Genomic DNA, 115,343 nt, shown 5'->3' on the forward strand with positions numbered 1-115,343 from the left:
GTGCCGTACCAGAGATCTCAGGACATCTGCGTGGATCGACTACCCTCTGTAGAGTTTCTATATAAGATTGTAATGTGCTGTGCCTGCGACCTCTGAACATTATGACAATGCAAAGTCAGTTTCCACCGTATTTATCCACACAGCCAGTCGCTCAAGACTCGACTTGGTGGTTGCAGAGACACGAAGACAAGTTGTTGGAAAAAGATGCAATGAAACGGGTTGATTTGGTTTTTAGGCGATTCTATAACTCATTCATGGGAGGCGGGTGGCTCAAGTATTTGGGCTCAGTATTATCAATCTAGAAAGGCGTTAAATTTAGGATTTAACGGTGATCGTACAGAGCATGTACTGTGGCGTCTGATGAATGGTGAAATAGATCATATTCAGCCTAAGTTGGTGGTGTTATTAATAGGGACAAATAATACAGGTCATCGGATGGATTTCGCTGACGAAACGGCTTTAGGTGTAGAATCGATATTGTCGGTTGTGAAGCAGAAATTACCCAACACGATTGTGTTACTTTTGGCTATTTTTCCACGAAGCGCTAAACTAGCTCAGCGATTGCGTAAGCTAAATGACGAAGTAAATCAAAAAATACGTCTATTTGAGGATAAAATAAACGTGTTTTTTCTTAACATAAATCATTTATTCATCGATGGAGAGGGCGAATTAAGTTCAAATATTATGCCTGATTTTTTGCATCCTAGTGATAGCCAATATCAACGCATGGCAGAAGCTTTAGAGCCAATGATTGCTATGTTTTTAGGCGATGATAGCTTAATCTAGTGGTTAGTCGTAGCAAATTTTCTACGTATTAATACGTAGTAAGGTACGTATTTTCCGGTCTCATATCGGTATTCGTACGAATTGTTTGCACTTTTCATTTGCGCGATTATCAATACGGCTAGATCTCATAAAAAAAACAATCACAAATACAGGATGATAAAAACAATGAAATCCTTGAAACTGACGACACTTGTTGCTGCTACTGCAGTGATAACCACGCTTTCCTTACCTGCTTTTTCTGCTGAAAAAGTATATAAACTAACAATGGCAGAGACATGGTCTTCTAACTTCCCAATCTTTGGTGATGCGCCAAGAAATATGGCCCGTATTGCCGAAGAGATGTCTGCTGGTCGTTTGAAAATTAACATTGACTCTGCAAATAAACACAAAGCACCTTTGGGTATCTTTGATTTAGTTCGTTCCGGTCAATATGATATGGGACATTCTGCTTCTTATTATTGGAAAGGCAAGGTGCCAAATACCTTATATTTCACCACTATGCCGTTTGGTATGATTACCCCTGAGCAATATGGTTGGTTCTACCACGGCGGTGGTATGGAACTAATGCAGAAAGTCTATGAACCGTTTGGATTGATGTCTTTTCCAGGCGGTAACACAGGAAATCAGATGGGAGGATGGTTTAAGAAAGAAATTAATACTCTAGATGATTTAAAAGGTCTGAAAATGCGTATTCCAGGCTTCGCTGGCGAAGTGCTAGCAAAACTGGGTGCGAATCCGACGAACATAGCATCTGGCGAGCTTTACACTGCACTTGAGCGTAACACAATAGATGCCCTTGAGTGGGTTGGACCATCCCTTGATCTACGCATGGGCTTCCATAAAATTGCACCTTACTATTACACAGGGTGGCATGAGCCTGCTACAGAGTTACAATTCTTAGTGAATAAACGCGCTTGGGACAAGCTTCCAGCTGATCTTCAGCAGATTCTTAGCACCTCAATGAAGCTTGCTTCTTATGACATGTACATTCAGTCTTATCATGAGAGTGCAGAGAACTGGGCGACAATGCAACAAGAATACCCTGACATTAAAGTGAAAACCTTTCCTCAAGACATTCTCGTCGCTATGAAGAATGCGAACCAAGAGCTTTTGGATGAAAGTGCAGCGAAAGATCCATTGGCAAAAGAAATTTTGGATTCTCAGGCAGCCTATATGAAAAAAGCACGGGTTTGGACCAATATTTCTGATCGCGCATATCTCGATAGCGTTGATAGTTTAGCGGAATAAATCTCTAAGCAGGACAAGCCGATGTGTTTGTCCTGCTTTTTCTAGGAGTCAATCATGTTTTTAATCCACCTAGAGCGAGGCATTACTCGTTTTTCAAATTTCCTTGGCGTAATCTGTACGTTGATGTTTATCGCTCTGCTATTCAATGTGTTTTACGATGTTTTAATGCGTTATGCGTTTAATAATGTTTCTATCGCGATGCAAGAACTTGAGTGGCATTTATATTCAGCCATATTTTTATTGGGTATACCTTATGGCATCCAACACGGTGGACATGTTCGTGTTGACCTTATTTACGAAAACCTATCAATACGTGGTAAAGCGTGGACGGATTTATTTGGCTGTATTGTGTTTTTAATACCTTTTACTCTTCTAGTCGGTTATTACGGAGTTGGATTTGCTTACGAGTCTTATGCACTTGGTGAAACCAGCGGTGACCCAGGTGGTTTGGCACATCGTTGGATTATTAAAGGGGTTATACCTCTCGCCTTTTTCTGTATGACAATTAGCGGCATAGGTATGATACTTCGCTGCATAAATGCGTTACGTGGAGTAAGTGAAGAAGGTTTTTCTCATCCACCGATTCAGCATTAATTCCTGTTATCATTTTAGATTTGTAGGTTATTTATGATTGGTATAATCATGTTTTTCGTTGCCCTGTTTTTATTATTACTGGGCTTCCCTGTTGCCTTCACCTTTGGTGGTGTTGCTTTAATCTTTGGCGTGCTTGCTGAAGGTTTCGATATGTTCGCTTTCATGCCCTTCCGTATTCAAAGTTATATGGAAAATACCGTTCTGATGGCTGTTCCGCTGTTTGTTTTTATGGGTATTGTTCTTCAGAAAACGAGATTAGCTGAGCAATTGCTCGAAGCCATGGGAAAACTTTTTGGCAGCGTACGCGGTGGCTTGGCCATTTCTACTGTTCTTGTTGGTGCTCTTTTGGCAGCATCTACTGGCGTTGTTGGAGCCAGTGTTGTGGCAATGGGGTTGATTTCACTACCTGTCATGCTTAAGTATAACTACAGCAAGTCTCTAGCATGTGGAACAATCTGTGCCTCAGGTACACTGGGTCAAATTATCCCACCGTCCATTATCTTAATTATACTAGGGGATGTGTTAGGTATTCCGGTTGGTGATCTTTTTCAAGCCGCTTTTTTTCCCGGTATCATTTTAATTGGCTGTTATATTGTTTACATACTGATTTTGACATTTTTGAAGCCTGAGATGGCGCCAGCTATGCCTCAAGAGTTAGACAATGAGACACGAACTCAACAAATTATCGCAGCTTTAAAAGCTATTATTCCCCCTCTTGCTTTGGTGCTAGTGGTTTTAGGTTCTATTTTTACAGGCATAGCAACACCAACAGAATCATCTGCTTTAGGTGGCATTGGTGCAATAGTATTGGCGCTGATTTATCGTCAGTTTAGTTGGAAGATGCTTTACGACAGTGGACTGGAAGCGGTTAAAGTGACGGCAATGGTATTTGCTATTTTACTTGGTGCAACAGCTTTCTCGATGGTATTTAGTTACACTGGTGGTGATGAAATTGTAGAGGAAGTGTTGCTTAATTTGCCAGGAGAAAAATGGGGCTTCATTATATTGGCTATGATCGCCATCCTAGTGTTAGGTTTTTTCATTGATTTCGTCGAGATTGCTTTCATAATCGTACCAATACTCGCGCCAGTTGCTGAGCTTTTGGGTATTAACATGGTGTGGTTCGCTATTCTGATTGCGATGAATCTACAGACATCGTTTTTGACGCCGCCGTTTGGTTTTAGTCTGTTTTATCTCAAGGGGGTTGCTCCAAGCTCTGTAAGAACAACCGATATTTATAAAGGTGTTACTCCGTTTATACTTATTCAGGTACTCGTGTTGGCCAGTATCATGATATTTCCAGCGTTTTATGGCATGGGTTAATATTTAGATCGAAGTAATGATGGTTCAATGACACTAAAAAGAGCGGGTCTTTACTCGCTCTTTTTTTATCTATAAGACAATATAAAGGCAATGTCGAATGTAGATTCGTTGGCCGTTAATAATTATAGGTTTTTTATGAGATTAAAAAGTAAGATTATTTTACTTGCCGTTGCCCCTCTAATCGTCGCAACAACCATCATTACCTATTTAGGGTTTCAATCGGCCCGTGATTTAGCCGAGCTGGAGTTGGCAATTTATGAATACAATCTTGTCAATGCAAAGAAACAGGCGTTAAAGAGCCATGTAAACATTGCCTTATCTGCTATTCGTCCTATATTAGAGGACACACAGCTTGACGATGAGCAGGCGCAGTTTCAAGTTAAAAAGATCTTGGCGAGTCTAAGTTATGAGGATGAGGGGTACTTTTTTGCTTATGAGACGACTGGGGTAAATTTAGTCCATCCAACACAGCCGGATTTTGTCGGTAAAAATCTTTGGGAATTTCAAGACAGGTCTGGTAATTATTTGATTCAGGGATTGATTAAAGCGGCACAGTCGGGAGGGGGGTATCACAGGTACATCTGGGAAAAGCCTCCACTGATGAATCAAGAAGACAAACTCAGTTACGCTGTTATCATTGAACGTTGGGATTGGATGATGGGTACGGGGCTGTATCTGGATGATATTTATGCTGAGTTAACCAAAACAAAAGCCATCATGAATGATAACATTCAGCGCAGCTTCTTTACCGTTATAGAAGTGGTGGTTGTGACCGTAGTGTTGGTGATTTTGCTGGGGTTAGCGATTAACTTGCATGAGCATAAATTAGCGGATTCTCGTCTTAAAGCATTAGCTCAGCGTTTTATGCGCTTACAAGTAAATGAACGTCGTGGTTTTTCTCGAGAGTTGCATGATGGCATTAATCAACTATTGGTCAGTTGTAAATTTCGAGTTGAACTGGCTAGTAATAAGTTAAAACGGGACCACGATAAAGCCGTTATCCAACAAGAGTTAGCAAAAGCAGACGATTTGATTAATCATACTATTCGCGAAGTCCGACAAATCTCTCACAACTTGAGACCTACTTTGTTAGATGACTTGGGACTAGATACGGCTTTGAACTCACTGATTGATCAGTTTAGAGAGCGAACCGAACTGCATGTTCACTACCGTTTCGAAGTGATATCTGATGTACCTGATGAGGTCGAAATTACCCTATACAGGTTGACTCAAGAATCTTTGATGAATATTGAAAAGCATGCCAATGCAAAGAATATCAGCTTAAACGTGTGGCAGTCTCATCGACATCTAGTTTTTGAATGTTCAGATGACGGTGATGGCTTTTCACACAAAGACGCTTTATCTTCGGGGATTGGTCTGATTAATATGCGAGAAAGAATCGAATTAATAGGCGGAGATTTTACTTTTGAGTCTCAGTTAAACAAGGGAACGAGTATTCACGCGCTTTTACCCTTTTAATAAGCTAATTAATTAATATGAGTAACGATAATGATAAAAAAAATCCGTGCTCTCCTAGTCGATGATCACATGCTAGTACTTGACGGGTTGCAGGCAAGACTGGAATTAGAGACCAATATAGACGTTGTTGGCACGGCTTCAAATGGACTCGAAGCCTTGCATAAATCCGCTGAGCTCAAGCCGGATCTCGTGCTCATGGATGTATCTATGCCGATATTAAACGGTTTGGAGGCGACTAAGCGTTTCAAGGCAGAACAGCCCGGTGTAAAAATTCTCATGCTGAGTATGCATAATGACAAAGAATATATTTTGTCTTTAATCCAGTCTGGCGCGAATGGCTATGTGCTTAAGGATGTGTCGTCAGACGAGTTAGTACAGGCCATTAATACGGTTCATCAAGGCGGCACCTATTTTAGCTCAGGTGCTTCAGATTCGCTGTTTTCCGCTTCTACTGTCAGCCATCAATGTGAAGCGTTGACTAAGCGAGAGATGGCGGTTTTAAAAGAAGTGGCGATTGGTTTATCCAACAAAGAAGTAGCTCAATCTCTCAATATTAGCGTCAGAACCGTTGAAACGCATCGGCAGAATATCAAGAATAAATTAAACATTCACACCTCTGCGGGGTTGATAAAATACGCACTGGCCAACCAGTTAATCGATTTGTAAGTTTTTTTCGTTATAACAGCGTAGAGTATACGGTAACGGCAACCCTGTCGTGGTGTTAACACCTAACAAGACAGATGGAGTTTGCTATGCGTATTTTTCGTTTTTCTCTTCTGACGCTGTGCCTTCTGCTTTCGTCTATTATCTCCTTTACTCTTTATGCTGCAAATGACTGGTATCGTCCGCCTGTTGCTGTGAGTTGGTATTGGCAACTTAATGGTACCGTGAATGAAAACCACGATGTGGATTTGTATAATATTGATTTGTTTGACTCGTCAGCCGAACTGATTCAACGTTTACAGGCATCGGATAAGAAGGTTATTTGTTATTTTTCGGCTGGTTCCTATGAGGATTGGCGACCTGATGCGGACCAATTTGCCGAAAAGGATATGGGCAAAACGTTGAGTGGTTGGGACAATGAGCGCTGGTTAGACATCCGCTCGACGATGGTGCATCAAGTACTGCTACGTCGTTTGGATTTAGCGGTTGAAAAGGGATGTTCAGGTGTTGCGCTTGGTGAGGTAGACAGTTATCGAACGAATACAGGGTTTTATTTCCGACAAGACGATCAGCTTCGCTTTAATCATATTATGGCGGAAGAAGCTCACCAAAGAGGGTTGGCAATCGGTCTAGTCATTAACGCAGATCAGGTAAGGGAGCTAGTTGATTATTTTGATTTTGCATTAAACGAGCAATGTTTTGAATACTCTCAATGTTCGTCTTATGGGGCATTTATTAAAAATGAGAAACCTGTTTTAAACGCTGAATATCGTAGAATTTATGTCGATGATAAAGAAGAGCGAAATAGTATGTGTCAAAATGCTTTAACCTTACAGTTTAGTAGCATCCTATTGTCTAAAAAATTGGATGGTTCACTTTATAAGCCGTGTAGATAAAAAGGGCTTGCCCGCCTATCATGTTTTATAAGATAGGCGGGTAAGCAGATAGCCTTTATTTAGCCAGTTGAGCCAATAGTTTTTCCGCGACCAGTTCAGAACTTGCAGGATTTTGACCTGTGATCATTAAACCGTCCTGAACCGCAAAGGGTGTCCAATCGGCGGTGTTTTTGTAATCAGCGCCGCGTTTTTTCATTTCATCTTCTAACAAGAAAGGCACAACGTCGGTCAACTGTACCGCAGCTTCTTCGCTGTTGGTGAAGCCGGTGACGGTTTTGCCTTTAATAAAGTATTCACCATTAGCGTCTCTAATGTTTAAGAAAGCACTTGGCGCATGACATACAGAAGAAATCGGCTTATTCGCTGCAATAAAGCTTTCGATTAAGGCAATGGATTCTGAATTGTCTGTCAAATCCCAAAGTGGGCCATGGCCGCCTGGATAGAAAATGGCGTCAAAGTCATCCTGTTTCATATCACTCAGTTTTAGCGTGTGAGTAATCACATCTTGTGCCGCTTGATCGTCGTAGAAACGGCGTGTGGCGTCTGTTTGTGCATCGGGTGCTGCACTGTTTGGATCAATAGGGGCTTGTCCACCTTTTGGTGTGGCGACGGTAACTTCTGCACCAGCGTCAATAAAGGCGTAATAAGGGGCGGCGAATTCTTCAACCCAAAAGCCTGTTTTGTGACCTGAATCACCCAAATCGGAATGGGATGTTAAAACAACTAGAATTTTTTTCGTGCTCATAAGAGACTCCTAAATAGTCAAATGAAGAGTTAATTAACTTAAGATTAGTCTACCTAACTTATCTAATGGACGTAATGGGGAGGTTTTTGATTTCATTGGTTTAATTATTGATACAATGGTGTTTATTCACCTTGGTAAAAAAAGAGTCGTTGTTATGGAAGTTTCGTTTGAGCAGTTAAAAAGCATGGTGGTCTTTGCCCAAGTGGTAGATCAAGGCAGTTTAACCGCGGCGGCACAATTCATGGGGATTTCCCGTGGTGTAGTGAGTTATCACCTGAAAAAGTTAGAAGATCAGCTGGGCGTTAAACTGCTTAATCGTACCACACGGTCCTTGTCTCTTACCGAAACGGGAGAGGCCTATTATCAACGCTGTCGAGCCATCGCGTTTCAAGCCCACGAGGCGAATCGACAAATAGAAAAAGCCAAACAAGAGCCTGAAGGGAAGTTGAAAATCTCTTGTCCAGTAAATTTAGGGTTGCAAGTGATTGTGCCGGCGCTGAATGAGTTCCGACGACTTTTCCCGTTAATTGAGTTAAATGTTTCGTTGAGCGATGAAGTGGTTAATATCATTAAAGAGGGAATCGACCTCGCAATACGTGGTGCACCCTTGCTAGATTCGGGTTTACAAGCCAGTAAATTAAGAACCTTTGAAACATGCCTGTGTGGCTCGCCAGAGTATTTCCGTCGTCGTGGTCGACCGACTCAGCCAGAGGAGCTTTATGATCATGATTGGGTGGTTTATACACCAGCAGCGAATACAGTGCATCTTAGCCAAGGGGATAAATCGTTCAGTTTGTCGGTCCATGGGGCAGTAAGCACCAATAATGCGGCAGCAAGGACCATCTTTATCGAAGGCGGAAATGGCATAGGTCGTATTCCCTTATACGATGCACTGCCCAGAATTCGTCAAGGCACGCTTGAACGAATTTTACCGGATTACCAATGCACAGGAATCGACGTCTATGCGGTCTTTCCTCCGGGGGCAGCAGAGTCAAAAAAATTGCGTCTGCTATTGGATTTTATGAAGGCTTCGTTTGCACATCTTTAACCTTAATCTGTCGACTTGAACGCAATCAATTAAATGCTTTCTCCAACCTCTAAATGGAAAGGCAAATCAATGATACGTTGTGATACAGGATTTCCTTGTAAGCGCGATAGTAAGTGTTCGGCAGCAAGACGCCCCATCTCTTCACGGGGCGTGATGACGGTAGCGAGTAAGGGCACCATAGCACGAGAAATATCATGGCCGTGAAAGCCTGCAATACTGATGTCTTGTGGCACATTGATCCCCGCTTTTTGGCAAGCATAGAGGGCGCCGATAGCCAGATCGTCGTTGGTGCAGAAAATACCATCTGTATCAGGTTGCTGTTGCAAAGCATCTTTCAAAAAAGTCGCTCCTAACGTAAAAGACGAAGCGCTGTTGGTACGCAGACAAAGTGGCGTTAAGTCGTTGTCTTGCATGGCATTTTCATAGCCTTTTATTTTTAGCAGGGTGCGTTGGTCCATGCGGGCAGCGAAGTAGACGATTTTTTGTCGACCTCGTTGAATCATAAACTCAGTCATTGCGTAAGCCGCTGCTTGGTTGTCTATGCCAATAGCCTGTTCAATAGGAGGAGAAACCGAATCCATGATTTCAATGACGGGAATGCCTGCAACAGACAGCATCTTTCTGACTCGGTCAGTATGGTAACTTTCTGAAATGATTAGGCCATCAACCCCGTACGATAAAAGCGTGGCGATACGAGATTCCTCCGCTTCTTTGCTGTAGCCATAGTGAGCCAGCATGGTTTGATAACCCGCTGGTTCCAACACAGTTTCAATACCTCGGATGACTTCGGCAAAAACTTGGTTGGTTAAAGAGGGTAAAAGTACACCAATGGCGTGACTCTTAGATTTAGATAAAATATCGGGAGCTCGGTTAGGTATATAACCTAAATTATCTAAGGCGACGGATATTTTAAGTTGTAATGGCGGTGAAACGCGATCTGGGTTTTTTAAGAAGCGGCTCACTGTCATTTTGGTCACACCAACCAAATCTGCCACATCTTGCAGCGTAGGGCGCTTATTTTTTAGGTTAGAGCTTTTCATACCAGTCACAGTCCATGATTTGTTACAGGTAACATTACCATAAGCCATTCATGGCTAGAAATAAAAAAGCGTAAATAAAAGAGCCTTGCTAGTAAAAGGTTTTCAGAAAGTGAATGCTCACTATTTAACACAACAGCAACGCGATTTATGACGAGCATTGCTGTTGTGTTAGTGTCTTTATGTTGTTTTGCGAGTGGCTATGGGTGTGCCAGCAAAGTTAGGGCTTGATTTAACACCGCATCCGCATTTTGAGAAATGTCTATGGTAAATGCTTCACTCTCCGTTGGTTCAATCAGGGTGGCAAATTGACTTTCTAGCATGTCTCGGCCATTAAAGTAATGTCCATCACGTTTTTGGTGACGTTGCCAAATAGTATCAATGTCGCCTTTTAGATAGATCATGGTGACATCGTCTAATCCTTTGCGAAGGATGGTCCTGTATTCTGGCTTGAGTCCAGAGCAGGCAATAACCGCCGCTGGATTATCGATCAATAATGCGTTGAGCGTTGCCAACCAGTCTTCACGGTCTTCATCGGTCAATGGTGTGCCCTGACGCATTTTTTCTACATTAGCTTGACTATGGAAGTCGTCACCATCAAAAAATGGATAGCCAAGTTTGTCGGCAATTTTTTTGCCTATCAAAGATTTCCCTGATCCGGAAACACCTAATACTACAATTCTTTCTGTCATCGTCTACTTTCCTCATCACCTTGCTGTTTCCAGCAAGGCTGTGTCATTCAAAATGTCGTATTGAACGGCATGTTCTTAATGGGTTATTTCCACCACAGGGCCAGCTCAGGGAAAAATATGACCAGAGCGAGCACTGCCACCTGCATTCCAATGAAAGGCAGTAAAGAACTGAAAATTTCACCGAGGCTGATGTCTTTGGGGGCAACCGATTTAAGATAAAATGCCGCTGGGCCAAAAGGAGGTGATAGGAAAGAAACTTGCATATTGAGACAGAAAACCACCCCAAACCAGATTGGGTCTAAACCAAGGCCTGTAATAATAGGGACGAAAATTGGCATGGTTAATAACGCAACGCCCACCCAATCCAAGAACATCCCCAATACTAATAGAATCACCATCATGATCATGATGGTGCCCATAACGCTGCCACCACTTAATGACAAGATGATTTCTTCAACGAAATCGATACCGCCCATGAGGTTATAAACACCAACCAGTGCCGTCGCACCAATACCAATCCAGATGATCATACCGCAGGTACTCATGGTGGCTTTGGCGCTGTCTTTTAGCATGTCAAAATTCAGCTCACCGCGAATCGCCGCGCTAATCAGGATACCAACAACGCCCAGGGCAGAGGCTTCAGTGACCGATGCGACCCCTGTATATATGCTGCCCAGCACCATCATCACGGTCAGCAATGGAAACAGTAGCGCTTTGAAATAATTGATGTCTTCGTCTGCGGCAAGTTCTTCTGCACTAGGCAATGGGGCGTATTCTGGGTGAATACGACACAAAATCAGCACATAAGCCATGTAGGCAAACGCTAGAATAAAAGCTGGTAAGAAAGCCGCTTTAAACAAATCGCCAATGGAAACGCTGGCGGTTAAACCATAGATAATCAAAACAATACTAGGTGGTAACATGGTGCCCAGTGCGCCACCGGCACAAGTTGTCCCAATCGCCAATTTACGGTTATAGCCAAGGCGCAACATTTGCGGTAATGCCAAAATACCCAAAAGGACGGTTTCTCCACCTATCACGCCAGACATAGACGCTAAAACAACCGCGACTAATAAAGTTTGTACAGCCACACCGCCACGTAATTTACGACCAAAGACTTTCATGGCATCAAATAGATCTCTTGCGATACCAGATCTATCTAACAAGGCGGCCATGAGCACGAACATTGGCACAGCAAGAAACACATAGCTGCCAACAAAGGCATATAAACGGCTGGTAATTAGAGGTAAAGCGCCTACACCAAACCAACCGATGGCAAAAACAAGGGCCACTAATGCGGTAACAAAGGCCAGTTGCATGCCCGTTAGCAATAATAAAATCATAGAGCCAAGCATGAGTAGGCTGCCGTAACCAATGCCTATAGCGGATAAATCAAACATCTTTGCGTTTCCTTAAGCCATTTAATTCTTGTATTAGGTGCAAGAAAAATTGCACGAACATGATGCATAAAGTCGCAAAAATCATGCCTTTTACCAATGCGGGAAAAGTGGGGTCCCACGCTGACCCTGATGTTTCTAGACGCAGATCCCCAAATGGCGTGAACCAAGAGTCTTGAACCATCTGATAAGCTGCCCAACTCAGTAAGCCAGAAAAGATAAGTCCCATAATGTGATGAAACACATTTAACCAACGACGGGTTGTATCAGAGACCAGGTCGTAAATAAGCACCACACGAACATGCTTATTAATAGACAAGGCATAAATCCCGCCATAAACAAACAAGACACCACCCAGAAAGGAAGCGGTTTCGTGTACCCAAGTCGTTGGTGCGTTAAATACGTAGCGCATCACCACCTCATAAAAGGAAATGGCAACGGTAAAAAGAAACAATAGACTGATGGCATTGCCAAACCTGAAGATCAAATAATCCAGCGTATTTCTGGGTTGTTCTGAACTGTCTGGGGTTTGCGGATGAATGTCTTCTTTCATGATCAATGTCCAATAAAAAGCAGGCGTCAATGCAATATTCAAGTGCATGACGCCCGTCTAGCTAGTGTGAAAAAGTGTGGTGCAGGAAATTGATAGGCTTATAAAAGCCCATTTTCTTCTAAATAAGAGGTGACAGAGTCATACACTTTTTGTGCATTAGCCGATCCTTTGGCAAATTCTTCCCATTGAGTACGAGCAATGGCGCGGAATTTTTTACGCTCTTCTGCAGACCAGTTATGAATGGTAATGTTTGGATCTGCCTGTGCCGCTTTCACTGCCGCTTGATCTGCAATGTGCAGTTGCGTTGTGATGTCTTTTGCAAAGTCTCGAACAGAGACCGTTAGGATAGCTTGAATATCGGCGGGTAAAGCGTCCCACTTTTTCTTATTCATTGAAATATCGATCAATGGTAAAGAGTGGAAACCAGGCTGAACAGGATGTGTTGCAATGTCGTTCATGCCTGCTTTTTGGTTGGTCGAAAAAACTGTGTAGTCAGCCGCATCGATAACGCCTTTGCTTAGACCAGTGAATACTTCAGAACCCGGTAAGTTTACTGGAGCGGCACCCGCTGCAGCGAATACTCGTTGAACTAGCCCTTCAGGTGCACGAAGTTTTAGCCCTTTTAAATCTGCCACACTGTCAAGTGGAACGCGAGATACCAAAGATTCAACACCGGTTGTCGAGCCGCCAATAAATTTAACGCCGTAGGGGGCATACAGCTCATTCATTAGCTCATAACCACCACCGTAGTTAATGTATTGCAAAAGTTGCTGCGTGTTAGACCATGCGCCAACCGTATTCCCAATCAAACCAAAGGCGGGATCTTTACCAGAGAAAAACTCAGTCGCCGTAATGTGGCCATCTAGAATTCCCATTTTGATGCCATCAAGCGTTTCTGTATGTTTAAAAATACTGCCAACGGGAAGTAAGTTAATTTGAACTCGTCCGCCTGTCATGACTTCAACGCGCTCGGTCCATTCTTTTTGTACCTGAAAGTTTTTGTCACCAGCGGGGTCAGATGATTGGAACTTAAACTTATAGTCTGCAGCGATAGCGGAAGTAGAGAGAATGCTGGCCAAAGTGGCCGTGAGTAATGTCGTACTGAATTTCGTCATGATATTGCGTCCTATTGTTTTTTTTCTGAGAGCCGTTCGTAAGAAAAGTGCTTCGTTTTTTGCTGTATGTTACCGGTAACTAGGTTGTGATGTTACCGGTAACTAGGTTGTGATGTTACCGATAACATTTCGGCCTAGTCAAGTATTTGCCAAGACATTTTTACTCTTAATTTTAGATAATTGATTTTAATGGAAATTTTCTTTTAACAAATAATGACCAAGCGGCTTTAGCTTGAATTTGAGTGCGATTAGAATAAACGTCAAAATAAGGTTTTTTTAATCTTTCTATCAGGGTAACGTTCAGAATATTTTTTTATTTATTAAACAAAGGATGTAATGGCATGGCCCGTTGGGGATTGCGTGGAAAATCGTTGTTTGTTTTGGCGAGCACTTGCCTGTTCGCGTTGTTGATTATTACGGTGATTGGTTGGTCTTTTGTACAAAAAGGTCAAGAAATGTCGGCAGAAAACTATGCCAACAGTTTTACCCAATTAAATTACCAGCGCATATTAACTCCCGTTGCCAGAGAAGTGGCCTTGGCGGAACGTTTTGCTGATTCAACCGTGGTAAAAGCCTGGCTAAAACGTCCTAATGATTCCTCACTAGAAAAAATTTGGCTAGAAGAGGCTCAAGGTTACTTAGACGCCTTTCAAAATAACGCCATGTTCATCGTGAATGATGCGACAAGGCAATATTATTTTGCGGATCAAAATAATCCACTGACCGTCATACCGAAATATACCCTCAACGATGAAAACAGCGCGGATCGCTGGTATTTTTCTATGCGGCAAACGCCTGAGCCTTTCAATATTAATGTGAACTACGATGAAGTGTTAAAAGTCATGAAGGCTTGGGTTAACGTACAAGTACGTGATCAAGGAGAGTTTATTGGCTTGGCAGGAACAGGGTTTTCATTAGATCGTTTTATTGATCAATTTCTTGAAAATCAAGTACAAGGCGTGACACCTTTTATCATCAATGCTGATGGCAAGATTGAAATACACCGGGACGAGACATTAATCACTCAACATGCGAAAAGTAATCGTTTGGTTGAATCGTCTATTTATGCGCTTTTGGATGACGAAGTGTCTAAAAAAAGAGTAAAAACAGCATTAGTCGGTGCGCGACAAAACGATGGTAATGTGGTTACGGTACGAGTGCAGCAAGATGGGCATAAGCAGTTGATGTCTTTTGTGTATTTTCCGTTGTTGGATTGGTTTGTCGTGACCAATGTGGACTTAGCCAATGTCAATATTTTTGATTCCAGTCTTGTGTTACCCGCGGTCAGTGTTTTTGTATTACTGTTAATATTACTGCTTATTATTTTTGGCTTTGCGGTAGAGCGGTTGTTGATTGCGCCTATTCGTCAGCTGCAACAGTCTGCGAAAACCATTGCCAGTGGTTCCTATGACGTGTCTTTTTTTGTGGGAGGAAATGATGAGATTGGTGATCTGAGCCAAACTTTTAATAAAATGGCTCAACAGGTTAAAGTACATACTCAGGAATTAGAGCAACGAGTACAAGAAAGAACATCGGCGCTTGAAGAAAGTCATCAAAAAATCGTGGCGGCTCAGCGTAAAATAGGTGCCTCGATTGATTATGCCAGTCTGATTCAAAAATCGATTTTGCCTGATCGTCAAATGCGTCACATATTGGGCGATGACCACAGTATTATTTGGCGACCCAGAGACGTCGTTGGCGGAGACTTTTATGTGTTTCACTCTACGGACCAAGGCTTTTTATTGGGCATTGTCGATTGTGCTGGGCATGGTGTTCCAGGTGCCTTGATGACCATGTTGATGAGGGCCGCCATTGACTATTCCATTGGTCGAGTAGGGATCTCAGACCCTGCTGCTTTACTTAGTTTGATTGATGACACAGTACGTTCTATGTTGAACGAGGAAGTGAGTGCCAATAAAGTCGCTACCAATGCCGATGTCGGTTTAGTGTATGTTCCCAAGGAGGGCGACGTGATGCGATTCTCTGGCGCTAAAATTGCGTTGTATGGAAGCGATGGTCGTGCTTTTGTCAAATACCCTGCAGGACGCCGTGCTTTGGGGGATCGTCGTCGAGGTGACTATGAAAACGCCGATATTCCAATGTCGGGGTGCACGTATTACATGGCGACCGACGGTTTCCTAGATCAATCTGGGGGGGAGAAAAGCTTTGGTTTTGGCAGTCAACGCTTCGAAACCATGATCAAAGACAATGCAGACTTGCCTTTAAAAGAGCAAGCTGCGTCCTTTGAGCGTGCTCTAGACCAATATATGGGAGATCAACCACAAAGGGATGATATCACCCTGATGTTATTTCGGTTTGATGTCAAAAATACACATTGATAAAGGGAGGGTGAGATGAGTTCGCCAGATTTATACGGGTTAAGAGAGCGGTTTGAAAAAGACAATATATTATTATGTTTTAATGGTCCTATTTCGCGCAGCTTAATTGAAGAGATTGGTAATGCGCTAAAGAATTATTTGAAATCTGAGCAACTGTCGCCCGCATCGGCTTTGGATGTGTTCGCTGCCTATATTGAGTTAACGCAAAACATTCGTCATTATGCCATGTCATCTCAATTGCCTGGTGCGGATACAGCGACCGTTATAGTGAGTCATTACCAGGGCTGCTATCGTGTTGCGGCGGGTAACATAGTTCGAATTAACGATGGAAGTCATTTGGTTGAGCGTATTGAATCCTTTGCCAAGATGGATAAAGCAGAGTTAAAGGCCGCGTACAAAGCACAACTTCGTCAGCCTCGTGATGAAGGTGCGGTCACAGGCGCTGGGCTGGGACTCATTGATATGGCCCGAAAATCGTCAAAACCGATGGAAGCTTCATTGAAAGATATTGGCGATGAAACCGCCTATTTTAGTCTAAGTATACAAATTTGAGAAAATGAATATGAATGATTTAGTGATAGAAGGGACGGCTTCTTCGCCCAGTGTCAAAGGCGATTGGCAAAATGGCGTCCTTTTCATGGAAGGGGACTCTTATCCAGAAAACTCCTATGAGCTTTACAGTGCTATGGTGGCTTGGGTGACTCAGTATCTAAAAGAGTCCCCCAATCCATTAACGTTAGAATTGACCTTGCTGTATCTGAATACCAGCAGCATTAAAGTCATGATGGATGTATTTGATGAGATGGAAGAGTGTTTCCAAGAAGGTCGGCAGGTCGCGGTCAATTGGTACTTTGATTCAGAGAATGAGCGAGTAGCCGAATTGGCAGAAGAGTTCAAAGAAGACTGTACTTTTCCTTTCAATATTATAGGCAAATAAATGAAAACCGATTTCACTGAGCTTGAAAAAATCATACAGGATATTTTGGCTGTGCCCGAATATCGTGATCATCCTGCCAGTAAAGCATTGAAGCAGCTCTGGGAAATTAATCAAGATCAGTGGCATCGTATGGATCGTTTAACGCGGTTATCTGATTCGTATCAAGACATGATGATACAGCGGGAAAGAAGCCTCAGTGAGCGGTTTGATAAGCACTTAAGGCAACTGGAAAAAATGACCCGCATATCGGATCGTTATCAGCGCAGTTTAAGGCAACTTAATATTGAATTAGAGAAAACCTCATTGATTGATCCGCTGACCGAGTTGCCGAATCGACGCATGATAATGAAGCGTTTATCCCAAGCGTTTGAGAGCCAACAGGAAAAACATCAACAAGGTGATCAAGTCGCCAATTTAGTGGTCGCCATGATTGATATTGACTACTTCAAGAAGGTAAACGACGAGTTTGGTCATCAGGTTGGCGATGATGTGTTAATTGCGCTTGGCCAACTCATGGAAAAAACAGTGGAAGGTCTGGGGATCATCGGGCGCTGGGGGGGGGAAGAGTTTTTGGTGATACTACCCAGTCACACGTCCGCTCACGCTTTGGCTCTCATGGAGCGTCTTCGTTCTAATGTCAGTTCGTATTCTTTCGACGCGGAGAATAAAACTATACAAACCAGTGTCAGCGTTGGTATTGCGAGTTATCAAGCAGAAGACTCCATGGATACCTTATTGTCACGAGCCGATAACGCCTTGTATTTGGCCAAATCAGATGGCCGAAATAGTGTGATTCTGGGTTAACTAAGACATTGCTTCTGTCTTTATCGCTCCCCTAGGGGAAATCTTCTATCGCCTTTTTAGACCTTGGTCTAAGAAGGGTTTTGTTGTCTATGATAAAAGCGCACACTCTTTTTAGACATCAATAAAATGAGAAGAATAAAAATGGCCGCCATCGATATCCCTGAAGTGCACAAGTTTATTGAATCCATCCCACCTTTTTCAAATTTAAGTTTGCTAGAGCGTAAGCAGTTGCTCACTGGAGTAACCATGCTGTACGTCCGTCAAGGGCAAACACTTGTCCTGAAGGACGATGCCGCCACTGTGCATTTGATTCGTCGTGGTGCGTGTGAAATCCGCACACCAAAAGGGGGGCTGGTGGATCAAATTGCGGATGGGGAATGTTTTGGGATCTCCAGCGTGATGGCACAAAATCCCGACGGTTTACAAGTGGTCGCCATGGAAGACAGCTTGGTTTATCGCTTTAACAAAACGCACTTCCTTGAAACGCTGGAAAAAAGCGACGCCTTTGAGCTCTTTTTTGAGCATACCCAACATAATCGTTTGCGTAAGCTGTCCCGCAGTCAAAATAACGAACTGGCGTCACCTGCTCTGCAATTATCGACACCCGTGACGCATATTATGACGCGCTCCTTGATTCTGGCATCACCAGAGGAAACGATACAAACCATTGCCATGCGCATGACCGAGGCCCGTGTCAGTTCTATTTTAGTGGTAGAGAAAGGACGCCTGCTGGGCATAGTAACAGACAGAGATTTGCGCTCTCGTATTCTGGCGCTGGGCGGCTCTGCGGATGCCTTAGTTAAAGATATCATGACCTTAGACCCAGTGAGTTTAATGCCAGACGCCTTAGTCATGCAGGCCCAGACACTCATGAGTGAAAGCAACATACATCATTTGCCCATTGTAGACGAAGAAAAAAAAGCCGTTGGTATGCTCACGGCAGCCGATTTATTGCGCCATCAAGAGCTCAGTCCTTTATTACTGATTAATCAAATTCACCGCCAACAATCGGTGGATAGCTTGGCGAAGGTGTGTAAACAATGGCCAACTTTGATTATTAATCTCATTGTCACGGATATGAAACCAGCGGATATTGGTAAGGTGTTGGCAACCGTCAGTGACAATCTAACGCGACGCCTGATTGAACTGACGCTTGAGAAGTTAGGACCAGCACCGATGGCATTCCAGTTCTTGGTGTTTGGCTCACAGGCTCGCCGTGATCAGTCTTTAGGCAGCGACCAAGACAATGGCCTGATGCTAGAGCGTGAACCGACGCCAGAAGAAGGTCAGTACTTTGCTGATTTGTCTGAAGGTATTTGTCAGGGGTTAGCGCTCTGCGGTATTCGTCTTTGCCCTGGTAACATCATGGCGAGCAATCCCGAATGGCGCAGGACTCAAGTGGGATGGCAGACGGCTTTTTCTCATTGGATCAAAAGCAGTGCCCCTAGTGCCTTGCTTCACGCCAGTATCTTTTTTGATATTCGCTGTGTGTATGGCGACGAAGCCCCTGTGGCAGCCTTGATTGCCGCGATGCAAAAAGAGGTCAGTAAAAACAGTGTTTTCCTCGCTACCTTAACGCGTGCAGCCCTGGCTACCAAACCCCCATTGGGCTTCTTTCGTCATTTTTTACTGGAATCATCAGGAGAGCACAAACATCAACTGGACTTGAAACACCAAGGTCTGGCATTGATTAATGACTTAGCTCGTTTGTATGGCTTATCTTGCCAGACTTACCGAGTTGCTACGTTAGATCGCATTGAGCAAGCGATCCGAGAAAAACTGATCAGCATAGACACCGCGCGTAATCTAATGGACGCCTGGGACAAACTGAATGGCTTGCGCTTAGAAGTTCAAAGCCAGCATTGGCAGTCGACTGGGAAAGCCAGTGCCTACCTAGACCCGAAAAATCTCAGTTCCTTGGAGCGTAAGCACCTTAAAACCACCTTTAGCATTATCAGTGATGTACAAGATGTGGCGCAACAGCGCTTTTTAAGGGGGTACAGCTAGATGGCATGGGGCTGTTTACAAAGAGTAAAAGCATGGCAACAGTCTCGTCAGTCGATGAAGCGCAACTGGTATGAGTGGAATTATCTGGTGCTGGACATTGAGACCTCAGGGCTGGATCCAAAACAAGATCACATCGTGAGCGTGGGTTGGGTGTGCATTCAAAACGGCGTGATTGAACTAGACAGCGCCCGTCACATAGTACTTAACGGTGCCAAGATAGGTGACAGCGTTGGTATTCACATGATCACAGATTCCGATGTAGAACAGCATGGTAAACGCCAAGAAAGTGTCTTACGTTACCTGAGGCATTTATTGAGAAAGCGGATACTCGTCATGCATCACGCGCCCTTGGAGTTGGGCTTTCTAAAACACTCTTGGCAAGAAGAGTCTTTGCCTGATTTTTCGGTAAACTGGTTAGACACTTTAGCCATAGAAAGAGCCAAAGCGAACCGATCTCAACAACCGATTCAGGATGGTGGTTTTCGTCTCGGTGCTTGCCGAGAACGCTACGGCTTGCCAGAATACCAAGGGCATGATGCCTTAACCGATGCCTTAGCCACCGCAGAGCTTCTGCTTGCACAGATTTCCTACCAAGGCAGAGATTGTCGACTACACGACCTAAATCAAATGGGTGGTGGGCGTGTGAGGTTTGTGTAACCCCCAGTCTTCTTCCTTTGGCTCAGTGGCGAGAGTTTTTGGGTTTTCTGACCAGTGTATTAGGCTCATTTCACCCGCTGCCGATTCGGTTAAAGCGGTGCAGTGCTCAACCCAATCTCCGTCGTTGCAGTAGAGAATATCACCTTTGCGTTGAAAAGACGCAAAGTGGATGTGTCCACAAATATACCCGTCCACTTTTTGATTTTTAGCTGATTTTAGCGCTGCGGTTTCAAAGCGTTCAATGAATTCTTTGGCTTTGCTGATGTGGCTTTTTACGTAGCCTGCCAAAGACCAGTAAGGCAGTCCCATAAGTCGTCTTGCGCCATTGATCCATTGATTCAGAGACAGCATAAGACCGTGGGCTTTATCGCCAATAGCGAGCATCATAGGGCTGATTTTGACCATCTGATCAAATTCGTCGCCATGGCTAACATGAAACGTTCGGCCATTTGCTGTTGTGTGGCGGGCATTGAGTTTTATTTCAATGCCTGAAAGGGTTTGTCCCGCAAACTGTCGGAAAAACGCATCGTGGTTGCCAGGAATATAAATGACCTCGGTGCCAGATCGTGCCATGGCAAGAATGTGTTCGACCACACTGTAGTGAGCATCAACAAAATACGCACGGGAGCGCATTTCCTGTAAGTCGATGATATCGCCCACTAAATACAGGGTATCCGTTTTAATATTCTGCAGGAAGTCTAAGAGGTGTGTGGCTTGGCATGCTTTCGTGCCTAGGTGCGCATCCGATATAAATACGGATCGAAAAGTGGTCTGCATAAACGTCTCCTATACGGTCTTTATTAAGAGTAGTGCGCTTATGTGACAGACTGGTGAGGGCTTTATGACAGTTAGATCACAAAGCCCAGCAAGCCAGATTACTGCGGTAGTAATTCTGACGATCGTCCAGAATGGGGTTGAAAATATACGTGGTTTCCACCTTTTTGCTTAGCCAATTTTTTGGCCTGCGCGGCCAGCTCGGCCACTTGATGATGATTACTGCATTGTTTAGCGTCTGGGTGTACAACACCGATCGCTAAGCTAAGAATGGGATGGAAAAGCATCTCGCCGTGTCGGTTTTTCGTCCAAACGCCACCGTCTCTAAGGGTATCTTCTGGATAGAATTCACGTACTTTTTGCTCAAATTTCCTCAGGATAGTGTCGCATTGAGACGGCCATTCTTGCTCACCAAAAATCACCACAAAATCGTCGCCGCCGATATGGCCAATGAAATTGTTTTCGCTAGACACACCGTCTTTAATAAGTGCACCAACGAGCTGAATGACGGCGTCCCCTTTTGAGTAACCAAAGAAGTCGTTGAAAGGCTTAAAATCATTGAGATCAAAATACGCCACATAAAAGTCTTCATCGGCTGCGAGTCGTCGGCTGACCTCCCTGTGTATCGGCACATTACCGGGCAGTAAGGTAAGTGGATTAGAGTAGGTGGCGTTTTGAATCTTGAGCTCGGTAATACGTTTCAATAAGTCCCTAAGATGACCTGTACCGATGAACTGGCCTTCACGAACTATAATGATTTCATTGTTTAAAGTGTCGGTTTCTTGATCGGTTACAAGAGCTGATACATTAGACAAGCTGACGTTGCTTTCTACAATCAGCACTTGGTGACACAATAAGTGCGTGACGGGCTTATGCTCGTATAATGCACGCCCATAAGGCGTAGAGAAAAGTTCGTGCAGCTGATAGCGTCGCAACACGCCAAGCGGTCGGTTGTCTTGATCTACGATGGGCAGGGCGATAAGACCGGGTTGATTTTTAAAGTACAAAGACGCTTCAGTTAGGAGACTTTTTTCATTCAATGTCGGACTAGGGCGACATAGGGTTTGGACTGTTTCCGCGTGGTCTTCTAAAAATTGCGAACGCCTTTGCGCTTGCTTGATTAAATAGGAATGGGTAGAAAACGCGGGGTTCTCGGTTGGTCGACCAAGAAAATAGCCTTGACCTAGTGTGACGCCAATTTCTATAAGCTGATCCAGTTCTTGCTGTGTTTCTATGCCTTCGGCAATAAGCATGCAACTGAGTCGTTGCGAAATGGTTAAAATAGAACGCACGAACTCACGCTTGATTTCGTCTTTATCTATGTCTTTAATAAAGTGTTTATCAATTTTCACTATGTCTGGCTGCAGTTCTGACCAGAGTTGCAACCCCGAATAGCCCACGCCTAAGTCATCAATGGCCACTTGAAAGCCCATTTCCCGATAGTGATCGACACTGCTTCTAGGCAAGCCATTGTGGTCGTAGGGGTGCTGTTCAGACAATTCGATCACTATGTCTTTTTGATTTAGCCCAAGGTCTTTTAAGATGGCTAATGTCATCCCTGATTGATGGTCGGGAGAGGACAGCAAAGACGCGCTCACATTTAAAAAAAGACGACCCGGTAAAGCCAGTTGAGCAAATTTCGACAAGGCTTTTTCACGGCATAATAGTTCTAATTTATGCAGTTTTCCTTGTTGCTGGGCCAGTGTAAATAAAGGATCAGGTGAAAACAGCGCGGAGTTTTTTGGGCCTCTTGATAGGGCTTCGTGCCCATATATTTCACCATTGCTTAAATCGTAAATAGGCTGAAAATAAGGCGTTATTAGCCCTTCTGTGATGATTTTTTCAAGCAAGGTGTTTTGATCTAGTGGGCTCATTTCATCTCAAATAACAGGGTTTGAATTAGAAGGATATCCCCAGTTATCTTATGTCATATTTATGACACTTTCATGACTGTGGTGACATTGAATCGCCATCATGATGTTCAAGGGTGGAGTGGAGCACTAGAAGGGGAGAAAGGGTGACCGGATCGATTTTTTATTCTTTTTTCTCGATCATCGGCAATCGGTGACGCTGTATGATTATGCTGGCTATTACAGTGATTGTGGTGACTTTAATGCACGACCGGTTGTCAGGTTGACAAAAAAAGTTTTCACATTGGCAGAGGCTTTTCTCATTACTGCAGCGCAATAAATGCGACGCATCTCGTATGCTTTTTCAAGATAGTATTCAGTATCAAGGTTGCCAAATTCGTCGTATTTCATATCGTCTTTCATGGTTTTTTCCTCTTAGGGATTAAGTCGTTAAGAACATGACTTATATTAAGATTTGATCCATGAATCAGCAAACGATCAATTTTCAGCTAATAGGTGATATAAATTCATCAAATCGATGGCTGGTCGCTCAGTGCTCGGAATTTTCCGGGAGGAAAGCCTGACAAACGCTTAAAAAAGCGTGAGAAATATCCTGGATCTTTAAAACCTAAGTCGTAGCTGATCTCTTCTACAGAGCGAACGGTATAGATAAGACTGCGTTTTGCTTCTAGCAAGAGGCGATCATGAGCGAGGTCTATCACGCTTTGATTAAAAGTCATTTTGCAGAGTCGGTTCAATCGGCTGGTGGATGTGCTCAAGGCATCAGCGTATTGATGACTGCTCCAATGGTCGCGAAAGTGTTTTTCAATCAGCTCTTTGAGTTGTTGGGCATCACTTGACTCTGTCTTGTTAGTGTCTTTTATGACGCCATTAGTGTGCTGTCTGTGCAGCAGTAATAAAATGGCTTTAATGAGATATTCGCTCATTAGGCCTCGTCCCTCACGAATAAACGTCGACTCACTTTCAAGCTGCTGTATAAGCGGCCAAAGTTCAGAAAACATGTTTCTATGGCCATTAAAGTCGATATAACAAGCCTGACTGAGTAAGGGCTGGATATATTTTGCGGCTCTTTCTTCATAAGCCCCCTCAAGCAAGGGTTCAGCAATGCTCAGAACTCGTCCATCTGTTTCTGGGGCGAAACGAAAGCCATGCACGACTCCCGCTGGAACGATAATCGCCCAGGCTCCTTGTAACTTTTGTTTTTGATCATCGAGCTGAACTTTTGCCTCACCAGATTTTAAGATCAAAATTTGAAAAAGCTGAGCGTGTCGATGTGGGTTGATTTTCCAACCTAAGTCGCCGCTACGCGATTCTATGTCTTCAATATGGAAAAACTCCGGATCATTGATCCAGCTGGATTCACCATAAAGTCCAAAATGAGGGATGTTAGATTTCTGCATGTTGCTCTTCTTATTTTGTATAAGTTACACAAATGTACTTTTTTAGTTGTTTCTATTCATAAAGCTAAAATGTACAAATAAACCTATAGTTATAGGTTTTTATAAGCAAAAAAAGCCATAAAGTCATTATGAATCGTATTTTAACGACTAATTTTTAAAATCGAATATGATTAAAAAGTACAATTTTTTGATCATAAATCACCTAACGCATTGTCTCTTTATCTTCCATTATGTTGTCACTAGTACGTTGATCATCAAATCAGCGTCGAGAAAATAACAATAAATCGGAGAAAAAGATGAAAACACAAGTCGCGATTATTGGTGCAGGACCATCAGGCTTATTACTTGGTCAGCTGTTAGCCAAGCAAGGTATAGACAATGTCGTCATTGAACGCGTGTCTGGTGAGTATATTCTTGGTCGAATTCGTGCCGGTGTACTTGAGCAGGGTATGACGGATTTGTTGCGCGAAGCTGGTGTTGGTGAGCGTATGGACCGTGAAGGCCAAGTGCACCATGGTGTTGAATTAGCGTTTAACAACAAGCGTGTGCAGATTGAATTAGAAAAACTCACTGGCGGCAGTACGGTGATGGTGTATGGCCAAACTGAAGTGACTCGTGATTTGATGGAAGCTCGCGCAGATGCGGGTTTAACGACTTTCTACGAATCTAGCAATGTGGTTCTGCATGATGTTAAAACCGATACCCCTTATGTCACCTTTGAGCAAAATGGTGAGGAACACAGATTGGATTGCGACTACATCGCGGGTTGTGATGGCTTCCACGGCGTATCACGTCAGACTATTCCTGAGTCTTCTCGTAAAGAGTTTGAGCGCGTTTATCCGTTTGGTTGGTTGGGGGTTTTGTCTGACACGCCACCCGTTAACGACGAATTGATTTACTGTAAAACAGATCGTGGTTTTGCCATGACCAGCATGCGCTCTGCCACTCGCTCTCGTTATTATCTTCAGGTTCCTCTGACTGACAAGGTAGAAGACTGGAGCGATGATGATTTCTGGACAGAACTAAAGCGCCGTCTTCCAGACGATGTTGCGGCTAAATTGGTTACAGGGCCAAGTATCGAAAAAAGCATTGCGCCGTTGCGTTCGTTTGTTTGTGAACCGATGCAATACGGTAACTTATTTTTAGTCGGCGATGCGGCTCACATTGTTCCACCAACTGGTGCAAAAGGTTTGAATCTGGCGGCGTCCGATGTCGCAACCTTAAATAAGGTGCTGACTCGTGTGTATAAGGAAGGTGACAAAGAGTGTATCTCTCAGTATTCAGAGATTTGTTTGCGTCGTGTTTGGCACGGAGAGCGCTTCTCATGGTGGATGACCAGTATGTTGCACGATTTTGGTCAGGGCGATGTGCATGATACTGACGCAGCAACGTATGAGAAGTTTATGAGTTCTGAACTTAACTTCTATACAGACACTGAAGCGGGTCGCCGTATTATTGCGATGCAGTATGTTGGTTTGCCTTATGAAGATCTGGTTTAAGCGATAAAAGCGGTTTTGTAGCAAAAAAAATAGCGGCACTGTAATGTCTATTACGGCCGCTATTTTTTGTTTTAAAGGTGTTTTGTTTTAAAAGTGCTTACTTGGCTTGTTTAGCCGCAACACTTTTTGTATTTCTTATTGCTACCACACGGACATGGGTCGTTACGTTGTGGTGCTTTTTCAACAATTTGAGGCACAGGTTTGTTAAGCGTTACGTCTAAAGACGTAATATCCTCAGGCATCTCACTGTCAATGCGAATCTCTGCAAATAAGCCGTTAGCGGTCAATATAGCGTTTATTTCATTCTCACGCTCGGCGTTCTGTACTTGCAAAATCAGCGGGTTTTCTTCGCTTCCAGATTTCACTTTAGGCTTAGGCTGATAATTGCCTAGGTTATGCTTACCCATGATATCGGGTCTACCACGATAAAAGAATTTTGACACTGGTGTTCCTAATGATATGTAAAACCACTCACAGCGAGTGGCTCAATGCAGCGCAGTCTAACAGAATTTAGAGTGCTTAGCGCGTATCTTTCATGCTACTGAAAGGCGTTAATTCAAGCGAGTTAGCCAAGTAAACATGGCTTCAATCGCTTGGTTTGACCAGTTGTTAGTGGCTTGCTCTTGAGCCTTGTTAATATTCTTGGCAATGCCTCTGGCGCTGACAGTCCAAGACGCAAGGCGGGAACCTGTCGGGTCGATAAGTTCTAATGTACCGTCTTCAAATACATAAAAACGTCCATCTTGCTCTTCACGGTGTTGAGCGGTTCGGCTGTTCAGCTTGAACAAGGAGCCTGCTTTTGGCGTCAGGCCAAAATGCGATAGAGCACTGGCTAGGCTATCCGCTTGTTTGGTGGAGGAAACATCAAAACCATAACTGCTCAGCGCCATATTGAGCCGAGCTTCTATGTCTTGAATCTCAGAGTCGGCTTTGCCTGCTGCTGTGCGAGCGGTTGAATACAGGTTGAGCTCATCTTCATAGGATTTGCGCTGAGCAAAGTACGGGATAAGCTGCATGTAAGTTTGCCAATCTTGTGGCGCGGGATATTTGTCTTCCGTCTTAGTTAACGACGCCGCTTGCTTACGGATGATGTCGTCCGTGTCATTTATGGCGATTTTTAACTTAGCGACAATACGACTGCGATCAATCGATTGCAGTGCATAGACGTAGTTTTTACCGGCAAAGCGTTGCTCATTGACGGCTTGTTCTAGCTCAATAGGCGAAGTTGTTACTTGCGTATAAGCGGTTTGTATCTTTGAAACTTGCTCTCCACCTTGCCCAGATCGTACTTGAGTGTCTTGCGTATTAACCTGACTGACTTGAGTACGAAGTTGCTGGGCGATTTGAACATTGCCGTTTTGTTCGGCTTGAGTAAACGCCAAGGCAATGTTTTCAATGCGCGCTGCGCTGCCGACACCGTACAAGTGTGTGTTGTCCTGAGGCGGAGACGATACCCAATCAGGCATACTGTCTGTCGCCTGATCTGATTTGCTATTAGAACCCAAACAGCCTGTTAAGCTGAGTAATAGACTCGTCACCATGATCCAGTTGAGCGGTGTAGGCAAAGCAGAGAGTTTCATGGTTAAAAGAAGCCTTTATCAGCCAATTTTTTGATTTTCTTCTGACCGTTCCAAACTTCGCGGTTAGTCGTCATATCAATCAACTTAAGGTCAACTTGGTAGAAGCTCACACGTTGATCGCCATTGGAATCAACAATGGAGTTGATGGAGCCAGATAGAGCGAAACCAGCGCCTTGTTCTAAGCCAAATTGCGCCACGGTATCTGGTGCGGCATTGAGTGCTTGTTCTTCGCGTTCGCTGCGTACATCGTCTCGTTCAGCACCAGATACGACAAAATCGACTTTGCCTGCACGTAATAGGCTGCGCTTTATATCGTTAATGAAGGTATCAACAGGAATATGTTCAGAGGTTTTGTTACGGATAGTTTGCACAATAACCGTAGGGTTGCCTTTGTTGCTGAAGTTGTAATCACGGAACCATGGGAAGGTCAGCATATCCCCCATCATTTCTTCTGCTACAAGGCGAGAATCTGTGTCATTCCAACGGTCAGACAACATCACATCGTCATTAATGTCTAGGCGTTTGACGCTGCCAGAACACGCAGTCAATAACACAGCGATTGACAAAATAAAGAGGCTTTTCAGTGACCTAGTTACCCAGGTGGTGTGCTTTTGTACGATCTGAGTGGTGTGCATAGCGTTTTCCTTGCAAGCGTTAATAGAGAATAGATAAGTGTACCCCGTTTAATCGGGATTGCGTAGATTCCACACTTTCATTTCGTTGGCTTTTAAATGAACGTCGCCAAGAAAAAAAGTATTCTGTTTTACCTTATAGGTAGGTGAATATCCCCCCGGCGCTACAGGCTGCCGTGTTAAGCGCACCTGAGCGGGTAGAGTAAGCCAGTTGCGGGTGTCTGCAGCGGAAGACACAAAAATAGCTACCTGGCCGATCAAATTCAACAACAGGCTGGCGCCTTCGTCTTGCACATTGGCGGCCACTTGATAAGCCAGCCAGCTGCGCAAAAGCTCCCTGACCAAACCTTCATAAATGTCTCGTTGAGCCTGCGCTAACTGTTCTTGTAAAGCAATGTCTGCCAAAGAAGCCATGGTAAACGTATCAGACGATGGAAGAGAGGTGGGAGCGTCAGGTTGCGTGCCGTTGACAGACAAGCTTGGCTGATACTTATCCAAGGTAAAGCCTTGATAATAAGGTACCGTAATGCGAAGAGTTTGCTCTGTTAATAATTGATCAAGGTTGATCGCACTTAACTGTTGCCATGCAGGGCGGCCAAGAATGACGCGTTTAGTAAAAATGCCCGAAAATGTCCCCCACGCTCCGCCTGCTTTATAGTTAGCAATCAAGTTGAGTGGGTTGACGTCGGCGTATACCATGGTGAACCAGCGAAAAGCGTCATTGTTTTCTAGGCTTCCTCCGCCATGTAAGGGCTCCAGTACCAGCGAATAGGCGCGGGGGTCTGCGTATAGCAATAATGTCATTTCACTTTTATCTGGAATAAAACCCTGGTGCTCTAACACAATTAACTCGGCATTCTTGTCCTGATATTGCTCTAAGGTCTGTTGCATGGGGGCAGAAAGCTTAGCATCGATTTTTCTCTGAATCTCGTCTTGACGAAAGCCGCTTTTTTGCATCATGCGAATGGTATCCAACCAAGCCCGTTCTGCACTGAGTTCAGGCAATTCGTATTGTTTAGCATACCCATCTTGATACAAGCGGGCGGCTTGTTGATAGCTGATGCGGGCGTCGTCGTATTCGCCACTTATTTCGTATTGCAGGCCTTCCATGTAACGGGCCCAAGCATCATCTCGATAGAGAAACTGATCCGTATCGCGGCCGCCAGTATAAAAGTTGCTCAGCCAGCTTAATGCCTTCATATAAAAGGCTTGGTTTTCTTTAGCATTAAGATCTTGATAAGTGGGTGTTTGAGCTTGGATTTCATTAAGTTTAATGGCGATGCGTCTAACCTCGACTAAGGCTGCATCTTTTAGTTGTTGCTTCTGACTTCGGCCTTCTTCTTGTTCAGCAAGGGCGAGGTAGTTCAACGATTTAAGATAACTTATGTATACACGTTCCAAGCCACTACCACGATAGTTACTTTGTCTTGGATTGGTTAATAACGCCCATGAACGATTTGAAAAGGTGTCTGGGAAGAAGGTATCGCTTAATCTTTCAGCTTGTTCCAATAATGTATTGCTGCGCTCAAAGTCGCCTTGATTTTGGGCAAGAGCGCCCACTTCCATATAATACAGAAGCTTGTCTTGGGGGTTGTCTAAGACGGCTTCGAGCTTTTCCTCAGCGGCTTTCCATTCGCCTTGTTTCGCTAGGCTCAAACCGGCATCGATGTCTTGCTTATATGTGGCACAGCCAGATAAAAAAACCAGACTTAGCAAAAAAATACCCCACTTCACATTACATCCCTTTTTCTAAAAATTGATGAACCACCAACAAGGCAAGTAGCGCAAAACAGCTTAAATACAAAATAAGCCATCGAGCCTTTAAACAGTTTGGGCAAGGTTTTTTTTTCTTTTTCATCGCAGCTTCCATTGATAAGGATAAGAAATGCCGTTTCCATTTTTGCTGAGTTATTATGCAATAAAAAAGGAAGCCTGTGGCTTCCTTTTTAGTAAACAAATCGCCCATTCATCAATTTATATCGTATTAATGGGGTTTTAGCGATAACTCAGATTATTGTGTTGTTTCTGTGTTCGCTTGTTGCTTTTGTAAGCTCTCGATGTAAAGCGCATCGAAGTTGATTGGCGCTAACATGATCGCAGGGTAACTGCCTTTTACAACAATCGCATCGATGTTTTCACGAGCATATGGGAACAATGTTGCAGGGCAGAAAGCACCCAAAGCGTGATGTAATTGCTGATCGTCCAGCCCAGAAATAACAAATAGTCCGCCTTGTTGAATTTGGACTAAATAACCTGTTTCGCCACCGTTTTTTACGGTAACTGTGATTTCTAACACAACTTCGTAAACGCTTTCACCTACTTGACGGCTTTTGGTGTTTAGCTCTAAGCCGACTTCTGGTTTCCACTCTTCTTGGAAAATCATAGGTGAACGAGGTGACTCGAAAGAAATGTCTTTCAAAAACACGCGCTGCATTGACAGCTGTGGTGTTTGTGCTTCTTGTGTTTGTGCTTCTGGTGTTTCAGCTGTATCGGACATTTTTGTTCCTTGTTGGTGTTATTTATTGTAAAAAACGATGATTACACATTACTGGTACTCAGTGGTGACTTAAATGGATAACTCTTTTTTCCTATTAAAGTACTTACTGAGCAAGTAGCGTATCCAATTTCTGTTCACGTTCTAGGGCATACAACTCATCGCAACCGCCGATATGCTGTTCACCGATCCAGATTTGTGGAACAGAAGTACGACCACACTTTTCCGTCATTTCTTGGCGTAATTTACGTTCTGTATCGACGCATATTTCATTGAAGGCGACATTTTTGGATGCCAACAACTGTTTTGCTCTGACACAAAATGGACAGTAATCGCTTGAGTAAATAGTGACAGTGGTCATGGTGTTGTCCCTTATTTTTTAACCAGTGGTAAGCTAGAAGATTGCCATTCAGCAATACCACCTTGAAGTTTGTAGATTTTGCTAAAGCCTGCTTTTTTAAGGTCTTTCGCACTGGCGCCGGATGTGACCCCCGATTTGCATACCACAATTATTGGGGCATTTTTGTGTTTCTCAAGACGGTTAAGATTGTCTTTCATCTTAGTAGCCGGGATATTTAATGACCCTGTAATGTGGCCAGTGCCGAACTCTTTTTCGGGACGGATATCCACCACAACGGCGTTTTCGTTGTTCATTAAGTTAGTGGCGGCTGAAGGGGTCAGTCCTTGAGCACCGCCTTTGCTTTCAACAAAGATCAATGTGGCAAGAATCGCTAAAAAGACAGCGACCATTTCCCAGTGGTTAATAGAAAATTCAATAAGTTGGTTCATCATAATAGTAAGGCCCATGTTTAAACTGCGAGCATTATACACGGCCAGCAGAATCGGTACATACTCTCATAAAGCTTTGCACGACTTGATGCACCACAGGGCTCGAAAGGTCTTTGGCAGAAATAAACAAGACAGGATGGCCAGCAGAAAGGAAAAAGTGGTCGCAAAAAAATAACGAGCCGTTTGGGCTCGTTATTTGCTCGTCGCGTTAGTAAACCATTACTTCGCGTTGGTGGAGTCGAAAATCTTATCGGCATTGCCTTCGATAAAGCTGTCGAACAATTGACCATCTGGCATGACATGACGGCGGGCAAACTCGTAAAAACAGCTTGGGATGGTCTTTTTCTTGCCATCGGAGAAGGTGTAGTCGATTTTGTCAGCCATGGTAGACGATTGTTCAAGGAAGAGTTCCGGTGTGCCTTTTATTAATCCGCCAACTTGGTTCAGGGCATAGCCTTCATTAAGAAGAAGACTGTTTACGTCTTCAATGGTCGGGAGTGTCTTCAAGTGGTTGATGCTGACCGTGAAGTGGTTGGCCTGTAGCCCCATGGTGGATAACCAAGCTGCGTATTCACTGTATTCGGCCAGCACAAGGTATTCCTCTTGCGTAGGGGATTGCCACAATTGACCGGCCCAAAAAATAGCGGGTGTTTGTACTGCATCATCAGGAATCTGCGCGACAAGCTTGCCAATGATTTCTTGACAGTGGGCGGGTAACTCTTCTACCAAGAGTTCAGATAAAAAGATTTTAGGGGCATCAATTTCTGTTTGGTGTTTGTAGCAACGCGCTTTTAGGTGCTTGCTCTCAAAGCGAAAGGCACCGTAGGCTTTATAGCCAATTGCCTCCAGTTGCGGCTCCAATTTTTCCAAAGAAATAGGTGAGTGATTGAAAGTACGAAACGCAACATGGTCGTTTAGCACATCTTCCCCATGATGTTTGAACAATTGTTGTATGCGATGCGCCTGTGGTGTCACTGCGGTGTAGTGGTCCCATAAAGATGTAAAAAAATCGGTTGGTGTCATAAGGTTTCCTGCAATAGTGTTGGATCGATTTTGTTACTTTAGTGCAATGATTAAGCGTAATGCAAAAGGTAAAAACGCACCTTGTGATGCGTAAAAGTTATGTGAGCCTTGTGTCTGATGGGGGGTTGTTCACTAGTAACTGCTGCTTGGCGGTCAAAATAGTGTTGATTAAGTGCGCTGGGAAGCTGCGTTCTTTTTTGTGGGCCAAGCCCACTACGCGCTTTAATTTGACATCATTCAGCGGCCGTAAACATAAGTCGCTGCGGCCTCGGGCGGAATGTTCAGGGATTAATGAGATGCCCAGCCCCGCCGCCACTAAATCCAGCGCGTACTCTTCGGTTTTGACCTGAGCGCGAACATCGGTCGTCAATTCTTGTTTTTGCATTAAATAATTCCATGATTCCAAAATGTCGCATGGCGTTCTAGAAATGAAGGGCTGTTTATCGATTTGTTTAATGGACAGGGAGGCAAAATCGGCCAACCAATGATCCAACGGCATAGCGATGACATAGTCATCCTCCCAAAGCGGATAGAATACATCCTCGTCTGTGGCATAGCGTTGGCAGGTGAAGCGCAAGTCGGCACTTTCTGATTCGTCGACCAGCTTTAAGGTCAGTCCGCTTACTTCATCTAGCATGGTTTTGATCACTTGGCTGATCAAGGCCCCTGATAAAAAAGGGGTCAATGAAATGGACAGGGCCAGTGGTGTGAGGGTGTCGGTAAACAGGCTGCGCATGGCGCTGAGATCGCTGACCATTTTACAAGCATGGGGATACAGCTGAGAACCGCTGTCGGTCGGAGAAACGCCTTTTGAATGGCGCAAAAATAGCTTGGTGCCAAGGTCGTCTTCGAGTTGCGCAATGGTGGTTGAGATGGATGGCTGTGCCACAAAGCAGCGTTTTGCAGCGGCGCTTAGGCTGCGTTCTTCGTATACGGCAATAAAGTAACGTAATGATCGAATATCCATCGGTATGCTCTTTTAAAAGGCGGCTCTTTTAAAGATTATTTTTTAGCTCCTTTCTAATATACCTATAGAGACATTATCTAGCTATAGGTAAAAACTAGACCACTAGCAGGAAAACGGTATTTCTCATTCTGGTCTGGGCTGGTTATGGTGATGGAAGTTACATTTATACATACATAAATTTTAGAGGTCCACATGTCACTTACTTGCTTAGAAACATTGGGTGTAAATACCCTGAAACAAGGCGATACGTTTTACAGTGTATTAACCGGCAATACGCTTGCGCTGGGAGAAGGAAGTGCTTTTTCTGCCCACAGCCCAATCGACGGAGCGGTATTATCGACGTTCAACAATGCGACGCCAGCACAGCTTGAACAGGTAAATACTGAGCTACAAGCGGCTTTTAAAGCGTTGCGCATTATTCCGGCGCCACGCCGCGGTGAGTTGGTTCGTCGCATTGGTGACGAAGCGCGTAAATACAAACATGAATTGGCGCAAGTGATTTCCCTCGAAGCAGGTAAAATCTTGCCTGAAGCGCTTGGTGAAGTGCAAGAGTGGATTGATGTGTGTGACTTCGCTGTCGGCCAATCACGAATGTTGCATGGTTTGTCTATTGTATCGGAGCGTCCAGGTCATCGAATGATGGAACAGTGGCAGCCACTGGGCCCTGTTGCTGTGATTACCGCATTTAACTTTCCTATGGCCGTGTGGGCTTGGAACACTATGCTGGGGCTAGTCTGTGGCGATCCTGTATTGCTTAAACCGTCTGAAAAAGCGCCTTTGTGTGCCTTGGCGATGTATCGAATCGCGCAAAACGTCATTGCTGATATGCCAGATATCCCAAAAGCCGCGGTGTCTGTGATGATTGGGGACCGTGAATTGGGTGAGGCGATTGCGGCAAGCGAGACCTTCCCGCTGGTTTCGGCGACAGGGTCGACAGCCATGGGGCGTGAGGTGGCGAAAACCGTTGCGGGTCGCTTAGGTCGTTCTTTGTTAGAGCTTGGCGGTAATAATGCCATGATAGTGTCTGACACGGCCGATCTTGATCTTGCACTGCGAGCGATTGTGTTCTCTGCTGCCGGCACCGCAGGTCAGCGTTGCACAACATTACGTCGTCTGATTACCCATGAATCTATCGTGGATGGTTTGGTTGAGCGTTTGGCGAAATCGTATGGTTCTCTTCGTGTGGGTAGCCCAATGGTCGAAGGCAACCTTGTCGGCCCACTCATCGATGAAGGCAGCTTTAACCGTATGCAAGCGGCCCTAAACACGGCAAAGCAGCAAGGCGGCGAGATTATTTGTGGTGGTGAACGTGTGACGGAAGGCGTGCCTGCTGGTGGCTTTTACGTAAAACCTGCAATTGTCCGCATCGCTCACGATGCGCCCATTGTTCATGAGGAAACCTTCGCGCCCATTTTGTATGTGTTGACTTATTCAACCTTTGAAGAAGCCATAGAGATTCAAAACGAAGTGCCACAAGGTTTGTCTTCTGCGGTATTCACCGAAAGTTTGCGCGAAGCGGAACTCTTTATGTCTCCAGCGGGGTCTGACTGTGGTATTGCTAACGTTAATATCGGTACGTCTGGCGCAGAAATTGGCGGTGCGTTCGGTGGTGAAAAAGATACGGGTGGCGGTCGAGAGTCGGGCTCGGATGCATGGAGAAACTACATGCGTCGTACCACCAATACGGTGAACTACGGTGGTGACTTGCCATTAGCGCAAGGCATTGTGTTCGAATAAATTTTTCTTTGAACCATTCAATAGGCGAGCTTTCACTCGCCTATTAACGTTTTCATTTGCTTCCTTGTGAGGTCGTCTTATGCCTGAAAAAATCTGTCAATCGTTATGGCGTGACAGTGCGCCTGCTGGGCCCGTATTAACGCCATTAGAAGGGCGTTTAGAGGTTGATGTGGTGATTGTAGGTGCTGGGTTTACAGGACTTTCGGCGGCTTTGCATCTGGCCAAGCTCGGTGTGTCTGTCGCTGTTGTGGAAGCCCAAGAAGTGGGCTTTGGTGGCTCCGGGCGTAATGTGGGGTTAGCGAATGCTGGGGTTTGGTTAGAGCCAGATCAGCTTGATAAAGCCATTGGCCCTGACGCGGGTAAAGTGATGTATGAGGCGTTGGCGGCGGCACCAGAGTGTGTCTACAGCCTAATAAAAGAATACGACATTCAGTGTGAGCCAGTGCGCCATGGCACCTTGCATGCGGGGGTGGGCAAAACAGGCTTAGCGCAATTGCAGCGTCGCTACGAGCAAATGGCAAGACGCGGCGCGCCCGTTCAACTATTGGATGCCGCGGAAGCACAGGCTCGTATTGGCTCAAATAAGTTCAATTCCGCTTTATTTGATCCAAGAGCAGGTACGATTCAGCCTTTGGCTTACGCGCGAGGACTTGCCCATGCGGCTATCAAAGAAGGCGCTAAGCTATTTGATTACTCACCTGTGAGTAAGATTGAACCAGCCGAAGATGGCTGGGTTTTGCACACAGAAAAAGGCCAGGTGCATGCCGAAAAAGTGATTCTCGCGACCAATGCGTACAGTGAATTTGGCGTCAAAGAGCAAGCACGTAAGTTTGTGCCCATCTTTTATTCTCAGCTGGCCACTAAGCCTTTAACGGAGGCGCAATTGGCGAGCATTCTGCCGAATAAAGAAGGTGTTTGGGACACCTGTACCGTGATGAGCTCTTTTCGCTTAGATAAACAAGGGCGTTTAGTGTTTGGTGGTATGGGAGGCGAAGGCGGTGTGTTGTCGAAATGGGCATCACAACGGGTTACCGAGATGTTTCCTATTTTAAGCAAGGTGGAATGGGATTATTGCTGGACGGGGAAAATTGCCTACAGCGAGGATCATTTGCCTCACTGTCAGCAGCTGCAAAGGGGGTTGTTTAGTGTGGCCGGTTACAGTGGGCGCGGTATTGGGCCAGGGACAGTGGTCGGAGCGGAATTGGCGCAGTGGCTGTCAGGGCAAAGAGAAAGCTTGTCGATTCCCACCACCTTGCTAAGGGATATCTCCTTTCGCGAGCTAAAGCGTCTGTTTTATGAAGTGGGTGCACAAACTTATCACCTGGGTCAGCAGTCTCACGCTTTGGAGTAGTTTGATAGCAGAGTATCTTTACTGCGATAAATTGTTCACTCAAAACGCATCTTAATGGTGCGTTTTTCGTTTTACTGGTTGGGAATACATCTGATATAGGATACAGTTATTACCTTCTTGTTTTTACTTTCGTTTTTTGCCTTTTTTTATGTGAATGAGTAACGCCTGTATGCGCCGTTATATCCCATCGTCTACTGCACTAAAATGTTTTGAAGCATCCGTTCGGCATCTTAGCTTTACCAAAGCCGCGGAAGAGTTGCATCTTACGCAAAGCGCGGTAAGCCGTCAGATTCGTAATCTTGAAGAGTTTTTATCGCGGGATTTATTTATTCGTCTTAACAAGCGCTTGGTGCTAACGGGGACTGGAGCGGCTTATTACAAAGAAGTGGTGCCGTTATTGGATGGTATGGAAAACGCCTGTTTGCGCATGTTGCACCGCGAAGATGAAAAAACCACTCTGACCATATCGGCCTTGCCGACCTTGGCGTCTTATTGGTTGATGCCTCTACTAGCCGAATTTCAACTGGCTCATCCTCAGTTTCAGATCAAAGTACGTTCGCTGGACGATGCTGCTAAGATAGATCCAGACAGCATTGATGTGATCTTGCATTATGGTGGTGATCATTGGCCGCGAGCGATTTCCCATCAGCTGATGCGTGAAAATGTCGTAGCGGTCTGTTCTCCTGAGTTATTAAAACGTGTGGCAGATAAGCCCATAGATGAGTGGCAAGTGGAAGAGGTCATCGCGTTTCCATTCTTGCACTTGTCGTCGCGAATCAATGCATGGCCAGATTGGATGGCCGCACAAGGACTCGAAAGTGGCTCTTTTGCGGGCGCTTCGTTTGCGCATTTTCATATGCTACTAGAAGCGGCAAAAAATAGCATGGGCGTTGCCATTATGCCCAGTATTCTTGCGGCTCGTAGTCTTCGAAGTTATGAGCTCGTGGCGCCTTTTGGCACACCCGTAATCACACCCCACGAATATCTTTTGTCTTATCCCATGGACAAAGCCGATCTTGAACAAGTGGTCATTTTTCGGGATTGGTTATTAGCAAACCGTGATCAAACCGCCTTTAATCATTCGTAACCGCACCTATAGTGATCCGCAATATTCTTGATAATCAGTAAAATTAATAGCCTGAATAGGGGCGCTGGTCTGTAACAAAATTACAAGCCTGTGATAGTATCGAGTGATACTCATGAACAATTTACGGGATAGATTACCATGAACAAAAAAACCACAGCTCTCTTTATCCTCGATGGATGGGGCTACAGCGAAACCTCTACATCCAATGCCATTGCCGCTGCTAACACGCCTAATTGGGACGCGCTTTGGAAAACACAACCGCATGCTTTAATCAAAACCTCTGGTCTGGCGGTCGGGTTACCTGAAGGTCAAATGGGTAACTCTGAAGTAGGTCACATGAATTTGGGTGCGGGTCGTGTGGTGTATCAAAACTTCACACGCATTGGTAAAGCCATTGAAGACGGTTCTTTCTTTGAGAATGCTGCTCTAGTAACAGCGGTAGACAAAGCGGTTGCGGCAGAAAAAGCGGTCCATATTTTAGGATTGTTGTCTGATGGTGGTGTTCACAGTCACCATGAACAAATCATGGCCATGTGCGAATTGGCGGTAAAACGTGGGGCAAAAGCGGTTTATGTGCATGGTTTTACAGACGGACGTGATACACCTCCGCGTTCGGCGAAAACCCCGACGGCCGAGCTAGAAGCCACATTAGCGGAATTGGGCGTAGGTAAAATTGCGACTTTAACAGGTCGTTATTATGCCATGGATCGCGACAATCGTTGGGATCGAGTGCAAACCGCCTATGATGCCATTGTATTAGGACAAGGTCAGCACGCTGATAGTGCAGAGCAAGCCATTCAAGCCGCTTATGATCGTGACGAAAATGACGAATTTGTGAAGGCGACCGTTATTGGAGAACCCGTGCCAGTGCAAGACGGCGACGCGATGATTTTTGCTAACTTCCGTCCGGATCGTGCGCGTCAAATAACACGTGCGTTCACAGACCCCGACTTCGACGGTTTCGAGCGTGCGATTTATCCAGAGCTCGCTTCCTTTGTCACCTTCACCGAATACGCTTCTGACATCAAAGCTGAGGTAGCTTTTCCGCCAGTGGCGCTCACCAATACCTTGGGTGAAGTGCTGTCAAAACACGGTAAAAAGCAGTTGCGCATTGCAGAAACGGAAAAATACGCGCATGTGACTTTCTTTTTTAATGGGGGGGAAGAGGCCTTGTTTGATGGCGAAGAACGCGAGTTGATTCCGTCGCCGAATGTAGCCACTTACGACTTAAAACCAGAAATGAGTGCGCCAGAAGTCACTGACAAGCTTGTTGAAGTGATCGAAGCGGGTAAGTATGACACTATTATTTGCAACTTTGCCAACGGCGACATGGTAGGGCACAGTGGGATTTTCGAAGCCGCAGTAAAAGCCGTCGAAGCAGTGGATGTTTGCCTGGGTCGAATCATTGAGGCATTAAAAGTCAATGGTGGCCAGTGTTTGATTACCGCTGACCACGGTAACGTCGAGCAAATGCTTAGTGAAGATGGTTCCCAGCCTCTAACCTCCCATACCATTGGTCCTGTGCCCTTGGTGCTGTTTTCTCCGACCCAAGGTTTAGGCATAAAAGAAGGGGCTTTGTGTGACCTTGCGCCGACTTTATTGGATATGATGGGTATGGAAAAACCGTCAGAAATGACAGGTGTGAGCTTGCTAACACGGGCATGAGGCAGGGATGACGGTATTATTTCGTAGTCTTTTTTTGTGTTTTTTTCTGCTGTCCAGCTTAAGCTGGGCAGCAGGCGAACCGCAAACGCCAGAAGAGGCAAGACAACAAATTCAAGCCTTACAAAAAGATCTGCAAAAGCTAAATGGCTGGTTAAAAGATCTTAAGTCAGAGCGTTCTGATGTAGAAAAACAACTCGAAGTGAAAGAGAAAGACATTCAAGAGTTGCTAAAAAAAATTCAGAACATTCAAGAAAGTTTGGCCAAAGGTGACCAGCAGCTGGGAGAGTTAAGAGTCCAGCAGAGATCTCTGCAGTTGAGCATTCAACAACAAAACAAACAAATAGCCGCCCAATTAAGGGCGGTTTATCGTTCCGGTCAGGAAGAAAGTGTCAAACTTTTACTCAATGGCAATAGCGCGGAAGAAGCGCAGCGTTTGGTGCAATACAATCGTTATTTTTCGATTGCGAGGCAGTCGTTAATCAACGGCTTTGCGAATGAAGTGAACGATTTAGATATGGTCGAAAAAAGTATTCGCAGTCATCGTGCTCAACAAGCCAAAGAAGAAAACCAGTTAAAAGAAGAACGCAGTCGTCTCTTGAGTCAACAAACAGAGCGTCGTAGCCTATTATCTAAACTAGATAAAGAGCTGGCTCAGGGTAACAAGCGTTCCACTCAGCTACGCCAAGATCAACAAAATTTACAAGACATGCTGCAGCGTCTAGAAGAAGCTCTCGCCGACATACAAATACCCGATCAAGATGTGCCTTTTTCTTCTCAGCGCGGTCAATTAGTACGCCCGTTGAATGTGATTGATGCTTTGCCAACGGCTGGCAGCATTAATCTTGGTGGCGTCACATTACGAGCCAAGGAAGGCGAAGCCGTTCGCGCTATTTTTTCGGGGCGCGTGGTGTTTTCTGATTGGATGCGGGGGTTTGGTTTTCTACTTATTTTAGACCATGGTGACGGCTATATGTCATTATACGGTTACAATCAAAGCCTATTGAAAGAAGTCGGGGAATGGGTGTCCCCAAATGAACGAATTGCGATGGCGGGCAGTTCAGGTGGACGGCCTGACGCCGCATTGTTTTTTGCTATTCGACATAACGGTACGCCACTTAAACCTCTTGCTTGGGTAAACGCAGGATAATAGTCGCTTTTTAAGAGCGAGAGAAACACAACCGTAACAGGAAGCTCCATGCCTCATTTTTTGCAAAAATCTTTCGTGGTTTTGTTAGTGGCTCTGCTAGCACAGCCAGCTTTGGCGGCAGAAACGCCTTCTTCATCTAAACTGCCATATGTGGAAATTCAATCCTTTGTGGAAACCTTCGAGACCATTCGCGAGGGTTATGTTGAATCCATGTCGGATGAAGATATTTTGCGTAATGCATTAAAAGGCATGGCGTCAGGTCTTGATCCGCATTCAGAATATTTTACCAAGCAAGAGCTGGCAGACTTTAATGAGCTAACATCGGGAAGCTATGCGGGAATTGGCGTGGAAGTTGAGATGAAAGACAAACGTCTTATCGTAGTAACGCCCATTGATGGCTCTGTGGCCGCTGAAGCGGGTATTTTGCCTGGCGATGTCATCATTAAAATAGACAACACCGTAATCATGGGGCTTGGTATGCAAGATATTGTCACCTTGATGCGAGGGGAAATTGGCTCGACAGTAGAACTGGATATAGAGAGAGATGGGGAAATCCAACACTACGAGCTGACCCGTCAGCTGGTAGAAGAAGCCAGTGTGACTCAGAAATGGCTGGATTCTGGTATCGCCTATATTCGCATCAGTCAGTTTCAGAGTGGCAGTGACCTTGAATTTTATACAGTGATCGATACGCTTAAAGCCGAAAGTGACATACGAGGTGTCGTGTTGGATTTAAGAAACAACCCCGGAGGTGTGTTGCAAAGTGCCGTTGGCGTAGCTGATGCTTTTATTGATCAAGGCATGATTGTTTATACCGATGGCCGTCATGAAATGTCGAAGAGTGAGTTTAAAGCAACCAAGAAAAATACTCGGCTAGGTCATCTTCCGGTAGTTGTTCTAGTGAACGAAGGGTCAGCATCCGCTTCTGAAATCGTGGCAGGCGCGCTGCAAGATCACCAACGAGCGGTGATTTTAGGCATCGAAACGTTTGGTAAGGGATCGGTACAAACTGTGGTGCCTTTATCAAATGGAGATGCGGTAAAATTGACCACTGCGCTGTATTACACCCCGAAAGGGCGTTCAATTCAGGCTCAAGGCATCACTCCAGACTTAATTGTGCCACAGGCAAAGTTAACGTTTGAAAAAGGGGCTTTTTTTGTCAAAGAAGCCGAATTAAAAGGGCACCTTGGCAATGGTTCTGGTGGTATTGAGCGGACTAGCATGGATGTTCAGGCGGATATTAATGAGCTAGCAAAGCAAGATTTTCAGCTGTTCCAAGCATTAACCATTCTGAAAACGCTTCCTAAACTAGTAAAGCAGCCGTGATGAAAAAGTTGTGAATAAGGTATGGGTCTTTGTGTTAGTTAAAAATGTGTGGCGTTTGTTAAGTGCCCGTGGGATCAATGCCGTGGTTGCGACAGTGTTCCTATTGTATGGGGTGAACGTGACGATTGCCGCAGAGGTTGAAGAGACAGAATCGCCCTGGGTCGAACAGCTTGGTCCGATTATCGCTCCTAACCTAATCACAGGCAAAACGCCTCCTTGGCACCCTGTTATTGCGCCACTTCTGGAGCAAGCACCAATCCATTTACAAGATCAGATCGGCCCCAACGTGGGAGACTCGGCTAATAGGACCTTCTTTTATGCACCATTACAAGACAGGACGACGCCATCGCAGAGCCTCTCTTCAGACGTGCCTATGTCAGCAAAACGCCAGGTACCTGATGACTCTAAACCGGCTAAACACACTCAGATAATAAACCAAATACCATCAAGAGATACCTGGCCCGCAAAAATGTTAGCGGTGGACGCTCTCCCGGAAATGCCACGCATTGCTATTTTGATTGATGACTTAGGTTACAGCCGTCAGGGCATGGAAGCGTCACTCATTCTTCCTTCGGAAGTGGCATTAGCTATTTTACCGGGGACACCTTATGGTTTGAAGACCGCTCTAGCCTCACAAGAGCAAAACCGTATAACGTTACTGCATGCTCCAATGGAAAATCAGCGAAAGCTAACCTTGGGTCATGGTGGTTTATATGCAGAGATGTCTGAAGAAGAGTTAAAAAAGACATTAGAGGAGAGCTTAGACAGTTTGCCAGGCGTGCAAGGAGCAAATAATCATATGGGCAGTTTGCTGACGGAGAACGCCACCTCAATGAAATGGGTGATGGAAATACTGCAAAGTCGATCATTGTTTTTTATCGATAGCTTGACCAGTCCTCACAGTGTGGCAAAGCAAACGGCTCAAGCGTTTGGCCTAGACACAGTCAGCAGAGATGTGTTTTTAGACAACATTCGTACAGAGCAAGCCATAGACCGTCAATTTTCGCGGTTGCTAAAATTAGCTAGACAACATGGCAGTGCACTGGCAATAGGGCATCCTTACCCCGAAACAACCCGATACCTAAAAAAACGCCTTGGCCGCTTAGAGGTCGAAGGTATTAGACTGGTGCCTCTTTCCGATTTATTGCTACCGAATAAAGAATAGTGTGTCGAATGATAAATTAACTAAGATGAATGGTTACGCACCCTATCAATGTTGAGATTTTGTTAAAATCCGGACTTTCATGATAAAAATCCGGATTTTTTTTCAATATTTTTTGTTTAATCCAAGTTAAATTATAAACACTTTATGGCGTGATCATAGCGCAATCATAAAAACAACCCTTTCTAGTGCAATTCCTTTTTTCTCGCCCTTATTTAGGGCGTGCAAATTCTTTTTTACAAAGCCTAAAAAACCATAAAAATCATTAAAGGTAGAGATATATTCTTTAAAGCTCTATTTATCTGGTGCTTAATATGGCTTTTTGCATTATTTGTATTATTTTTGTGCACTTGTATTGACCATTCTTTACTCTAGGATTATTGTGTAGTTTCATTGTGGTGCACATTTTTTGAATGTTTTGGTTAAAAGTTCCATATTCTTTGCTTTCTCGGAGGGTCGAGATGTTGGAACGCTTCTTGCTTTTAAATAATAACGAAAACAAAACGAGTAGAGGCTTATATATGTCGAATGCAGTTGTGAAAAAAACGTTACTGGCTATGGCTATTGCTGGAGCAGCCACATTCGCTCAAGCGGATGTAGTTATTGGTGTAGCTGGTCCTCATACTGGCGCTTACGCGGCGTTTGGGGAACAGTTATGGAGAGGGGCTGAAAAAGCCGCTATGGATATTAATGCCGCAGGCGGTATTAATGGTGAAATGATTAAACTGGTAAAAGCAGACGATGCTTGTGAGCCAAAGCAAGCGGTTTCTGTGGCAAACCGTTTAGTAGACTCTGACGATGCTGTTGCAGTTGTAGGGCACTTCTGCTCTTCTTCTTCCTTACCCGCATCTCGCATATATGAAGAAGCTGGTGTGTTAATGGTAACACCTGCTTCAACAGCACCACTGTTGACTGACAATGGATTGCCAAATGTCTTTCGTGTTTGTGGTCGTGATGACCAACAAGGCGATGTGGCGGCAAGTTACATTGTTGGAGAGCTAGGTGCGACCCGCGTTGCCGTTATCCATGATAAAGATACTTATGGTAAGGGTCTGGCGGATGCGATGAAGTCTACGTTGAACGCTTACGGCGTCCAAGAGGTCATGTACGAAGGTTTGACTCGTGGCGAAAAAGACTTCAACGCTGTGATCACAAAAATTCGTTCGGTTGATGCGGAAGTCGTTTACTTTGGTGGATTACATTCAGAAGCTGGCCCATTAGTTCGTCAGCTTCGTGAACAAGGTTCGAAAGCCATTTTCATGTCTGGTGACGGTATTGTGTCCGATGAGTTCGTATCGGTTGCTGGTGCACCTGAATACGTTGATGGTGTGCTTATGACCTTTGGTGCGCCACCAACATCTTACCCTTCTGGTGCGAAAGTAATTCAAGAGTTCCGTGCTAACGGTTATGAGCCAGAAGGCTACACTCTTTACTCCTATACAGCTATGCAGGTTGTTGCAGCTGCCCTTTCTAATAATAATTTAGACCCAATGAAAGCCGCTGAGTGGTTAAAAACCAACTCTGTGAGCACAGTAATGGGCGTAAAAGATTTTGATGAAAAAGGCGATTTAAAAGTCTCTGATTACGTTATGTATGAATGGGATGCTCAAGGTAAATACCAACAAATAAACTAATATCTAACTTAGTTTGTTATCCACAGTCACTGGCGATTCCTGCGCCGGTGACTGTGTCTTCATTGTCTAAAAATCCCACGAGGTCTTACGATGGATATCGTTCTCCAGCAGTTGGTAAACGGTCTAACCCTTGGCTCTGTTTATGGGCTGATCGCAATTGGCTATACCATGGTTTACGGCATTATTGGCATGATTAACTTCGCTCACGGCGACGTTTACATGGTGTCTGCTTACATCACCGCCATTGCTATAGCGCTATTAACCTTTTTCGGTATTGAGTCTTTCCCGATTATTCTTATTGGTACATTATTTTTAACCGTTGCTGTTACGGGAGCTTATGGTTGGGTGATAGAGCGTATCGCGTATCGTCCATTGCGAAACTCCAGCCGCTTAGCCGTGCTTATTTCAGCGATTGGTATGTCGCTTATTCTTCAAAACTACGTTCAACTTAGTCAGGGTGCGAATCAGCAGGGCGTACCTACATTATTAACTGGTGCTATGCGTATAGAAGTGGGTGATGGATTTGTTCAAATTACTTACATGAAATTGCTGATACTGTTTATTTCTCTTTTGGGTATGGGCGTGCTGACGTATGTTATTCAAAAAACAAAGTTAGGCCGTATGTGTCGAGCGACACAACAAGACAGAAAAATGGCCTCTATTTTAGGGATTGATACCGACAAAGTTATTTCTACCGTATTTGTTATTGGTGCCATGATGGCGGCTCTAGCAGGTGTGTTAGTCACCCTTGATTACGGTGCATTTGATTTTTATGTTGGTTTTATTATCGGCATTAAAGCTTTTACTGCAGCGGTATTAGGCGGTATTGGATCCTTACCTGGCGCTATGCTCGGTGGTTTAATCCTTGGGTTATCCGAAGCCTTATTTGCGGGCTTAATCAGTTCTGACTATAAAGATGTGTTCTCTTTTTCTTTATTAGTTCTCATTTTAGTTTTTCGCCCAAGTGGTCTTCTTGGCAAACCTGAAGTGGAGAAAGTATAAATGAGCCAGGCAATTGGAATAGATTTAAAGAAAAGCAGTGTTGATGCGCTCATAGCGGGTCTTTTAGCGCTTATTTTATTTGGCCCTATCGTTGGGGTTTTACTGGACGGTTATGGTTTTAAAACAGAATTTGACCGTGTCGCTTGGATCGTTGCGATCGTGGCTTTTGGTCGATTTATGCTGTCTTGTTTTTTGCAGACAGAAAAAGGCATTGCTCTTGTGCATCGTTTTGCTCGCAGTGACGATGGTGCCATAGTTTTACCGCCTGGCCATAAGTCCAAAATGGTGTGGGTTATTCCACTGGTCATTGTCATTGGTCTTCTCGTGCCCTTTATTGCGTCTAAATACGTTCTAACAGTAGTAATATTAGGTTTGATCTATGTCTTGCTGGGTCTTGGGCTTAATATTGTTGTGGGATTAGCGGGTCTGCTGGATTTAGGCTTTGTTGGGTTTTATGCCATTGGTGCCTATGGCCTTGCTTTGGGTTATGAAAACCTTGGTTTAGGCTTTTGGTCAATGCTGCCAATTGCTGCGATTATGGCTGCCGTGGCAGGTGCCATTCTCGGTTTCCCCGTATTACGCATGCATGGCGACTACCTTGCAATCGTGACACTGGGTTTTGGCGAAATTATTCGTTTAGTACTGATTAACTGGTCTTCATTCACCCATGGTCCAAACGGTGTATCAGCTCCGCTGCCAACCTTCTTTGGTCTAGAATTTAAGCGCCGATCCAGTGATGGACAAACTTTCCATGAGTTCTTTAATCTACCTTACGACTCTGGTTATAAGTACATGTTCATCTACTTGATCTTATTTTTGGTCGTGTTAGCGGTACTGTTCATTAAACATCGTTTGGTGAAAATGCCGATTGGTCGAGCATGGGAAGCGCTACGCGAAGATGAAATCGCCTGTCGTTCGTTAGGTTTAAATCATGTTCTAGTGAAACTATCTGCCTTCACTATTGGTGCGTCTACTGGTGGTTTAGCTGGTGTGTTTTTTGCGACGTATCAAGGTTTTGTTAACCCATCTTCATTTACGTTTTTTGAGTCTGCGCTGATTCTCGCGATTGTGGTATTGGGGGGTATGGGATCAACGCTGGGTGTGGTTATCGCAGCGTTCTGTTTGACTGTACTGCCAGAGATCTTAAGAGAGTTTGCTGAGTACCGAGTATTAATGTTTGGTATTTTGATGGTAGTGATGATGGTGTGGAAACCTAGAGGCATAGTTCGTGTCACGCGAACAGGCTTTGCATCAAGAAAAGGGGCAAGCAAATGAGCCAAGAAAACATTTTAACGGTAGAAAACTTGGCCATGCATTTTGGCGGTATTAAAGCGTTAAATGACGTGACTTTTGATATTAAGCGCGGTTCGGTATCCGCGCTCATTGGTCCAAATGGAGCGGGTAAAACCACAGTATTTAACTGTTTGACAGGGTTCTACAAAGCCACCGGCGGTTCAATTATGTTGTCTGCTTGTGGTAAAGAGACCAGCATTATTAAAGTGTTGGGTGAGCCCTTTAAGTGGACAGACTTTATTTCGCCTGTGGCATTTTTTGGGCGGCTTAAATACAAAATGTTTGGTGGCTCGCATTTAGTGAATCGTGCTGGGTTGTCCAGAACGTTTCAAAACATCCGATTATTTAAAGAAATGTCCGTTGTCGAAAATCTATTGGTTGCGCAACATACTCGCGTGAATCGCAGTCTTATCGCTGGTATTTTAAATACGAAAGCTTATCGACAATCTGAGAGTGATGCCCTTGAGCGTGCTTTTTATTGGTTAGGTGTAGTAGATCTTGTGGACTCAGCCAACCGTTTAGCGGGTGAGCTTTCTTATGGGCAGCAGCGCCGTCTAGAAATCGCAAGAGCCATGTGCACAAATCCTGAGATTGTCTGTTTGGATGAGCCTGCTGCAGGCTTAAACCCATCTGAGACCGAAGCGCTCACTAAGATGATTCGTGTCTTGCGTGATGAGCACAACGCCACTGTACTTTTAATAGAGCATGATATGGGTATGGTGATGGATATTTCAGACTATATTGTGGTGCTTGACCATGGTGTAGTGATTGCCAAGGGTGGCCCAGACGCAATAAAAAATGACCCGAAAGTGGTGGCTGCTTATCTTGGTGCGGAAGAAGACGAAGAGGTAACACTATGAGCGCTTTCATGGAGTTCAAAGACGTTGATGTTCACTACGGCCCCATACAGGCATTAAAAAAAGTGTCTTTAACGATTAATGAAGGAGAGATCGTCACTTTGATCGGTGCTAACGGCGCAGGGAAATCAACACTACTGATGTCGATCTTTGGTCAGCCACGGATTTCTTCTGGCGAAATCATTTATCGTGGTGAAGATATCTCACAAAAATCGGCGCATTACGTAGCATCTAATGGGTTAGCCCAATCTCCAGAAGGGCGTCGTATCTTCCCTAAAATGTCGGTAGAAGAAAACTTACTAATGGGTACTATTCCGATTGGGATGGATCATGCTGATGAAGACATGCAGCACATGTTCACCTTGTTTCCTCGTTTGAAAGAGCGTCGCAATCAACGTGCTTCGACCATGTCTGGCGGTGAACAGCAAATGTTGGCAATTGCTCGTGCGTTGATGAGTCGGCCAAAGCTACTATTGCTGGATGAGCCCAGTTTGGGTTTAGCACCGATTATTGTTAAGCAGATCTTTCAGATATTGAAAGACGTGGCTAGCACAGGCATGACGATCTTTTTGGTGGAGCAAAATGCCAATCACGCATTAAAACTGGCCAATCGTGGTTACGTAATGGTGAACGGGGAGATTCGTATGAGTGGAACTGGTCAAGAATTACTCGTTAATCCTGAAGTGCGTGAGGCTTATTTGGGAGGACATTAATCCCTTTTATCTCAAAGTTATGCGCTGCTAAACCCCGAGCATAAAAATGACAGCCGTCGATTTTTTATACAAAAACGATCGACGGCTTTTTTATATTAGTAAATAAAGCATATTTATTAAGCATAACGGCTTGTTGTTACTAAATAGCGTTAATCCCCAAATAGTTAATCTCTAAACAGTTTGTCCGTCAAAATGTCGCGTACCTGTGAAGGTTTAGAGGCTTCTCCAAGTGGTGCATCAAAAATGGCATCAATGTTATCACCAAAGTAGGCTGCTACAGCGTCGGCGCTCAATGCCGGATCAAGTCCTGCAGGGTTGGCAGACGTCGACACAATGACCCCACCGAAGGCGTTACAAAGCTGTTTGACTGGCTCATGTTGGGACAGTCGGATAGCCACGCTTTGGTGGTCGCCCTTTACCCAACTAGGGGTGATTTGAGTATCGGGCACGACCCAAGATGTGGGTGTGTCATTGCGGCTAATAAGGCGCTCTGCTACCTCAGGTGCCAAAATATCTAGCCAAGGCTGAAGCTCTTCCTGTGCGCCAGCGACTAAGATAAGGCCTTTTGACTCGGGTCGTGATTTTAGTGTCAAAATCCGTCTGACAGCAGCGGCATTGAAAGGGTCACAACCCAGTCCCCATACTGCCTCAGTGGGGTAAGCGACAACGCCACCTTGGTGTAAGATGTCGGCAAGTTCAGTTACAGAAGTGATTAAGCGCATAACAATAAGCTCAAAAAAGAAATTAAAAAATGAAGGTGGAAATGTGTTGGCGTATTGTGAACATCGAGCTAGCTAACATCTCCCACAAGGGGGAAGAGGGAGACGTTATGACGTCAGTATTACTTCATTGCGTCGATTTTTTCTTTAAGCTCGCTTATTTTGCTGCTAACCACTTTCTCTAGGTGCTCTAGTTCTTTAATTAAATCGTCTTTTGATACTTGAGTTTCGTGCTGTTTGCCAACCAATTGTTCAAGTTCTTCCATAGCACGAAGTACAGTCAAAGAGGGTTCTTGCACTTGGCGATAGGTTTGCTGTCCACCGTCTGCCAAAACCGTTTTGGTGGAACGGCCAAATTTAAACTTTTTACTCTTTGGTAACAAAGACCCTTTCTCACGACGATAATAAATTTTTAGTACATCGTGACCGCCTTCGTAGCGTAAGGTGAACTTTTCGATATCATTAATGCTCGTGATACCCATAGACTGAAGTGTTGGATACATAACCATTTTTCCCATTCATACGTTGTCGTTTAAGAGTACTTAATTAGTATGGGATTGTAATGGGAAAAGCAAGCCCAAGCTGACAGAAATATGAGCTAACGCAGGCAAACTCTAAGAAATTATGAAAACCATAAAAAAGCGCAGTCATTTGATAAAACGAAATCACTGCGCTTTTTAGATTCGCATTAGAAGTTTCTAATCTTCGTCTTGTTCAACATGATCAATGTTTAATTCTTTGATCTTGCGGGTTAGCGTGTTTCTGCCCCATCCCAATAAAAGAGAAGCATCTCGTCGACGGCCACCCGTGTGGGCGAGCGCTGTCTCTATCATAATGCGCTCAAACTTTGGTACGGCTTGATCTAAAATGCCTTTTTGGCCCGTTGCTAGCATATTGTCAACCCAGTGCTTGAGAGATTCTTCCCATGATGAGGTGGGTTTTTCATGGGGCATGGTTGCCAACAATTCAGGGGGGAGATCTTCCACCAAGACTTCACGACCTGATGCCATGACAATTAACCAACGGCAGGTATTTTCTAGTTGTCTTACGTTACCAGGCCAGTCTAATTGCGTTAGATAGTTTTCGGTTTCTCTTGTTAATTGCTTTGGCTCTACCGACAGTTCTTCTGCTGCGCGGTTCAAAAAATGGCGAGCAAGTTTGGGAATGTCTTCGCGGCGTTCAGCCAATTTGGGTAAATGGACGCGGATCACATTGAGGCGATGAAATAAATCTTCGCGGAAAGACCCTTTTTTTACCAAGCTTTCTAGGTCTTGGTGGGTCGCGGCGATAATACGCACATTGACGTTTACGGGGGTGTGACCGCCAACTCGATAGAACTCACCATCTGCCAGTACACGCAATAGGCGGGTTTGTGTTTCGGCTGGCATATCGCCAATTTCATCCAAAAAGAGTGTCCCGCCATTGGCTTGTTCAAACCGTCCTCGACGCAATGTATTGGCACCAGTAAATGCACCTTTCTCATGACCAAATAACTCAGACTCAATCAGATCTCGCGGAATAGCCGCCATATTCAAGGCAATAAAAGGTTTTGTTGCCCGTGGGCTGTGGGTGTGCAATGCCTGTGCTACTAGTTCTTTACCCGTTCCCGATTCACCATTAATCAACACAGTAATGTTTGAGTTGGCAAGTCGACCAATGGCGCGGAAAACCTCCTGCATTGCAGGCGCTTCGCCAATGATTTCTTTATCTACCTCGGGTTCGATTTCCACCGTCATGTCATCGGTACTGGGTCTCGCGTTTTTATGGTGCAGCATGGCGCGTTTGACCAAACTCACGGCTTCTTCTACGTCAAAAGGTTTTGGCAGGTATTCAAAAGCCCCACCTTGATAAGACGCCACGGCGCTTTCTAAATCAGAATGCGCCGTCATAATAATGACCGGCAGGTAGGGGTGTTCTTTTTGAAGTTTTTCGAGCAGCTTTAAACCGTCCATGCCTGGCATACGAATGTCACTGATAATCGCGCTAGGCTGTTCTTTGTCTAACATGCTAACGAGGTTTTCAGCAGAATCGAATAAGCGACACTGAATGCCTTCTTGTTCTAAGGTTTTTTCAAGCACCCAGCGAATAGAGCGATCATCATCGACAATCCATACCGTTTCTTCTTTTGTCATGCTTGCTTCTCCTGATCGTGAGCTGATGTCTCAATGGGAATTAAAATATTAAATTCTGTGTTGTGAGGGTAACTGTTGCATTCAATAATCCCATGGTGCTGATGAATAACCGACTGAGCAATGGAGAGGCCTAAGCCTGTACCGTCCGCTCGCCCGCTGACCATAGGATAAAATAGGGTTTTCATTATGGCCTCAGGAATGCCAGGGCCATTGTCGATGATGCTGATTTTGCATACCAAGCGATGCCGTTTGGAGCCAATCGTGAATTGACGTAGGGCACGTGTCACCATGTGTATGGTTTTGTGTTCTGTGTTTTGGTCTTCCATCAATGCTTGCATCGCGTTCTTAGTGATATTCAGCAATGCTTGAATGAGCTGTGATTCATCACCGATCAATTCTGGGATGCTAGGATCGTAGTCGCGTACTAATTCCACTTGGTTATCCGCTTCTACGCTAATTAATTGGCGGACGCGTTCAATGACCTTGTGTATGTTCAGTGGTTTATTTTGTGGAAGTTTACGCGGACCTAACAGACGGTCAACCAAGTCCCTGAGCCTATCAGACTCCTCGATGATTACTTGTGTGTAGTCATTTAGTGCCTCATCGGTAAAGGCACGGCTGATAAGCTGCGCTGCGCCACGAATGCCACCAAGCGGGTTTTTGATCTCGTGGGCCAGCCCTCTCACCAATTCTTTGCTGGTTTCATGATTGGCAATGATTTCATCTTCTTGAGAAATACGCTTCATTCTGTCACGTGGGTAGAGCTCGATAATCAAACTTTCTATAAAACTAGACGTGCCCATAATCGGGGTTACTGTGTAATCGCAAAACAGTTTACGATTGTTATTACATTCAATTTCGGCTTCCCGTTTGGTGAAGGGGTGGCCTGACTCAACCGCACTTTCTAAAGCTTGCGTGCTGTCTTTATCTTCACGGAAGGCTGACTCTAAACTGTGACCATAAATACGACGACGACTCACAGCCAAAAGCATTTCAGCAGCGGGATTTAAGTACTCTATCTTCAGGTCTTCGTTGAGCAGAATAACCGCGGTAGATAGATGATCGATTAGTGAGTTATACACAGTTGCGCCTCTTAGATGTCGCCTACGTTATTGTTTTAAGTACCGCATTACTTCTTAATTCTGCAAAAAACGAACCAACCATACACGCCTTTTAAAGCGGCTGTTTCAGTCTTTATGGCCCCGTTTTACGATAAAAAGCCCGTGTATTGATGATGAAAAGAGGCTGTTTACAGTAAAGAGAAATAGGTGATTATAGTGTATGCACTAATTTAGTGCGCATGTTTAGTGCTAAGGTTTAATGCCAATCTTCGGTGCTAATTTTTTGTCAAAGCTCACAAAACGTGAAATGACTCTCCATCTTTCAGCACACCTATTAAAACGAAGAGAAAAAAAAGCCCCGATCTACGCCGAGGCTTTTATCTTACGCTGGTCTATTTGACTGGCAGATCTATTCGACTGACAGACAACGGTGCTTATAGGCTGTAGTACAATTCAAACTCAAGTGGGTGAGTTGTCATAGAGACACGACGTGCTTCAGCTGTTTTCAATTCGATGTAAGCATCGATCATGTCGTCAGAGAATACGCCACCTTGAGTCAAGAAAGCGCGGTCTTCATCTAGGCACTTAAGCGCTTCTTCAAGGCTAGCAGCCACAGTTGGGATCGCCAATGCTTCTTCAGCTGGAAGATCATACAAGTCTTTATCTGCCGCATCGCCAGGGTGAATCTTGTTTTTGATACCATCAATGCCTGCCATCAACATGGCAGAGAATGCCAAGTATGGGTTCGCGGTTGGATCAGGGAAACGCGCTTCAATACGCTTGCCTTTAGGGCTGGCAACGTATGGGATACGGATAGAAGCAGAACGGTTACGTGCAGAGTAAGCCAACATAACAGGTGCTTCGAAATGTGGCACAAGACGCTTGTAAGAGTTAGTTGAAGCGTTAGTGAACGCGTTCAATGCTTTAGCGTGCTTAATGATACCACCGATGTAGTAAAGCGCCATTTCAGATAGACCAGCATACTGATCACCAGCGAATTGGTTTTCACCGTTTTTCCAGAAAGACTGGTGAACGTGCATACCAGAACCGTTGTCACCAACGATTGGCTTAGGCATGAAAGTCGCTGTTTTACCGTAAGCATGTGCTACGTTGTGTACGCAGTACTTAAGAATTTGAACTTCGTCCGCTTTCTTAACCAGTGTGTTGAATTTCACGCCGATTTCGTTTTGACCAGAAGTCGCTACTTCGTGGTGGTGAACTTCGATAACCAAGCCCATTGTTTCCATCGCGCCACACATAGCTGCACGTAGGTCATGGTGAGAATCGACTGGTGGTACTGGGAAGTAGCCGCCTTTTACGAAAGGACGGTGACCCATGTTGCCGCCTTCGAACTTCTTGTTAGAAGACCAAGCAGCTTCTTCAGAGTTGATCTCTACAGAACAACCAGACATGTCTGTTTTCCAACGAACGTCATCAAAGATGAAGAATTCTGGCTCAGGACCAAAGAAGGCTGTGTCACCAAGACCGGTTGATTTTAGGAATTCTTCTGCGCGTAATGCTACAGAGCGTGGGTCACGGTCGTAACCTTGCATAGTAGAAGGCTCGATAACGTTACAACGAACAATAACTGTTGGCTCTTCCGTGAAAGGGTCGATAATAGCTGTGTCATCTTGTGGCATCATGATCATGTCGGATTCATTAATGCCTTTCCAGCCAGAAATTGACGAACCGTCAAACATTTGACCATTCTCGAAAAACTCTTCGTCCACAGTTTTCGCAGGAATAGAGACGTGTTGTTCTTTGCCTTTGAAATCCGTAAAACGAAGGTCAACCCACTTCGCATCATGTTCCGCAATCAAGGCAAGAGTATTTTTTGACATAGTTATTCTCCATTGGTCGTTAGTACGAAATTAATGTTTATTAGTGCTTCAATACAAAGCGTATTGCCCAAGTATTTGCATAACCTGTGCCAGATATGTGTGCGTCAAAATAAATCTATAAATAACAATAACATAGAAAAAAGTGCAGCAAGGTTGTTTTTCCTATGTGCCATAATCGCCCATAAATATGAGAAAAAAGCGCTAAAATAGTGCGTCATTCTGTTTTTTTGCACTTTTTTTGTGCGGTCAATGCTTCTTGCGTTCAAAGATGTGCATTTCGGTAGGTGGTCAAAAGAAACCATTTGTGGAAAAAATACAAAAGTAAACGAAATGTCCCCCATCATTATCACCTTCATGGCGAGGTTTTTGACTTAGGTCAAATATTATCCCTTTGATTCAACTTATTATCTTCCTCTGCTCGCTTAACCAAAACATTTTTCAATCTGCTCTCTGTTTTTAACCTGTGTACTTTATTGATCCATGCTTTTTGGATTTACCTGCTTAAAAGGAATTTGTATGTCGCACTATCAGTCTTCTGGGGCAGAGCGCCTTCTCAATCAAGATTCTAATGTACTGTCGATCACTGATCTTAATAGTGCAATCAAATACGTAAACCCTGAGTTCGAAGCGATTAGCGGGTATCAAAAAGAAGAATTGCTGGATAAGTATCACAAGGTGATTCGTCACGACGAGATGCCAAAGCATGCTTTTGAAGATCTCTGGCATCATTTGAAGCAAGAAAAATCTTGGATGGGAATAGTGAAAAATCGCTGTAAGAATGGCGATTACTATTGGGTTGACGCTTATGTAAGCCCTATTGTGAAAAAGGGCCAGGTTGTTGAATATCAATCCGTTCGTCGCTGTTCAGACGACGTTATCAAAAAGCGAGCAGACGCCTTCTATCAAAATTTAAAAGACTCGCCAGAAAAAGCGAAGCGGCAGCTTAAAACACCTAAGTTCACGATAACTCAAAAAATGATGGCTTGGATAACCTTGTTGTTCGCTGTTTTTATGTCTGCTCGTTTGTTCGAGTCAGGGGCCATTCAAATAGCGCTAGAAATAACCGCCTATATGGTCTGTTTAATGGGAGTGGCTGCTCTTTTACGGCCATTAATGAAAGCTATTGAAGCGACACGCGCTATCTCAAGTTCCCCGCTTGCTATGTATGTGTACACAGGGCGTACTGATGAAGCGGGTCAGATTTCACTGGCGATGTCTCGTTTGAAAGGAGAGACGTCGGCTATATTAGGACGCATTAATGATTTTTCAAAGCGTGTCTGGGAGCGACAGTCACAAGTGTGCCAAAGTGCCGAGGTTAAGCAGGAAGCGCTGGATAATTTATCGACGGACTTTGTTAGCATTAAACAAGCGACCGAAGAAATGGCTGGAGTGATCGAAGAGGTCGCTGCATCGACGCAACAAAGTGTTCGTGATTCACAGCAGGCCAGCGATAATATGCTGACCAGTTTGCAAGGGATGAAGCAAACACGGGAGGCTATGGAAAAAGTCAGCGCACAAGTTGAAGCGGCTCGTGAAGGACTTTCTCGTCTAAAAGAAGACAGCGATGCCATTACCTCGGTGGTAGAAGTCATCCGCGATGTTGCGGAACAAACGAATCTACTTGCCCTCAACGCAGCCATTGAAGCGGCACGAGCAGGAGATCAAGGTCGAGGTTTTGCTGTTGTAGCCGATGAGGTGCGAGGTTTAGCAAGTCGTACTTACCATTCAACAGAAGACATAGTACAGGCCATCGAGCGTGTGCAAAAAGGGTCGATGAAAGCGCTACAACAGATGGAAGAAGCCTCTAAAGTGGCGCAACAAAGCCAAACTCAAACCACCGAAGCCGAAAAAGCGGCTGGCCTTGCCAAAGATAGCATGCAACTTATCCATCAGCAGTCACAAAATACCGCGGTGGCCATGGAGCAACAGAGCGCCTGTGCGAACGATATAAATCAACGTATATTGAATGCATCTATTGTGGTGGCTGAGCTGACTCGTCATGGTGAACAAGATGTTGTTGCGTGCGCCGAAGTGCATGAGATTGTTGATCAAATGGAGCGACTGGCATCCCAGTTTTGGGATCAAACATTGACATCACGAGAGCAGCAAGGATGAACATCGTTTTCATTTAAACGTTTTCTTAAATGCAGCCAAGAGCTTTGTCTGAGTTTTTAGAACTTTTTTCTTGAGTTTAATGGGATATTCATCAATATCAGGGTACAATTGCGCGAATTTTACCCCGCACCAAGATCCGAGACGCTTGAAGAGCTTACCCGCCCATATCAAGCGGCGGTTTGTCTTTTTGCTTACGCTAATACAGAGAATTATAAATGTCTAATGATATCAATAAGTTACGTAACGTAGCTATTATCGCCCACGTTGACCATGGTAAAACAACCTTGGTTGATCAACTTCTAAGGCAATCTGGTACGCTAGATCGTAAAGACCTTGGTTCAGAACGAATCATGGACTCCAACGATCAAGAAAAAGAGCGTGGCATTACCATTTTGGCAAAAAACACCTCGATAATGTGGAACGATTACCGTATTAATATCGTAGACACTCCTGGACACGCTGACTTCGGTGGTGAAGTTGAGCGCGTTTTGTCTATGGTTGACTCTGTATTGCTTTTGGTTGATGCCGTTGATGGCCCTATGCCACAAACACGTTTTGTAACGTCTAAAGCGTTTGAGCGTGGCCTTCGTCCAATCGTGGTTATCAATAAGATTGACCGTCCGGGTGCTCGTCCTGATTGGGTAATGGACCAAGTTTTTGACTTGTTCGACAGCCTTGGTGCGACTGAAGATCAGTTAGATTTCCCTGTTATCTATGCTTCCGCCATTAACGGTATCTCTGGTGATGATCCAGAAGCCATGGCAGAAGACATGACACCGCTTTACCAAATGATCGTAGACAGCGTACCTGTGCCAGACGTAGATCCAGAAGGTATGTTCCAAATGCAGGTGTCTGCGTTGGACTATGATGCTTATGTGGGTGTTATCGGTATCGGCCGTATTACTCGTGGTAGCTTGTCGCCAAACCAACAGGTAGTCATTAAGTCTGCTGACGGTAAAGAACGTAAAGGTAAAGTACTAAACGTGAAGGGCTACCATGGTCTAGCACGCGTTGACACAGACAAAGCAGGTGCGGGTGATATCGTTTGTATTAATGGTATCGATGGTCTAAGTATTTCTGACACGCTATGTAATCCAGAATGTGTTGAAGCTTTACCAGCGTTGACGGTTGATGAGCCGACAGTCAGCATGACTTTTATGGTGAACGATTCTCCGTTTGCCGGTAAAGAAGGTAAATTTGTTACCTCTCGTAATATCAAAGACCGTCTTGATCAAGAGCTTATCCACAACGTAGCGCTTCGAGTACGTCAGGGTGATGCACCAGATAAGTTCATTGTTTCTGGTCGTGGTGAGCTTCACTTGTCTGTATTGATTGAAAACATGCGTCGTGAAGGCTTCGAAATGGGCGTTTCTCGTCCTGAGGTAGTCAAGAAAGAAGTTGATGGAAAGATCCACGAACCGTTTGAGCAAGTGGTTATCGACGTAGAAGAGCAGCATCAAGGTTCTATCATGGAAGAGCTTGGCTTGCGTAAAGCCGAGTTGACTAACATGGAACCCGATGGCAAAGGTCGCGTTCGTCTTGAGTTCATGTCACCTTCTCGTGGATTGATCGGCTTCCGTGGCTTATTCCTAACCTTGACTTCTGGTTCTGGTATCATGACCAGCGTGTTTGACCACTACGGTCCGGTAAAAGATGGTGATGTAGGTGGTCGTCAGAATGGCGTACTGATCAGTATGGTAACGGGTAAAACAGCGGCATTCGCTTTGTTTAACCTACAAAGCCGTGGTCGCTTATTCTTAGGTCATGCGGTTGAAGTATACGAAGGTCAAGTTATCGGTATTCACTCACGTGATAACGACTTATCTGTTAACCCAGTGAAAGGTAAGCAGTTAACCAACATGCGTGCTTCTGGTACAGATGAAGCTCTGACCTTGACGCCACCGATTCGTCATACTCTTGAGCAAGCGCTTGAATTTATCGAAGACGATGAGTTGGTAGAAGTGACACCAGAAAGCATCCGTATTCGTAAAAAACTATTGACTGAAAACGAGCGTAAACGCGCTGGTCGTAAGTAAATACAAGCCATGTGGTAAACATGGCTTAAAGAGCAGCAGCAAATGAGTTCATGCAAATGAGCTTGTGAGCGACAGAAGCGCCTTCGGGCGCTTTTGTTTTTTCTAGCATTTGATAAAGTGAGGCGAGGCAGACGCACTCAACGAAAAGGAGTAAACATGAAACTGCTAGTACAAAGGGCATTAAACGCCAGTGTCGTAGTCGATAACGAAACCGTCGGCGCTATATCACACGGACAGCTGGTATTAGTTGGTATAGAAAAAGGCGATACAGAAGCCGATATGCAAAGATTGGCAGACAAGTTGTTGAAATATCGCATGTTTGGCGACAAAGACGGTAAGATGAACCTTAACGTGCAGCAAGTAAATGGCGGTGTGCTATTGGTGTCTCAATTCACCTTGGCTGCAGACACAAAAAAAGGACTTCGGCCTGGATTTTCAACCGCTGCCATACCAGAAGAGGCGGAAAGACTGTTTAATGATTTTGTAAGCAAAGTACGCGCCCAGTATGATCAGGTTGAAACCGGACGCTTTGCCGCCGACATGAAGGTGTCCTTCACCAACGACGGTCCAGTGACCTTCATGCTTGAGTAATTTTATAGGCTAAATCGTACTAACATGACCAAGGAGGGCTTAGCTTGTGTCAAATAAAACGCTCAATTACTACAATCAGCATGCTCAAGATTTTAATGATTCAACATTAAATATTGATATGTCATCGCTGTATGGTGAGTTTCTTCCACTGATAGAGCCTTATGGCCATATTCTTGATGCGGGCTGCGGATCAGCACGCGATGCCATATATTTTAAACAACAAGGCTTTCGTGTTAGTGCTTTTGATGCGAGCGAGAAATTAGCCTCGATTGCTTCTCGAAATTTAAATCAAGTTGTAGAAGTAAGCACATTTCAAACCATGAACTCACAAAATCAATACGACGGTATTTGGTGTTGTGCCAGTTTGTTACACGTCCCCAAGATAGATTTGCCTCTTGCGTTCTTGAATCTACAAAATGCCATGACAAACAAAGGCGTTTTATATGTTTCGTTTAAATATGGCGATTTAGAGCGAGAGCAAAACGGTAGAATATTTACAGATCTTAATGAAGCTATGTTAGAAAATTTAATTGCTAGGCTCGTAGAGCTAAAAATCGTTAAACAATGGCAAAGCGTTGACCAGCGACCAGATCGCAAAACGGAAATTTGGCTTAATGCGCTAATAAGAAAAGAGACAGAAAATTAGATGGATGGAATGATGCAGCGGCAACTGGATTTTATCTCCTACATACAGCGTATGTTAGTAGAAGGTGATTTTAGCGCTACATACAAATTTGCTCTGCTGCATGCTATAGCTGATGTGTGCATTGAGCAGCCGTTGAAATCGGATGAAGATAAACTGATTATAGAATTGCCTACATTGGCAGACAAAATGATTGATTTATATTGGTATCATGCAACGCCATTTTCTTCTGAGCAAACAGGTGAGAATGCCTTGTTAAAACAAAACACAGGTAATCAGTCAAAGGTAATTCGTGTTTTATTTGAGTGTCAGCAAAATAATATTCGTAATTTTCGGCAGCTTAAACAAAGTGCTTTTTATCTGCCTACATTTAATGCCGCTATGACCACATTAAAAAATGGTCCGCTTTGGCGGTTACAGATATTGGCAAAGCAGGAAGAATGTTTTTTATATCCCCATACAAAAAGCACAAAATCTATTGTCTTAAATGCGGGTATTGCCAGTTGCTTTAGACGTTTTTACGATTTGGTCGTGTATTTGGCGAAAAACGCTTGGATCCAAAAAATACAAAGCATTAAGCATAATCAAGTGTTAATTGGGCCGCAGAGTCAATTACAGGATTTCTTGTTTGGTGTCGATCGTAGTGTGCTTATCAAGGCAAAACCTGTGCTTGTGGAGCTGCAGTCTAACCGATGTTTTTATTGTCAAAAACCAATGAAAGGTGAAATAGAAGTCGATCATTTTATTCCATTTGCTCGTTATTCTCACGATTTAGGTCATAATTTTGTGGCTGCTCATTCTGTCTGCAATAACAGCAAGCGCGACTTTCTAGCGGCACAATTACATAGGGAGCGTTGGCAAGAACAAAATCTCGTGATTCATGAGCGTAGCCTGTCTGAAGCGCTTAGTCCATATTTTTACTGTGATGCCGATAAGTCTCAGGCTGTCAGTGATTGGGCCTATCAAGTTGCGTGTGTGAATGGTGCCAAGCTATGGCTAAGCAAAGACAGGTTTGAAGAGGCTAGGTCAGTCAGTAAACTTTCCTTGTTAAACCAGATGGCGTCATTAGAAGTGAGGGCTCAAGACAATTCACATCATCAAAAGGTCGATATTTCTATTGCAGACTTTAGTACTCAATTACCTTATTTCCCCAACTTAAAGATGGCATGTGGGCACTTTAAAACAGGTGACGACAGCGATGTTGAGTATATTGGTGTCCAAGATAACGTAGGCCGTTTCAGCCCTAGCAATCACTTTTTGGCAAGGGCGTCAGGTAATTCTATGAATGGTGGTAAAAATGCCATTTATGATGGGGATTTATTGTTGTTTGAATGGATTGCTGCTGATAAAGCTGGATCACTACAAGGTGCGACTGTTGCTATAGAGTGCGATGGATATGGCGATGAAAGCCAGTATTTGTTACGTAATGTGGAAAAAATCGCGGAGGGCAGGTATCTGCTTATTGCGTATAACTCAGAGTATAGTGCTTTGGAATCAGACGAGTCTATGCGAACATTCGCTCGACTCGTTCGACGTATTGATAAATAAAAGACTTTAATAATGCTGCTGTTTTCGTCTGTCTTATAAATTGGCCAACCTAAGACGTTTTAGTGGTTGCGTCGTTCTCTTCTGTTTCTTCGTTCTCCTCACTGCCATCGACAACCACTTTGACTGTTCGACCTGCGATAAGGCCTAGTTCAAACAGCATCCACATAGGGATGGCCAGTAGGGTTTGAGAAAATATGTCTGGAGGGGTGATTAACATACCGATGACGAAGCATCCGAGAAAAATGTAAGGGCGCTTTTTTGATAGGCTAGACACGGTTGTCACGCCGGCTTTAATCAATAGGTAAGTGGCGACTGGGATTTCAAAAGTAACGCCAAAAGCAAAAAAGAGTTTTAAAACAAAGTTGAGGTAATTATTTATGTCTGTCATAACGGTGACTTCCCCAGGCCCAACGGTCGTGAAGAAACCAAAGATTAAGGGCAGCACTATGTAGTAAGCGAATAGCACGCCGGCATAGAAAAGAAAGATGCTGGAAATCAGCAGCGGGATGGCGATTTTCTTTTCTTTTTTGTATAGCGCGGGTGCGATAAATGACCATGCTTGAAACAGGGTGTAAGGAACAGACAGTAAAAACGCCACAAAGAATGTCAGCTTAAGTGGGGCCAGAAAGGGCGATGCCACTTCGGTGGCGATTAAAGAGCTGCCCGCGGGCAGCAATAAGCGTAATGGCTCAGAAACAATTAAGTACAAATCGTTTGCGAAGGCATAGAGTCCAACAAACAGGATCAAAATAGCCAGTACTGATTTGAGTAAGCGGTTTCTTAGTTCAATGAGATGACTGACCAGCGGGGCTTGATTTGAAGTGTTTGTACTCATATGACGTCACATGTCCGCGTTGTGTTTGTTTGCTTTATCTTTTGTGGCTGAAGTATCGGTTGTAGCTGAAGTATCTATAGTGTGTTGATCGTTATTGGTGCTGTTTGTTGGTGTGTCTATACGCGTGTTCGTCTCTATTGGCGCTTCTTCTGGTGCTTTTTCTGCAATAGGTAGAATCGTGTTTTGTATGGTGCGTTCTTCTTTCAGCAAACGTTGGTTCGTTTCGCTGATTTTTTGCTGCAACTCTTCTTGATCTAGTTGAGCGTTGATTTCCCTTTGTACGGTATTAATGCTGCGTTTTATTTTACGTATCCACAACCCCGCCATCTTGGCCGCATGGGGCAGGCGTTCGGGGCCTAGAACTAATAGGCCCACCACAAAAACAATGAGGAGTTCAGAAAAACCGATATCAAACACAGATTAGGCGCTCTTGTCGTCTTTTTTAACATCAGCGTCTATGACTTTATGCTGCTGCGCGGTTTTTTCTTCTTCGTTTTTTTCATCTTTATCAACGGCTTCTTTAAAGCCTTTTACTGCACTGCCTAGGTCGGAGCCTAAACCTTTCAGTTTTTTTGTGCCGAAAATAAGAATGATGATGGCCAATACGATGACAAGTTGCCAAATACTAATTCCACCGAACATAATGTACTCCTACTTTATTCGCTACGACTGGCTTTTTCTTCTAAGCCTGATAAATTAAAACGGCGTGCTAACTCGTCTAGAACGGCTTCTGGGCCAAGGTTTAAATGAGATAACATAACCAATGTGTGGAACCAGAGATCCGCCGTCTCATAAATGAGGTCGGTCTTATCTCCTGATACAGCAGCGTCTTTCGCGGCTAGTATGGTTTCTACGCTTTCTTCGCCCACTTTTTCTAGGATCTTATTTAATCCTTTTGCATGCAGGCTAGCGACGTACGAGGTATCTACCCCAGCGACTTTACGTTGTTCTAAGGTCGCGGCCAATTCGGCTAAAACATCAGTTTTCATTATAGTCTCTTAATTGTTACGGTTTTAAGACGAGTAAGTAAATACCCACAGCAAATAAACTTAAACTGGTTATGTCTGTGGCTTTTATATTATCGAGTAACATAGGATCAGTAATAATCCAAGCAGCCCCTAAGCTCAACACACCCATAAACCTAAAGGGTAAGTTTTTACGACCTTTTCGCAGTTCTTTGCCGAGTTGTTGGATGGACTTGGTTTGGGCTTCTATGCGCTCATTCTGGTGGGATATTTGCGATAGGGCATTAAAAACCAAATTAGGGATCTGAGGCAGCTGTCCAGCCCATTGAGGAGCCTGTTTGCGAACTTCTTCAATCACCCGCTTGGGGCCAACTTGCTCCTGCATCCAGCGCTCTAGGAATGGCTTGGCAGTGACCCAAAGATCAAGGTCAGGGTAAAGCTGACGACCCAGTCCTTCAATATTGAGTAAGGTTTTTTCTAGCAAAACAAGCTGCGGTTGTACTTCCATGTTAAAACGACGTGCGGTTTGGAATAAGCCGATGAGTACCTGTCCAAACGAAATGTCTTTGAGTGGTTTGGCAAACATGGGTTCACAGACGCTGCGAATGGCTGATTCAAAGGCGTGAACCGGGGTGCCTTTAGGTACCCAGCCGCTTTCGACATGCAGTTCAGCCACCATACGATAATCCCGTTGGAAAAACGCCAGTAGATTGCGTGCAAGATAGCTTTTATCGGCTTCGTCTAGACTGCCCATGATAGCGCAGTCGATAGCAATATATTTGGGTTTTGCCGGGTTAGATACATCTACGAAGATATTTCCTGGGTGCATGTCTGCGTGAAAGAAACTGTGTGAGAATACTTGCGTGAAGAAGATTTCTACGCCTCGCTCCGCTAAGCATTTCATATCCACATTGGCTTTATTGAGGGCGGCGATATCCGCTACAGGAATGCCAGAAATACGTTCCACCACCATGACGTTACGATGGCTGTAGTCCCAGTAAATTTGCGGTACGTAAAGTAGATTTGAGTTGATGAAATTGCGCTGAAGCAAGCCTGTGTTGCCTGCTTCTTTGGCTAGATCTAGCTCGTCTAATATGGTGTATTCGTAATCAGTAACGACCTCGACAGGGCGAAGGCGTCGGCCATCAGCGCTTAATTTAGCAACAAGATGCGCTAAGGTATAAAGCAGGCTGATGTCTTTGCCGATGGTTTTTTCAATGCCAGGGCGGATGACTTTGACGACAACCGCTTCACCAGAATGTAGGGTGGCTGTATGCACCTGAGCAATAGACGCGGAGGCTAATGGGCTAGATGAAAATTCGGCAAACAATTCGCTGACAGGGGCCTTAAGGTCGCGCTCTATAATGGCTTGGGCAATGTGCCCCGGAAAAGCCGGAACTCTGTCTTGAAGTCTGGCTAGCTCGTCAGCGATATCATCGTCTAATAGATCACGACGAGTTGACAGTATTTGTCCAAACTTAACAAAAATAGGCCCAAGAGATTCCAGCGCCAGTCGTAGTCGTTCGCCTTTATTTTTTTGCACTCTTTTACGGCCTACTAGGCAAAATAAACCAAGACTGTAACGCAAGTACCAAGGTAGAGCCTTGAGAGGGATAAAGGCGTCAAGACGAAAGCGAACAACGGTATAAAGGATACGGATTAAACGAAAAGCGCTGGTGAACATGATTAAAATTTAAATCCTTTGTGCAGAGCGACTATGCCACCGGTTAAGTTTTGGTAGCTGGTGCGTTCAAAGCCCACTTCATTCATCATGGTTTTGAGTGTTTCTTGATCAGGGTGCATTCGAATGGATTCCGCGAGGTAGCGATAACTGTCCGCATCGTTGGCAATGAGTTTGCCCATCATTGGCAGTAAGCGGAAGGAGTACTGATCGTACACTTGTGACAGCGTTTCAGATTCGGGTTTGGAGAATTCCAAAACAAGTAAGCGGCCTCCAGGTTTCAACACGCGATACATAGATGCCAAGGCTTTGGATTTGTCGGTGACGTTACGCAAGCCAAAGGCAATAGTGATGCAGTCAAAGGTGTCGTCGGGAAAAGGCAGTTCTTCTGCATTAGCTTGGACGAATTGAACATTGCCAACAACACCCATGTTGGCTAATTTGTCGCGGCCCACTTTTAACATGGAATCGTTTATGTCTGCCAAAATGACTTGGCCTTGCGCACCCACTAGGCGAGAAAACTTGAGCGTCAGGTCACCTGTACCACCTGCAATATCTAATACGCATTGACCCGCGCGTACACCCGATTGGCTAATGGTGTGGCGTTTCCAGAGGCGATGAATGCCACCGGACATTAGGTCATTCATAATGTCGTACTTTGCCGCGACGGAGTGAAAAACGTTCGCGACAGCTTTGACTTTTTCCTCTGTAGGGATTTCTTTGAAGCCAAAATCGGTGGTTTTTTTCTGATCGTCTTGCATAAACTATTTTATCCTAAGCGGCGTTATGGGGATGCCGTTCTTTTTAATTGATAGTGGTATTGTAACCGCCACAGCGAAGCACGGGTACTGGTTTGTTTGTTGTCTCTTAATTGGCGTAGTTTATTTTGATGCCATTACCTGGTTTCGTCCGGCTTCTTTGGCGCTGTAGAGAAGCTTGTCGGCACGCCCAAATAGGTCGTTGGGGGATTCTTTTGGTTGAAGTTCTGCTACCCCGATCGAGATAGAAATGGTGACGGGTTCACCCTGTACATTAAACGGTGCCTTTACCACGGCAAGCCGAATCGCTTCGGCTCGTTCCATGGCTTGCTCTAAAGTGGTATTAGGTAGCACGATCACAAACTCTTCACCGCCGTAACGGAAAATAAGATCTTCGTCTTTTAAGGCATCGCGCATTTGCTTAGGGACTAAGCGAAGTACTTTATCGCCAGCCAGATGCCCCCAAGTGTCGTTGACGTTTTTAAAGTGATCAATGTCACAGACGGCAAGACAGAGCGGTTTTTGTGTTTTTTGCATTACCTGACACAAGGGAAGAATGGCGTCTTGATAAGCGGTACGGTTAGGCAAATCCGTGAGCGAGTCCGTCATGGCCTGAGCTAACTTTTCTTGCAACAGTGAGCGCAGCGATACGGTATCTTTTTCCATTCTTGTCACTTTGTTTTTGAGCAAGGTGATGGATTGTGTGGCGTGTTTTTCTTGTTGATGCATCTGGCTTTGATAATCTGTCATAGTGCTCGAAATCGAAGACAGGCGATCATTTATTAGGCTTTTTAGGCTGTCCAGATCACTGGCGCTTTTGACGGCTTGAGAAGTGTCTTTTACTTGCCTTTGCAACTGTGTATTTAAGCCGTGACGACTTTCAGAGAGTGTTTTTTGGGAGTGATAGCTAGTAGAAATGGAGTCGTTAATACTGGCCAGTTGTTTGTTCAGCTGATTTAAATAGTTGGTAAGGTTTTCTTGGCTTTTACCAATCGCAACCATAACAAGATTAATGACTTCGTCGAGAATACCAGGCAATTCTTGTAGGTTTTTATTGCCAAGTAGGGCTTTTCTTAGGTCAGCGATGTCGTCATCGTGGTGACTAGGCAGTGATAAATTGTTTAATAACCCAGCCAAGGTATGGCTGATTTGCAGCATGATTTCCTGATCATTTTTTTGTGAGTCTGATGGTGAGCTGCGACGGTTAAATAACCTCTTGAAAAAGGAACTGGATGACCTTGGCTCTGCGGTATTTTCAAGAGTACTTTCTGCGAGGGTTAAAAAACCTTTTAGTAGCTGTGGCCATTGGGAAGAGGATTGCCAATGTAATCGGATTTGACCTTCAAGTTGTTTTCTTTCGCTTTGAGGGACGCGATAGCCAGGCTGTTTTTCTAATAAATCAATGAGCTCCTGCAGTACGCTGCGGATGAGCTTAGCTCGCCCCATTTGTGCTTCATCGCTCTGAATGAGTAGGGGTTCAGCGTTGTTAAGTGCGTCTTGTATTTGTTGTGCGTCTGCGCCCTTGTTGATCACTTGGCGTATGTGGCGTACAACGGAATCGAGCTTTGGGTCATTACCTTCTGCAAGTAGACTGGTCCGTGAGACCGCTTTGCGTAGTACTTCGATAAGTTTTTCGCTAGATGATTCCGTCATATCGCCTCATTTTCCATTAATTTTGACGTTCTTTCTCAACCAAGAAGTTCACAACATTAAAGATGTTTTCGTTCCCGTTGGCTGTTTGTGCACTGACCAAATATTTACCGTTAACAATAATGCCTGGTACGCCACGAGCGCCATAAGCGCGTATTTTTGCATCGGCTTGGCTTAAACGGCTATTGACAGCAAAAGAATCATATTGCTTGCGGAATTCATTTTCACTGACGCCATAATTCGCAAAGAAGTCTGCCAAAGCGTCTTCGGAGTTTAGGTTGCGACGTTCAACATGGATTGCATTAAATAGGTCAGCACGAAGTTCGCTTTCGATACCTAGAAGGTCGGCAATATGGAATGCTTTCGCGTGGGCTAGCCAGCCACGACCAAATACCGCTGGTAGATATTTGAAGTCAATGTCGCTTGCCATGTCTTTTTTCCAAGCATTAACGAGCGGCTCTAATGTGTAACAATGTGGGCAACCGTACCAAAATATTTCGGTGACTTCGACTTTGCTTGGGTCACTGGTTCTGACAGGGTTTTTGATGGTGGTGTAACCATTCCCGTCGCTGTATTCGGCGGCGAAAGCGGTAGATGAGATAAGAACAGAAAACAGCAAAGCTGAAAACAGCTTGATCATAGAAAACTCCTAGTTACATTCACTTTATGAGGTATGCGTACATCATGCACAGAATTGCGTTGGAATACGATTCACTCAACAGAGAAGTTAGCTATTTTTTCAGTTAGTTTACGTGCAATTTACACTTCTTGTCTGTATCTGTCTACGAGAGACTGAGGAACCTGTATTTTAGTCTATATAACGACTTTTAAGCATTAACATGGCATATTTTATGGTTTGCTGGCATTATATACAGCATACGCAAAAATCCTAAATGCAACTTCGAATTTACTGACGAATATCAACTTATGACCCCTTTTGACTCCATTTTTCGATCCGCACATTTCATTAAAAGTGCAGAGAAACTTTCACAATGTCCTCTAGACCAAGGTGTCGAGGTCGCGTTTGCTGGACGCTCGAACGCGGGCAAATCCACGGCTTTGAATGCGCTGACTGACCAGAAAAAGTTAGCGCGTACCTCTAAGACGCCAGGACGTACTCAACTTATTAACTGTTTCGGCTTAAGTGTTGATGATCGTCGCTTGATCGATTTGCCAGGCTACGGTTTTGCCAAAGTACCCATTGAAATGAAAAAAGTGTGGCAAGCACACATGCAAGACTATCTAATGAATCGTCGCTCTTTGGCCGGTGTGGTGCTGGTGATGGACATTCGTCATCCACTGAAAGAGTTCGATGAAATGATGCTGGATTGGGCAAAGTCCAATAACATGAAGGTACATGTCCTGCTGACTAAGTCTGATAAGCTCAATCGTGGTCCAGCCAAAACGACTGTGCTGACGGTACAAAAAGCCATTAAGAAGCAAGGGGTGGATGGAACGGTACAGATGTTCTCTGCTTTAAACGGTGACGGCCTTGATGAACTAAGAATCAAATTGTCGGAATGGTTGGTTTTAGAGAATCTTGACGAAATCCCTGTTTCACCTAACGCCTAAACCTATCGCTTATTGTTATTTGAAAATCTAACCTGTAGGGCAACACCTTGCCCTACAGGTTTTTTTTACGTCTGGCGTCTGACTTTTTGTTATTGCGGCACTAGGTAATCTGCTAAGAAGGTGTCGAAATCAACGACATCAGACGCCTCGATCGCTTCCTGATCCCGTAACGACTGCTCCGCTTTTTCCATGAATTCACGAGTGAGTTCGTGTGTCAAAGGGCAAGTCATCCACTGTGCTTGTTGTTCTTTAGCAAGAGCAAGCATGGCATTTTGATAGCCATTTTGCTGTTTGCAACGCTCGGTTAATTGCACAGAAGGCAGCGATGACGGGTCATTTAGTTTTGTCCGTTGAGCGTTTACTGCGTCACGGTAAGCGGGGTTCCCTGTCTGTTGTACTAAGAAATCTGCCACTTCAGCCAATTCCGCCATCATGCTGGCGGCTTTGTCGCGAAGCTTGACTGGGCCTTGACCAAAGTCAAATTGTCTCTCTAAGTCTTGTCCATGTGTGGCTATTTCCTGTTGCATAATGCGCAACTGGTGGCATTCTGCACTGCCTAAAAATTCGTCACCACGAAGCATACAATAGACGAGAAACACGTCAATGAAGTACAGGGTGGACGATTGCATGCCAATAGAAGAGCTTGGGTCTAAGTCCATAATGCGGACTTCTATGTATTCAACACCTCGCGCATGCAGGGCTGCACTGGGGTGTTCGCCGGGCTGAGTAACGCGTTTAGGGCGAATATCACTGTAATACTCGTTTTCAATCTGCAATAAGTTGCTGTTGAGCTGGCGGTACTGACCATCTACTTTAACGCCAATATCTTGGTACGCTTGATAAGGTGTTTTCAGCGCTTTTTTAATGGTGCTAATATAGGTATCTACTTCGTTATAACACACGTACAAGTCAGCTTGCGCTTTGTTTTGATAACCAAGATCGCTCATGCGCAGCGACGTGGCTTGGGGCCCAACCCAGGTGTTTTCTGGTAGTTCGGTGAGACTATCGGGTTTTTTGGGTAGAAAGCTGTTGTCAATCGCGGGGGAAGCGCCAAACAGCAAGGACAGCATCCACGAGCTACGACGAAAATTACGAATCAGGGCAAAATAGCTGTCTGACTGAAAGGTCTGCTTTTCGCTTGCGCTTAACGCCTTCATACCCTTGTGTTGTTCTAAAAAGTCCCAAAATGCTTTATCGAATGAAAAGTTGTAGTGCATGCCAGCGATGCATTGCATGATTCGACCATAGCGATTTGATAAGCCTTCGCGATAGACACGCTTCAATTTACCTGTATTTGACTCACCGTAATAAGCAATGGGTACTTCATCATTGTTAGTGAGGTGACAGGGCATACTGGCCGGCCACAAGCATTCATCGTGTTTGTACAGTTCGTGGTTAACTAGGTTGTGAATGTCTTCTAACTCTTTAAGCACACCTTCAACAGTAGGGTGAACCCCTGTGATGAACTCCATAAGCGCCTCAGAATAATCTGTGGTGATGGCGCTGTGCGTCATGGCCGAACCAAGTGACTTAGGATGTGGCTTTTGTGATATGCGACCTTTAGTGCGATCCACCCGCAGAGCTTCACGCTCGACACCGCGGTGGAACGTAAGCGCAGCGGTGGTCGCCGTGTTTTGGCAGTAGTCTGCCAACGCCTGTAAGGCATGAGTTAAAGTGCTCAAGAAGCAGTCCTTCTGTTTAGTAAGGCTAGGTGACACAGGGTCACGCTAAAAAGTATGGTCGGATTGTACTCGTCTGAGCTTATTGGCGGCAAGTCGCGGTTTCATTGAGGGGGTATTTTCAGCGGATTTATTTTGACCTGAACGTTTTGTGTCTTCACGTTATTGGCTAGAAGCCAACCATCCTACTGTAAAATGGCACTTAATGGTATTGAGCTAATATCGAGGCAAGTCGACTTGTTTTTTGTTAGGCTAGCGCCACTAACCAAAGACACTCTTTACTTTATAATAGGCGATTTAGTTATGGCAAATACCGTGTTTTGTAAAAAATACCAAAAAGAAATGGAAGCACTTGATCGTGCGCCCCTTCCAGGCGCAAAAGGCCAAGAGGTACTTCAAAACGTATCAAAACAAGCATGGCAAGAATGGCAGTTATTGCAGACCATGATGATTAATGAAAAACAGCTGAATCTGATGCAGCCCGAATCTCGTCAGTACATAATGGCGCAGATGGACAAGTTTTTTAATAACGAGACCACGGACAAGTTGTCTGGTTATGTTGATCCGGGCGATATCAAAGAGCTGTAGGTTTTTTTGAGAGAGCTGAAAGCGTTCTTTTTATCCAAAAGAACGCTTTTTTTTTACTGAGTAACGAAGCTGCCAAACAAGATATCAGCAACTGGCGTTTGTCCAGTTTCTTCTTTTAAAGCATCGTTCACTTTTACCGTAGCTTCTTTTCGAGTCTCTTCACGGGCGAGCGCACCAATCACTTGATCTGACGTCCGTGAGCTTAAAAACATCACCAAGGCATCTCGTATTAAAGGCATATTACGAAGAATAATGACTCTTTCTGCTTCATCGGTTCGAATTGTAATACTGGCCTTGATGTATTTAAGCTGCCCATTGTCGTCTAGATGATTGACGACAAAATCGGGTGTTAATTCAACATAAGCGGTTTTCCCTGTGTTCGCATAAACGGCTGTACTCAGCAAACTGGTAAGTAGCAAAACCAAGAGGGTAATTTTGTTGTGTGAAGGTATTATCAGTGACATATTAGGCTCTCGTATTCATCGCAATAGACAGTATACTAACTGTCCTTAGAGCGCTGTGTCAGCAGTAATTTGCACTTTTGCGGTTTATTGATGCCATAGCTTAATGGGTTACAAAGCAAACCACTATTATTTAGTCAGTGTAGGAATATTTGTTTATGTTAACGTTTTTCTCAGCCCGCCGTTTTCATGGCTTGGTTGCCTTTGCCGCATTTGCCCTTTTAGCGGTGGCTTTTTATATGGAATATCAAATGGCATTAGAACCTTGCCCGCTTTGTATGTTGCAGCGTATTGTGTTTTTTTGTGTGGGCTTGGTGTCTTTAGTTTCGGCTTTGAGTGGAAGTGAAAAGTGGCGCAGGTCGTGTGCTTGGTTCGTAGTGGTGCTTTGTTGTGCCGGTGGTGCTTTGGCTATTCGCCATCTGTATTTACAAAACTTGCCCGCCGATGAGCTGCCAGCCTGTTTGCCAGGTTTGAGTTACATGTTTGAAGTGTTTCCTTGGCAAGAAATTATGCAAGCCATGGTGATGGGAACAGGTGAATGTGGGGAAGTTTCTTGGACTTTGTTTGGTATTAGTATCCCCGGGTGGACTCTCATTGCTTTTATTGGTATGGCCACAGTAAACCTGATTATTGCATTACGTCCTAGAAAGAAAATGCTGTTTAGATAGGCATGATTTGATTAAGTGTAGAGGCAAGATCGCGAAAGCGTTTGTCTTGCAGGGAATACCGTATCGGAATATGCTTGGAACAGAGTGAAATGATAAAAATTGCCTGATGGAGTCTGTGTATGTTGGAACGTTGTAAAACAGCTCAAGAGCGATGGGGTGGTGTTCACGATATGATCGACCGCTGGCTTGAACAGCGCAGAAAACTGATTGAACTGTGTATTTATTTACGTGAACGCGGTGAATTTACACCGACGGATACGCCAAAAATACAAACCCTGTGTGAAATGCTGGTGGATTATGTGTCCGTTGGTCATTTTACGGTATACGAACAATTGGCCCTAGAAGCCAAAGAGTTTCATGATGATGGTGCCTTGGTTTTACTGAAAGAATTGTTGCCAGAGATTGACAGTTCAACCGAAGTGGCGATTGAGTTTAATGATAAATACGACACAAAAGACCACTGCAATGCGCAGCTTGAAGCCTTGCCGTTTTCGATTAAGGCGTTGATCCTAGTGATGGCAGAACGCTTTCAGTTTGAAGATCGGTTAATTGAGGAATTACATGAAGCGCACAGTGAAAAAAGTGCATAAATTTGCGCTTACCGCCCTGTGTTCCGTCGCCTTGTTCTCATGTTCAGCTGAAGATCCTGTGCGAACGGCTCAGTATGCCTCCCAAGGTTTTTTTTCTGCTGTATTAAGTGACGATGGCGCGTCGTCCTTGATTGGTTCAATCCAGCATGGTGGAAGTTATTGGATTAACTCCGTCAACGAGCGTAGGTTCAATTGGAATCATGCGGCTGGTCAATATACGCCTTTAACAGCCGTAGACATTGATCCCAGTGGTGAGTTCGCTGCCACCGGTGGCGCTCGTACGTTAGCTTTATGGCGCACATCAAATGGAATGTCAGAGGGGTTTTGGACGACGCCAGGCGATATAGAATCCATTAAGCTGACCCAAAACGGTGACTTTGCGTTGGTTGGACTCAATGACCAAACCGCACGCTTTTTTGATATTAAAAATGGCGGTATCCGACAAACATTACGGTTAAACGAAACCGTACGTGCCGTGGATGTTACGACAAATGGTTCGCTGGGAATAACTGGGGATGATTTGTCTTTCGTTACCCTATGGGACATGCAAACCGGTCAGATACGCTATCAGTGGGAGCTGAGTAACAGTATCGGTAGTGTGGCCTTGTCTCCCGATGGTCGATATGCCTTTGGTGCTGCACAGCTCGGTGATGCCAAAATTTGGTCCACCCGTGATGGTCAGGAAGTGATCACGCTGGATACTGGCGCGCTTCAGCATCGCAAAATGTCGATTAGTCAGGCGGTATTTTCAGCCGATAGCCGACTGTTATTGGTCGGTGGGGTGAATAGCCGAGTGTCGCTAGTGCAAGTCAGTACTGGAACCGTTCTAAAAGAGTGGGATGTGTTTACTCCAACCGGTAGGCCTGCGGGCGCCAGTGTTTTGTCATTAGCCTTTGGTAAAGGTGACCGTTATTTTGCTCTTGGCAGTAATGGCTATCTGAACGTTCTGGAATAAATCGATGTCATATCCGACTCCTCAAATGCCTCGCTGGGTGGCAGTTTTTGCTTTACAAGCTTTTTTGTCTGTCGCGGCGGGTGCTTTCGGCGCTCATGCTCTGTCTGATGTACTTCATCAAAGCGCGTTAGGTTGGTGGCAAACGGCAAGTCAATATTTGATGTACCACGCATTAGCCGGCTTAATCGTCGCGGCATTTTATTCGCCCTCTCTGAAACCTGTTTTGATCTTATTTTTGATTGGTAACTTAGTATTTGCTGGCAGCTTGTATGTGATGGCACTGACGGGATATCGCTTTTTGGGCGCGATAACGCCCGTAGGTGGCGTGTGTTATTTGTCCGCTTGGTTGCTATTGGCGTTTCGTCTCTGGCGGTTTAGTCGAGTCGAATCTTAAGCAGGACACAGTGCATTTTTTCGGGTAACATTGCCCCCCAATTTATGAGCGCTTGGTTAAAAATCGCTCTAAACTCACACGATGGCCAGTCTAGGTCCCTCAATATTGAACACACAAAGCGATACATTAGATGCAAGAGCAAAATACAGACACTCAAGAACCCATAGCAAGACGTACCATTCGTAGTTTTGTTGTGCGCGGTGGGCGCATGACAGAAGGCCAACAAAAAAATTACGAAGTGAACTGGGCACAGTTCGGTTTAAACCTCGTTGATGGCCGAATTGACTATGCCACTGTGTTCGGTCGTGAGTCGGATGTTGTTATTGAAGTCGGCTTTGGAATGGGCGCTTCGCTGGTTGAAATGGCCAAGAATGCGCCAGAAAAAGACTTCATTGGCATCGAGGTGCATCCACCAGGGGTTGCTAAGCTGATGATGCTTGCGAAAGAAGAAGGCATTAACAATTTGCGCGTGTACTGCGATGACGCCATAGAAGTGATGGCAAACTGCCTACCTGAAAAAACCGCCAGTGCCTTTCAGCTGTTTTTTCCTGATCCTTGGCATAAGAAAAAACACAACAAACGTCGCATTGTTCAGCCGCTCTTTGCTGAACAAGTGGCCAGTGTTTTAAAAATAGGGGGCGTTTTTCATATGGCAACGGATTGGCAGCCATACGCTGAGCACATGATGGAAGTCATGGAAGAGCAGGCTCAGTATGAAAATGCAGCGGGCAAAGGCTGCTATCACCCTCGTCCTGAATGGCGACCGCTGACAAAATTTGAACAGCGTGGCGAAAGGCTTGGGCATGGTGTTTGGGATTTGATCTATTCAAAACGCTAGTCTGTTTTTCGAATTCAAAAAAAGCGACTCAATGAGTCGCTTTTTTATTTACCAAACTTTTATCTGTGTGGTGCTTTTATTAGTAAAGTGCTTTCGACAGGATATACGCCGAATTGAAAAGGATCGGTGTTATTTGATTTCCACACTTTCGCGGCTATTGCCAGCATCAAAGTAAGCTTGAAATACTTTAGGTGTGCGGCCGCGTCCAGTCCACTCGTAAACCTCACCGTTTTCTTCTAAGCGGTATTTTGCTTCAACGGTTTTGCCTTTTGTGGCGCCAGCTTTTGGTGTAGTTAATTCTGTGATTTCTTCAATCGTTAAACCACTTTCTGCAATTAAAGTCGCAATTTTTTCTGCGCGAGCCGATTTAAGTGCTAGCTCTTCTTCGCGAGCGGCTTCTTCTTCACGGGCTTTTTCTAATGCTTTGGTAAATCCCGCAATCAAGTTTTCTAGCTGAGCAACGGTTAGCTCTTTTGCTGCCGCACGTGCTTTTGCTTTATTGCCTGCTAATTCTAATAATAAATTCATTTTTTCCCCTATTTATCTGTTAAGAACTGGTTGAATATGGTTCTGCACTGAAAAAGAGATCCATCCTTTACACTCAGTGGAGCTTGTCCACGTTATTTAATTGAAACGCCGCAAAGTGTGTAACTTACTTTATGAGCAATGCTGATATTATGCGTTATTTCAAGTTTGTTTGTGGATTTTAATGAAAAATGCCTTAACATGCTAATAAAATAATGCGATATAAATGTGTGAAAAGTGTAAATTGTAGGATAAATAATGAATGTCATATCAGATAACTTAACAAAACAATTTTCTATATTAAAAAAGCACACTGACAATATTATTCAATTGTTTGAAGAAGGAGCAACGGTCCCCTTTATTGCTCGGTATAGAAAAGAAAATACGGGCGGTATGACGGACGAAGATCTGCGACGTTTTCATGAAAGATGGCAGTATCTGACTGAGCTGGAAAAACGCAAAGAAAGTATCTTGGCTTTATTAGAAAATGAGCCTCAAGCTAGCCAAAATTTACGTCATAAGATACGTCAAGCGACCACGAAAAATGAATTAGAGGATTTATATTCTCCGTTTAAAAAAACACGCAAAACAAAAGCAGACGAAGCAAGAGAGCAAGGCCTTCAGCCGCTGGCAGCTCTGATTTGGTCTGGACACGTCTCAGACAGTGCCTTTGCGGTCGAATCATGGTGTAAACAGCAAAAGGTATTGGTGTCGCCTGAGAAAGCGTTAGAAGGGGTCACCGAGATATTAAATGAAGCCATTGCGAGTAACAGCGATGTTTTGCAAAAAGGCCGTCTTGAGCTGCAAAAAAACGGCGTTTTAGTCAGTCGTGTATTAAGAGGAAAAAAAGAACTGGGTGAAAAGTTCAGGGATTATTTTGATTATCAAGAAGCGGTCAGTAAAATTCCTGCGCATCGCCTATTGGCTTTGTTTCGAGGAAAGAAAGAATCCATTTTAAAACTTAGCATTGAGTGGAAAAACCTAGCGCGATACCCCGATGAGTTGATATTACCAGAGCTGCATGCGCTTTTAGATGGCCAAGCGGCTAAGTCAAATACATTCTCAGCACAGCAAAGACGCTATTTAAATACAGCGTGGGATAATAAACTCTTGCCTAAATTAGAGTCAGACGTGCTTGCCATATTAAAAGAGCGAGCAGAAGAGGGCGCTATTCAAGTGTTTGCGGACAACCTTCAGGATTTATTAATGGCGGCTCCCGCAGGGGCGCACCGTGTGTTAGGTATTGATCCAGGTTTTCGTAATGGCGTTAAGTTGGCGGTGATTGATGAACAAGGTAATGTGTTAGATCAGGGGGTTATTTACCCTCATGGACCGCAAAACCGAACTCAAGAAGCTAATGCCACATTATTACAACTGATTAAAAAGCATAACGTCAGCTGGGTCGCCATTGGTAATGGTACCGCTTCTCGAGAAACGGAAGCCTTGGTTCGAGCACTGATTAATGACGCCAATCTAAATTGTGGAGCTGTGGTCGTGAGTGAAGCGGGAGCCTCGGTTTATTCGGCGTCCCCGGTTGCCATTCAGGAGTTTCCGGATTTGGATGTCACCATTCGCGGCGCGGTTTCCATTGCACGACGTTTTCAAGACCCACTTGCCGAGTTGGTGAAAATAGACCCTCAAGCCATTGGTGTGGGTCAATATCAGCATGATGTGAAAGTGTCTCAATTAACCCAATCTCTTGCGAATGTGGTAGAAGACTGTGTGAACCGAGTGGGTGTGGACATTAATCTAGCGTCTGTGTCTTTGTTGTCTTATGTGTCTGGTTTAAGTCAGCGCTTGGCGCAAAATATTGTAGATTATCGTCAGCAAAAAGGCCGGATAGAATCGCGCGCTGAGTTACTAAAAGTCAAAGGCATTGGTGAAAAGTGCTTTGAGCAATGTGCGGGCTTTTTACGTATCTTAAACGGCAAAGAGCCATTGGATCAGTCTGGTGTGCATCCAGAATCGTATCCATTGGTACAAAAAATGGCGGCCCAACTGTCATTGAAGGCGAGTGAGTTGCTGAATAACTCAGGTGCCTTGCAACAGCTTAAACAACTGTCACCGACTTTTGCTCAGGCAGGCGATTTCACCTATTCAGATATTTTGGAAGAATTGGCTAAGCCTGGTCGAGATCCACGTCCGGAGTTTCGTTATGCGTCCTTTGATCAAGGTGTGCAGAAATTAGAAGACGTGCAAGAAGGCATGACTCTAGAGGGTGTGGTAACGAATGTGGCGGCCTTTGGGGCTTTTGTTGATCTAGGTGTACACCAAGACGGCTTGATTCATATATCTCAATTAGCCGATCGTTTTGTCAAAGATCCAAGAGACTTAGTCCGAGTAGGGCAAGTGGTCAATGTCACCGTGTTAGAAGTTGACGTGCAACGTAAACGTATTGCCTTGAAAGCAAATGGACTTTGATGCCATTGCATGTGTGAAAGCACGACCTAAAACTATGATTATCAATGGGTGGTAAGCCGGAATGTATTCCAATAAGACGGTTTATATTTATGGCGTTCAAAGTGTGTTCAACACAAAACCGATTAGAAAGGTCTAATCGGTTTTAGGCGTAACCAATAACATTGACTTAAAGGGGATAAAAGTTAGTGTTAAAGGGCGACGGCGATTTGTGATTTTGCTTGGTTGAAAGCTTCTTCACCAGGTGCACCCATTGCTTGACCGCCCGCGATGAAGGTCTCTTTAACATTCAGGCCAATAAAGCCTAAGAATGTTTGGATGTGTGGGACTTGATGATCAAATGGCGCGCCTGCTGAAAAGCTACCGCTTGCTGAAAAGATGTAAGCATCTTTGTGTACAAGACCAACAGGACCCGTTTCAGTGTAATTAAAAGTACGGCCAGCACGAGCAATATAGTCAAAGTAAGACTTTAATGTAGAAGGAATGCCGAAGTTGTACATAGGGGCTGAAACGATAACAAGGTCCGCAGCTTCTAGTTCGGCAATCAGTTCATCACCAATCGCAACAATAGCGTGTTGCTCAGCAGAGCGGTCAGCTTCTGGAGTAAATAATGCTCCTAACGTTTCGCCAGTAAAGTGAGGTAGCGGGTTAGCTGTCACATCGCGAGCGACGACTTTACCGTCAGGATTTTTTGCCAGCCATTTTTCAACAAACTCGTTAGCCAATTGACGTGATTTTGAATTTTCACCTGATGCGCTTGAATCAATACGTAATAAAGTCGCCATAATACTGTTTCTCCGTTGTACATTGTTGAGCATGTTAGCTCGGTTGTTTTTCAGTTATCACATCATAGAGCCTATTTTTTCGATAAAAAAGCGAGATTAATTGAAGATATCAATCGAAAAATACGATATTTTAAAGGCTGACGTTAAACCCAAACAGATAGAGAGAATCTCCTTGAAAGCCCCGAGAGTAACCTTAGAACAATGGCGTGTATTGCAATCCGTGGTCGATAAAGGCGGTTTTGCCCAAGCGGCCGAGGCGTTACACAAAAGTCAGTCCTCAGTCAGCTATACCGTAGCAAAACTGCAAGAGCAGTTGGGTTACCCGCTGCTGATCATAGAGGGGCGCAAAGCCAAGCTGACTGAGCGAGGGGAAGTGTTATTACGTCGCTCACGGCACTTAATAAAAGAAGCGGTGGATCTTGAAGAGCTGGCCCACACCCTAGGTCAGGGCTGGGAACCAGAATTAGAAATAGTCGTTGACCAAGCCTTTCCAACGCCGGTTTTACTGCGTGCCTTGCAAGCCTTTGAACCACAAAGCCAAGGCACTCAAGTGCAGCTTAAAGAAGCCGTGTTAAGCGGCGGTGAAGAAGCCCTGCGCAAGGGAAGCCCAGATTTAGTGCTCAGTGCGATTGTGCCTAAAGGGTATCTTGCTGATCCTATCGTCAATGTGGAAATGATCGCTGTTGCTGCCGTGAGTCATCCTTTGCATAAGGAAGCGGAATCCATCAATAACGAACGTTTGAGTAGAGAGCTGCAAATCGTTATTCGGGATTCTGCGTCTGAAACTTCCATTGATTCAGGTTGGCTTGGTACCGATCGTCGTTGGACGGTATCCAGTGTGCAATCTGCATTGGAAATCGTAACCAGCGGCATTGGTTTTGCTTGGTTGCCAAAGGCAGACCTAGAGTACGCACTGCAAAGTGAAAAGCTTAAAAAGCTGAATTTGATTTCAGGCAGTGAGCGTAATTTCCCTATGTTCGCCATTTTTGGTAAGGGCGAGCGAACGGGGCCAGCGACGCGATTGTTAGTTGAATTGTTGCAGGCGGAATGTAATGGCTGCCCAAAACGGCCACAATGATTTAGTGTTCAGTAAAAAGTGTTTGGTAAATAATGTAAAGTTGTCATTTTATTTTTGACAATTTAGGTTGTGACGTTTGGGGTAGCAAGGTTTAATACGCGCCATTGTTATTTATTCGCTATTTTAAAGACGCCAATACAAGGACGCTTCATGACTCAGGACATCGTAATTCTGGCTGCTGGAAAGGGCAGCCGAATGAAATCCGCATTTTCAAAGGTATTGCACAAAGTTGGCGGTATCGCCATGGTAAGGCGCGTGCTGACAACGGCCAACACCCTTCCAGACTCCAAACTACATTTAGTCGTGGGACATCAAGGTGAACAAGTCGAGGCAAATTGTCAGGACTTTTCAGCCAATATTGTTTGGCAAAACGACCCTCAAGGGACAGGTGATGCACTACGTCGCGTGGCCCCTTTTTTACAAGACGATGGCGTCGCGTTAACCCTTTACGGCGATGTGCCCTTGATCCGTGCTAGCACACTGACAAAAATGACCGCATTGTCGACGCCAAACACCTTGGTTTTATTGACCATTAAGCTTGATAACCCCACCGGATACGGACGCATTGTGCGAGATGATCATGGCAAGGTAACGGCCATTGTCGAGCAAAAAGACGCTTCTGTAGAACAATTGGCCATTCAAGAAGTCAATACGGGCATTTTATTGGCCCCTAATCATCGCCTTAAAGTATGGTTGGCGGCATTGACCAACACTAATGCGCAAGGTGAATACTACCTGACTGACGTGATCGCCATGGCGGCGCGTGATGGCCTTGATATAGTGACAGTTCATCCAGAAAACGAAGCGGAAGTGGCGGGTGTCAACGACCGAGTGCAACTGGCCGCCTTAGAAAGAGATTGGCAACACCAACAAGCCATTCAGCTGATGCAAAACGGCGCGACCTTGTTAGACCCTTCACGTATTGATGTACGTGGCGAATTGATCACTGGGCATGACGTTATTATCGACGTGAACTGCGTGTTTGAAGGCAAGGTAGTGTTAGGGAATGGGGTTGAGATTGGCCCTAATTGTCACCTCAAAGACTGCGTTATTGGCGATAATACCATCGTTAAAAGCCATACTTTAATAGACGATAGCCAAGTGGGTGAATCCTGCGACATCGGGCCGTTTGCACGCCTGCGTCCGGGAACTCAGCTGTCTAACAAAGCCAAAATTGGCAACTTTGTGGAAACCAAAAAGGCTCGTATTGGCGAAGGCAGTAAAGTGAACCATTTAAGTTACATTGGCGATACCGACATGGGCGCGAATGTCAACGTCGGTGCAGGCACCATTACCTGCAATTATGACGGGGTGAATAAACATCTCACTCAGGTGGGCGATAACGTTTTTATTGGCTCCAATACGTCGCTTGTTGCTCCTGTGCAAGTCGCTGAAGGGGCGACCATCGCCGCTGGCTCGACCATTACTAAACAGGTCAATGAGAAACAACTTGCCTTCGCCAGAGCGCGACAAATTAACAAAGACAACTGGATTGGACCGGTTAAAAAATAACCGATCTTGGAAAAGTATTTATAAGGAGTCAGACCCCTTTATCTATTTATAAGGGGTCTGACTCCTTTATCAGACTCAAAAAGGACTCTCATATGTGTGGAATAGTGGGTGCCATAGCGCGCCGTAATGTATCAAAAATTCTTATCGAAGGGCTTAGCCGTTTAGAATACCGAGGCTATGATTCTTCTGGTGTGGCAATCAACAACGAAGAGGGTGTCTACTCTCACCGTGCCGTGGGTAAAGTACAGGCACTGAAAGACAAGTTTGAAGCGCAACCCCTTGATGGCAAAATGGGCATCGCTCATACCCGCTGGGCGACCCACGGTAAACCTACAGAAGCCAATGCTCACCCGCATTTTTCTGGCGATGATCTGGCGTTAGTTCACAACGGTATCATTGAAAATCACGAACCTTTGCGCCGCGAATTGAAAGAAAAAGGCTATGAATTCAGATCCGAAACGGACACTGAAGTCATTGTCCACCTCATTCACGATGCGATGAAAACACAGCCTGATTTATTAAAAGCCGTGCAAGCCACATTAGCTAAATTACACGGTGCCTTTGCGATTGGCGTGGTGCAGAAAGACGACAACGAGCGTTTTATTGCGGCTCGTAAAGGCAGCCCTTTGGTTGTCGGTGTAGGCATTGAGGAAAACTTTATTGCCTCAGATCAGCTGGCTCTGCTGCATGTGACGGATCAGTTCATCTTTTTAGAAGAAGGCGATATCGCCGAGATCAGCCGTGACAGCGTATTGATTTATGATGCGAAAGGCGAGTTGCAAGATCGTCCGATCAGTGTGTTTAACCACAACATTGACGCCACAGACAAGGGTGAATTTCGTCATTACATGATGAAAGAGATCTACGAGCAACCTAAAGTGATTAGCGCTTGCCTAGAAGGTCGTATCAGTGAAAGTAAAGTCCTGACCAGCTGCTTTGGTGCCGACTCTGCTTTCTTAAAAGAAGTAGAAAATGTCCATATCGTCGCCTGTGGTACCAGTTATCACGCCGGTATGGTGGCAAAATATTGGATCGAAGACCTCGCGGGCTTACCGTGCAGCGTGGAAGTGGCCAGTGAATACCGTTATCGCAAAGTCGCTGTACCGAAAAACACCTTGTTTTTGACCTTGTCGCAATCTGGTGAAACCGCTGATACGCTAGCGGCGTTGCGCATGGCAAAAGAACTGGGCTATTTAACCACATTGGCAATCTGTAACGTGCCATCCAGTACCTTGGTACGTGAGTCAGCGCTGACTTTACTGACTAACGCAGGCCCTGAAATTGGCGTGGCATCGACCAAAGCCTTTACCACCCAGCTAACCGCTTTATTGATCACCAGTGTGGCCATCGCGGTAGAAAATGGATTGTCTGCTGAGCGCGAAAAAAGCATTGTACAAGCCATGCGTTCTCTTCCTGCTTATGTCAATGCTGCCTTGCTTGAAGATGCGCACATTAAGAAAATTGCAGACCGTTTTGCTAATAAGCACAATGCGTTGTTTTTGGGGCGTGGCACCATGTTCCCCATCGCTCTGGAAGGGTCTCTTAAACTGAAAGAGATTTCTTACATTCACGCGGAAGCTTACCCTGCTGGCGAGCTAAAGCATGGCCCATTAGCGCTTGTTGATGAAGATATGCCAATCATTGCCTTGGTTCCGCACAACGACATGCTGGATAAACTTAAATCGAACTTACAAGAAGTCGCCGCCCGTGGTGGAGAGCTATACGTTTTCGCTGACAAAGACACGGATCTGCACAACGAAGAGAATATTATCTTCACCGAAGTGCCAAAAGTAGACAGTTTATTAGAACCAATTGTGCATACTATTCCACTGCAGTTATTGTCGTACCACGTTGCCGTAGTGAAGGGCACAGACGTAGATCAACCAAGAAATCTAGCAAAAAGTGTTACGGTCGAATAATGGCATTTACAAAACCGTAAGGTTGTACAGTGACATTATAGTTTGATAAAAGACATTATAGTTTGATATTTTACAATAATGTTTGATATTTTTTTAGGCCTTCTGCTATGCTCAAAGAGTAAGCAGGAGGCCTAAAATGTTAGATTCTGAGAAATTAGTTGATCCTCAAGATGAGAAGAAGTTAAAAACCAGAGGGATTGGTTCAGGGGAAGACTACGAGCCCTTTATAAAAGTTCACGAAATAAGTAGTACTGGTGAGAGCTATCGCATCCGAGGTCGAAACACATCTAGAGCTCATCATCTTTTATCTCGTCTTGAATTTTCTGCTTTCCTTGTCTTTGACCGCTTCCATCTTACCTACGACATCAAAGAGCAATTTCCTCTACCTGTAGCTGATACTTTGAGTATTTGTTCTCGTTTGGGAATTAAGCACCCCCAAATGCGCAACAAATTAAAAGTCGTTACCACAGACTTAGTTGTGGAGCTGAAAGGCAAACCATCTATTGCTATTGCTGTTAAATACGCCAGCGATTTAGACAATGCGCGTACGATAGACAAACTTCAAATCGAAAAGCTGTATTGGGAAGAACTTGGTTATGAATGGAAACTTTTCACTGATCAAGAGATTCCAGCGATCGTAAAAGAGAATCTTGAATGGCTTCATGCAGCCAGCCAGAATTCACATGACCTATACGGTGAGTTGTCTTTAGAAGATATTTCGACAGTCATTAATCGGTTATCAGGCTCAGAGAAGAAGCTTGCTACAGTTTGTGCTGCTATGGATGACCTATACGAATGCAGTGCCGGCTTTCATATTGGTGTGATTCGTAATGCTGCTGCTGCAAATTTGATTGATGTTCCTTTAGATATTGTATTTAGGAATTGGCGTGCAACGGATGTGTCTATCGTTCTAGACCTAGATTCATTTAAAACTGGATTGTCTGATGTATCTTAATAAAGTATTTCTTGACCATCACTTGGACCATCCAACCCATGTCCGAATTGTTTATGAACATGTCGATTTCTTAATGCTTATCGATATACACGATGAAAAAGCGTGGCCATATCGCGTAAATCTAGATGAGTTCGAAAGTTTGTCACTAGAAGCCGTACCAGATCCAATTTTGTTGGCCACCCCCGAAGCAGGCTCTAAAGCTGAAGAGATAAGAGATCGGGCTTATCGATCCGTAGCTTTATTGTTAACGGACTATTTTGCCTTATTTGATAAAAAGCTGAGGAATCAGAAGATTAAGTCAGTTTTAGAAGCAACGGATGAGTCTAGGCTGTATGTGACTCGACAATTGCGTCGATATTGGCAGAGAGGGCTTTCTCCTGACGCCCTTGCTCCAGACTACACAAAATGCGGTGCTCCTGGACAAAACCGACTAGCAATTCGAAAAACAGGGAGTAAACGCACAGTATCCCATGGAGAGGGACTTGCTATTACTGATGAGATAGCAAGTCTTTTCAAGTTGGCTATTGAAGGCTTCTATTTAGTTAATAATGATGTTGACCTAAAAGGGGCTAGGACAAAGGCGAATGGCTTTATTAGGTCAAAGTACCCTAAAATAAAAAAAGAAGATTTACCCACTTATAGGCAGTTCCGATACTACTACAACAAACACTATGCAAAGCCTCTTGTTGTTCAAGCTCGTACACCATCTATTGAATATGCAAAAGATGTTACACCTAGCCACAGCACTTCCACCACAAATAACTTTGGACCAGGGGCTCGTTATGAGATCGATGCGACCATAGCTGACTTGCACCTTGTTTCAGGCCATGACCCAGACCGAATCGTAGGCCGCCCAATCGTATATAAAGTCAAAGATGTGTTTAGTCGTATGACTGTTGGCTTGTATGTTGGGTTAGAAAATCCTTCTTGGGCAACCGCATCGATCGCCCTCGCGCACGCGTTCTGTGACAAAGTTGAGTACTGTCGTAAATTCGGTGTTGAGATTACTGAAAGTGATTGGCCAAGTATTGGGACCCCTGCAACGATTACCGCTGATCGAGGAGAGTTGCTTGGTAAACACGGAGATATCTTAGTTAACCGATTTGGTATCACTTTATCGAATACCCGAGCATATCGCGGTGATGATAAAGGCATAGTCGAAAAATCATTTCATATGATGCATGTAGATATTCTTCCTTATGTGAAAGGGAAGGTCGAACCTGTAAATGGAAAGAAAAAAGCGGGGAAACGAACAGAGCTATCAGCGAACCTAACGCTTTATGATTTCACGAAAATGGTGATCATCTCTGAAATCAACCGCAATACATCCACCCCATTAGAGGGCTACGACTTTGAATCTGATATGCCCGCAGATTTGGCTGCAATACCTGTAAGGCTATGGCATTGGGGCGTGAAAAATAGAACGGGTGTTTTGAGAGAAGTAGATCCAAAATTCACCCATGTGAACATGTTACCCCATAGCAAAGCTACGATATCTCCTTCAGGCATATGTTTTAAGGGCATGTATTATACCTGTGCAGAAGCAGTTGAACTGGGCTGGTTTCATAAAAATAGATCAGTGCCTCGTCCAAAAAGCATAGAGGTAGCTTACGATCCTCTGAACACCAATGTTCTATATGTGAGACCAGACAATAAGTTCGATAGTGTATGGGAATGCACATTACAGAGTCGAAGCCGAAGATATCAAGATATGAGCTTAGTTGAAGCAATGTCAATTCAATCTGAGGCGAGATCAACATATTCTGAAGCTCAACAAGAAGCCGATTATCAAGCACCAGATCTTCAAAATGAGCTTGAGATGATTGCCCAAGTTGCAGAAAAGAGACAAAAGTCTTCGGATTTATCTAACAGCTCGCAGCGACTAAGTGGAATTCGTAACAATCGACAGCAAGAAAAAGAGTCAGAACGCCAGAAAAATAGAGAGTCCGCTAAGCCGCCTAAGAAGAAGGAGGCAGCGACAGTTACTTCTATCCATTCCGGTAAACAAGTTGAACAGGGGTTCGACTATCCAGATTTGGATGATTTTTAAGGGATAATCACATGGCCGTATTTGAAACAGCGAAATACATAGATGCAGAGATTAAAGAATACGAAGATCATCCATTAATCAATGCTTTACCGCGTATTAATTCGCCAAAAGACACAGCGGAATTGATACGACGTATTCCGGTTGTAAGTCCTGAAGAGGTGGCTCTTCCTGCTCATATCCGTCGACATGCCATGTTGCGAATTATGGATGGTTTTTTATACCCAACAAAAGCGCATCTACAGTTAGAGCAAACGATCTCTACTATGATTCGTCAAGGATATTTGAGTCGAAACATAGCCAATAAAAGCTATCAAGAAACATTGAATCGAACAGAGAAGCTAGCAGATGACAGCCGTAATGCTGGCAATGAAGCCCTAGTGAGCTCTGTAATTGGCTGTTCGGGTGCTGGTAAATCAACAGCCGTTGAAGCCGTCTTGTCTGGCTATCCTCAAGTCATTATGCATTCCTCTTACCAACATGTTCAGATTGTCTGGCTTAAAGTAGAGTGCCCTCATGATGCCTCTGTAAAAAGTCTATGTATCAACTTCTTTCGTGCTCTAGACGAGGCATTAGACAACAACGGACTATATGAAAAACAATACGTAAAACCACGAGCAAATGCTGAAATGTTGCTGGGGGATTTTGCGAGAATTGCCGCTTTGCACTCAATAGGCCTACTAGTTATTGATGAAATTCAGCATTTAGAGCGTTCGAGCTCTACGAATGTGTCTGATCGAATTCTTCGGTTCTTTGTGCAGCTAACGAACACGATTAAGCTACCAATACTGTTTGTCGGGACGCCAAAAGCCTATGAGCTATTTTCTCCTAGTATGCGTTCGGCTAGACGTGCATCACAGTTTGGCAGTATCAACTGGAATCGGTTCAATACCACAGACAGATCCGGTAAAGGCTCTGATTGGGATAGGTTTTTCTCTCAGTTGTGGGCGTTACAGTGGTTCAAGTCACCTCAGCCCCTAACGAAAGAGATTAAAACGCTTTTCTGGGACTACTCTCAGGGCATTGCCCATGTTGCGGTAACACTTTTTTACTTATGTCAGACAAGAGCTGTGACAGTGGGTAGAGAAGTGATCTCCAGAGACTTAGTGGAAACCGTATTCAATGAAGAGCTTCATATGATCAAACCCATGATCAAAGCGCTTCAAAGTGGCCGTGATTCAGAAATACAAAAATATGATGATCTAGAAATACCAAGAGCAAGCATAGTTCAGAACGCAGTGGTTTCTGCTCCAGTAAATGAAAATACGGAGCTTAATAGAGAGGATGAGCATGATTCCCCAGAGCAGACCAAGTTATCTAAGCTGATCAATATGCTTGAGCAAGCGGGTATCGGTGAAGACATTGCACCCACTGTGGCAGAGCAAGCCGTGTCAGAGCTTCCTGACGCCAACTTATTTCAGCTGCTTGCGCATATCAATAACTTGCAGAATAAAGAGCCAGTGCCCCCAGTCAAAGAGAAGCCAAAAGTCGTTAAGCTAAAGCCTAGGTATGTTGAAAACGACCTGCGGTTAATGGTTAACAGTAAAGGTGGCAGTTACAAGACTATGAAGGCTGAAGGGGTTATACTGCAAATATCCGATTATTTATAAACAAGGAATGTTATGGCCTTCAATACCAATAAATTTAATGAAGATAGTCGGGTAAAAATCCCTGCAATTCTTCATCTAATGCGTCTAGGCTACCAATACCTATCACTTAAAGGGCAAAGCTGGGATCTAGACACCAATATCTTCCCTGACGTATTCAAAACGGCTATCGGTAAAATTAACCCTGGTATTGAAGATGCTGAAGCCGGTCGTTTGTTGGAAGATGTCAAACTATTACTTGATAACGAAGACTTAGGCAAAGCCTTCTTTGAGCGCCTGTCAGAGCGTTCAAATACCAAGCTGATCGACTTTGAAAACTTTAATAACAATGCCTTCCATGTTGTCACAGAGTTAACGTGTCAAAACGGAGATGAAGAGTTTCGCCCCGATATCACACTGCTTATCAATGGTATGCCGCTGGTGTTTATTGAGGTGAAAAAGCCCAATAACCGAGAAGGCATTCTGGCCGAGCGAGACCGCATCAACAAACGCTTCCAAAACCCTAAGTTCAAGCGTTTTGCCAATATCACCCAGTTTATGATTTTCTCCAATAACATGGAGTACGACGACGGCGATCCAGAACCTGTACAAGGAGCCTTCTATGCCAGTAGTTCTTACCATAAGCCGGTATTTAACTATTTCCGCGAAGAAGAAATCTTAAACTTAACCGCCTTGCTGAAGCCGGTATCGGATGATGATGAGCTAAAAGTCTTAAAAGACAACAATCTGGAAGTGATCCGCAGTAACCCAGAGTTCCAAACTAACAAGCAGCCCGAGCGTCCAACCAACCGCATTTGTACATCTTTACTCAGCCGTGAACGCTTAGCCTTTATTTTGCGTTACGCCTTAGCGTATGTGTCCGAGTCAGATGGTCTACAAAAGCACATCATGCGTTACCCGCAGTTGTTTGCCACCAAAGCTATTGAACAAAAGCTTAGCGAAGGCGTTAAAAAAGGCATAATTTGGCACACCCAAGGCAGTGGTAAAACCGCACTAACGTTTTATAACGTACGCTTTTTAACCGACTACTTCCAAAAGCAGCAAGTCATCCCTAAGTTTTATTTTATTGTTGACCGCTTAGACTTACTACAACAAGCGCAGCGCGAATTTACCGCCCGTGGTTTGATAGTTTACATCGTCAACTCGCGAGAAGATTTTGCTCGCGACATCAAAGCTACGCAGGTGATCCATAACCATTCTGGCAAGCCAGAAATTACCGTGGTAAACATTCAAAAATTTCAAGACGACCCAGATGTGGTCAGCACTAAAGACTACAACGTCGCGATCCAGCGCGTTTATTTTCTGGACGAAGTACACCGCAGTTATAACCCTAAGGGCAGCTTCTTAGCTAACCTAAGCCAGTCAGACAGCAATGCCATCAAAATTGGCCTAACCGGCACTCCGCTACTGGGTGACGACTACAACTCACGCGTTTTGTTTGGCGACTACATTCACAAGTACTACTACAACGCGTCCATTGCCGACGGCTACACCTTGCGGCTCATTCGTGAGGAGATCAGCACCCAATACAAAATTGAACTGCAAAAAGCCCTCGAAGAAGCCGAAGTGAAAATGGGCGATGTCGATCGCAAACTCATTTATGCCCACCCAAGCTTTGTTGAGCCCATGCTGACTTACATCGTAAACGACTTTGAAAAAAGCCGTGGCGCATTAAACGATACAACCATTGGTGGCATGGTCATTTGCGACAGCTCAGACCAAGCCAAGCAGATGTTTGACATTTTTAATGGCGTTTATGCCGATGCACCTATTCTGCCGCAAGCATCCAATACAAATAGCCGAGTACTCGAGGTCGCCGAGCCTGCGCCAACCAGTTATGCAGAGTCTGTTAAACAAGCACAAAAGGTAAAAAACGCTGCTCTGATCCTGCATGACATCGGCAGCAAAGAAGAACGTAAAAACTGGGTAGAAGACTTCAAAGCAGGCAAAATTGACTTTTTGTTTGTGTATAACATGCTGCTCACCGGTTTTGATGCCAAACGCCTGAAAAAGCTCTACCTTGGTCGGGTGATCCGCAAACACAATTTGCTTCAAGCCCTCACGCGAGTGAACCGTACTTACAAAGATTTTCGCTATGGCTATGTGGTGGATTTTGCCGATATTCGTAAAGAATTCGATGCCACTAACAAAGCTTATTTCGACGAACTACAGTCGGAGCTTGGCGATGAGATGGAGCACTACTCACAGCTGTTTAAATCGCAGGAAGAGATCAAACAAGAGATTGAGCACATCAAAGACGTACTGTTCCGCTTTGATACCGACAACATGGAAGAGTTCTGTAATCAGATCAGCCAGATACAAGACCGCGATACTGTACTGGCGCTAAAAAAAGCCTTAGCCGATGCGCGCAGCTTGTATAATCTTATTCGTTTGCAGGGCGAGTATGACTTTCTCGATGAGCTGGATTTTGCCAAGCTCAACATACTGTATCGCGAAACCAGCAACCATCTGGATTTACTTAACCTTAAAAACGACTTAGAAAGTGGCCAAGACACCAGTAACCTACTCAATCGCGCCTTAGAAGACGTGATCTTCAAGTTTGTAAAAATCGGCGAAGAAGAACTGGTACTGGCCGACAAGCTAAAAAACACCCTGCGCCAAACCCGGGAAGCGCTGGCCAGCAATTTTGACCAGCAAGACCCGAAGTTTACCAGCTTAAAAGAAGAGCTAGAGCGTTTGTTTAAGAAGAAAAACTTAAGCGAAGTGACCCAAGATGAAATGAATGCCAATATCGACGCGCTCAATAAAATTCACGATCGCGTCAAAGAGCTTAACCGTCAAAACAACCAACTGCGCCAAAAGTACTTAGGCGATGCCAAATACACCCGTATTCACAAACGCTTGCAAGAACGCCAGCAAAGCCAAAGCGACATCAGCGAGTCAGAGCGTAAAATTTTTGAGGCACTGGCGGGCGTTAAACAAGATGCCGACGAGCAAGTGCTCAACAACAGCCAAGTGCTAGATAACGAAAGCTACTTTGAACGCCAAATGATGCCGCTGGTAATTGGCCGCTTTATGAAAGAACAGCAGATTAAACTCAACGCCGACGCCTCACGTTACATTAACCACCTTGTCGTCGCAGAATACTTAAAAGAATTTAATACTGGCAGCCAAGCGTGGTAATGCGAGTAAAACTTATTAGGAAGTAAACACTAAAATGGTTGAATTAGAATTTCAGCAAAAAACTAAAACCCTGATTGATAGTTTAAAAAGTATCTGTGCTAACTATGGGTTAGGTAACGACGGTAACGAATTTAAAATCATAACCCAAATTTTCTTGTACAAGTTTTTAAACGATAAGTTTGCCTTTGAAGCGAAAAAGCTCGACGACACAATAGCTAAAGCCGATAAGTGGGAAGAAGCGCTAGTAGCCATGAGCGAAGACGACCTCGACATGCTACAACTGCAAATGGGCGGCGATACGGCACGGCTAAAACCGCAGCACTTTATAAGCTACCTGTTTAGCCAACAAAACGCGCCTGACTTTGCCAAACTGTTTGACGATACCCTCATTGATATCGCCATCACCAATAACGATGTCTTTGCGGTAAAAACCGATAGCGGCGAGAAGACAAAGCTTTTTGATCGGGTGAGTGAATTCATAACCGATACGTCAAAACGTGATAATTTTTGCAAAGCCATTATCAACAAGCTGGTCGAGTTCAGTTTTGAGCGTATCTTCACCCAAAAATTCGACTTCTATGCCACTATCTTTGAGTATCTAATCAAAGACTACAACATCAATTCAGGCGGCAAATACGCCGAGTATTTCACTCCGCATGCGGTGGCGCGTATTATGGCCGAAATTTTAGTGCCACAAGACCAGCGCGGCACTGTGCGCAATGTTAGTTGTTACGATCCATCGGCAGGTTCGGGCACTTTATTAATGAACGTGGCGCACGCCATTGGTGAAAACCGCTGTAGCATTTACACCCAAGATATTTCGCAAAAATCATCCAACCTGCTGCGTTTAAACCTGATTTTAAATAACTTGGTGCACTCCATCCCCAATGTGATCCAAGGTAATACGGTATTACACCCCTACCACAAAGACGGCAAAGAGTTAAAACGCTTTGATTACATCGTTTCCAACCCGCCGTTTAAGCTGAATTTCAGCGATTTTAGGGATGAGCTCGACAGTAATGAGAACAAAGAACGATTTTTTGCTGGTATACCCACAGTACCTAAGAAAGAGAAGGATAAGATGAAAATTTATACTCTCTTTTTACAGCACATAATAACATCTTTGAAATCAACTGGAAAAGCAGCGGTTGTCGTGCCAACGGGCTTCATTACTGCTAATACAGGAATTGACAATAAAATTCTAAAGCACTTAGTTACAAACAAAATGCTGGCGGGAGTGGTCTCTATGCCATCTAATATTTTCGCTACCACAGGCACTAACGTATCCATCCTATTTATCGATGCTAGCAACGATGGCGATGTGGTTTTGGTCGATGCTTCAAACTTAGGCGAAAAGGTCAAAGATGGCAAAAACCAAAAAACCGTATTAACCGCCGATGAAGAACAAAAAATTATTAATGTGTTTAATGCCAAAGAAACCATCGAAGACTTATCTGTGGCGGTGAGTTACGACGAAATCGAAGCCAAAAATTACTCGTTGAGTGCAGGCCAGTATTTCGATGTTAAAATCGAATACGTGGATATTACCCCTGAGCAGTTTGCAGAAAAAATGCATGTAATTACCAGTAACTTAGATAACCTGTTTAACCAGTCTCGTGATTTGGAAACGGAGATTAAAAAACAGTTGGCGGGATTGAAGTATGAATAAATGGCCCATCACAAGCTTAAAAGGGAAGATCAATATTAAGCATGGATTCCCATTTAAGAGCGAATACTTCTCGGATGAAGCGACACAATTCATTGTATTGACGCCAGGAAACTTCTATGAAGAAGGTGGCTTTAAGAGGCAGGCAGGGAAAGAGAAATTTTATACTGGAGATATTCCGGAAGATTACCTACATAAGGCTGGCGACCTAATTGTCGCAATGACCGAACAAGCAGTAGGGTTGTTAGGCAGTTGTGCCAGAGTTCCAGAATCTGGCATTTACTTGCATAACCAGCGGCTCGGGCTAGTCACTACAGTTTCGAAAAAGATACTGAAGGATTACATATACCACCTATTCAAGACTAAGACTGTACGAGAGCAAATTCGACTAACTTCGTCTGGCTCAAAGGTTAAGCACACATCTCCCGAAAGGATATATGACGTAAGGGTTCCTCTCCCAACAGTTTCGGAACAACAGAATATCGTTTCTTTACTTGATACGCTCGAAACAAAAATCGAACTCAACAACCGCATCAACACCGAGCTGGAAGCCATGGCTAAAACCCTGTACGACTACTGGTTTGTACAGTTCGACTTCCCCGACGACTCGCCACAAGGCCAAGGCAAACCCTACAAAACCTCCGGCGGAAAAATGGTCTACAACCCAACCCTAAAGCGCGAAATACCAGCGGGGTGGAGTGATGGAATAATTGCAGACGTCATAGGGAAAGTTCCACAAGCCACGAAAGTTTTAGCAAAAGAGTTTCAAGATAATGGAAAAGTCCCTGTAATTGACCAAAGTCAGTCATATATTTGCGGTTTTACAGATGATGAAACTGCTACGATAAAGCCAGAGTCTGCACATGTGATTTTTGGAGATCATACTAGGGCAGTTAAGCTAGTGAATTTCGACTACGCAAGAGGGGCGGACGGTACACAGGTTCTAGTTGCGAAATCGGACAAGGTACCTAGTTACCTCTTATACCAAATTGTCTCTGATATCGACCTTTCCAGTTATGGGTATGCGCGCCACTATAAGTTTTTAAAAGAATCGAAATGCGTCATTCCTAGGGCTGAAGTTTCTCAGCGTTATCAAAACACTGTAAATCATTGGCATGAGAAAATCAGAGATAACATTTTTCAAAATTATGAGTTAGAGCGACTACGAGACTGGCTTCTCCCGATGCTGATGAACGGACAAGTGACTGTGAAATAATTTAGGGATGGCGATATGGACATTGAAATTAAAGACTGTAACAACATCACGATGGCCAAAGTGGCTATCGTGCCGAATAAGTTGAATATTAAGTTTGCCCCGAATGGAACCGGTAAAAGTACGATTTCTAAGGCCATACAATGTGCTGTAACAGAAGACGAACAAGCGCTTTCTGAACTTTTACCGTTTAAATTTCGCAACGAAAATTTGAATAACACTAAACCTGAAGTGCTTGGTATTGAAAATATCAAAAGTGTTCTCTGTTTTAACGAAGAGTACGTGAATAAGTTTACTTTTAAGCCTGAAGAGCTAGTTAGCAATAGTTTTGATATTTTTATACGTACAGATTCTTATCAAGAAAAAGAGCGAGATATAGAAACATTTACCAGTTTAGTTAAGCAACAATTTGCGAACAACTCAGAACTAGAAGCGCTTATATCAAATTTAAATGAACTGTCACGGGCATTTAAAGTTACAGCTAGTGGTGGTTTGGCCAAAACATCGACCGGTGCGAAGGCGCTCTCTAGTTCAAATAAAATTGACCATATTCCTGAAGGGTTACAGCCTTATCAACCCTTTATTCAAAGTTCGAATTGTGTAAACTGGATTGATTGGCAAGCGAAAGGGCACAAGGAATTTTCTGATTTATCAGATTCTTGTCCATTTTGTACAAGTGATTCGACAAGTAGGAAAGAGCAAATAGCAAATGTAAGTAAAGAATACGATAAAAATTTAATTAAAAATCTTGTGAGTGTTATTGACGTTATCAACAAACTTGGTGAATATTTTTCAGATGTCTCAAAGAACAAGCTAGATGTCATCAAATCGTTAAAAAATGGCCTCGAAAAAGAGCACGAAACCTTCATAGTAACAGTGAAATCACAGATCGACGATCTGGTGGCAAAACTAGAAAAGCTCAAAGGGTTAACTGGGTTTGATTTTTATGAAGGCGAAAATGTCGGGCAAAAATTGCTAGACTATAAAATAGATCTTCAGTTTTTTGATACCTTAAATTCGATTAAAACCAACGAAACAATAACCGTTATTAACCAGTCAATTGATGATCTGATAAAACAGGCTGGCCCGTTACAAGGCAAAATTAATCAACAGCGAACAGAGATACAACGACTTATTAAAAAGCATCAAACGGATATTAATGCTTTTCTTACTTTTGCAGGGTATCGCTATCAAGTTGCAATTGTTGGTGAAGGTGAACAGGCGCAGTTAAAATTACGACATATCGATAATTCAACTCATCTTAGCGGTGGAAGTCAGCATTTAAGTTTTGGTGAACGCAATGCCTTCTCAATAGTGCTTTTCATGTATGAATGCCTAGCTAAAAAGCCTGATTTAGTGATACTTGACGACCCGATATCGTCTTTTGATAAAAATAAAAAATATGCAATTTTAGAGGTGTTGTTTCGCCGAGATGCTAGCGATTGTTTAAAAAGCAAGACAGTCTTGATGCTTACCCATGATGTTGAGCCTATCATTGATACTCTAAGGTCGGTACGTGGGCAGTTTAGTAACCAAGTTTTTGCGTCGTATTTACGCTTGAGAAGCGGAGAAATTACCGAGCAATCCATTTCTAGTGATGATATTAAAACCTTTATCCAGATCTGTGAAAATTTATTTTCATCTACGCAAGACCCAATTATCAAGCTGATATATCTACGCCGAAGATATGAAGTTTTAGGCGATCTTGAGAGTGGATACCAAATCCTATCAAATTTGTTTAAAAAACGAGCTGCTCCAGAAGATTTTCGAATCCCTAGAAATGAAGAAGGACTAAATACGCCGTTATCAACTATTGATTTAAGTGCTGGTATTAATGATATACAACGCTTTATTTCTGAGCTTCCAGTTGATTATCCATCCTTAGTTGCTCTGTTCAGTAATAACGAGAAAATAAATGAGCTGTACCTGCAAAGTAATAATGGCTATGAGAAATTGCAACTGATCAGAATCTTGTTAGATATCGATATGGTTAATAATTCAGTGATTAGAAAATTCATCAACGAAACTTACCATATTGAAAATGAGTTTATATTTCAGCTTGACCCAACACGCTTCGACCTTATTCCCGAATATGTTGTGAATGAATGTGACAAGATACTAGTAGAATTTAGAGAGTTAAACTCGAATGGCTAAAGACCCTACCGCATCATCACATGACTGGCAAAATACCCACAATAACCGCTGTGCCCTGCAATAATGCGAGCAGCGGTGCGGTGTTTTAAGGTGGTATTGTAAACAAGGTATAAGCGATAGCCTTTTTCTAGGTAACGGAGCGCATCATTGAGCGCGACTTGGTTAGCCATGGTGACGAGTTGAGGCAGCAATGGCTGCCAGGTGAGAATAGGAAAAAATCATTTTAATTCAAAGGGTTATTTAGATAATGTCAATACCAAAGTTGGAGTGTCAAAGCTTTTTTATTTCTGCTCTTCAAAAAATAGCCTCTCAATTAGAATTAATAGTTATTTTCATCCTAAAAAAGTATGTGTCTAATTTTTATAGATGATAGGAAATAATCCTCGATTTGAATGATGACATCGTAAACATAGTCAAAGAGGCACATCCAACAAACTCTTGGTCATCGTTTAGAGTGATATCACCAAGGCTAATGTCAGATTCAAGTGATATTTTATGCAAATCACTATTTTGATTAATATTAGTAAAGTTTGATGTATCCAAGCTATCAAGTAGTCTCTCTGTTTTTTGGTAGTTGTAGGACCCAGGGATGGTTTCGTTTAGCCGCTCTGCGTAATCCAATAAATTGGGCTCAGCTAGGATAAACATATACCCAATTATCGTCTGGCTGTTGGTCATTCTGAGAACGCGTCCAAGGATTTGGCGAAAGTAAAGCTCTGTTGTGACATCTGTAAGGTTGCAACAAACTTGCAGTCTTGGAATATCAGTACCTTCGCTGATCATGGCGATACTGATAATCCATTCACTGGTATCTTCGCGAAAGCGATTAATAAGTTCAGGTGAGTCATCCAGCCTATAGGAAACTAACGTGGCTTCTTTACCAAAGTGACCATATAAAATCGATTGGATTTGTAAGGCGTGTTGGTATGACGAAGCGACAATAAGACCACCAGAATTCGGGCTGTTAGTTCTAAGCTTGTCGAGCTTCTGAATGCTAAGAGAAAGCATGTAGGTGATGACTTCAGGCTGCTTTAAAATCATACGGTAACTGACATCACCACTTTCAAGTAACTCTGAAATGTTTTGGTACGTTTTACTTTCGTGACCTTTGCGAACCATGACTTGGTCTGTATCAATCGCTGTAATAAAGGGCACGCGACAGACGCTGTCATTTATGGCCTCATTGAGACCGTAAGAAAAATCACATTGAATGTTGCCTTCGGGATCAGAGTAGCGCGCTAAAGGAATGGGCAAGGTATCTGTTCGCCATGGTGTTCCAGTTAACGATAATGTGTAAGTAGCTAGCTTTTGAATTGTCGAAAGTAGTTGTATTCCCCAAGTATTTGAAGGTGACTCGCCATCACCTGCGCAATGATGAATTTCATCAAAGATCACAAGTACACGACTTAGGCTTAGGTTGCTAAGCAGTTCATTGATATTTGCCATGGAATGATAAGTGAGAGACGTCCCAAGTGCACCTAGCTGACCATTAAATGGTCTTTTTAGAGTGTGCCTGAATGTTTTTTGGATGCTATGGCAGACAACCTTAGAAGGTGAAAAGCAGATAACATAGTCGACCTTGCGCTCATCGAGGAGGGCTTTGGCAACGTAACTTGCCATGATAGTTTTACCTGAGCCTGGGGTGGCAAGGACTAGAGCGTCTGGTTGGTGCTGATATCGTTCTAAAACTTGTTTTATACAGCGTTTTTGCCACTCTCTTAACATGCCTTATCACTCTTCATATTCGTTTCTTGTATCACTTTTTTTAGTGCGTTTAAGCGTCCATAAAGTTGAGTCGACTGTTCTTTTGTTTGATGTAATAGCTTTTGAATGATCTGGCGATTAGCTGGATACTTAGTCAGAAAATCCCTGTAAGCCTCAATTTCACCTAATATCATTTTTAATTCTGTGCTCGTTTTTGCTTCTTCAATTTTAAGTAGAGTCTCTTGTTGTCTGACTTCGTTTTCAGTATGGCAGACATCATTCGGTTTTGAGTCGCATGTTTTTTGATCAAGTAACATAAGCAGTGAATCGCTGAAATGATAGGTTCGAGCGTTGCGTTCCCCGCTGGCCGTTATTAGGTTTTTTGTCGTCAGTATATTAACGTTCTTTGCGATAAATCTGGTTGATTGGACCAAGTTCAATTCGGTTGTACTCGTGGCCAACTGGATAAGTTCCTTTCGCTTGATGCTGGTTCCTTCCACACGTTGTAAGAGTTCTTTGAACGCTTTATTCAAAGAAAATGGTTTAGATGTCATGTTTATGTCTCAAAAAACTGAAAACTTAGGATTGCTAAGTATACAGAAATAAGTAAAACTTAGACAATCTAAGTATGTGAGACTTTAAAGATGAAACCATTTTGTCAGATAACCCAATACCACTGCGGCTCAAGCAAGCTCGCAAAAAGATCGGCATTTCCCAGAAAGAACTTGGGATCAAAATAGGTATGGACGCGAGCTCTGCTAGTGGCCGTATGAATCACTATGAGAAAGGCAGACATGTACCTGATGTGGCGACGCTGAGAAAGATTGCTGCGGAGCTCAATGTGCCACTGAATTATTTCTTTTGTGAAGATGATTTAAGCGCTGAGTTAGCATGTTTAATTTCTAAGCTCGATGATAAGAGTAAGAAAGATCTGATAACAGAGCTGCTCGCCACTAAAGGCAGCGATAGCGCTTAGTTGTATTCATCTTTCACCACAGGGTGAACGATGATTTTTCAATTTCCAGTACCACATAACGATGAGCTATTAGGTAGTGTCTTAGCTCGTTTCATTTCTAGGCAGGGCATACGCGAGGATAAAGTAGCACTTGACCTGCTTTTTGGAAGCCGAAACATAGTGCCTTCGGCTTTGCTTCAAGGTCACCTTTCTGACTTATCTCGACAGGTCTGGCACTTATGGCCTGCAACTACCGATGAAATGCTAGAAAAACACTCAATACTTCCTGTGTTTAAGTCATTTATTGAACCTAGTAGATATGCAGCCATTTGTTCTGATTTAGCTTTTGATTCTAAAAGTCATTCAATGCTGAAAACAGGAATTAACGCTTCTTCTTTGGAATTTCCAGCTTACTACCGATATTGCCCAATTTGCTTCAATGAGGATATGAAGCAGTATGCTTATAGTTACTGGAGACGGCAATTTCATTTACCAGGCGTAACAGTTTGCTTAACGCATCGATGCGTCTTAGTTAACTCAGAGTTTGATTTAAAACCAAGTCGTCGTCACTCATTTATAGAGGCTTCGAGTCTCTCAACTATGTCGAGACCATCTGCTGCTGAAGTCTGTGAAAAACCAATGCTAGTTGATCTGGCTAGTAATATTGATCGATTGCTTCATCAGCCTTTTCCGTACATATCACCAGATCAGTGGACGGTATTTTATGATGCAAGACTTAGAGAGGTTGGATTAAAAAGCACTAAGGGTGTTGAGCATCATCAGGTTGAAAGTCAATTTAGCCAGTATTGGGGGGATAGATTCTTAAAAGAATGCGGCCTAGATCTTGTGGGAGGGGTAACGTGGCTTCAGACATTTTTTCGCAAACATCGAAAGCACTTCTCTTATCTACATCACCTGCTGTGCCTACAAGCACTATTTCCAAATTGGAAGCTGAATGATGTTTTTAGCGTGGCATCAAGTATTAGGGTGCAGTCTGCTAAGAGAGTATATAGCTCTTCTCAAGCTGATTTAAGAGCGCCTGAGTATCGGGCAGTTTGGCATGATCTTAAAAAAGAGAACGCAACTCTCAAGGATATTAGAGCAACGAGGGAAGGAGTTCGAGTGTACTCATGGCTTTATCGATTCGATAATGTATGGTTGAAAGAGCATCTTCCCATCCCGTTCAAAAACAACCGTGGTCGAATTGTCGATTGGAAGAAACGAGATCTAGAAGTGGTTAGGACGCTTTTAAAAATCCGCAGCAACAGTTTTGATGACTTGTCATTACCAAGGATGACCCAGCAATGGTTTATTACTCAAACTAAATTGCGCTGGGGGATTGATAAGCACCTCTCTAAGTTACCGCTTTGCCAACGTTTTTTTATCAAATACACAGAATCTATTGAGGAGTTCCAAGTTCGTCGTGTTCTCGCTATTATCGTTGATGCCATCAACTTTAACGAGCCTATTCCAAGACCATATGAAATTGAACGCCTTGCTGGACTCAGCGAAAAACGGATTCGGGAAGCTACGCGACGAATTATCAGAGAAAATCTCGAAATGGTTTCCTGCTTTAAGTTACCTACCTAGAGACACAGAGCTGGTTAAAATTCACGGGGTATTTCGATCTAAAAATTTGCTGAAAAACAAAGATATCTTTGTCGCCATTGAGTGGAAAGATGGCGTCACATCATCCTTGCCTATTGAAATGGCTAGCTTTTTGGCACCAGGCTATACATTTCAAGATAAAAAAGTTATTTCGCAGTCAGAATATGAGCGGCAACTGGCTCATATTATTAGCCTAGAACGGGTTGATAAAACTTCAGGCCATTATCATTATTACTTTAAAACAGATAAGGGTTTGATGAAGTTTTCAGGTTTTGAATTAGCGAGAACGTTGTTTTTTCATAACCCGCATCTTGTTCGAGCCGCCTACACTGCCAATGGTTTAAGCGCTCTTGCATTCGTAAACCGTAATCAGTCGCCAATCGAAATCAGCTTCCCTGAAAGTACTAAATACCCTGTTAGTTTCATAGGTACAAAAAGTAATCGAACTCATTTGGCTTGGATGCTACTTGATGGCGGGGCCAAAAAGAGTGCGTTTTCTGTCTTTGAATCCTTTAAAAATGACGCAGGGAAATTAGGGTTTAAATTTGTCCCGCCAAATCTAAAAGGTTGGCAGCTCGAGGTGTCGGTGCGAACTGATCCAGAAGAGAGTTTTACAGAGGTAGTTCGTGTTGAAAGAATCGTAGAAGCGGTTTTAAACGAGAACCCGTCTGATGTTTTAGTAAACCATCCCAAAACTAAAGATCAAAGCGCTAAAAGTAAGGTAGAAACTTCTCAAAATGGTCATGTTCCAGCAGATGATATTGATCCTGAGTTAGACCTTGGAGAGATACCTGGTTTAGGTAAACGGCTTCACAACGAACGCTTAAAAGGCTTTTCTTTTAGTTGCTCTGGTATTCGAAGCGTTAAATCATCTAAAGGAAAGAGCGCTGGGAATTCAAAACGTGCGCCGTCTACTGAAGATCAAGACATCAAAAAAGAAAAAGCAGGCATCGGCGTAGCAGAAAAAGATGGTGATGCACAGGAGTTTAGTCCTTCAATCAATCAAGATGATGAAATTACGGAGACTGTTGATTTGCCTCAGAAATTCAGTCTTTTTGCTGAAGTGATTGATGAAGTCGCGAAATCTGACGGCGTTAGATTAGTTCAGGAAGCTAAGTGCTACAGGTTTCCAGCCCCCACAAACAACAGCAAAGTTGTTTACCAAACGAAATATGAGGACCTACTTAAGTATTTCGTTGCCATCTTAGAGTTAAAAGGTAGTCAGTTAGTGTTGGTTGAAGCAGATACCAATAATTTGAGAACTCCCAAAGGAGCTAGTACGCTGATTCTAGGATTAAAAGAAGATCCAAAAGCTAACTTTGAAGAAATTCTTCAATGTTTTTCTGACAAAGGTGCTCAATGGAGTCATAACTTCATCAATGAGCGCTGTGATTTCTTCAGCCCTTGCAGGCACCCGTCTCTAAAAGAGAAAGGTAAGATTCGCACAGATCAGGAATACAAGGAAAAGTGGGTGAGTGATCTTCGTGAGAAGTTGAGGTTGTTTAGGAAATCCTCGTAAAAAGGCTACAGAGGACTAGCCTCTGTAGCCTAGAAGATAGTTGATTACTTACTTCTTCTGGTTTGGATTTAACTGAGTTCCACGGTTGCCTTGGGCTTTATCATAGGCAATATTTGTACCGCTAGAACCTTTGTTAGCATTTGACTGATTAGATGCGTTGTTTGCAGGTGTGATTGTTTTAGACATGTTGTTTCCTTAATTATTTGTTTCGGTTTTGGCTAATTTGCTTGCTACGGTTACCATGGACTTTGTCGTAAGCAATATTGGTCCCGCTAGTGCCTTTGTTAGGGTTTGTCTGATTAGATGCATTCTCTTGAGGTGTAGTTTTTTTAGACATGGTTAACTCCTAAAGTTAGTGAATTTGTCTTAGTGGTTGGTACAGCTGAAGTATCAATGAATTACTTGGACCAAAAAATGAAAAGCGGCGTCCCCCCCCCTGAACTCTTTTGGTGGGATGCTATGAATAGTTAGGATTTACAATAGGTAGGGATGCTCTTTGGCAATATTTCCAACATTTGAGTCAGTATTACTTCAGATCGCTAATGTGCTGAGAACTAGCGGCGACATGAATTCAAAATCTAAGTCAAAGTTTAAAAACGTCGATATGTCGATGGATAACTTGAATGATACTTGGGAGAAGGTCTTAGGCGATATTGCAGATGCTTTAGAGTTTGATCAAAAGAGTAAACACGACTTGATCAATAATATTTTCTATGATTATCAATCACATAAGGCAATAGAACTAGGTGTATTTACTTCAAGAGCTTCGCAAAGAAAAGTAGTTTGGCACTACTTAGCAAGGTTTCTAGTGCCAACTCTTGCTCGGCATTCAGTATTTTGGCAAGTGGAGTCAAGGTTAGACGTAGGCATGCCAGAGGGCAGGTTTTGGTATCTACCGGCTGTTGACTGTCCAATTAGACCAACTCAGCTCCTTTTACCCATTCAACAAGTTCTAAATTGGTTGATTGACCTTATCGGGGATTCACCTACCTCCATAGCCAACACAATCGTTAAAGGAATGCGAGCTTTTGACAGTACCGATGTAGTCCTCAAAAACTTATATAACTGGAAAACAGCTAAGAGCACTCCTGAAATATCAAGCATCATTAATACGTTCCCTGATGAAGTTGAAATACACTTTCAAGGAAGCTTTAAACTTGATGACAAATCTCCGGAATATGAGCAAGCGTTAGCCTTTGTTTACGCAAAAGGTCTGCCAGCATCAGCACTACAGCATGAAATAGCCATTAGTGAAGAGATGTTGGAAAGGATCTTGTGCAAGAAATGTTCTATTGAAGAACAAGATATATTTGTTCGTAAAATAGCTTTACGTTATCAAGCCCCAAGCATAAGGACTGTGCGATTACGGCTACTTTTAGCAAGGGCTACTCAAGAAGGATATGAGAAGTTAGTTAAGTTTTTGACTCCAAATGTAGATAAGCAATGTCTTGATCTCAACACAAACAAGGCTTTACAGCTGATCCAGCTGTATAACGATGTTTATAATCGTACATATGATGCTCATCTTATGAAAAGAGGAGCGGGTGAAGCAGAAGAGAACAAGTATTTTACAGAGCAACTTCCTACGTATCTTCGCTATGATTTACTGCGCTATGTCTGTTATGACACAAATCAGCCTATTGAGATAACCACTCACAAATTAAACAATATCTTCAGACAAGATGACGATGGTGATCTTGAGAACATCATCCCTACTACAAATGGTGATAGACAGCGGATGATGTCTGCCGTTGTAGAAGAGTTGAAAAGCTCCGAGGGCTATCATGCTCAATTGGCAGAGCTCTTAGATGCCTTGAAACGAAATAAAGCGCCTTTCAGAAATATTCAGGCAATTGATGACTTTGATATGATTTATGGTGCTTTAGAGCATGGAGAAACAAATCACAGAGTAAGAGCGCTGCTGTTTGACAGGTTAAAGGAGCTAGAGGCTAATCCTGACCAGTCAATGAAACGCATAATTGCAGAGTTGGAAGAGCACTTGTTGGTAAAAACTTTTACCGCTTCAACGGAAGAAAAAGTATCAATATTGCTTGCTGAAGCTAAGGCATCTGAGGTTTTAGAGTATTCAAAAGCTCGTATTCTTCAGCTTGAAGGCCTCCACCTACTTGGGCAAAACAAATTTCTTGAAGCCGAGAAAGGTTTTAACTTAGCTATAGATGAGTGTAAAAAGTACAGTTTTGGCAAGTTAAGGGGTAGCTTAGCCAAAGATGCCTTTTCATTAGCTGTAGCAAATCAAAAGCTGATTCCTAACAATCACGAGAAATACTATAGGGATATGTACTATTGGGGAGGTATCAATTCAGAACTATACTCACTAGATAAAGTTAATATCCATGATGTCTCTAGGGATTTACATGAATATTTCTGGGCAACTCTATATAAATGCTACCCAGATTATGAACCTAAGTTTGCTTCTTGCCGCACTGAATTTGAAAAGTTTTCTAAAAACATAGCCAGTTGCATCAAGGCTCAAAAGCCGATTTCAACAATTCTAAGTAAATATAGCGGGTTAAAAAATAAGCAACTAAAGTACCCGCAAGCAGACAGTATTGTGTTGTTGATAATGAAAATCAGCTATGACATGAGCTCTAAACTAAGAAGCTTCTCTCAAGCTTTGCCTGTTGAAGCCATGAATGAGCTAAACCGTGCTAATGATGGATTAATAGGTGCTGTTAGAGAAATCATTCAGGAATGGCCTGAAATTGTGGATGTATCTGATTTCAAACAACAGACACCGTTGATGATTGCTGCTCACAATCAAGATTACAAAACAGTTGAATTGCTGCTAAATGCAAAAGCAAATCCTAACTTGAGAGACTTAAAAGGTAGGACCGCTCTTCACTCAGCGGCAGCAAGTCGTTGTTTGCTGTCAGCTAAACTACTTCTAGAGCATGGTATAGATGAAACTATATTAACAATTGAGGGGGCAACTCCACTGCATACAGCTACTCGCATGGGAGAGCTTTCTATAGTTAAACTTCTAATTGAAAAGTGTCCCGAACTTCTTCAGGTCTCTGATTTAAAAGGGATAACTCCATCAGAACTGGCTGCTACCATTGCAGAAGACAGAGTGCACTATGAGCTATTACGGCGATATCTTGAGTCAGAAAAAAGAACGGTTGTTAGTCATGAGGTTTACAAGCAAGTAGCGGCATATTATTTAAGTGTTCATTAGGATGCCTTTAAACAATTTAGAACAGATAAAATGCAAATGAATCAAAAAACAAAAAATAAAGATAGCGTTTCCAACACTCAATTAAAATATTTTGATAGTTACGCATTGTCTGTATGGGTTAGTGCAAGTATAGCAATTTTAGGTGTGTTTTCTGGTGGGTTAGCATCGTTTTTCACTGCTGAAATTAAAGGCTCTTTTCCTTTCTTACATTTGGGTAACTGGAATAGATTTTTGGACCCTCACTCTTATGGACCTATTTCTTATGAATCAGCAATATTTTGGGTGATGGTTATTACTTTCTTCTTCCTAGTTTTTTGGCGAGATCGAGCTGTTGCTCGAAAGAATGTATATGAGCAGAGAAGGCTTGAAAATGCTTATGCTGAAGTAGGCGACCAAATAGAGAGCTACACTCAGTTGCTAAGAACTACCGCCTAAAGATTTTCTATATGTTTACAGGGAAACGTTTTTGAAAAGCCGCAAGGCAGTAGAGCTCGCTGTTGACCTTGCACAAGTAAATGAGGAACGTTCTAGCGAGTATGACTCTTTGATTCAACCCTTTTGCCTTCTGTTGGTGGAGTTGCTGACGTACCATAGCTACCTGATGTACACTGATAGGACGAATTGTTAACTGAGGTTCTTTATGTATCCACGTGCTAAGTAAGTGAAATGTAGCAAAGAAAAGGCCAAGGCTATTCAAGCAGCTTTTGATAAAGCTGTTAGGGACGCTACTACATTACATCAAGAGATTAGAAAGGGTGAGTTCACAGCCCAAAGTAGGGTGCATATTATCAATTCGAAAGGAAGTGGCGTTGACGATGTGTTAGCTAGCAGATCAGATGAGAAAGGCTTAAAGCTCGCCTAGCTTGATAGGCAAAAGTCTTCACTTACTAAAAAATATCAAACTCTAATGTCAGTGGTTAGATCGAGGGGAGCTTAAAAATTATCAAACATTACCCCTCAAACATCCTTTAAAAGCCTCATTTTTGTATCAAACTATAATGTCACCGTACAAAGGTTTTGTGCAGTGACATTATAGTTTGATATTTTTGGTCCCCTGCTATCCTCAGATAGACAGGGGACCAAATTATATATGATTCGCAAAGATCTCTAGATCTAAAAGATGAAAAACGACTAAAAGCCAGAGGTTTTGGATCTGGATGTAAGTATTATGAGAAGTTAGGAAAAAATTCATGTCTCGTCCAGTGAAATTGCTTAGTGTGTCTATTGCTTTAATTTGCCTCTTGTTGGCGTTGAACTTTGGTTTGCGCTCATCAATGGGCTTTTTTATGGCGCCTATTTCTCAAGAGTTTGGTTACGGGCGAGAGGTGTTTGCTTTTGCTTTGGCATTACAAAACTTATGTTGGGGATTGTTTCAGCCGATTGCTGGTGCCTTTGCCGATCGTTACGGCACCTTGAAAACCTTGTTCATTGGCGCGGCTTTATATGCATTGGGTTTGTATGTAACGGCGGGTGCTGATGGTGTGCTGGGGCTCAATATGGGCGCTGGCGTATTAATGGGTATGGGCATCGCAGCAACCGGCTTTGGTGTGGTATTGCCTGCCATGGCGCGCATGGTATCGCCTGAAAAACGTTCCTTTGCACTGGGCTTAGGCAGCGCGGCAGGATCTGCAGGACAACTATTGGTTATTCCAGTGGCACAAGAATTTATTGCCGCCTATGGTTGGAGTAATGCGCTGCTTCTTTTAGCTTTGGGTGCCTTGATGATGGTGTTGTTGTCTAGCCCATTTCGCCAAGAAAAAGACGGCATGAATGCTAATTCTAATGCGACAGATGTAGCGCAAACTATGAAGGAAGCGTTACGCGAAGCCAGTGCTTATTCTCATTATTGGCTTTTAGTAGTTGGCTTTTTTGTTTGTGGTTTTCAGCTGGCTTTTATCACGGTTCACATGCCAGCGTTTTTATCTGATCAAGGTTTTTCACCTAATATTGCTGTTGCTAGCTTGGCTCTGATTGGCTTGTTTAATATCTTTGGCTGTTTGTTATCTGGTAGTTGGGCTGGAAAGTATTCTAAGAAAAAGTTACTCACCATTATTTATGCATTAAGGGCGCTGTCTATTGCCTTGTTTATGACGCTGCCAATGACCAGCATGTCCGTGTATGTTTTTTCTATCGTGACTGGATTGCTGTGGTTGGCCACCGTACCGCCAACATCTGGCTTGGTAGCACAAATGTTTGGTTTGCGTTACATGGGTTTATTGTACGGCATAGTGTTTTTAGGTCATCAACTTGGCTCGTTCAGTGGTGTTTGGTTGGGCGGCTATTTATATGATAAAACAGGTTCCTACGATGTTGTCTGGTGGGCTGCTGCCATCATTGCCCTAATTACGGCTTTGATTCACATTTTAATTGACGAGCGCCCTGTGGCGCGTCTTCGTGTCACTGCGGCTTAAGGTTTTATTCTTTCCCTTGAGGAGTTATTTAAAGGGTAAGAATGAATTTTTCTAGATATTTTCCTGTCATTTCTATCATTAGTAACGATTTTTTATGTCCTCTCCTTTACAAGTGTACCAAGTCCGTTTAGATCGTCATGAGGTGACGTTCGATGAGCGCCAACAGCCTGCGCTACGTGAGCTAGAACGTGTTTATCAATTGTTAAAGTCGAACCTATCAAATAGTGACGCGCTAGAACCAATTAAAGGGGTCTATCTTTGGGGTGACGTGGGTCGTGGAAAGACGTTTTTGATGGATTTGTTCTATCACTGCTTGCCTGAGGGAATAGCGTTAAGGCTGCATTTTCATCATTTTATGGCGCGTTTACACCGAGAGTTGAATCTTGCCTTTGGTCAGAAAAATCCTTTAAAAGGTATTGCTAAACGCTTGGCAGTGGAGTGCCGAGTGCTATGTTTTGACGAGTTTTTCGTCTCTGATATCGGCGATGCTATGCTGCTACGGGGTTTGGTTGAAGCCTTGTTTGAAGAAGGTGTGGTGCTGGTGGCAACATCGAATATAGCAGTAGAAAGCTTGTTTCAAAATCAGCTGCAAAAAGAACGCTTCTCGCCCGCTATTGCCTTGTTACAAGCCCATTTGAATAGCATTCATCTTAGTGGTGAAGAGGATCACCGATTACGTCATACAGGCTTTTCGCCGATTTATTTTGTTAAACACGAGCAAGACATGTCGGTCTTGTTTAAGCAGCTGGCACAGGGAGAAATTAATCAGCAGCCGCTGCAAGTTTGTCGTCGAGTTATTAAGGTGATTGAGTCAGCGGATAACATTGCTTGGTTTGACTTTTATGCCTTGTGTGATGGCCCTAGATCATCTCTGGATTACATTGAGCTGGCGCACACTTATCCATTAATTATGCTTACAGGCATTTCTGAGTTGAGCAGTGAACCTTATGAACACATCAAGGCTCGTGGCACAGAAGACAGCGCTATTGGCTCAGGGAAAACGGGTGATCGTGTGGTGTCATTAGGTGTAAATGACGATGCCGTGCGTCGTTTCATCAGCTTGGTGGATGAGTGTTATGACCATCAGGTATTGCTATTGTTAAACGCTGAAGTGCCTTTGGATTGCTTGTATTTAAACGGTTCGTTGTTGTTTGAGTTTCGTCGTACTTACAGTCGTTTGATTGAAATGAAATCCCATTATTATCAAACGTTGCGAGCAAGCTTTATTGACTAAGTAAGAGGCGAATAAGTCTCTCTCATTAGTCAATTCGTTTTTAATCTTCGAGCCTGACCATGTCACATCAACTGATTTTTGCTTTTAGAGTCTTCTGTTTTCAGTAGGGTGGACACTTGGGAGGGTTTGGCTTTTAATGGGCGGCTTTTTCTTTCATTTGTTCTTTTTTGTTTTTTCGTTTTTTCTTATTTGTGTGCTCATACTCAGTTAATCGGTGGCGGTGTGTTTAAACGTTTTGTGGTGTTGAAAGAAGTCCTACATTTGTTGTTTCCTATGGTGTTAACCATGACATTAGAGCTGTCTATTAGTGTGGTGGATACCATTATGCTTGGCCATTACAGTGCATTGCATTTAGCCGCAGTCGGGTTAGCGTCTAGCTTATGGTTGCCTGTGGGGTGTTTTTTGATAGGGGTGACGTTTGGTTTAACGCCGTTAGTGACGCGGCACTTACATGGACGTCAGCCTAAGTTGGTCAACTTGTACATGTCACAAGCGGTGGGGTTGTCGGTTGTGCTTGGGGTTTTGGCCTGTTTGCTGGTGGTGTTCGTGTTGCCGCATTTGGTCAATATGATGACCTCAGACCCAATGACACGGGAAGTCACCATCTCCTATTTGTATATTTTTTCGCCAGCTTTGCCTATGTTGGCGTTAATGACGGTGTACAAAAACCTGTTTGAATCTGCTGGTCGTCCGGGTATTCCCTTGTTTGTCGCCAGTATCGGGCTTGCACTCAATGTGCTGTTTAATTATGTGCTTATCTATGGAAAGTTCGGTTTTCCTGAGTTGGGCGCAAAAGGGGCGGCTTTGGCTTCGGCGTTGTCTCTGTATTTAGCTGTGTCGATGTTTTTTGTCTACGATCGCTTTCTGAATAAGAAGCCATTATTTACTCGTTTGGTTTGGCGTTATACGCGTAAATTTTGGATTTTGCTCAATGTGGGCGCACCAGCCGGTTTTGCTTTTGCGTTTGAGGTGGGACTGTTTTCATCAATGACTTGGCTTATTGCTTCTTTTGGTAATATTGCGCTAGGTGGCGGGCAGATTGTGATGTCTTACACATCTTTTTTGTTTACACCCATGATGGCCATGAGCGCGGTGACCGCGATTGTGGTGGCAAAAGCCATGTCGAAAGAAGGCACAGAAGGCGTCAAAAAGCGTCTGCGCGTTATTGTGTGGTTAGGCCTGTCTTATGTTTTGGTGTGTTTTAGTATTACTCAGTTGTTTCATGAACAGATTCCTTTTATATACACCAATGACCCAGAAGTAGCGGCATTAGCGGCGAGCATCTTATTAATATCATCTTGTTACCAATTACCGGATATGCTGCAAACGGTGTTTACTGGGGCGTTGCGTGGTTTTCGTGATACGCGGTCATCGATGATTGCGTTTGGTGTGTCTTTGTTTGGGTTGAGTATGCCGTTTGGCTTTTGGTTGTCTCATTACAGTCCTTGGGCGCAAAGTCTCTCTTTACGGGGGTTTTATATCGGCTTGGGTGCAGGGTTGACCTTGCTTGCAGTTATCTTGATCGTGCGTTTTAAAGTGGTATTGATTAGGCATGAAGGAAAACGGATAGGTTCACCCAGAGAAGTGGCTTAGCCTGGGGAAGGAATACTTTTCTTATCGTGGGTTTCCTATCAGTTATGCACAAAAAAGTAGCAGAGTTAGCCGTGTGCGAAGTGTTAGCGTGTTGTTATCTGAATGTTTCTTTTATCAATAACAATAAGCAGGATAAAACATGTCTCAAACGTTAACAGGGAAAGTCGCCGTCGTGACGGGCGGCGCATCGGGAATTGGTCTTGCTAGTGTTGAAGCCATGATTGCGGAAGGTGCTAAAGTCGTTATCGTTGATCGCGACGAGATTGCACTGCAAGCTTTACAAGACAAACATCGCGACTCGGTAGTGACCTTAGCGGTGGATTTATTGGACCCTGCTGCGTGCGCAGCCCTAGTCCCTAATATTTTAGCAAAAACCAAAGTCATTGATATTTTTCACGCTAATGCGGGCTTGTATGTGGGCGGAGATCTTGTTGATGCCGAAAACGATGCGATAGATCGGATGCTCAATTTAAACATTAACGTGGTGATGAAAAATGTACGTGATGTTTTGCCGCATATGATGGAACGAGGCGTGGGCGATATATTAGTTACCAGCTCTTTGGCGGGACATTATCCGACCCCTTGGGAACCGGTTTATGCCTCGTCGAAATGGGCGATGAATTGCTTCGTGCAAACCGTACGTCGTCAAGTGGGTCAGCATGGTATACGTGTTGGTTCCGTGTCTCCTGGTCCAGTTATTACCTCTTTGTTATCTGATTGGCCTGCAGAAAAGCTAGCAGAGGCCAAGACAAAAGGCAGTTTAATGGATGCCAGCGATGTGGCAGAGGCGTTAATCTTTATGCTCACGCGTCCTCGTCATGTGACGATTCGGGATGTGGTGATGCTTCCATCACAATTTGATTTATAACTCGCTATTCGGCTTATGACACTGATCTAAAAGAAAAAGGGAATGACCTACTTGGTCATTCCCTTTTACGTTTTTACGAAACCGGATGCGAGAAGCTTACAGCTTAACGATCAATTTGCCGGTGTTTTTGCCTTCAAATAACAGGTTAATGCCCGTGGTGGCGCTTTCAATGCCTTCAATCACGTGGGCACGATATTTTAATTCACCTTTTCCTAACATAGCGCCCAGTGCTTGACCGTATTCAGGGATTCGATGGAAATGATCCGGCATGGTGAAGCCTTGAATAGACAAGCGGCGCTTGATGATGCCAATCCAGCTTGGCCCAGGGGAGGGTTCCGCGGTTTGGTAGTCAGCGATCAGGCCGCATACCGCAATTCGACCGTGAGGGTTCATGCGCTCAAAAATGGGCCCTTGTGCCGCGCCACCGGTGTTTTCAAAGAAAAGATCAATGCCATTGGGTGTCGCTTGGGTCAGTTGCTCAACAAAATCGGCGTCTTTGTAATTAATCGCATGATCAAAGCCCAGCTCTTTGGTAAGCCATTGGCATTTTTCATCCGAACCTGCGACACCAACCACCGTTAAGCCAAGGTTTTTCGCCATTTGACCGACAAGAGAACCGACAGATCCTGCCGCTGCTGTGACGATCAGAGTTTGATCTGCTTCTGGTTTCAATACTTCAAACACACCGTGATAGGCGGTAATGCCGGGTAGAGCAATAACAGATAAAATCGCTTCGGCAGGCAATTCTTTTGGAATGACGTTTAAGCCATTGCCATCACTGATTGCATATTCAGTCAGACCCATAAGTCCCATGACACGAGCACCAACGGGGAATTTTTCATTATTGGATGCAACCACTTCACCGATACCGCTGGCGCGCATGGTGTCGCCTAATTTTACCGGCGGAATGTAGCTGTTTTCATCAGGGCTCATCCAGCCACGCATAGCAGGGTCTAAAGAAAGGTGAGAGAGTTTCACCAAGACTTCGCCTTCAGCGGGCGTTGGGATATCTTGAGTAACAATATTAAAGACATCTTCGGTAATTTCTAATTCAGGACGTTTTATCAGTTTTACGGAACGGTAAGACATATCAAATATTCCTTTTAATGTTTCTCTTAATAGTTACATAGAGAGTTTGGGGCGCTTTTGCTGATCTAAAGGTTAGGATTAAAGGAGTAAAGGTGCAAACGCCTTATTTTTATCATTTCGAAGTGTCTATCAAACTTTTGATTATGTCGCATAAGCTGAGCAATTGTTGATAAGTACTGTGTTTATCCCCAGTATTTTGCAGCGGCCAGCCGCAGTTTATGCGGAAGCAATCGTGATAAAAATCATGAGTACTAAAACAAGCGCCGCTGCGTATGTCGATTCCCTGTTTATTGGCTTCTTTTTCAAGCTGCACAGCATTTAAACTGGGGATTTGCACCCAAAGCACAATGCCGCCTTGTGGTGCACTGATTTTCGCTGTTGCGGGTAAGTGCTCGAGCAAAAATTGTTGATAATGGTGGATGTGTTGGTTCAATACCGTACGTATTTTATTCACATGAGAGCGATATTCACCGGTGTTGATAAATTCCGCCATGCAAGACTGTATAAGTCCGTTCACGCCGAAGCTGGTTAAGGCATGTTGATTGAGATAAGGCGTTAAATATCGACCCGGAACACACCAACCAAGCCGCAGCCCTGCTGCTAAGGTTTTGGAAAATGAACCACACCAAATTACGTAACCGGCTTTATCCCAATATTTTGCTGGCAGCGTTGATTGTTTCTGGTGGCTCAACTCGAAATACACGTCGTCTTCTATCATCGGTGTTTTGTATTGTGCTGAAAGTATCGCTAGAGCTTGTTTTTGTTCAACGGTCAGCGTCATTCCGCTTGGATTCATGTTCGAGGTGCTAAACAGCGAGGCTTTTATCAAACCTTGTTGCATCAAGGTTTCTAGATGGTCTAAATCCAATCCTTGGTCGCTAATGGGGATTTCAATCACTTTACGTGACAAAGCACTCAGCAAATCGAGCAAGCCACTAAAACAGGGTGAACTAATGGCAATAGTGTCACCTGCTTTGCTGACGCTTTCTATCGCCAGTCTTACAGCATCGATACAGCCATTGGTGATAACAAAGTCGGCTGCTGAAAAGGCGAGATTGTCATGACGAAAATGCTCTGCAAGGGCGCTTCTTAGGCCTTTGTCACCTTGTGTTTCTGGGTATTGAAATAGATGTTTTCCCGCTCTTTGGGTGACACGTTTAATGCTGCGTTGCAGTGCGACGCTCGGTTGTAATTCTGGTGAGATCATCGATGTGCCAAGCGGGCTAAAAAGCGCCGAGGCAGGATTGTAACCATTTAACGGCGCAAAGCGTTTCGGGTCCCGTTGTTCAATACTTTTGATGTTTAGACTTGGAAAGGTGGTGCTTTCTAATTGGTTGGCAACGAAGTACCCAGACTGAGGCTGTGCATAAATCCAACCCGTTTGTTGAAGGTAGTCATAGGCTTTAGTCGCCGTAGTCATGCTGACTTGATGTTGCTTCGCCATGGTTCGTAACGCTGGCAAACGGCTTCCCGCAGGGAGTCTTTGCGCTTGTATGTCGTCAATAAAATGCTGAGCAAGTGTTTCGTAAAGCGCCATAACATTCCCCCAAAGTATTTCCTTTCTTTGAATTGTACTCTTATTTTTATCAAAAATTGAATCTGTGTTCTTTTTTGTTTTCTAGTGATACTGGGGGCCAATGTTGAGTCAGTGTGGCGCTTCTTCTCGAAACTAACGCCTACCTAAGGAATCACCATACTGACTCAACATGAGAGGTTATTGCGGTGCTGAGATAGGACTATTTCAATAAACGCTATGTTTCTTTTCGAAACTAGCGCCTACCTCATCGAAACACGGCGTTCATTGAAATGTTGTGACACTCATCAACTATTAGAAAATTTAGGAACGAATAATGAAACTACGAGACTTTGGGCTGCTGTTTGCCTTGATGGCGTTATGGGGATTGAATTTCAGTGTGATCAAGCTTGGCGTGAACAGCGTTCATCCTTTAGTGCTCACTGCGTTACGATTTAGTTTTGCGGTGTTTCCGTTGATATTTTTTATTAAAAAGCCAGACGTGCCGTGGCGTTATTTGATCGCTTATGGTTTGTCTTTTGGTGTCGGCGTGTGGGGGCTAACGACGTTATCGATTGGTGCAGGTGTCTCGGCGGGCATGGCGTCTTTGTTATTGGATATGAGCGTCGTCAGTAGTTTGCTGGTGGGGTGGCTGTGTTTAAACGAAACCATTACTCGCAATAAGTTGCTCGGCGCTGGATTGGCTTTGCTTGGGCTGATATTGATTATGTCTGCCGAAGGCGGCTCGGTAACCGGTAAAGGGTTGGTTCTGGTGTTAATGGCGTCAATGTTTTGGAGTATTAATGGCTTGATTGTAAAGCGTGCGAATACCAAAGCTATTTTTGCTTTTAATATCTGGGGAATGTTGTTTGCACCTTTGCCTTTGTTGTTGCTTGCGGTTACTTTTGAAGGGGCGCAAGTTATCACTGAGTTGCCGAATCAATTTACTCAATGGACGTTATTTTCGGTTCTGTTTCAAGCTTACCCGACGACATTATTGGGATATTGGTTCTGGAATAAGATGATAATGAAATATTCCGTTTCGACGGTCGCACCGATGACGTTACTGGTGCCTGTGTTTGGTATCTTAGGTGGTTATTGGTTTTACGATGAATCAATAGAAACGAGTCAGGTCATTGCTACCGGACTGATTTTATTAGGTTTGTTTGTCGGGCAAATGGCAATGCCGAAATTGAGTTTCTTGAAAAAATTGAGAGGTGATTCATGCAAGAAATCCACTATGTCCTGATATTAATTGGTGCGTTTGTTGCTATGGCGAGTCCTGGACCTGCGACCTTGGCGATTGCATCTACGTCAATGAATCAAGGGCGAGTACAAGGTTTAGCGTTAGCATCTGGGATACTCACAGGCTCGCTATTTTGGTCTTGTTCGGCAGCCTTTGGTTTAGGTGCCGTGTTGTACGCGAATGTCTGGCTATTCAAAAGCTTACGGTATGTTGGCGCAGTCTATTTATTATTTTTAGCGTACAAATCTTGTCGTTCAGCAATGGTGAATAAATCTGATTCGAGCAAAATGTTGGCCACGCAAGAGGTAAAACAAACCTCTTTACGCGCGGCTTATTTTCGTGGTTTGGCCATTCACTTAACCAATCCTAAAGTGATTTTGTTTCTAGGATCGTTGTTTGCTATGGGGATGCCGAGTTCAGTTTCTACGCAAAGTTTGTTGTCCGTCATTATCTTATTAACGATTCAAAGTGCCTGCATAAATTTGGGCTACGCTGTGTTGTTTTCGAATCCAAGCATTCGCCAAGGTTATTTTAAAATGAAACGCGGCTTTGATGCCGCCTTCGCACTGATGTTTGGCGCAGCGGGCATTAAAATATTGTTGAGTAAAGTGAATATGTAACACCGTATTTGTTATCATGCGCTTTATTTTTCAGAGTGTTTGCTATGTACGATGCTTCTTTGTGGCAGCCCAGCGCTGATATGTCTATCTTGCAAAAACGCGCGCAGTTACTGAAAGCCAT

Annotated in this window: 105 protein-coding genes (1 of these 105 running past the window's edge); 62 read left to right on the forward strand and 43 right to left on the reverse strand. The window is 43.9% G+C overall.

The genetic code is table 11. The annotated features are described in order from the left end of the window. Nucleotides 1-219: 219 nt before the first annotated feature. The 7 genes from EBI00_RS00005 (at nucleotide 220) to EBI00_RS00035 (ending at nucleotide 6,989) form a co-directional block, all read left to right on the forward strand. The gene (locus tag EBI00_RS00005) at nucleotides 220-786 is read left to right on the forward strand and encodes a GDSL-type esterase/lipase family protein (RefSeq protein WP_241556903.1); all 567 of its coding nucleotides are present in this window, start codon (nucleotides 220-222) and stop codon (nucleotides 784-786) included. A gap of 165 nt (nucleotides 787-951) precedes the next feature. Next, complete coding sequence (locus tag EBI00_RS00010) at nucleotides 952-2,034, forward strand: TRAP transporter substrate-binding protein (protein ID WP_123093861.1); 1,083 nt, start codon at nucleotides 952-954, stop codon at nucleotides 2,032-2,034. Between the two features lie 54 nt (nucleotides 2,035-2,088). Then, nucleotides 2,089-2,628: a TRAP transporter small permease subunit gene (locus EBI00_RS00015; protein WP_174714875.1), complete on the forward strand. Its 540-nt coding sequence runs from the start codon at nucleotides 2,089-2,091 to the stop codon at nucleotides 2,626-2,628. A 33-nt stretch (nucleotides 2,629-2,661) separates the two neighbouring features. Then, nucleotides 2,662-3,951, forward strand: coding sequence for a TRAP transporter large permease (locus EBI00_RS00020; RefSeq protein ID WP_123093865.1), 1,290 nt, complete (start codon nucleotides 2,662-2,664; stop codon nucleotides 3,949-3,951). Between the two features lie 135 nt (nucleotides 3,952-4,086). Then, the gene (locus EBI00_RS00025; protein ID WP_123093867.1) at nucleotides 4,087-5,430 is read left to right on the forward strand and encodes a cache domain-containing protein; all 1,344 of its coding nucleotides are present in this window, start codon (nucleotides 4,087-4,089) and stop codon (nucleotides 5,428-5,430) included. Nucleotides 5,431-5,460: 30 nt separating this feature from the next. Next, nucleotides 5,461-6,096 carry a response regulator transcription factor gene (locus tag EBI00_RS00030; protein ID WP_123093869.1) on the forward strand — a complete coding sequence of 212 codons (636 nt, stop codon included), beginning with the start codon at nucleotides 5,461-5,463 and terminating at the stop codon, nucleotides 6,094-6,096. Nucleotides 6,097-6,182: 86 nt separating this feature from the next. Beyond that, nucleotides 6,183-6,989 carry an endo alpha-1,4 polygalactosaminidase gene (locus tag EBI00_RS00035; RefSeq protein WP_123093871.1) on the forward strand — a complete coding sequence of 269 codons (807 nt, stop codon included), beginning with the start codon at nucleotides 6,183-6,185 and terminating at the stop codon, nucleotides 6,987-6,989. Between the two features lie 55 nt (nucleotides 6,990-7,044). Here EBI00_RS00035 and EBI00_RS00040 read toward each other — a convergent pair whose 3' ends face one another. Beyond that, nucleotides 7,045-7,734 carry a type 1 glutamine amidotransferase domain-containing protein gene (locus tag EBI00_RS00040; RefSeq protein ID WP_123093873.1) on the reverse strand — a complete coding sequence of 230 codons (690 nt, stop codon included), beginning with the start codon at nucleotides 7,732-7,734 and terminating at the stop codon, nucleotides 7,045-7,047. 154 nt (nucleotides 7,735-7,888) lie between these two features. On the opposite strand from EBI00_RS00040, the gene EBI00_RS00045 reads away from it, so the two are divergent. Then, entirely contained in the window at nucleotides 7,889-8,782 is an 894-nt protein-coding gene (locus tag EBI00_RS00045) for a LysR family transcriptional regulator (protein WP_123093875.1), read from the forward strand. A gap of 29 nt (nucleotides 8,783-8,811) precedes the next feature. Here the strand turns inward: EBI00_RS00045 and gntR are convergent, their stop codons facing one another. The 5 genes from gntR to EBI00_RS00070 all read right to left on the reverse strand — a co-directional run bounded on the left by gntR (nucleotide 8,812) and on the right by EBI00_RS00070 (nucleotide 13,576). Next, nucleotides 8,812-9,822: a gluconate operon transcriptional repressor GntR gene (gntR, locus tag EBI00_RS00050; RefSeq protein ID WP_123093877.1), complete on the reverse strand. Its 1,011-nt coding sequence runs from the start codon at nucleotides 9,820-9,822 to the stop codon at nucleotides 8,812-8,814. 197 nt (nucleotides 9,823-10,019) lie between these two features. After that, nucleotides 10,020-10,511 (reverse strand): gluconokinase, encoded by a 492-nt coding sequence (locus EBI00_RS00055; RefSeq protein ID WP_123093879.1) that lies wholly within the window; start codon nucleotides 10,509-10,511, stop codon nucleotides 10,020-10,022. Nucleotides 10,512-10,594: 83 nt separating this feature from the next. After that, nucleotides 10,595-11,911 carry a TRAP transporter large permease gene (locus EBI00_RS00060; protein ID WP_123093881.1) on the reverse strand — a complete coding sequence of 439 codons (1,317 nt, stop codon included), beginning with the start codon at nucleotides 11,909-11,911 and terminating at the stop codon, nucleotides 10,595-10,597. Then, complete coding sequence (locus EBI00_RS00065) at nucleotides 11,904-12,509, reverse strand: TRAP transporter small permease subunit (RefSeq protein ID WP_241556904.1); 606 nt, start codon at nucleotides 12,507-12,509, stop codon at nucleotides 11,904-11,906. Before EBI00_RS00065 ends, EBI00_RS00060 begins: the two co-directional genes overlap by 8 nt. Nucleotides 12,510-12,559: 50 nt before the next feature. Next, nucleotides 12,560-13,576 carry a TRAP transporter substrate-binding protein gene (locus EBI00_RS00070; protein WP_123093883.1) on the reverse strand — a complete coding sequence of 339 codons (1,017 nt, stop codon included), beginning with the start codon at nucleotides 13,574-13,576 and terminating at the stop codon, nucleotides 12,560-12,562. 341 nt (nucleotides 13,577-13,917) lie between these two features. On the opposite strand from EBI00_RS00070, the gene siaA reads away from it, so the two are divergent. From siaA to EBI00_RS00100, 6 genes are all read left to right on the forward strand, one after another. Next, complete coding sequence (siaA, locus tag EBI00_RS00075; RefSeq protein WP_123093884.1) at nucleotides 13,918-15,915, forward strand: biofilm regulation protein phosphatase SiaA; 1,998 nt, start codon at nucleotides 13,918-13,920, stop codon at nucleotides 15,913-15,915. 15 nt (nucleotides 15,916-15,930) lie between these two features. Next, nucleotides 15,931-16,467, forward strand: coding sequence for a biofilm regulation protein kinase SiaB (gene siaB, locus EBI00_RS00080; protein ID WP_123093886.1), 537 nt, complete (start codon nucleotides 15,931-15,933; stop codon nucleotides 16,465-16,467). A gap of 10 nt (nucleotides 16,468-16,477) precedes the next feature. Beyond that, the gene (gene siaC / locus EBI00_RS00085; RefSeq protein WP_123093888.1) at nucleotides 16,478-16,852 is read left to right on the forward strand and encodes a biofilm regulation phosphoprotein SiaC; all 375 of its coding nucleotides are present in this window, start codon (nucleotides 16,478-16,480) and stop codon (nucleotides 16,850-16,852) included. Next, the gene (locus tag EBI00_RS00090; protein WP_123093890.1) at nucleotides 16,853-17,656 is read left to right on the forward strand and encodes a diguanylate cyclase; all 804 of its coding nucleotides are present in this window, start codon (nucleotides 16,853-16,855) and stop codon (nucleotides 17,654-17,656) included. 141 nt (nucleotides 17,657-17,797) lie between these two features. Then, nucleotides 17,798-19,663: a DUF294 nucleotidyltransferase-like domain-containing protein gene (locus EBI00_RS00095; RefSeq protein ID WP_123093892.1), complete on the forward strand. Its 1,866-nt coding sequence runs from the start codon at nucleotides 17,798-17,800 to the stop codon at nucleotides 19,661-19,663. Then, entirely contained in the window at nucleotides 19,664-20,320 is a 657-nt protein-coding gene (locus EBI00_RS00100) for a 3'-5' exonuclease (RefSeq protein WP_123093894.1), read from the forward strand. Here the strand turns inward: EBI00_RS00100 and EBI00_RS00105 are convergent. From EBI00_RS00105 to EBI00_RS00120, 4 genes are all read right to left on the reverse strand, one after another. Beyond that, on the reverse strand, nucleotides 20,282-21,097 hold the full coding sequence (locus EBI00_RS00105; protein WP_123093896.1) for a UDP-2,3-diacylglucosamine diphosphatase: 816 nt from the start codon (nucleotides 21,095-21,097) through the stop codon (nucleotides 20,282-20,284). The two genes, EBI00_RS00100 and EBI00_RS00105, sit on opposite strands and share 39 nt — an antisense overlap. Before the next feature lie 98 nt (nucleotides 21,098-21,195). After that, nucleotides 21,196-22,968, reverse strand: coding sequence for a GGDEF domain-containing protein (locus tag EBI00_RS00110; RefSeq protein ID WP_123093898.1), 1,773 nt, complete (start codon nucleotides 22,966-22,968; stop codon nucleotides 21,196-21,198). A 216-nt stretch (nucleotides 22,969-23,184) separates the two neighbouring features. Next, on the reverse strand, nucleotides 23,185-23,367 hold the full coding sequence (locus tag EBI00_RS00115) for a hypothetical protein (RefSeq protein WP_123093899.1): 183 nt from the start codon (nucleotides 23,365-23,367) through the stop codon (nucleotides 23,185-23,187). Nucleotides 23,368-23,474: 107 nt separating this feature from the next. After that, nucleotides 23,475-24,365, reverse strand: a complete 891-nt coding sequence (locus EBI00_RS00120) for a helix-turn-helix domain-containing protein (protein ID WP_123093901.1) — start codon at nucleotides 24,363-24,365, stop codon at nucleotides 23,475-23,477. Between the two features lie 296 nt (nucleotides 24,366-24,661). On the opposite strand from EBI00_RS00120, the gene pobA reads away from it, so the two are divergent. Beyond that, on the forward strand, nucleotides 24,662-25,864 hold the full coding sequence (gene pobA, locus EBI00_RS00125) for a 4-hydroxybenzoate 3-monooxygenase (protein ID WP_123093903.1): 1,203 nt from the start codon (nucleotides 24,662-24,664) through the stop codon (nucleotides 25,862-25,864). Nucleotides 25,865-25,974: 110 nt separating this feature from the next. Here pobA and EBI00_RS00130 read toward each other — a convergent pair whose 3' ends face one another. The 9 genes from EBI00_RS00130 to EBI00_RS00170 all read right to left on the reverse strand — a co-directional run bounded on the left by EBI00_RS00130 (nucleotide 25,975) and on the right by EBI00_RS00170 (nucleotide 33,349). Further along, entirely contained in the window at nucleotides 25,975-26,307 is a 333-nt protein-coding gene (locus tag EBI00_RS00130; protein ID WP_123093905.1) for a PBPRA1643 family SWIM/SEC-C metal-binding motif protein, read from the reverse strand. A gap of 108 nt (nucleotides 26,308-26,415) precedes the next feature. After that, on the reverse strand, nucleotides 26,416-27,444 hold the full coding sequence (locus EBI00_RS00135; RefSeq protein WP_123093907.1) for an LPP20 family lipoprotein: 1,029 nt from the start codon (nucleotides 27,442-27,444) through the stop codon (nucleotides 26,416-26,418). 2 nt (nucleotides 27,445-27,446) lie between these two features. Then, nucleotides 27,447-28,079: a penicillin-binding protein activator LpoB gene (locus tag EBI00_RS00140; RefSeq protein ID WP_123093909.1), complete on the reverse strand. Its 633-nt coding sequence runs from the start codon at nucleotides 28,077-28,079 to the stop codon at nucleotides 27,447-27,449. 48 nt (nucleotides 28,080-28,127) lie between these two features. Continuing rightward, nucleotides 28,128-29,810: a COG3014 family protein gene (locus tag EBI00_RS00145; RefSeq protein ID WP_123093911.1), complete on the reverse strand. Its 1,683-nt coding sequence runs from the start codon at nucleotides 29,808-29,810 to the stop codon at nucleotides 28,128-28,130. A gap of 277 nt (nucleotides 29,811-30,087) precedes the next feature. Beyond that, on the reverse strand, nucleotides 30,088-30,573 hold the full coding sequence (secB, locus tag EBI00_RS00150; protein WP_123093913.1) for a protein-export chaperone SecB: 486 nt from the start codon (nucleotides 30,571-30,573) through the stop codon (nucleotides 30,088-30,090). Nucleotides 30,574-30,676: 103 nt separating this feature from the next. Continuing rightward, complete coding sequence (grxC, locus tag EBI00_RS00155; protein ID WP_123093915.1) at nucleotides 30,677-30,931, reverse strand: glutaredoxin 3; 255 nt, start codon at nucleotides 30,929-30,931, stop codon at nucleotides 30,677-30,679. An 11-nt stretch (nucleotides 30,932-30,942) separates the two neighbouring features. Continuing rightward, complete coding sequence (locus tag EBI00_RS00160) at nucleotides 30,943-31,362, reverse strand: rhodanese-like domain-containing protein (protein ID WP_241556905.1); 420 nt, start codon at nucleotides 31,360-31,362, stop codon at nucleotides 30,943-30,945. Between the two features lie 216 nt (nucleotides 31,363-31,578). After that, nucleotides 31,579-32,382, reverse strand: a complete 804-nt coding sequence (locus EBI00_RS00165) for a DUF1338 domain-containing protein (RefSeq protein ID WP_123093917.1) — start codon at nucleotides 32,380-32,382, stop codon at nucleotides 31,579-31,581. 97 nt (nucleotides 32,383-32,479) lie between these two features. After that, a complete protein-coding gene (locus tag EBI00_RS00170; RefSeq protein ID WP_123093918.1) occupies nucleotides 32,480-33,349 on the reverse strand; it encodes a LysR family transcriptional regulator in 870 nt (289 codons plus the stop codon). Between the two features lie 192 nt (nucleotides 33,350-33,541). On the opposite strand from EBI00_RS00170, the gene amaB reads away from it, so the two are divergent. The 12 genes from amaB (at nucleotide 33,542) to EBI00_RS00230 (ending at nucleotide 48,323) form a co-directional block, all read left to right on the forward strand. Beyond that, nucleotides 33,542-35,086, forward strand: a complete 1,545-nt coding sequence (amaB, locus tag EBI00_RS00175) for an L-piperidine-6-carboxylate dehydrogenase (RefSeq protein ID WP_123093919.1) — start codon at nucleotides 33,542-33,544, stop codon at nucleotides 35,084-35,086. 79 nt (nucleotides 35,087-35,165) lie between these two features. Further along, nucleotides 35,166-36,437 (forward strand): NAD(P)/FAD-dependent oxidoreductase, encoded by a 1,272-nt coding sequence (locus tag EBI00_RS00180; RefSeq protein WP_123093920.1) that lies wholly within the window; start codon nucleotides 35,166-35,168, stop codon nucleotides 36,435-36,437. A gap of 169 nt (nucleotides 36,438-36,606) precedes the next feature. Continuing rightward, entirely contained in the window at nucleotides 36,607-37,524 is a 918-nt protein-coding gene (locus EBI00_RS00185) for a LysR substrate-binding domain-containing protein (protein WP_123093921.1), read from the forward strand. Between the two features lie 138 nt (nucleotides 37,525-37,662). Further along, complete coding sequence (gene gpmI, locus EBI00_RS00190) at nucleotides 37,663-39,189, forward strand: 2,3-bisphosphoglycerate-independent phosphoglycerate mutase (protein WP_123093922.1); 1,527 nt, start codon at nucleotides 37,663-37,665, stop codon at nucleotides 39,187-39,189. Between the two features lie 7 nt (nucleotides 39,190-39,196). Continuing rightward, entirely contained in the window at nucleotides 39,197-40,336 is a 1,140-nt protein-coding gene (locus tag EBI00_RS00195) for a murein hydrolase activator EnvC family protein (RefSeq protein WP_123093923.1), read from the forward strand. A 48-nt stretch (nucleotides 40,337-40,384) separates the two neighbouring features. Continuing rightward, nucleotides 40,385-41,662: a S41 family peptidase gene (locus tag EBI00_RS00200; protein ID WP_123093924.1), complete on the forward strand. Its 1,278-nt coding sequence runs from the start codon at nucleotides 40,385-40,387 to the stop codon at nucleotides 41,660-41,662. 31 nt (nucleotides 41,663-41,693) lie between these two features. Continuing rightward, the gene (locus EBI00_RS00205) at nucleotides 41,694-42,827 is read left to right on the forward strand and encodes a divergent polysaccharide deacetylase family protein (protein WP_241556906.1); all 1,134 of its coding nucleotides are present in this window, start codon (nucleotides 41,694-41,696) and stop codon (nucleotides 42,825-42,827) included. Nucleotides 42,828-43,345: 518 nt separating this feature from the next. After that, nucleotides 43,346-44,458, forward strand: a complete 1,113-nt coding sequence (locus EBI00_RS00210) for a branched-chain amino acid ABC transporter substrate-binding protein (protein WP_123094428.1) — start codon at nucleotides 43,346-43,348, stop codon at nucleotides 44,456-44,458. Between the two features lie 90 nt (nucleotides 44,459-44,548). Next, nucleotides 44,549-45,460 carry an ABC transporter permease subunit gene (locus EBI00_RS00215; protein ID WP_123093925.1) on the forward strand — a complete coding sequence of 304 codons (912 nt, stop codon included), beginning with the start codon at nucleotides 44,549-44,551 and terminating at the stop codon, nucleotides 45,458-45,460. Further along, on the forward strand, nucleotides 45,461-46,735 hold the full coding sequence (livM, locus tag EBI00_RS00220) for a high-affinity branched-chain amino acid ABC transporter permease LivM (protein WP_123093926.1): 1,275 nt from the start codon (nucleotides 45,461-45,463) through the stop codon (nucleotides 46,733-46,735). Then, nucleotides 46,732-47,613: an ATP-binding cassette domain-containing protein gene (locus EBI00_RS00225; RefSeq protein ID WP_123093927.1), complete on the forward strand. Its 882-nt coding sequence runs from the start codon at nucleotides 46,732-46,734 to the stop codon at nucleotides 47,611-47,613. Before livM ends, EBI00_RS00225 begins: the two co-directional genes overlap by 4 nt. After that, entirely contained in the window at nucleotides 47,610-48,323 is a 714-nt protein-coding gene (locus EBI00_RS00230; protein WP_123093928.1) for an ABC transporter ATP-binding protein, read from the forward strand. Before EBI00_RS00225 ends, EBI00_RS00230 begins: the two co-directional genes overlap by 4 nt. 164 nt (nucleotides 48,324-48,487) lie before the next feature. Here the strand turns inward: EBI00_RS00230 and tsaC are convergent, their stop codons facing one another. The 5 genes from tsaC to glnA all read right to left on the reverse strand — a co-directional run bounded on the left by tsaC (nucleotide 48,488) and on the right by glnA (nucleotide 54,076). After that, entirely contained in the window at nucleotides 48,488-49,045 is a 558-nt protein-coding gene (gene tsaC, locus EBI00_RS00235; RefSeq protein ID WP_123093929.1) for an L-threonylcarbamoyladenylate synthase type 1 TsaC, read from the reverse strand. Nucleotides 49,046-49,164: 119 nt separating this feature from the next. Further along, entirely contained in the window at nucleotides 49,165-49,545 is a 381-nt protein-coding gene (locus EBI00_RS00240; RefSeq protein WP_123093930.1) for a DUF3461 family protein, read from the reverse strand. A gap of 195 nt (nucleotides 49,546-49,740) precedes the next feature. Beyond that, nucleotides 49,741-51,174 carry a nitrogen regulation protein NR(I) gene (gene ntrC / locus EBI00_RS00245; protein WP_123093931.1) on the reverse strand — a complete coding sequence of 478 codons (1,434 nt, stop codon included), beginning with the start codon at nucleotides 51,172-51,174 and terminating at the stop codon, nucleotides 49,741-49,743. After that, nucleotides 51,171-52,256 carry a nitrogen regulation protein NR(II) gene (glnL, locus tag EBI00_RS00250; RefSeq protein ID WP_123093932.1) on the reverse strand — a complete coding sequence of 362 codons (1,086 nt, stop codon included), beginning with the start codon at nucleotides 52,254-52,256 and terminating at the stop codon, nucleotides 51,171-51,173. Before glnL ends, ntrC begins: the two co-directional genes overlap by 4 nt. A gap of 413 nt (nucleotides 52,257-52,669) precedes the next feature. Then, the gene (glnA, locus tag EBI00_RS00255) at nucleotides 52,670-54,076 is read right to left on the reverse strand and encodes a glutamate--ammonia ligase (RefSeq protein ID WP_123093933.1); all 1,407 of its coding nucleotides are present in this window, start codon (nucleotides 54,074-54,076) and stop codon (nucleotides 52,670-52,672) included. A 516-nt stretch (nucleotides 54,077-54,592) separates the two neighbouring features. Between glnA and EBI00_RS00265 the strand changes: the two genes are divergently transcribed. The 5 genes from EBI00_RS00265 (at nucleotide 54,593) to EBI00_RS00285 (ending at nucleotide 61,009) form a co-directional block, all read left to right on the forward strand. Beyond that, entirely contained in the window at nucleotides 54,593-56,191 is a 1,599-nt protein-coding gene (locus tag EBI00_RS00265) for a methyl-accepting chemotaxis protein (protein ID WP_158600722.1), read from the forward strand. A gap of 215 nt (nucleotides 56,192-56,406) precedes the next feature. Next, entirely contained in the window at nucleotides 56,407-58,227 is a 1,821-nt protein-coding gene (gene typA, locus EBI00_RS00270) for a translational GTPase TypA (RefSeq protein ID WP_123093936.1), read from the forward strand. A gap of 156 nt (nucleotides 58,228-58,383) precedes the next feature. Continuing rightward, the gene (gene dtd, locus EBI00_RS00275; protein ID WP_123093937.1) at nucleotides 58,384-58,818 is read left to right on the forward strand and encodes a D-aminoacyl-tRNA deacylase; all 435 of its coding nucleotides are present in this window, start codon (nucleotides 58,384-58,386) and stop codon (nucleotides 58,816-58,818) included. A gap of 46 nt (nucleotides 58,819-58,864) precedes the next feature. Beyond that, nucleotides 58,865-59,464: a class I SAM-dependent methyltransferase gene (locus EBI00_RS00280; protein WP_123093938.1), complete on the forward strand. Its 600-nt coding sequence runs from the start codon at nucleotides 58,865-58,867 to the stop codon at nucleotides 59,462-59,464. A gap of 9 nt (nucleotides 59,465-59,473) precedes the next feature. Next, complete coding sequence (locus tag EBI00_RS00285) at nucleotides 59,474-61,009, forward strand: S24 family peptidase (RefSeq protein ID WP_206612531.1); 1,536 nt, start codon at nucleotides 59,474-59,476, stop codon at nucleotides 61,007-61,009. 49 nt (nucleotides 61,010-61,058) lie between these two features. Here EBI00_RS00285 and tatC read toward each other — a convergent pair whose 3' ends face one another. The 8 genes from tatC to EBI00_RS00325 all read right to left on the reverse strand — a co-directional run bounded on the left by tatC (nucleotide 61,059) and on the right by EBI00_RS00325 (nucleotide 67,538). Next, on the reverse strand, nucleotides 61,059-61,844 hold the full coding sequence (gene tatC, locus EBI00_RS00290) for a twin-arginine translocase subunit TatC (RefSeq protein ID WP_123093940.1): 786 nt from the start codon (nucleotides 61,842-61,844) through the stop codon (nucleotides 61,059-61,061). A gap of 6 nt (nucleotides 61,845-61,850) precedes the next feature. Beyond that, complete coding sequence (gene tatB, locus EBI00_RS00295; RefSeq protein ID WP_123093941.1) at nucleotides 61,851-62,261, reverse strand: Sec-independent protein translocase protein TatB; 411 nt, start codon at nucleotides 62,259-62,261, stop codon at nucleotides 61,851-61,853. A gap of 3 nt (nucleotides 62,262-62,264) precedes the next feature. Then, complete coding sequence (tatA, locus tag EBI00_RS00300; RefSeq protein WP_123093942.1) at nucleotides 62,265-62,486, reverse strand: Sec-independent protein translocase subunit TatA; 222 nt, start codon at nucleotides 62,484-62,486, stop codon at nucleotides 62,265-62,267. A 14-nt stretch (nucleotides 62,487-62,500) separates the two neighbouring features. Further along, the gene (locus tag EBI00_RS00305) at nucleotides 62,501-62,833 is read right to left on the reverse strand and encodes a phosphoribosyl-ATP diphosphatase (protein ID WP_123093943.1); all 333 of its coding nucleotides are present in this window, start codon (nucleotides 62,831-62,833) and stop codon (nucleotides 62,501-62,503) included. Between the two features lie 16 nt (nucleotides 62,834-62,849). Continuing rightward, a complete protein-coding gene (gene ubiB / locus EBI00_RS00310) occupies nucleotides 62,850-64,493 on the reverse strand; it encodes a ubiquinone biosynthesis regulatory protein kinase UbiB (RefSeq protein ID WP_123093944.1) in 1,644 nt (547 codons plus the stop codon). 2 nt (nucleotides 64,494-64,495) lie between these two features. Continuing rightward, nucleotides 64,496-65,251, reverse strand: a complete 756-nt coding sequence (gene ubiE / locus EBI00_RS00315; protein ID WP_123093945.1) for a bifunctional demethylmenaquinone methyltransferase/2-methoxy-6-polyprenyl-1,4-benzoquinol methylase UbiE — start codon at nucleotides 65,249-65,251, stop codon at nucleotides 64,496-64,498. Nucleotides 65,252-65,371: 120 nt separating this feature from the next. Continuing rightward, the gene (locus EBI00_RS00320) at nucleotides 65,372-66,901 is read right to left on the reverse strand and encodes a GGDEF domain-containing protein (RefSeq protein WP_123093946.1); all 1,530 of its coding nucleotides are present in this window, start codon (nucleotides 66,899-66,901) and stop codon (nucleotides 65,372-65,374) included. Nucleotides 66,902-66,917: 16 nt separating this feature from the next. Then, nucleotides 66,918-67,538 (reverse strand): thiol:disulfide interchange protein DsbA/DsbL, encoded by a 621-nt coding sequence (locus tag EBI00_RS00325; protein WP_123093947.1) that lies wholly within the window; start codon nucleotides 67,536-67,538, stop codon nucleotides 66,918-66,920. Nucleotides 67,539-67,825: 287 nt separating this feature from the next. On the opposite strand from EBI00_RS00325, the gene yihA reads away from it, so the two are divergent. After that, entirely contained in the window at nucleotides 67,826-68,470 is a 645-nt protein-coding gene (gene yihA / locus EBI00_RS00330; RefSeq protein ID WP_123093948.1) for a ribosome biogenesis GTP-binding protein YihA/YsxC, read from the forward strand. 89 nt (nucleotides 68,471-68,559) lie between these two features. Here yihA and gshA read toward each other — a convergent pair whose 3' ends face one another. Beyond that, nucleotides 68,560-70,152 (reverse strand): glutamate--cysteine ligase, encoded by a 1,593-nt coding sequence (gene gshA / locus EBI00_RS00335; protein WP_123093949.1) that lies wholly within the window; start codon nucleotides 70,150-70,152, stop codon nucleotides 68,560-68,562. Between the two features lie 300 nt (nucleotides 70,153-70,452). On the opposite strand from gshA, the gene EBI00_RS00340 reads away from it, so the two are divergent. Further along, nucleotides 70,453-70,737 carry an oxidative damage protection protein gene (locus tag EBI00_RS00340; protein ID WP_123093950.1) on the forward strand — a complete coding sequence of 95 codons (285 nt, stop codon included), beginning with the start codon at nucleotides 70,453-70,455 and terminating at the stop codon, nucleotides 70,735-70,737. A 53-nt stretch (nucleotides 70,738-70,790) separates the two neighbouring features. Here EBI00_RS00340 and EBI00_RS00345 read toward each other — a convergent pair whose 3' ends face one another. Further along, nucleotides 70,791-71,201 (reverse strand): flagellar basal body-associated FliL family protein, encoded by a 411-nt coding sequence (locus EBI00_RS00345; RefSeq protein WP_123093951.1) that lies wholly within the window; start codon nucleotides 71,199-71,201, stop codon nucleotides 70,791-70,793. 155 nt (nucleotides 71,202-71,356) lie between these two features. Here EBI00_RS00345 and EBI00_RS00350 point away from each other — a divergent pair, with 155 nt between their 5' ends. The 5 genes from EBI00_RS00350 (at nucleotide 71,357) to trmB (ending at nucleotide 74,643) form a co-directional block, all read left to right on the forward strand. Continuing rightward, nucleotides 71,357-71,866 carry a disulfide bond formation protein B gene (locus EBI00_RS00350; RefSeq protein ID WP_123093952.1) on the forward strand — a complete coding sequence of 170 codons (510 nt, stop codon included), beginning with the start codon at nucleotides 71,357-71,359 and terminating at the stop codon, nucleotides 71,864-71,866. A gap of 119 nt (nucleotides 71,867-71,985) precedes the next feature. Then, a complete protein-coding gene (rsd, locus tag EBI00_RS00355) occupies nucleotides 71,986-72,456 on the forward strand; it encodes a sigma D regulator (protein ID WP_123093953.1) in 471 nt (156 codons plus the stop codon). Beyond that, on the forward strand, nucleotides 72,428-73,411 hold the full coding sequence (locus EBI00_RS00360; protein ID WP_123093954.1) for a WD40 repeat domain-containing protein: 984 nt from the start codon (nucleotides 72,428-72,430) through the stop codon (nucleotides 73,409-73,411). Before rsd ends, EBI00_RS00360 begins: the two co-directional genes overlap by 29 nt. 4 nt (nucleotides 73,412-73,415) lie before the next feature. Continuing rightward, nucleotides 73,416-73,805, forward strand: coding sequence for a DUF423 domain-containing protein (locus tag EBI00_RS00365; RefSeq protein WP_206612532.1), 390 nt, complete (start codon nucleotides 73,416-73,418; stop codon nucleotides 73,803-73,805). 130 nt (nucleotides 73,806-73,935) lie between these two features. Continuing rightward, on the forward strand, nucleotides 73,936-74,643 hold the full coding sequence (trmB, locus tag EBI00_RS00370) for a tRNA (guanosine(46)-N7)-methyltransferase TrmB (RefSeq protein WP_123093955.1): 708 nt from the start codon (nucleotides 73,936-73,938) through the stop codon (nucleotides 74,641-74,643). A gap of 129 nt (nucleotides 74,644-74,772) precedes the next feature. Here trmB and EBI00_RS00375 read toward each other — a convergent pair whose 3' ends face one another. Continuing rightward, entirely contained in the window at nucleotides 74,773-75,171 is a 399-nt protein-coding gene (locus EBI00_RS00375; protein ID WP_123093956.1) for an H-NS histone family protein, read from the reverse strand. A gap of 255 nt (nucleotides 75,172-75,426) precedes the next feature. Here EBI00_RS00375 and EBI00_RS00380 point away from each other — a divergent pair, with 255 nt between their 5' ends. Beyond that, a complete protein-coding gene (locus tag EBI00_RS00380; protein ID WP_123093957.1) occupies nucleotides 75,427-77,589 on the forward strand; it encodes a Tex family protein in 2,163 nt (720 codons plus the stop codon). A 188-nt stretch (nucleotides 77,590-77,777) separates the two neighbouring features. Here EBI00_RS00380 and EBI00_RS00385 read toward each other — a convergent pair whose 3' ends face one another. Next, nucleotides 77,778-78,371: an FMN-dependent NADH-azoreductase gene (locus EBI00_RS00385; RefSeq protein ID WP_123093958.1), complete on the reverse strand. Its 594-nt coding sequence runs from the start codon at nucleotides 78,369-78,371 to the stop codon at nucleotides 77,778-77,780. A 100-nt stretch (nucleotides 78,372-78,471) separates the two neighbouring features. Between EBI00_RS00385 and EBI00_RS00390 the strand changes: the two genes are divergently transcribed. From EBI00_RS00390 to EBI00_RS00435, 10 genes are all read left to right on the forward strand, one after another. Then, nucleotides 78,472-79,449: a LysR family transcriptional regulator gene (locus EBI00_RS00390; RefSeq protein ID WP_241556907.1), complete on the forward strand. Its 978-nt coding sequence runs from the start codon at nucleotides 78,472-78,474 to the stop codon at nucleotides 79,447-79,449. A 150-nt stretch (nucleotides 79,450-79,599) separates the two neighbouring features. After that, nucleotides 79,600-80,961, forward strand: coding sequence for a bifunctional UDP-N-acetylglucosamine diphosphorylase/glucosamine-1-phosphate N-acetyltransferase GlmU (glmU, locus tag EBI00_RS00395; protein WP_123093960.1), 1,362 nt, complete (start codon nucleotides 79,600-79,602; stop codon nucleotides 80,959-80,961). Between the two features lie 92 nt (nucleotides 80,962-81,053). Continuing rightward, the gene (gene glmS / locus EBI00_RS00400) at nucleotides 81,054-82,880 is read left to right on the forward strand and encodes a glutamine--fructose-6-phosphate transaminase (isomerizing) (protein WP_123093961.1); all 1,827 of its coding nucleotides are present in this window, start codon (nucleotides 81,054-81,056) and stop codon (nucleotides 82,878-82,880) included. 136 nt (nucleotides 82,881-83,016) lie between these two features. Continuing rightward, nucleotides 83,017-83,835, forward strand: coding sequence for a TnsA endonuclease N-terminal domain-containing protein (locus EBI00_RS00405; RefSeq protein WP_123093962.1), 819 nt, complete (start codon nucleotides 83,017-83,019; stop codon nucleotides 83,833-83,835). Further along, entirely contained in the window at nucleotides 83,825-85,885 is a 2,061-nt protein-coding gene (locus EBI00_RS00410) for a Mu transposase C-terminal domain-containing protein (RefSeq protein ID WP_123093963.1), read from the forward strand. The genes EBI00_RS00405 and EBI00_RS00410 overlap by 11 nt, the downstream gene beginning before the upstream one ends. Nucleotides 85,886-85,896: 11 nt before the next feature. After that, nucleotides 85,897-87,492, forward strand: a complete 1,596-nt coding sequence (locus EBI00_RS00415) for an ATP-binding protein (protein WP_123093964.1) — start codon at nucleotides 85,897-85,899, stop codon at nucleotides 87,490-87,492. A 12-nt stretch (nucleotides 87,493-87,504) separates the two neighbouring features. After that, nucleotides 87,505-90,633 (forward strand): type I restriction endonuclease subunit R, encoded by a 3,129-nt coding sequence (locus EBI00_RS00420; protein WP_123093965.1) that lies wholly within the window; start codon nucleotides 87,505-87,507, stop codon nucleotides 90,631-90,633. Nucleotides 90,634-90,667: 34 nt separating this feature from the next. Next, nucleotides 90,668-92,302 carry an HsdM family class I SAM-dependent methyltransferase gene (locus EBI00_RS00425; protein WP_123093966.1) on the forward strand — a complete coding sequence of 545 codons (1,635 nt, stop codon included), beginning with the start codon at nucleotides 90,668-90,670 and terminating at the stop codon, nucleotides 92,300-92,302. Beyond that, nucleotides 92,295-93,515, forward strand: a complete 1,221-nt coding sequence (locus EBI00_RS00430; protein ID WP_123093967.1) for a restriction endonuclease subunit S — start codon at nucleotides 92,295-92,297, stop codon at nucleotides 93,513-93,515. The genes EBI00_RS00425 and EBI00_RS00430 overlap by 8 nt, the downstream gene beginning before the upstream one ends. Nucleotides 93,516-93,530: 15 nt before the next feature. Next, nucleotides 93,531-95,666, forward strand: coding sequence for an AAA family ATPase (locus EBI00_RS00435; RefSeq protein ID WP_123093968.1), 2,136 nt, complete (start codon nucleotides 93,531-93,533; stop codon nucleotides 95,664-95,666). A 5-nt stretch (nucleotides 95,667-95,671) separates the two neighbouring features. Here EBI00_RS00435 and EBI00_RS00440 read toward each other — a convergent pair whose 3' ends face one another. The 3 genes from EBI00_RS00440 to EBI00_RS00450 all read right to left on the reverse strand — a co-directional run bounded on the left by EBI00_RS00440 (nucleotide 95,672) and on the right by EBI00_RS00450 (nucleotide 97,924). Then, nucleotides 95,672-95,857, reverse strand: coding sequence for a hypothetical protein (locus tag EBI00_RS00440; RefSeq protein ID WP_123093969.1), 186 nt, complete (start codon nucleotides 95,855-95,857; stop codon nucleotides 95,672-95,674). A 169-nt stretch (nucleotides 95,858-96,026) separates the two neighbouring features. After that, nucleotides 96,027-97,391: a DEAD/DEAH box helicase gene (locus tag EBI00_RS00445; protein WP_123093970.1), complete on the reverse strand. Its 1,365-nt coding sequence runs from the start codon at nucleotides 97,389-97,391 to the stop codon at nucleotides 96,027-96,029. Beyond that, nucleotides 97,385-97,924, reverse strand: a complete 540-nt coding sequence (locus EBI00_RS00450; RefSeq protein WP_123093971.1) for a hypothetical protein — start codon at nucleotides 97,922-97,924, stop codon at nucleotides 97,385-97,387. Before EBI00_RS00450 ends, EBI00_RS00445 begins: the two co-directional genes overlap by 7 nt. 101 nt (nucleotides 97,925-98,025) lie before the next feature. Here EBI00_RS00450 and EBI00_RS00455 point away from each other — a divergent pair, with 101 nt between their 5' ends. From EBI00_RS00455 to EBI00_RS00465, 3 genes are read left to right on the forward strand one after another with little or no spacing between them, the layout of a single operon-like run. Then, nucleotides 98,026-98,346 carry a helix-turn-helix domain-containing protein gene (locus EBI00_RS00455; protein ID WP_241556908.1) on the forward strand — a complete coding sequence of 107 codons (321 nt, stop codon included), beginning with the start codon at nucleotides 98,026-98,028 and terminating at the stop codon, nucleotides 98,344-98,346. A gap of 30 nt (nucleotides 98,347-98,376) precedes the next feature. Further along, nucleotides 98,377-99,915, forward strand: a complete 1,539-nt coding sequence (locus EBI00_RS00460; RefSeq protein WP_123093973.1) for a TnsD family Tn7-like transposition protein — start codon at nucleotides 98,377-98,379, stop codon at nucleotides 99,913-99,915. Beyond that, entirely contained in the window at nucleotides 99,806-101,452 is a 1,647-nt protein-coding gene (locus EBI00_RS00465; RefSeq protein ID WP_148039058.1) for a Tn7-like element transposition protein TnsE, read from the forward strand. Before EBI00_RS00460 ends, EBI00_RS00465 begins: the two co-directional genes overlap by 110 nt. Nucleotides 101,453-101,500: 48 nt before the next feature. On the opposite strand, the gene EBI00_RS16020 is transcribed toward EBI00_RS00465, so the two are convergent. Both EBI00_RS16020 and EBI00_RS16025 read right to left on the reverse strand, forming a co-directional pair. After that, the gene (locus EBI00_RS16020) at nucleotides 101,501-101,638 is read right to left on the reverse strand and encodes a hypothetical protein (RefSeq protein WP_174714876.1); all 138 of its coding nucleotides are present in this window, start codon (nucleotides 101,636-101,638) and stop codon (nucleotides 101,501-101,503) included. A gap of 13 nt (nucleotides 101,639-101,651) precedes the next feature. Beyond that, nucleotides 101,652-101,789 (reverse strand): hypothetical protein, encoded by a 138-nt coding sequence (locus EBI00_RS16025; protein ID WP_174714877.1) that lies wholly within the window; start codon nucleotides 101,787-101,789, stop codon nucleotides 101,652-101,654. A 159-nt stretch (nucleotides 101,790-101,948) separates the two neighbouring features. Between EBI00_RS16025 and EBI00_RS00470 the strand changes: the two genes are divergently transcribed. The 6 genes from EBI00_RS00470 (at nucleotide 101,949) to EBI00_RS00500 (ending at nucleotide 110,754) form a co-directional block, all read left to right on the forward strand. After that, the gene (locus EBI00_RS00470) at nucleotides 101,949-104,648 is read left to right on the forward strand and encodes an ankyrin repeat domain-containing protein (RefSeq protein ID WP_123093975.1); all 2,700 of its coding nucleotides are present in this window, start codon (nucleotides 101,949-101,951) and stop codon (nucleotides 104,646-104,648) included. 30 nt (nucleotides 104,649-104,678) lie between these two features. Continuing rightward, the gene (locus EBI00_RS00475) at nucleotides 104,679-105,083 is read left to right on the forward strand and encodes a hypothetical protein (protein ID WP_123093976.1); all 405 of its coding nucleotides are present in this window, start codon (nucleotides 104,679-104,681) and stop codon (nucleotides 105,081-105,083) included. A gap of 755 nt (nucleotides 105,084-105,838) precedes the next feature. Beyond that, nucleotides 105,839-107,059: an MFS transporter gene (locus tag EBI00_RS00485; protein ID WP_123093978.1), complete on the forward strand. Its 1,221-nt coding sequence runs from the start codon at nucleotides 105,839-105,841 to the stop codon at nucleotides 107,057-107,059. A 94-nt stretch (nucleotides 107,060-107,153) separates the two neighbouring features. Beyond that, the gene (gene zapE / locus EBI00_RS00490; protein ID WP_123093979.1) at nucleotides 107,154-108,293 is read left to right on the forward strand and encodes a cell division protein ZapE; all 1,140 of its coding nucleotides are present in this window, start codon (nucleotides 107,154-107,156) and stop codon (nucleotides 108,291-108,293) included. A 222-nt stretch (nucleotides 108,294-108,515) separates the two neighbouring features. Continuing rightward, nucleotides 108,516-109,886 carry an MATE family efflux transporter gene (locus EBI00_RS00495; RefSeq protein ID WP_241556909.1) on the forward strand — a complete coding sequence of 457 codons (1,371 nt, stop codon included), beginning with the start codon at nucleotides 108,516-108,518 and terminating at the stop codon, nucleotides 109,884-109,886. Between the two features lie 139 nt (nucleotides 109,887-110,025). Continuing rightward, on the forward strand, nucleotides 110,026-110,754 hold the full coding sequence (locus tag EBI00_RS00500) for an SDR family oxidoreductase (protein WP_123093980.1): 729 nt from the start codon (nucleotides 110,026-110,028) through the stop codon (nucleotides 110,752-110,754). A 96-nt stretch (nucleotides 110,755-110,850) separates the two neighbouring features. On the opposite strand, the gene EBI00_RS00505 is transcribed toward EBI00_RS00500, so the two are convergent. After that, nucleotides 110,851-111,843: an NADP-dependent oxidoreductase gene (locus EBI00_RS00505; RefSeq protein WP_123093981.1), complete on the reverse strand. Its 993-nt coding sequence runs from the start codon at nucleotides 111,841-111,843 to the stop codon at nucleotides 110,851-110,853. Between the two features lie 112 nt (nucleotides 111,844-111,955). Next, nucleotides 111,956-113,380 carry an aminotransferase-like domain-containing protein gene (locus tag EBI00_RS00510; protein ID WP_123093982.1) on the reverse strand — a complete coding sequence of 475 codons (1,425 nt, stop codon included), beginning with the start codon at nucleotides 113,378-113,380 and terminating at the stop codon, nucleotides 111,956-111,958. 313 nt (nucleotides 113,381-113,693) lie between these two features. Here EBI00_RS00510 and EBI00_RS00515 point away from each other — a divergent pair, with 313 nt between their 5' ends. The 3 genes in view from EBI00_RS00515 to epmA are tightly spaced (at most 44 nt apart) and all read left to right on the forward strand, a layout consistent with a single transcriptional unit that may run on beyond the window. Continuing rightward, entirely contained in the window at nucleotides 113,694-114,605 is a 912-nt protein-coding gene (locus EBI00_RS00515; RefSeq protein WP_123093983.1) for an EamA family transporter, read from the forward strand. Continuing rightward, entirely contained in the window at nucleotides 114,581-115,222 is a 642-nt protein-coding gene (locus tag EBI00_RS00520) for a LysE family translocator (protein ID WP_123093984.1), read from the forward strand. Before EBI00_RS00515 ends, EBI00_RS00520 begins: the two co-directional genes overlap by 25 nt. A 44-nt stretch (nucleotides 115,223-115,266) precedes the next feature. Next, on the forward strand, nucleotides 115,267-115,343 hold the beginning of the coding sequence (epmA, locus tag EBI00_RS00525) for an EF-P lysine aminoacylase EpmA (RefSeq protein ID WP_123093985.1). 901 nt of this gene lie beyond the right edge of the window; 77 of the gene's 978 nt are visible here — the first part of the coding sequence; its start codon is at nucleotides 115,267-115,269; its stop codon lies beyond the right edge, outside the window.

The organism is Marinomonas hwangdonensis, from assembly GCF_003721245.1.
Taxonomy (GTDB): domain Bacteria; phylum Pseudomonadota; class Gammaproteobacteria; order Pseudomonadales; family Marinomonadaceae; genus Marinomonas; species Marinomonas hwangdonensis.

What these genes read in the sequence shown, in the direction of transcription:
- EBI00_RS00510 (WP_123093982.1), bottom strand. Translation starts at nt 113,380, where the DNA reads ATGGCGCTTTACGAAACACTTGCTCAGCATTTTATTGACGACATACAA.
- EBI00_RS00385 (WP_123093958.1), bottom strand. Translation starts at nt 78,371, where the DNA reads ATGGCGACTTTATTACGTATTGATTCAAGCGCATCAGGTGAAAATTCA.
- glnA (WP_123093933.1), bottom strand. Translation starts at nt 54,076, where the DNA reads ATGTCAAAAAATACTCTTGCCTTGATTGCGGAACATGATGCGAAGTGG.
- EBI00_RS00340 (WP_123093950.1), top strand. Translation starts at nt 70,453, where the DNA reads ATGGCAAATACCGTGTTTTGTAAAAAATACCAAAAAGAAATGGAAGCA.
- EBI00_RS00090 (WP_123093890.1), top strand. Translation starts at nt 16,853, where the DNA reads ATGAAAACCGATTTCACTGAGCTTGAAAAAATCATACAGGATATTTTG.
- EBI00_RS00040 (WP_123093873.1), bottom strand. Translation starts at nt 7,734, where the DNA reads ATGAGCACGAAAAAAATTCTAGTTGTTTTAACATCCCATTCCGATTTG.
- EBI00_RS00200 (WP_123093924.1), top strand. Translation starts at nt 40,385, where the DNA reads ATGCCTCATTTTTTGCAAAAATCTTTCGTGGTTTTGTTAGTGGCTCTG.
- EBI00_RS00380 (WP_123093957.1), top strand. Translation starts at nt 75,427, where the DNA reads ATGAATGTCATATCAGATAACTTAACAAAACAATTTTCTATATTAAAA.
- EBI00_RS00030 (WP_123093869.1), top strand. Translation starts at nt 5,461, where the DNA reads ATGATAAAAAAAATCCGTGCTCTCCTAGTCGATGATCACATGCTAGTA.
- EBI00_RS00285 (WP_206612531.1), top strand. Translation starts at nt 59,474, where the DNA reads ATGATGCAGCGGCAACTGGATTTTATCTCCTACATACAGCGTATGTTA.
- yihA (WP_123093948.1), top strand. Translation starts at nt 67,826, where the DNA reads ATGACCCCTTTTGACTCCATTTTTCGATCCGCACATTTCATTAAAAGT.
- glmS (WP_123093961.1), top strand. Translation starts at nt 81,054, where the DNA reads ATGTGTGGAATAGTGGGTGCCATAGCGCGCCGTAATGTATCAAAAATT.
- EBI00_RS00035 (WP_123093871.1), top strand. Translation starts at nt 6,183, where the DNA reads ATGCGTATTTTTCGTTTTTCTCTTCTGACGCTGTGCCTTCTGCTTTCG.
- EBI00_RS00435 (WP_123093968.1), top strand. Translation starts at nt 93,531, where the DNA reads ATGGACATTGAAATTAAAGACTGTAACAACATCACGATGGCCAAAGTG.
- dtd (WP_123093937.1), top strand. Translation starts at nt 58,384, where the DNA reads ATGAAACTGCTAGTACAAAGGGCATTAAACGCCAGTGTCGTAGTCGAT.
- EBI00_RS00450 (WP_123093971.1), bottom strand. Translation starts at nt 97,924, where the DNA reads ATGACATCTAAACCATTTTCTTTGAATAAAGCGTTCAAAGAACTCTTA.
- EBI00_RS00185 (WP_123093921.1), top strand. Translation starts at nt 36,607, where the DNA reads ATGCGCCGTTATATCCCATCGTCTACTGCACTAAAATGTTTTGAAGCA.
- tsaC (WP_123093929.1), bottom strand. Translation starts at nt 49,045, where the DNA reads ATGCGCTTAATCACTTCTGTAACTGAACTTGCCGACATCTTACACCAA.
- EBI00_RS00095 (WP_123093892.1), top strand. Translation starts at nt 17,798, where the DNA reads ATGGCCGCCATCGATATCCCTGAAGTGCACAAGTTTATTGAATCCATC.
- ntrC (WP_123093931.1), bottom strand. Translation starts at nt 51,174, where the DNA reads ATGACAAAAGAAGAAACGGTATGGATTGTCGATGATGATCGCTCTATT.
- siaA (WP_123093884.1), top strand. Translation starts at nt 13,918, where the DNA reads ATGGCCCGTTGGGGATTGCGTGGAAAATCGTTGTTTGTTTTGGCGAGC.
- siaB (WP_123093886.1), top strand. Translation starts at nt 15,931, where the DNA reads ATGAGTTCGCCAGATTTATACGGGTTAAGAGAGCGGTTTGAAAAAGAC.
- EBI00_RS00045 (WP_123093875.1), top strand. Translation starts at nt 7,889, where the DNA reads ATGGAAGTTTCGTTTGAGCAGTTAAAAAGCATGGTGGTCTTTGCCCAA.
- EBI00_RS00360 (WP_123093954.1), top strand. Translation starts at nt 72,428, where the DNA reads ATGAAGCGCACAGTGAAAAAAGTGCATAAATTTGCGCTTACCGCCCTG.
- EBI00_RS00160 (WP_241556905.1), bottom strand. Translation starts at nt 31,362, where the DNA reads ATGATGAACCAACTTATTGAATTTTCTATTAACCACTGGGAAATGGTC.
- zapE (WP_123093979.1), top strand. Translation starts at nt 107,154, where the DNA reads ATGTCCTCTCCTTTACAAGTGTACCAAGTCCGTTTAGATCGTCATGAG.
- EBI00_RS16020 (WP_174714876.1), bottom strand. Translation starts at nt 101,638, where the DNA reads ATGTCTAAAACAATCACACCTGCAAACAACGCATCTAATCAGTCAAAT.
- EBI00_RS00225 (WP_123093927.1), top strand. Translation starts at nt 46,732, where the DNA reads ATGAGCCAAGAAAACATTTTAACGGTAGAAAACTTGGCCATGCATTTT.
- siaC (WP_123093888.1), top strand. Translation starts at nt 16,478, where the DNA reads ATGAATGATTTAGTGATAGAAGGGACGGCTTCTTCGCCCAGTGTCAAA.
- EBI00_RS00060 (WP_123093881.1), bottom strand. Translation starts at nt 11,911, where the DNA reads ATGTTTGATTTATCCGCTATAGGCATTGGTTACGGCAGCCTACTCATG.
- EBI00_RS00515 (WP_123093983.1), top strand. Translation starts at nt 113,694, where the DNA reads ATGAAACTACGAGACTTTGGGCTGCTGTTTGCCTTGATGGCGTTATGG.
- EBI00_RS00195 (WP_123093923.1), top strand. Translation starts at nt 39,197, where the DNA reads ATGACGGTATTATTTCGTAGTCTTTTTTTGTGTTTTTTTCTGCTGTCC.
- EBI00_RS00445 (WP_123093970.1), bottom strand. Translation starts at nt 97,391, where the DNA reads ATGTTAAGAGAGTGGCAAAAACGCTGTATAAAACAAGTTTTAGAACGA.
- ubiB (WP_123093944.1), bottom strand. Translation starts at nt 64,493, where the DNA reads ATGTTCACCAGCGCTTTTCGTTTAATCCGTATCCTTTATACCGTTGTT.
- EBI00_RS00120 (WP_123093901.1), bottom strand. Translation starts at nt 24,365, where the DNA reads ATGCAGAAATCTAACATCCCTCATTTTGGACTTTATGGTGAATCCAGC.
- EBI00_RS00325 (WP_123093947.1), bottom strand. Translation starts at nt 67,538, where the DNA reads ATGATCAAGCTGTTTTCAGCTTTGCTGTTTTCTGTTCTTATCTCATCT.
- EBI00_RS00505 (WP_123093981.1), bottom strand. Translation starts at nt 111,843, where the DNA reads ATGTCTTACCGTTCCGTAAAACTGATAAAACGTCCTGAATTAGAAATT.
- EBI00_RS00475 (WP_123093976.1), top strand. Translation starts at nt 104,679, where the DNA reads ATGCAAATGAATCAAAAAACAAAAAATAAAGATAGCGTTTCCAACACT.
- EBI00_RS16025 (WP_174714877.1), bottom strand. Translation starts at nt 101,789, where the DNA reads ATGTCTAAAAAAACTACACCTCAAGAGAATGCATCTAATCAGACAAAC.
- EBI00_RS00485 (WP_123093978.1), top strand. Translation starts at nt 105,839, where the DNA reads ATGTCTCGTCCAGTGAAATTGCTTAGTGTGTCTATTGCTTTAATTTGC.
- gntR (WP_123093877.1), bottom strand. Translation starts at nt 9,822, where the DNA reads ATGAAAAGCTCTAACCTAAAAAATAAGCGCCCTACGCTGCAAGATGTG.
- EBI00_RS00345 (WP_123093951.1), bottom strand. Translation starts at nt 71,201, where the DNA reads ATGTCACTGATAATACCTTCACACAACAAAATTACCCTCTTGGTTTTG.
- EBI00_RS00430 (WP_123093967.1), top strand. Translation starts at nt 92,295, where the DNA reads ATGAATAAATGGCCCATCACAAGCTTAAAAGGGAAGATCAATATTAAG.
- EBI00_RS00365 (WP_206612532.1), top strand. Translation starts at nt 73,416, where the DNA reads ATGTCATATCCGACTCCTCAAATGCCTCGCTGGGTGGCAGTTTTTGCT.
- EBI00_RS00065 (WP_241556904.1), bottom strand. Translation starts at nt 12,509, where the DNA reads ATGCACTTGAATATTGCATTGACGCCTGCTTTTTATTGGACATTGATC.
- EBI00_RS00415 (WP_123093964.1), top strand. Translation starts at nt 85,897, where the DNA reads ATGGCCGTATTTGAAACAGCGAAATACATAGATGCAGAGATTAAAGAA.
- EBI00_RS00520 (WP_123093984.1), top strand. Translation starts at nt 114,581, where the DNA reads ATGCAAGAAATCCACTATGTCCTGATATTAATTGGTGCGTTTGTTGCT.
- typA (WP_123093936.1), top strand. Translation starts at nt 56,407, where the DNA reads ATGTCTAATGATATCAATAAGTTACGTAACGTAGCTATTATCGCCCAC.
- EBI00_RS00375 (WP_123093956.1), bottom strand. Translation starts at nt 75,171, where the DNA reads ATGAATTTATTATTAGAATTAGCAGGCAATAAAGCAAAAGCACGTGCG.
- EBI00_RS00105 (WP_123093896.1), bottom strand. Translation starts at nt 21,097, where the DNA reads ATGCAGACCACTTTTCGATCCGTATTTATATCGGATGCGCACCTAGGC.
- trmB (WP_123093955.1), top strand. Translation starts at nt 73,936, where the DNA reads ATGCAAGAGCAAAATACAGACACTCAAGAACCCATAGCAAGACGTACC.
- ubiE (WP_123093945.1), bottom strand. Translation starts at nt 65,251, where the DNA reads ATGCAAGACGATCAGAAAAAAACCACCGATTTTGGCTTCAAAGAAATC.
- EBI00_RS00210 (WP_123094428.1), top strand. Translation starts at nt 43,346, where the DNA reads ATGTCGAATGCAGTTGTGAAAAAAACGTTACTGGCTATGGCTATTGCT.
- EBI00_RS00425 (WP_123093966.1), top strand. Translation starts at nt 90,668, where the DNA reads ATGGTTGAATTAGAATTTCAGCAAAAAACTAAAACCCTGATTGATAGT.
- EBI00_RS00350 (WP_123093952.1), top strand. Translation starts at nt 71,357, where the DNA reads ATGTTAACGTTTTTCTCAGCCCGCCGTTTTCATGGCTTGGTTGCCTTT.
- tatA (WP_123093942.1), bottom strand. Translation starts at nt 62,486, where the DNA reads ATGTTCGGTGGAATTAGTATTTGGCAACTTGTCATCGTATTGGCCATC.
- EBI00_RS00115 (WP_123093899.1), bottom strand. Translation starts at nt 23,367, where the DNA reads ATGAAAGACGATATGAAATACGACGAATTTGGCAACCTTGATACTGAA.
- EBI00_RS00170 (WP_123093918.1), bottom strand. Translation starts at nt 33,349, where the DNA reads ATGGATATTCGATCATTACGTTACTTTATTGCCGTATACGAAGAACGC.
- EBI00_RS00110 (WP_123093898.1), bottom strand. Translation starts at nt 22,968, where the DNA reads ATGAGCCCACTAGATCAAAACACCTTGCTTGAAAAAATCATCACAGAA.
- EBI00_RS00015 (WP_174714875.1), top strand. Translation starts at nt 2,089, where the DNA reads ATGTTTTTAATCCACCTAGAGCGAGGCATTACTCGTTTTTCAAATTTC.
- EBI00_RS00460 (WP_123093973.1), top strand. Translation starts at nt 98,377, where the DNA reads ATGATTTTTCAATTTCCAGTACCACATAACGATGAGCTATTAGGTAGT.
- pobA (WP_123093903.1), top strand. Translation starts at nt 24,662, where the DNA reads ATGAAAACACAAGTCGCGATTATTGGTGCAGGACCATCAGGCTTATTA.
- EBI00_RS00135 (WP_123093907.1), bottom strand. Translation starts at nt 27,444, where the DNA reads ATGAAACTCTCTGCTTTGCCTACACCGCTCAACTGGATCATGGTGACG.
- EBI00_RS00265 (WP_158600722.1), top strand. Translation starts at nt 54,593, where the DNA reads ATGTCGCACTATCAGTCTTCTGGGGCAGAGCGCCTTCTCAATCAAGAT.
- EBI00_RS00500 (WP_123093980.1), top strand. Translation starts at nt 110,026, where the DNA reads ATGTCTCAAACGTTAACAGGGAAAGTCGCCGTCGTGACGGGCGGCGCA.
- EBI00_RS00215 (WP_123093925.1), top strand. Translation starts at nt 44,549, where the DNA reads ATGGATATCGTTCTCCAGCAGTTGGTAAACGGTCTAACCCTTGGCTCT.
- EBI00_RS00305 (WP_123093943.1), bottom strand. Translation starts at nt 62,833, where the DNA reads ATGAAAACTGATGTTTTAGCCGAATTGGCCGCGACCTTAGAACAACGT.
- EBI00_RS00420 (WP_123093965.1), top strand. Translation starts at nt 87,505, where the DNA reads ATGGCCTTCAATACCAATAAATTTAATGAAGATAGTCGGGTAAAAATC.
- EBI00_RS00320 (WP_123093946.1), bottom strand. Translation starts at nt 66,901, where the DNA reads ATGACGGAATCATCTAGCGAAAAACTTATCGAAGTACTACGCAAAGCG.
- glmU (WP_123093960.1), top strand. Translation starts at nt 79,600, where the DNA reads ATGACTCAGGACATCGTAATTCTGGCTGCTGGAAAGGGCAGCCGAATG.
- EBI00_RS00240 (WP_123093930.1), bottom strand. Translation starts at nt 49,545, where the DNA reads ATGTATCCAACACTTCAGTCTATGGGTATCACGAGCATTAATGATATC.
- EBI00_RS00070 (WP_123093883.1), bottom strand. Translation starts at nt 13,576, where the DNA reads ATGACGAAATTCAGTACGACATTACTCACGGCCACTTTGGCCAGCATT.
- EBI00_RS00020 (WP_123093865.1), top strand. Translation starts at nt 2,662, where the DNA reads ATGATTGGTATAATCATGTTTTTCGTTGCCCTGTTTTTATTATTACTG.
- EBI00_RS00010 (WP_123093861.1), top strand. Translation starts at nt 952, where the DNA reads ATGAAATCCTTGAAACTGACGACACTTGTTGCTGCTACTGCAGTGATA.
- EBI00_RS00405 (WP_123093962.1), top strand. Translation starts at nt 83,017, where the DNA reads ATGTTAGATTCTGAGAAATTAGTTGATCCTCAAGATGAGAAGAAGTTA.
- EBI00_RS00025 (WP_123093867.1), top strand. Translation starts at nt 4,087, where the DNA reads ATGAGATTAAAAAGTAAGATTATTTTACTTGCCGTTGCCCCTCTAATC.
- EBI00_RS00055 (WP_123093879.1), bottom strand. Translation starts at nt 10,511, where the DNA reads ATGACAGAAAGAATTGTAGTATTAGGTGTTTCCGGATCAGGGAAATCT.
- EBI00_RS00100 (WP_123093894.1), top strand. Translation starts at nt 19,664, where the DNA reads ATGGCATGGGGCTGTTTACAAAGAGTAAAAGCATGGCAACAGTCTCGT.
- EBI00_RS00180 (WP_123093920.1), top strand. Translation starts at nt 35,166, where the DNA reads ATGCCTGAAAAAATCTGTCAATCGTTATGGCGTGACAGTGCGCCTGCT.
- EBI00_RS00410 (WP_123093963.1), top strand. Translation starts at nt 83,825, where the DNA reads ATGTATCTTAATAAAGTATTTCTTGACCATCACTTGGACCATCCAACC.
- tatC (WP_123093940.1), bottom strand. Translation starts at nt 61,844, where the DNA reads ATGAGTACAAACACTTCAAATCAAGCCCCGCTGGTCAGTCATCTCATT.
- EBI00_RS00140 (WP_123093909.1), bottom strand. Translation starts at nt 28,079, where the DNA reads ATGCACACCACTCAGATCGTACAAAAGCACACCACCTGGGTAACTAGG.
- rsd (WP_123093953.1), top strand. Translation starts at nt 71,986, where the DNA reads ATGTTGGAACGTTGTAAAACAGCTCAAGAGCGATGGGGTGGTGTTCAC.
- EBI00_RS00465 (WP_148039058.1), top strand. Translation starts at nt 99,806, where the DNA reads ATGAAATTGAACGCCTTGCTGGACTCAGCGAAAAACGGATTCGGGAAG.
- amaB (WP_123093919.1), top strand. Translation starts at nt 33,542, where the DNA reads ATGTCACTTACTTGCTTAGAAACATTGGGTGTAAATACCCTGAAACAA.
- grxC (WP_123093915.1), bottom strand. Translation starts at nt 30,931, where the DNA reads ATGACCACTGTCACTATTTACTCAAGCGATTACTGTCCATTTTGTGTC.
- gpmI (WP_123093922.1), top strand. Translation starts at nt 37,663, where the DNA reads ATGAACAAAAAAACCACAGCTCTCTTTATCCTCGATGGATGGGGCTAC.
- livM (WP_123093926.1), top strand. Translation starts at nt 45,461, where the DNA reads ATGAGCCAGGCAATTGGAATAGATTTAAAGAAAAGCAGTGTTGATGCG.
- secB (WP_123093913.1), bottom strand. Translation starts at nt 30,573, where the DNA reads ATGTCCGATACAGCTGAAACACCAGAAGCACAAACACAAGAAGCACAA.
- EBI00_RS00165 (WP_123093917.1), bottom strand. Translation starts at nt 32,382, where the DNA reads ATGACACCAACCGATTTTTTTACATCTTTATGGGACCACTACACCGCA.
- EBI00_RS00230 (WP_123093928.1), top strand. Translation starts at nt 47,610, where the DNA reads ATGAGCGCTTTCATGGAGTTCAAAGACGTTGATGTTCACTACGGCCCC.